Source organism: Perlabentimonas gracilis, from assembly GCF_011174675.1.
Lineage (GTDB): Bacteria > Bacteroidota > Bacteroidia > Bacteroidales > Tenuifilaceae > Perlabentimonas > Perlabentimonas gracilis.
In genome coordinates this window covers 1-115343 of record NZ_JAANIG010000008.1, presented here as the reverse complement: position 1 = coordinate 115343, position 115343 = coordinate 1, and the positions used below count along the sequence as shown (strand labels likewise).

The 115343-nt window shown below is 43.6% G+C and carries 68 protein-coding genes, 1 tRNA gene, 1 pseudogene and 1 CRISPR repeat array (1 of these 71 running past the window's edge); of the genes and pseudogenes, 41 read left to right on the top strand and 29 right to left on the bottom strand.

Features of this window, described 5'->3' with window-relative positions; all coding sequences use genetic code 11:
• The 7 genes from uvrA to cas2 all read left to right on the top strand — a co-directional run.
• Window positions 1-2502, top strand: the 3' portion of a protein-coding gene (gene uvrA, locus G8O23_RS05485) for an excinuclease ABC subunit UvrA (protein ID WP_166362602.1). It extends 291 nt beyond the left edge of the window; only the last 2502 of its 2793 coding nucleotides appear in the window; the start codon falls outside the window, past its left edge; the stop codon is at window positions 2500-2502.
• Window positions 2503-2877: 375 nt separating this feature from the next.
• Window positions 2878-4743, top strand: a complete 1866-nt coding sequence (locus G8O23_RS05480; RefSeq protein ID WP_166362600.1) for a fasciclin domain-containing protein — start codon at window positions 2878-2880, stop codon at window positions 4741-4743.
• Window positions 4744-4953: 210 nt separating this feature from the next.
• Complete coding sequence (locus G8O23_RS05475; RefSeq protein ID WP_166362598.1) at window positions 4954-5691, top strand: energy transducer TonB; 738 nt, start codon at window positions 4954-4956, stop codon at window positions 5689-5691.
• 650 nt (window positions 5692-6341) lie between these two features.
• Window positions 6342-10049 carry a type II CRISPR RNA-guided endonuclease Cas9 gene (gene cas9 / locus G8O23_RS05470; protein ID WP_166362596.1) on the top strand — a complete coding sequence of 1236 codons (3708 nt, stop codon included), beginning with the start codon at window positions 6342-6344 and terminating at the stop codon, window positions 10047-10049.
• 124 nt (window positions 10050-10173) lie between these two features.
• Entirely contained in the window at window positions 10174-10788 is a 615-nt protein-coding gene (locus tag G8O23_RS05465; protein ID WP_166362594.1) for a hypothetical protein, read from the top strand.
• A gap of 75 nt (window positions 10789-10863) precedes the next feature.
• A complete protein-coding gene (gene cas1, locus G8O23_RS05460; RefSeq protein WP_166362592.1) occupies window positions 10864-11796 on the top strand; it encodes a type II CRISPR-associated endonuclease Cas1 in 933 nt (310 codons plus the stop codon).
• A gap of 83 nt (window positions 11797-11879) precedes the next feature.
• Window positions 11880-12221, top strand: a complete 342-nt coding sequence (gene cas2 / locus G8O23_RS05455; protein WP_166362590.1) for a CRISPR-associated endonuclease Cas2 — start codon at window positions 11880-11882, stop codon at window positions 12219-12221.
• A gap of 194 nt (window positions 12222-12415) precedes the next feature.
• Window positions 12416-17780: direct repeats of the CRISPR family, unit length 46 nt; unit sequence GTTGTGTTCAATAAGTCAAAGATACAATCTGAAAGCAATTCACAAC.
• A 486-nt stretch (window positions 17781-18266) separates the two neighbouring features.
• On the opposite strand, the gene G8O23_RS05450 is transcribed toward cas2, so the two are convergent.
• The 5 genes from G8O23_RS05450 to G8O23_RS05430 form a co-directional block, all read right to left on the bottom strand.
• Window positions 18267-19082: a S1/P1 nuclease gene (locus tag G8O23_RS05450; RefSeq protein WP_166362588.1), complete on the bottom strand. Its 816-nt coding sequence runs from the start codon at window positions 19080-19082 to the stop codon at window positions 18267-18269.
• Between the two features lie 444 nt (window positions 19083-19526).
• Window positions 19527-19778 carry a GIY-YIG nuclease family protein gene (locus G8O23_RS05445; RefSeq protein ID WP_166362586.1) on the bottom strand — a complete coding sequence of 84 codons (252 nt, stop codon included), beginning with the start codon at window positions 19776-19778 and terminating at the stop codon, window positions 19527-19529.
• A gap of 204 nt (window positions 19779-19982) precedes the next feature.
• Window positions 19983-20234 (bottom strand): GIY-YIG nuclease family protein, encoded by a 252-nt coding sequence (locus G8O23_RS05440; RefSeq protein WP_166362586.1) that lies wholly within the window; start codon window positions 20232-20234, stop codon window positions 19983-19985.
• Window positions 20235-20433: 199 nt separating this feature from the next.
• Window positions 20434-20682, bottom strand: a complete 249-nt coding sequence (locus G8O23_RS05435; RefSeq protein ID WP_166362584.1) for a GIY-YIG nuclease family protein — start codon at window positions 20680-20682, stop codon at window positions 20434-20436.
• 80 nt (window positions 20683-20762) lie between these two features.
• Window positions 20763-20837, bottom strand: a tRNA-Val gene (locus tag G8O23_RS05430).
• A 335-nt stretch (window positions 20838-21172) separates the two neighbouring features.
• On the opposite strand from G8O23_RS05430, the gene G8O23_RS05425 reads away from it, so the two are divergent.
• Complete coding sequence (locus tag G8O23_RS05425) at window positions 21173-23548, top strand: ABC transporter permease (protein WP_166362582.1); 2376 nt, start codon at window positions 21173-21175, stop codon at window positions 23546-23548.
• 8 nt (window positions 23549-23556) lie between these two features.
• On the opposite strand, the gene G8O23_RS05420 is transcribed toward G8O23_RS05425, so the two are convergent.
• Both G8O23_RS05420 and G8O23_RS05415 read right to left on the bottom strand, forming a co-directional pair.
• Window positions 23557-24924 (bottom strand): sensor histidine kinase, encoded by a 1368-nt coding sequence (locus tag G8O23_RS05420; RefSeq protein WP_166362580.1) that lies wholly within the window; start codon window positions 24922-24924, stop codon window positions 23557-23559.
• Window positions 24914-26290, bottom strand: a complete 1377-nt coding sequence (locus G8O23_RS05415) for a sigma-54-dependent transcriptional regulator (RefSeq protein WP_166362578.1) — start codon at window positions 26288-26290, stop codon at window positions 24914-24916. Before G8O23_RS05415 ends, G8O23_RS05420 begins: the two co-directional genes overlap by 11 nt.
• Before the next feature lie 190 nt (window positions 26291-26480).
• Between G8O23_RS05415 and G8O23_RS05410 the strand changes: the two genes are divergently transcribed.
• Complete coding sequence (locus G8O23_RS05410; protein ID WP_166362576.1) at window positions 26481-28868, top strand: ABC transporter permease; 2388 nt, start codon at window positions 26481-26483, stop codon at window positions 28866-28868.
• 391 nt (window positions 28869-29259) lie between these two features.
• Entirely contained in the window at window positions 29260-29742 is a 483-nt protein-coding gene (locus G8O23_RS05405) for a PaaI family thioesterase (RefSeq protein WP_166362574.1), read from the top strand.
• 2 nt (window positions 29743-29744) lie between these two features.
• Here the strand turns inward: G8O23_RS05405 and G8O23_RS05400 are convergent, their stop codons facing one another.
• Window positions 29745-30449 (bottom strand): 16S rRNA (uracil(1498)-N(3))-methyltransferase, encoded by a 705-nt coding sequence (locus G8O23_RS05400; RefSeq protein WP_166362572.1) that lies wholly within the window; start codon window positions 30447-30449, stop codon window positions 29745-29747.
• A 42-nt stretch (window positions 30450-30491) separates the two neighbouring features.
• Between G8O23_RS05400 and G8O23_RS05395 the strand changes: the two genes are divergently transcribed.
• Complete coding sequence (locus G8O23_RS05395) at window positions 30492-30986, top strand: metallophosphoesterase family protein (protein WP_166362570.1); 495 nt, start codon at window positions 30492-30494, stop codon at window positions 30984-30986.
• 26 nt (window positions 30987-31012) lie between these two features.
• Here the strand turns inward: G8O23_RS05395 and G8O23_RS05390 are convergent, their stop codons facing one another.
• The 6 genes from G8O23_RS05390 to mazG all read right to left on the bottom strand — a co-directional run bounded on the left by G8O23_RS05390 (window position 31013) and on the right by mazG (window position 40157).
• On the bottom strand, window positions 31013-31930 hold the full coding sequence (locus G8O23_RS05390; protein WP_166362568.1) for a DUF3667 domain-containing protein: 918 nt from the start codon (window positions 31928-31930) through the stop codon (window positions 31013-31015).
• Window positions 31908-36590, bottom strand: coding sequence for a hypothetical protein (locus tag G8O23_RS05385; protein ID WP_166362566.1), 4683 nt, complete (start codon window positions 36588-36590; stop codon window positions 31908-31910). Before G8O23_RS05385 ends, G8O23_RS05390 begins: the two co-directional genes overlap by 23 nt.
• 12 nt (window positions 36591-36602) lie before the next feature.
• Window positions 36603-37442, bottom strand: coding sequence for a 50S ribosomal protein L11 methyltransferase (gene prmA, locus G8O23_RS05380; RefSeq protein WP_166362564.1), 840 nt, complete (start codon window positions 37440-37442; stop codon window positions 36603-36605).
• The gene (gene tpiA, locus G8O23_RS05375) at window positions 37443-38204 is read right to left on the bottom strand and encodes a triose-phosphate isomerase (RefSeq protein WP_166362562.1); all 762 of its coding nucleotides are present in this window, start codon (window positions 38202-38204) and stop codon (window positions 37443-37445) included.
• Between the two features lie 85 nt (window positions 38205-38289).
• Complete coding sequence (locus tag G8O23_RS05370) at window positions 38290-39369, bottom strand: ABC transporter permease (RefSeq protein WP_166362560.1); 1080 nt, start codon at window positions 39367-39369, stop codon at window positions 38290-38292.
• A gap of 8 nt (window positions 39370-39377) precedes the next feature.
• Window positions 39378-40157: a nucleoside triphosphate pyrophosphohydrolase gene (mazG, locus tag G8O23_RS05365; protein WP_166362558.1), complete on the bottom strand. Its 780-nt coding sequence runs from the start codon at window positions 40155-40157 to the stop codon at window positions 39378-39380.
• A gap of 266 nt (window positions 40158-40423) precedes the next feature.
• On the opposite strand from mazG, the gene G8O23_RS05360 reads away from it, so the two are divergent.
• A complete protein-coding gene (locus G8O23_RS05360) occupies window positions 40424-43777 on the top strand; it encodes a two-component regulator propeller domain-containing protein (protein ID WP_166362556.1) in 3354 nt (1117 codons plus the stop codon).
• Window positions 43778-43793: 16 nt separating this feature from the next.
• On the opposite strand, the gene G8O23_RS05355 is transcribed toward G8O23_RS05360, so the two are convergent.
• Window positions 43794-44573 carry an SAM hydrolase/SAM-dependent halogenase family protein gene (locus G8O23_RS05355; protein ID WP_166362554.1) on the bottom strand — a complete coding sequence of 260 codons (780 nt, stop codon included), beginning with the start codon at window positions 44571-44573 and terminating at the stop codon, window positions 43794-43796.
• A gap of 208 nt (window positions 44574-44781) precedes the next feature.
• Here G8O23_RS05355 and G8O23_RS05350 point away from each other — a divergent pair, with 208 nt between their 5' ends.
• The 10 genes from G8O23_RS05350 (at window position 44782) to G8O23_RS05300 (ending at window position 66750) form a co-directional block, all read left to right on the top strand.
• The gene (locus G8O23_RS05350; RefSeq protein WP_166362552.1) at window positions 44782-47691 is read left to right on the top strand and encodes a two-component regulator propeller domain-containing protein; all 2910 of its coding nucleotides are present in this window, start codon (window positions 44782-44784) and stop codon (window positions 47689-47691) included.
• 315 nt (window positions 47692-48006) lie between these two features.
• The gene (locus tag G8O23_RS17615; protein ID WP_219932426.1) at window positions 48007-49626 is read left to right on the top strand and encodes a PKD domain-containing protein; all 1620 of its coding nucleotides are present in this window, start codon (window positions 48007-48009) and stop codon (window positions 49624-49626) included.
• A gap of 116 nt (window positions 49627-49742) precedes the next feature.
• A complete protein-coding gene (locus tag G8O23_RS05335; RefSeq protein WP_166362550.1) occupies window positions 49743-50846 on the top strand; it encodes a glycoside hydrolase family 16 protein in 1104 nt (367 codons plus the stop codon).
• A gap of 42 nt (window positions 50847-50888) precedes the next feature.
• Window positions 50889-53981: a SusC/RagA family TonB-linked outer membrane protein gene (locus G8O23_RS05330; protein WP_166362548.1), complete on the top strand. Its 3093-nt coding sequence runs from the start codon at window positions 50889-50891 to the stop codon at window positions 53979-53981.
• An 18-nt stretch (window positions 53982-53999) separates the two neighbouring features.
• Window positions 54000-55544 carry a RagB/SusD family nutrient uptake outer membrane protein gene (locus G8O23_RS05325; RefSeq protein WP_166362546.1) on the top strand — a complete coding sequence of 515 codons (1545 nt, stop codon included), beginning with the start codon at window positions 54000-54002 and terminating at the stop codon, window positions 55542-55544.
• An 82-nt stretch (window positions 55545-55626) separates the two neighbouring features.
• Window positions 55627-57873: a glycoside hydrolase family 3 N-terminal domain-containing protein gene (locus G8O23_RS05320; RefSeq protein ID WP_219932424.1), complete on the top strand. Its 2247-nt coding sequence runs from the start codon at window positions 55627-55629 to the stop codon at window positions 57871-57873.
• A 28-nt stretch (window positions 57874-57901) separates the two neighbouring features.
• Window positions 57902-59467, top strand: coding sequence for a sugar porter family MFS transporter (locus G8O23_RS05315; protein WP_166362544.1), 1566 nt, complete (start codon window positions 57902-57904; stop codon window positions 59465-59467).
• 8 nt (window positions 59468-59475) lie between these two features.
• Window positions 59476-60795 carry a glycoside hydrolase family 2 TIM barrel-domain containing protein gene (locus G8O23_RS05310; RefSeq protein ID WP_219932422.1) on the top strand — a complete coding sequence of 440 codons (1320 nt, stop codon included), beginning with the start codon at window positions 59476-59478 and terminating at the stop codon, window positions 60793-60795.
• Between the two features lie 76 nt (window positions 60796-60871).
• A complete protein-coding gene (locus tag G8O23_RS05305; RefSeq protein WP_166362543.1) occupies window positions 60872-63106 on the top strand; it encodes a glycoside hydrolase family 3 N-terminal domain-containing protein in 2235 nt (744 codons plus the stop codon).
• Between the two features lie 245 nt (window positions 63107-63351).
• Window positions 63352-66750 carry a hypothetical protein gene (locus G8O23_RS05300; protein ID WP_166362541.1) on the top strand — a complete coding sequence of 1133 codons (3399 nt, stop codon included), beginning with the start codon at window positions 63352-63354 and terminating at the stop codon, window positions 66748-66750.
• 104 nt (window positions 66751-66854) lie between these two features.
• Here the strand turns inward: G8O23_RS05300 and G8O23_RS05295 are convergent, their stop codons facing one another.
• Window positions 66855-67739 carry a bile acid:sodium symporter family protein gene (locus tag G8O23_RS05295; RefSeq protein WP_166362539.1) on the bottom strand — a complete coding sequence of 295 codons (885 nt, stop codon included), beginning with the start codon at window positions 67737-67739 and terminating at the stop codon, window positions 66855-66857.
• A gap of 261 nt (window positions 67740-68000) precedes the next feature.
• On the opposite strand from G8O23_RS05295, the gene G8O23_RS05290 reads away from it, so the two are divergent.
• The 7 genes from G8O23_RS05290 to G8O23_RS05260 all read left to right on the top strand — a co-directional run bounded on the left by G8O23_RS05290 (window position 68001) and on the right by G8O23_RS05260 (window position 74863).
• A complete protein-coding gene (locus G8O23_RS05290) occupies window positions 68001-69176 on the top strand; it encodes a DUF438 domain-containing protein (RefSeq protein WP_317168992.1) in 1176 nt (391 codons plus the stop codon).
• Window positions 69177-69188: 12 nt separating this feature from the next.
• Complete coding sequence (locus tag G8O23_RS05285) at window positions 69189-69707, top strand: DUF1858 domain-containing protein (RefSeq protein WP_166362537.1); 519 nt, start codon at window positions 69189-69191, stop codon at window positions 69705-69707.
• Between the two features lie 177 nt (window positions 69708-69884).
• A complete protein-coding gene (locus G8O23_RS05280; protein ID WP_166362535.1) occupies window positions 69885-70685 on the top strand; it encodes a Rossmann-like and DUF2520 domain-containing protein in 801 nt (266 codons plus the stop codon).
• 18 nt (window positions 70686-70703) lie between these two features.
• Window positions 70704-71225, top strand: coding sequence for a KdsC family phosphatase (locus G8O23_RS05275; protein WP_166362533.1), 522 nt, complete (start codon window positions 70704-70706; stop codon window positions 71223-71225).
• Window positions 71203-72195 (top strand): geranylgeranylglycerol-phosphate geranylgeranyltransferase, encoded by a 993-nt coding sequence (locus G8O23_RS05270; RefSeq protein WP_166362531.1) that lies wholly within the window; start codon window positions 71203-71205, stop codon window positions 72193-72195. The genes G8O23_RS05275 and G8O23_RS05270 overlap by 23 nt, the downstream gene beginning before the upstream one ends.
• 83 nt (window positions 72196-72278) lie before the next feature.
• A complete protein-coding gene (locus tag G8O23_RS05265; protein ID WP_166362529.1) occupies window positions 72279-73526 on the top strand; it encodes a M16 family metallopeptidase in 1248 nt (415 codons plus the stop codon).
• Window positions 73527-73570: 44 nt separating this feature from the next.
• Window positions 73571-74863: a M16 family metallopeptidase gene (locus tag G8O23_RS05260; protein ID WP_166362527.1), complete on the top strand. Its 1293-nt coding sequence runs from the start codon at window positions 73571-73573 to the stop codon at window positions 74861-74863.
• A gap of 10 nt (window positions 74864-74873) precedes the next feature.
• Here the strand turns inward: G8O23_RS05260 and G8O23_RS05255 are convergent, their stop codons facing one another.
• Window positions 74874-76181, bottom strand: a complete 1308-nt coding sequence (locus G8O23_RS05255; RefSeq protein WP_166362525.1) for an amidohydrolase family protein — start codon at window positions 76179-76181, stop codon at window positions 74874-74876.
• Window positions 76182-76209: 28 nt separating this feature from the next.
• Entirely contained in the window at window positions 76210-79116 is a 2907-nt protein-coding gene (locus G8O23_RS05250) for an amidohydrolase family protein (RefSeq protein ID WP_166362523.1), read from the bottom strand.
• Between the two features lie 98 nt (window positions 79117-79214).
• Between G8O23_RS05250 and G8O23_RS05245 the strand changes: the two genes are divergently transcribed.
• From G8O23_RS05245 to G8O23_RS05230, 4 genes are all read left to right on the top strand, one after another.
• Window positions 79215-80867, top strand: a complete 1653-nt coding sequence (locus G8O23_RS05245; RefSeq protein WP_166362521.1) for a T9SS type B sorting domain-containing protein — start codon at window positions 79215-79217, stop codon at window positions 80865-80867.
• 96 nt (window positions 80868-80963) lie between these two features.
• A complete protein-coding gene (locus G8O23_RS05240; protein ID WP_166362519.1) occupies window positions 80964-83222 on the top strand; it encodes a RelA/SpoT family protein in 2259 nt (752 codons plus the stop codon).
• 120 nt (window positions 83223-83342) lie between these two features.
• Complete coding sequence (locus tag G8O23_RS05235; RefSeq protein WP_166362517.1) at window positions 83343-83813, top strand: Fur family transcriptional regulator; 471 nt, start codon at window positions 83343-83345, stop codon at window positions 83811-83813.
• A gap of 163 nt (window positions 83814-83976) precedes the next feature.
• Window positions 83977-85242: an adenylosuccinate synthase gene (locus G8O23_RS05230; protein ID WP_166362515.1), complete on the top strand. Its 1266-nt coding sequence runs from the start codon at window positions 83977-83979 to the stop codon at window positions 85240-85242.
• Between the two features lie 327 nt (window positions 85243-85569).
• Here G8O23_RS05230 and G8O23_RS05225 read toward each other — a convergent pair whose 3' ends face one another.
• From G8O23_RS05225 to G8O23_RS05215, 3 genes are read right to left on the bottom strand one after another with little or no spacing between them, the layout of a single operon-like run.
• Window positions 85570-88182: a WD40 domain-containing protein gene (locus G8O23_RS05225; protein WP_166362513.1), complete on the bottom strand. Its 2613-nt coding sequence runs from the start codon at window positions 88180-88182 to the stop codon at window positions 85570-85572.
• A 29-nt stretch (window positions 88183-88211) separates the two neighbouring features.
• On the bottom strand, window positions 88212-89048 hold the full coding sequence (locus G8O23_RS05220; RefSeq protein WP_166362511.1) for an outer membrane beta-barrel protein: 837 nt from the start codon (window positions 89046-89048) through the stop codon (window positions 88212-88214).
• 16 nt (window positions 89049-89064) lie between these two features.
• Window positions 89065-90036: a PKD domain-containing protein gene (locus G8O23_RS05215; RefSeq protein WP_166362509.1), complete on the bottom strand. Its 972-nt coding sequence runs from the start codon at window positions 90034-90036 to the stop codon at window positions 89065-89067.
• 319 nt (window positions 90037-90355) lie between these two features.
• Between G8O23_RS05215 and G8O23_RS05210 the strand changes: the two genes are divergently transcribed.
• Both G8O23_RS05210 and G8O23_RS05205 read left to right on the top strand, forming a co-directional pair.
• A complete protein-coding gene (locus tag G8O23_RS05210; RefSeq protein ID WP_166362507.1) occupies window positions 90356-92344 on the top strand; it encodes a tetratricopeptide repeat-containing sensor histidine kinase in 1989 nt (662 codons plus the stop codon).
• A 21-nt stretch (window positions 92345-92365) separates the two neighbouring features.
• A complete protein-coding gene (locus G8O23_RS05205; RefSeq protein WP_166362505.1) occupies window positions 92366-93121 on the top strand; it encodes a LytR/AlgR family response regulator transcription factor in 756 nt (251 codons plus the stop codon).
• A 120-nt stretch (window positions 93122-93241) separates the two neighbouring features.
• Here G8O23_RS05205 and trxA read toward each other — a convergent pair.
• The 5 genes and pseudogenes from trxA to G8O23_RS05180 form a co-directional block, all read right to left on the bottom strand.
• Window positions 93242-93589: pseudogene (gene trxA / locus G8O23_RS05200) on the bottom strand (thioredoxin); the annotation flags it as partial.
• A gap of 62 nt (window positions 93590-93651) precedes the next feature.
• Complete coding sequence (locus G8O23_RS05195; protein ID WP_166362501.1) at window positions 93652-93939, bottom strand: co-chaperone GroES; 288 nt, start codon at window positions 93937-93939, stop codon at window positions 93652-93654.
• A 49-nt stretch (window positions 93940-93988) separates the two neighbouring features.
• A complete protein-coding gene (locus tag G8O23_RS05190; protein WP_166362499.1) occupies window positions 93989-94573 on the bottom strand; it encodes a glutaredoxin family protein in 585 nt (194 codons plus the stop codon).
• A gap of 8 nt (window positions 94574-94581) precedes the next feature.
• Window positions 94582-95508: an NAD(P)/FAD-dependent oxidoreductase gene (locus G8O23_RS05185; RefSeq protein WP_166362497.1), complete on the bottom strand. Its 927-nt coding sequence runs from the start codon at window positions 95506-95508 to the stop codon at window positions 94582-94584.
• A gap of 44 nt (window positions 95509-95552) precedes the next feature.
• Entirely contained in the window at window positions 95553-95900 is a 348-nt protein-coding gene (locus tag G8O23_RS05180; RefSeq protein WP_166362495.1) for a thioredoxin family protein, read from the bottom strand.
• Between the two features lie 226 nt (window positions 95901-96126).
• On the opposite strand from G8O23_RS05180, the gene G8O23_RS05175 reads away from it, so the two are divergent.
• Window positions 96127-97587: a CCA tRNA nucleotidyltransferase gene (locus G8O23_RS05175; RefSeq protein WP_166362493.1), complete on the top strand. Its 1461-nt coding sequence runs from the start codon at window positions 96127-96129 to the stop codon at window positions 97585-97587.
• A gap of 188 nt (window positions 97588-97775) precedes the next feature.
• On the top strand, window positions 97776-98783 hold the full coding sequence (gap, locus tag G8O23_RS05170) for a type I glyceraldehyde-3-phosphate dehydrogenase (RefSeq protein ID WP_219932420.1): 1008 nt from the start codon (window positions 97776-97778) through the stop codon (window positions 98781-98783).
• A gap of 58 nt (window positions 98784-98841) precedes the next feature.
• Here the strand turns inward: gap and G8O23_RS05165 are convergent, their stop codons facing one another.
• From G8O23_RS05165 to dnaK, 3 genes are all read right to left on the bottom strand, one after another.
• Window positions 98842-107097 (bottom strand): T9SS type A sorting domain-containing protein, encoded by an 8256-nt coding sequence (locus G8O23_RS05165; RefSeq protein ID WP_166362491.1) that lies wholly within the window; start codon window positions 107095-107097, stop codon window positions 98842-98844.
• Between the two features lie 672 nt (window positions 107098-107769).
• The gene (locus tag G8O23_RS05160) at window positions 107770-108564 is read right to left on the bottom strand and encodes a toxin-antitoxin system YwqK family antitoxin (RefSeq protein WP_166362489.1); all 795 of its coding nucleotides are present in this window, start codon (window positions 108562-108564) and stop codon (window positions 107770-107772) included.
• Window positions 108565-108670: 106 nt separating this feature from the next.
• Window positions 108671-110581, bottom strand: coding sequence for a molecular chaperone DnaK (gene dnaK, locus G8O23_RS05155; protein ID WP_166362487.1), 1911 nt, complete (start codon window positions 110579-110581; stop codon window positions 108671-108673).
• A 399-nt stretch (window positions 110582-110980) separates the two neighbouring features.
• Here dnaK and panB point away from each other — a divergent pair, with 399 nt between their 5' ends.
• From panB to G8O23_RS05135, 4 genes are all read left to right on the top strand, one after another.
• A complete protein-coding gene (panB, locus tag G8O23_RS05150; protein WP_166362485.1) occupies window positions 110981-111796 on the top strand; it encodes a 3-methyl-2-oxobutanoate hydroxymethyltransferase in 816 nt (271 codons plus the stop codon).
• A 16-nt stretch (window positions 111797-111812) separates the two neighbouring features.
• On the top strand, window positions 111813-112508 hold the full coding sequence (locus tag G8O23_RS05145; RefSeq protein ID WP_166362483.1) for an RluA family pseudouridine synthase: 696 nt from the start codon (window positions 111813-111815) through the stop codon (window positions 112506-112508).
• A gap of 10 nt (window positions 112509-112518) precedes the next feature.
• Window positions 112519-113517, top strand: a complete 999-nt coding sequence (locus tag G8O23_RS05140; protein ID WP_166362481.1) for a PD40 domain-containing protein — start codon at window positions 112519-112521, stop codon at window positions 113515-113517.
• A 136-nt stretch (window positions 113518-113653) separates the two neighbouring features.
• On the top strand, window positions 113654-115216 hold the full coding sequence (locus G8O23_RS05135) for an adenylate/guanylate cyclase domain-containing protein (RefSeq protein ID WP_166362479.1): 1563 nt from the start codon (window positions 113654-113656) through the stop codon (window positions 115214-115216).
• Window positions 115217-115343: the final 127 nt, after the last annotated feature.

The following is a 115343-nucleotide window of genomic DNA, read 5'->3' as shown; positions in this document are numbered from 1 at the left end:
CGGTCGACCGTTGGAACATCAACCGAAATATACGACTACATTAAATTGCTTTATGCCCGAATTGGGCGCACCTATTCGCCGATTTCGGGCATTGAGGTGACTAAGCACAGCGTTACCGATGTGGTGAATTTCATCGCCTCCTTTCCCGAGGGAACCAAGCAAATGCTTCTGACTCCAATCAATATTAGGGAGAACGAAACGGTTGAGCAGAGGTTAACCATTCTGGCCAACGAGGGTTTTACCCGGATAGAGGTGGGCGATCAGATTCAGCGTATCGATAGCAAGGAAACTCGTCATTTGCTCTCCATTTCGAAAGCAAAGCTTAGCTTGGTGGTGGATAGGTTCTCGGTTTCGCACGATGATGACTTCCTGAGCCGTTGTGCCGATTCGGTGCAAACAGCTTTTGCCGAAGGCAGCGGAATCTGTGTGTTGGCAACTTTCAACGACAACAATCGAAGCAACGAGGTTTTCTCCAACAGGTTTGAAGCCGATGGAATTACCTTTGAAGAGCCATCCGAGCACTTGTTCAGCTTCAATAATCCGCTTGGCGCTTGCCCCCGATGCGAGGGCTATGGAAAAATTATTGGAATAGATGAGGCGCTGGTGGTGCCCGATAAGGGTTTATCGATATACGAAGATGCCATTGCCTGCTGGAAAGGCGATACCATGAGCGAATACAAAAAGCAATTTATCGCGGTGGCCGATAGGTTTAAGTTTCCTATTCATAAGCCATTTTATCAGCTTACACAGGAACAAAAGGATTTGTTATGGCGAGGTGGAGACGGTTTTGTTGGGCTTGATGATTTTTTTGCTCATCTCGAAAGCAAAAAGTACAAGATACAGTATCGGGTAATGCTGTCGCGTTACACTGGTAAAACCATATGTCCCGAGTGTAAAGGGCAGCGGCTGCGTAAGGAGGCAACCTACGTTAAGGTATGCGGTGTTAATCTCCCGCAGCTGGTCGATTTGCCCATTACCAAGCTACACGATTTTTTTCAGAATATGTGCATAACCGAGCACGAGCAAAAGGTTGCCAAGCGAATACTAACCGAGGTAAGGAATAGGCTAGCCTACCTGCTAAACGTGGGGCTGGGTTACCTAACGCTCAACCGCTTGTCGTCAACCTTGTCGGGGGGCGAATCACAACGTATCAATTTGGCTACCTCGCTGGGTTCGAGCCTGGTGGGCTCGCTGTACATCCTCGATGAGCCAAGCATTGGGCTGCATCCACGCGATACGCATCTGCTTATCGATGTGCTTAATAATTTGCGCGATTTGGGGAACACGGTGGTGGTGGTGGAACACGACGAGGAGATAATCCGTGCTGCCGATTACATAATCGATATTGGCCCGCTAGCCGGCCGCCATGGCGGCGAGGTGGTGTTTGAGGGAACACCCAAAGCACTGCTAAAATCATCAGAAACCCTTACTGCAAAGTACCTTAATGGTATCGAAATTATTGCGCCAGTAACCGCACCGCGTAAATGGGCCAATTTTATACAAGTGAAGGGGGCACGCGAGAATAATCTTAAGAATATCGATGTGAAATTCCCCCTCAACAGTATGGTGGTGGTAACGGGCGTTAGCGGCTCGGGCAAATCATCATTGGTAAAGGGTATTCTATACCCTTCGTTGGCCAAGAAGATATCCGGGGTGGGCGATAAACCCGGAGAGTGCGATGGCGTGGATGGCGATATACATCTGCTGAAAGGGGTTGAGATGGTGGACCAAAACCCTATTGGTCGTTCGTCTCGCTCAAATCCGGTAACATACATTAAGGCTTACGACGAGATTCGCAAGCTCTTCTCGGAGCAGCCCTACGCCACTAGGAGTGGGTATAAACCTTCGGCTTTCTCGTTTAACGTGGAGGGAGGACGATGTGAGGAGTGCCAAGGCGAGGGTGTGATTAAGGTTGAAATGCAATTCATGGCCGATGTAACCCTTACCTGCGAATCATGCGGAGGCAAGCGATTTAAGGAGGATGTGCTGGAGGTTCGCTACCGCGATAAGAATATTTTTGATGTGCTGGATATGACCGTAAATCAGGCCATCGAGTTTTTTGGCGAGGATAAGGACAAAACGGCTATCAAGGTGGTAACCCGATTGAAACCCTTACAGGATGTAGGGCTTGGGTATATTAAGCTGGGACAATCGTCGAGCACCTTAAGTGGAGGCGAGAGCCAGCGCGTTAAGCTAGCGTTCTTTCTGCAGAAGGAGCAGGCCACTCAGCATCAGCTGTTCATCTTCGATGAACCCACCACAGGGCTACACTTCCATGATATCAAAAAGTTGCTCGAGTCGTTCGATGCGCTGGTTAAAAAGGGGCACAGCCTAATTGTGGTAGAGCACAACCTTGAGGTTATTAAGAATGCGGACTGGATTATCGACCTGGGCCCCGGGGGCGGCGAGGGTGGAGGTAACCTTGTGTTTGCAGGTACACCGCATGAAATTGTTAAGTGCAGCGAGAGCCTGACGGGGCAGTTCTTGGCTGGAAAGGTATAGCCAAAGGTATATTATCCTAATATGAATTTGAAAGACAGCCTTGTAAAATAGCACCTTTGAACTTAATCTAAACGTTTTGGCCAGCCAAAGAGCCATTTTCTTTTATCGACACTAACCTGTGTAATTTTACCCACGGGGCGATTATATGCTTAGCAATGAGTCGCTCCGTGAACTTTTCAAAAGCTAAACACTTATTTTTTTCAGTAACTTTTTTTTAGTAATTAAAGCCAGATTATATGGACTAATCCGCTTGTAGGTTGGGTGTAAAATTATTTAGAATGTCCAATAAAAAGCAATATAAAGTTAAACAAAAGTATCAACCCTCTGTTTCTGTGTTGTCTTTGATAACGAACATTAACCAAAACTATAACAACTATGAAAACAATGAGAACTAGATTCTTAAGCATCCTAGCCTTGGCATTGGTTGCTACTTTTACCCTCACATCATGCGAAAAGGATGATGTTAATGAAATCCCAGCTCCAACAAATGATGTTGTAGAGCTCGCTCAAGCTACCACCGAGTTGAGTACGCTTGTAACTGCGGTAGTAACAGCCAATTTAGTTACCACCTTAAAAGGATCGGGGCCATTTACTGTTTTTGCTCCAACCAACGACGCATTTGCCAAACTCGAGGATGGTGTACTTGAGGTGCTTTTGGCCAACCCTACCGTTCTTGCTGATCTGTTGAAGTACCACGTGGTAAGCGGTAAGGTTCTTTCAACGGACTTGACTACTACTTCAGTTCAAACCCTTCTTTCGGGTAAAAGTATTTCCGTATCGGTTGCAAATGGGGTAACCCTAAACGGAACAGCTTCAGTTGTTGAGGCTGATATTGAGGCCACTAACGGAGTGGTGCACGTGATTGACGAGGTGCTAATTCCAGAGGGATTCGAGCTACCAAAGGATAATATTGTATCAATTGCAGCACAAACCCCTTCGCTTAGTATTCTGGTAGAAGCACTATCATTGTTCCCCAATCTTGTAGATGCCCTAAGTTCCGATGGTTCTTTCACAGTATTTGCACCTACCAACGACGCATTTATTGCGCTTCTTGGTGTAATTGGGCAGGAGAGCTTATCGGATATACCCGAGAGCGTAATCGAGAGACTATTGAAGTACCACGTAATTTCTGGTGCAGCCCTTATGTCTACCGATCTTAGCGATGGTCAAATGGCATCAACCCTTCTTAGCGATGACGATAAGATTAAAGTGCAAATTTCGGGGCAATCCGTTAAGATTAATGGTGCAAATGTAACCGCAGCAAATATTGAGGCCTCAAACGGAGTTGTACACGTAGTTGATGCAGTTCTTGTACCTGCGCTAGAGCTTAGCATTGTTAATACTATTGTTCAGCCTGCGTACTTTAGCAAGAGTTTTTCAGTTCTTACTCAAGCGGTTGTTACAGCAGGGTTACTCGAAACCTTAGTAAACCCAGATGCCAGCTTCACTTTATTTGCTCCCAGCAACGATGCTTTTGAGGCCGCAGGAATTACAAGCCTTACTGAACTTACAGCTAACGACTTAACCCCAATCCTAACCTATCACGTTTTGGGTAGTAAGGTTTATGCCAATGGATTACCCAGCACGGGTTCGGCTGTAACTACACTTAATGGAGACTTTTACTTGAGTATTAACGATAATGGAGTGTTTATTAATGGTGTATCGCAGGTTACAGTAGCCTCCCAGGCAGGTAGCAATTTGGATTTTGGCAATGGTGTGGTACACGTTATCAATAGAACGCTTTTACCAACCAACAAAACTATTGTTGATATTGCAGTTGAAGCTTCACAAGCATCAAGCGGTGCTGAATTTGGCCAATTGGTAGCTGCGCTTACCGCAGTTGAGAACGATGGAACAACCGATAACCTAATCACCATACTAAGCGGCGATGGTCCATTCACAGTATTTGCACCCACCGATGCTGCTTTCCAAGCGCTATACACACTTGCCGAAGTAAGTGATTTCAATGCACTTGTCGATGCTGTTGGTATAGGAACCATCGAGGCGGTTCTAAAGTATCACGTGCTTGGTGCCAGGGTTTTCTCAACCGATTTGCCAAACCTTGAGAGTAATACCGTGGCAACCCTAGGTGGTAATATTACCATCGACTTAAGTGCATTAAAAATTATTGATACTGACGCGGCTCTTGAGTTGGGCACAGCTGATGCCTCAATAGTTGCAACTGATATTATGGGAACCAATGGCGTGATTCACGTAATTGATCAGGTTATTCTTCCCTAAACACTAGTTAAATTCATCAATTTGAAAGGCAATCCTAACTGGGATTGCCTTTTTTAGTGTGTATAGCGTTCATAGGGTAATTGCTCGCTAAGGAGGTAGTTGCCCCGTGATTTTTTTTCACTTAACCAAGATTTATTACAACGATATCGAATCTTTGCCGTTTAAATTAAAGCGCATATATTAGCATTTATAATACTAAAACTAGTTGTTATGAAGATTTTATTATTGGCCATAGTATTGACCTGCATAGCTAAAGTAGGATTTTCGCAAGAAATACGAAAAATCACCAAGAAAGATAGAAATTCGCCTGTTATTGAAGAGTACTACGTCTTTAGGAAGGAGAGAGACGTAAAGCATGGCCAGTATGTAAAAATGTATGAGAGTGGGGAGCTAGTAGAGACAGGCTTTTACAAAAAAAACCTAAAGGATAGCCTGTGGATTAGCTATGCTATAAATGGAGAGGATACATTGACCTTTGGAAGCTATAAGAACGATAGGCGTGTTGGCCCTTGGGTTATTAACAATAGCGATGGCACTTTAGATTATGAATACAATTTCACTACTAAAAAGATCGGTAGGTATAACTGGAGGGGTCAGTCCAATCGGTTCCAGGTTTTAACCGAGGGGCGTTGGGTGGAGCAGGAGATTGACAATCCGCCCATGATGCTCGATGGAAACGATCCCATCAAAATTATTGCTCGCAATATTGAGTACCCCATACGTGCATGGAGAGGTGGGATTGATGGCGAGGTTGTTGTATCCTTTGTTGTTGATAGCTTGGGCCGAATGGGAAGTATAAACCTGAAAAAGACGGTGGACCCCGACCTGGATAAAGAGGCCCTACGAATTTTCAAAACCGTTGACTTCGACTGGCACCCAGCACAAAAGGATGATAAGTATATAACCGTAAGGTACTCGCTTCCCGTTACCTTTATTCTTCGGAAATAATCGTTATTGCAGCAAGCTTTGGTAAGGTTTATACTTTAGCTGTGAGGTAATCGATGCGTTGAGTACACCCATCCACCACCCAGATGTGTAAAACCCAATATGGAATAGACTAAATGAGTAGTATTTAAAAGTCCGATATGCTATTGCAGCATATCGGACTTTTTTTGTATGATTTCGATATAATCTTATGGAAAAGTGAAGAGAGAAGTATAAGAATATTTTGAATGCTTTGGAATAATCGTTAAGTTTGAGAACGGATGTTGATTAGGTGCATATATTAAGTAGCTAGGTTTTTTCTTTTTACAGTAGGGAATATGCTCCGTCTATTACAACGAGGGAGGTATAAATAAAAACGACACCTAGTAGGTTAGGTGTATTTGTTCGCTATTTTTTATTTAGGGTGTTTACGGAGCATTTAAGCAAAAAAATACCCTCGTATTGTAAGACGAGGGCGGCTTAAATGTTTTATTCGCCCTTTGTATTATTTCATAAGGTGCTTATGAAACATTTAAAGCTAGTTTAAACGAAAACGACACCTAAACAAGTTAGATGCCGCTTTAAATGTTTTCACAACGGAATAATCCTTATTGTGAATTGCTTCAAGATTGTAATGCAAATATATAACTCTAAAACCTAAAACGCAATAGACTATGAAAAAAATATTAGGATTGGATTTGGGCTCTGCATCTATTGGCTGGGCAGTTACTTCAGAGGAAAATAGTAATGGGGAAGTTAAACGAGAAATTCTGGGTTTAGGGAGTAGGATTGTTCCCTATGAGGGTACAGAGGGAAAAGACTTTGAAAAGGGTACAGGTGAAAGCAGGAATTCTGTTAGAACAAAAATGCGTACTGCCCGAAAGGGTTACGACCGCTACCAACTTCGAAGGAAGTACCTAGTAAATGAGTTGATAAAAAACGAAATGTACCCAACCGAAGAGGTGAAGAATATACCAAAAATGGAGCTTTGGGAGCTGAGGAATAGAGCCGTAACATCAAAAATTTCACTTACAGAATTAGGGCGTTTATTACTTTGGCTCAACCAGAAAAGAGGTTACAAGAGTAGTAGATGCGAAGCCAATTTGGATAAAAAGGATACAGATTATGTAGCGGAGGTAAAAAGCCGCCATCAAACCATAAAGGAAAAAAGCCTTACCATTGGTCAATATTTCTATCAACAACTATCAGATGATGAGTTCTTTAGGGTTAAAGAAAATATCTTTCCAAGAGAGGCTTACATTGAGGAGTTTGAGGCCATTTGCAAGCAGCAACAGAAACATTATCCCGATCTGATTACGGAAAAGTTTATTCAGAAGGTTAGGGATGAGATTATTTACTATCAACGACCTCTTAAATCACAAAAAGGGCTTGTTTCAATTTGCGAGTTTGAGGGTTTTTGGCTTAAAGGCAAGGATGACAAGGAGTATTTTGTTGGACCTAAAGTTGCCCCTCGTAGTTCACCCATTTTTCAAATTGCCAAGGTATGGGAGAATGTTAATAGCATAAGAATTGAAAATAAATATGGCGACAAGATAGAGCTATCACTTGAAGAGAAACAAGCAATTTTTAATCATCTTGATAATAATGAGAACCTAACACAGGCTCAAATTATAACGATTCTCAAGCTGAAAAAGAACGAATGCTTTTTCAACAAGCAAATCGCAAAAGGGATTAAAGGTAATGTTACCAAAACGGCTATAATAAAATGTTTTGAAGAGTCTAAAAATTATAGCCATCTTTTAAAGTTTGAATATAGCATTTGTGAAGATAAACTTGTTGACAAAGAAACTGGAGAGATACTTGAGGATATTTCATATCGCTACATAGACCCCAGAATCGAAAACGAACCCTACTATCAGCTTTGGCATACCATATACTCAATTAGCGATATGGATGTATGCAGCAGAGTTTTGCAGCAGAAATTTAGTATTGAACCTGATGTTGCCGATAAATTAGCAAAACTTGACCTAACAAAGGGTGGGTTTGGGAATAAATCTGCAAAGGCAATTCGTAAAATTCTGCCGTACCTAATGGAGGGCTATGTTTATAGCGATGCTATGCTTTTTGCGGGGTACGACCACTCAAACTCACTAACAAAACCAGAAAATCTACAACGTAAACTTCTTGAAAGGCTTAAGCCCATTCCAAATAATTCGTTACGCCAACCAATTGTTGAGAAAATTCTCAATCAAATGGTAAATGTTGTAAATGCAACCATCGACAAGTACGGAAAGCCCGACGAGATTAGGGTTGAACTAGCACGCGAGTTAAAACAAAGTAAGGAGGAGAGAAGCGATACATCTAGGTTTTTAAGCAAGCGGGAAAGAGAAAATGAGCAGATTGTAAAAAAACTCGAAGAATTCGGATTGAGAGCCACAAGAAACAATATTGTAAAATGGCGACTTTACGAGGAAATGGATAATGAGGATAAGAAGCTAAACGCCATCTGCATTTACTGTGGACAGCCCATATCAATTACCGAAGCCATAAAAGGGAACGATGTGGATATTGAGCATATAATTCCAAAATCGAAGCTGTTCGATGATTCCCAAAGCAACAAAACCCTCGCCCACAGGCGATGCAATACCGATAAGGGCGATCGCACTGCTTACGACTTTATGAAAGGGAAATCGGAACAGGCTCTAGTGGCGTATGTTGATAGAGTGAATAAACTCTTTACGAGCAAAATTATTGGTAAAGCCAAACGCGACAAACTTTTAATGACCGAGGATAAAATCCCCCAAAACTTTATCGACCGCCAGCTGCGCGAGAGCCAATACATTGCCCGAAAGGCCAGAGAAATACTTCAAACCATTTGTCATAATGTTTGGTCAACCTCGGGAACTGTTACTGCAGAACTTAGGCATTTATGGGGATGGGACGATGTTACAATGAACCTACAATTTCCTAGATACAAAGAATTGGGATTAACTGAAATTAGAGAGTGGGAAAGCGAACACGGGAAAAACAAACATTCAAAAGAGGTTATTGTTGGTTGGTCGAAACGCGACGACCATCGCCACCACGCCATCGATGCGTTAACAATAGCCTGCACTAAACAGGGATACATTCAGCGTTTCAATACGCTAAGCTCAAGCAAAACCCGCGACGACATGAAAAAAGACGTTGATAGACGTTCTATTGAGTACCGCGAAAAATTAAATCTGCTTGAAAAGTACCTAATTAGCGAACAACCTTTTACCGTAAGGGAAGTGGAAGAAAAGGCTGCAAACATTCTAATTTCTTTTAAAGCAGGCAAAAAGGTTGCTGTAGTTGGAAAGCGCAAAGTTGGACGAAGAGGCAATAAGAAGGTAGTGCAAGAGGGCATAATTATTCCTCGTGGCGCACTCAGCGAAGAGAGTGTTTATGGCAAAATTAAAAAGGTTGAGGCGAAGAAACCCTTAAAATACCTTTTTGAGAATCCCCATTTAATTTTTAAACCTCGCATTAAACAGCTGGTTGAAGAGCGTTTAGGAAAATTCGATGGCGATACCAAAAAAGCCTTAGCATCAATTAAAAAAGAGCCAATTTATCTTGACAAAAAAAAATCGACACTACTTGAATACGGATCGTGCTATAGCGATGAGTACGTAATTAAGTATAGCATCGATATCAACTTCAACAAGGTTGATAAGGTAATTGATGAAAATATTAAGAGAATACTCCAGCAACGACTCAAAAAGTTTAACGGCAAGCCCAAGGAGGCATTTAAAGATGTTCAGCGCGACGAAAAGGTTTTAAAATGGTATGAGGACGAAGGGCTTGAACGCCCAATTAGGGCTGTACGATGCTATACAGGCCTTTCTGCTGTAGTGCCTGTGCGCAAGGATGCAAACGGTAAGGAAATAGGCTTTGTAAAACCTGGCAACAACCACCATATTGCCATTTATACCGATGCTGAAGAGAAGAAAATTGAACATATTTGCACCTTTTGGCACGCTGTGGAGCGCAAGAAGTTTGGTCTACCAGTAATTATAACCAGTACTAACGAGGTTTGGGATAAAATTCAACAATCAGCAGAAGGTACTTACCCCGAGAGTTTTCTAAAGCTATTACCTGAACCCCACCTTACCCTCCACCTAAGCATGCAGCAGAACGAAATGTTTGTGCTGGGTATGACAAATGAGGAATTTGAGATTGCTAAATCAAGCAATGATTATAGGGCGTTAAGTGATAAGTTGTACAGGGTTCAAAAATTGGGAGGGGATGATTACAATTTTCGACATCACTTAGAGACAGAACTAGTGAATGATAACAATGCGAAAGTCAGTAAAAGATTTTTTAGGGTTAATAGTATTGGTGCATTGGATGGATTAAATCCGATTAAAGTAAAAATCAACTGTATTGGCAATTTGGTTTAATCTACTTAACCGTCAGTCCGGGCGCGACTTCAAGTCGCGCCCGGACTAATAAAAAATCGCAATTGCCTCAGGTTACTCAAGGCTTGACTCCAAGTCAAACCTTGAGTAGAGAAAACTAAAAGCTATGATATTTGAACAGGGTCACCTATACCATATCTACAACCAGGGCAATAACCGCCAGCGCATCTTCTTTAGCAGGGAGAATTACCTGTTCTTTTTGGATAAGGTGAAAAAGCATATGTTGCCCTACGCCGATATCTTGGCCTGGTGCCTAATGCCCAACCATTTTCATTTTATGGTGCATGTAAATCACTTAGAGTTGCCTCAGGTTACTCAAGGCTTGACTTCAAGTCAAACCTTGAGTAGTGAAAAAATGCAACCATTCAACTACTCAATTGGTGTTATGCTCCGCTCGTATACACGAGCCATTAATATACAGGAGAACCGCGCTGGAGCCCTCTTCCGTCAACAAACAAAAGCCAACTGTTTAACACGAGTGGATAAAATATCCAAAGCATGGTATCAGGCGCAGGGTGTAACCCAAGTTACCATCGATTACCCTGACCAACAATACCCAAACATCTGCTTTAATTACATCAACCTTAACCCTGTGAAAGATAAGCTAGTTAAGCGCTGCGAGGATTGGGAGTTCTCCTCTTATCCCGATATTGTAGGGCTGCGCAACGGTATGTTGATAAGCAGGGAGAGGATTGCAGAGTTTGGGCTGCAGCTAATTTAAACGTTACGGTACTCACGGGTTGACTATTTGCTAAGCAAAGAGTCAACCCGTGAGTAAAACTTAACCCTTAAACCTATGATAAAACGTACCCTTTACTTCGGCAACCCAGCTTACCTCAGTATGAAGGATAGGCAGCTGGTGGTGCAAAAGGAAGTTACAAGTCCGGGCGAGACTTTGAGTCGCACTCGGACTGATATTTCTACCATCCCCATCGAGGATATAGGCGTAGTGATGCTCGATAACCCGCAAATTACCCTAACGCATCCATTGCTAAATGCCCTTTTGGCAAACAATACTGCAGTAATAACCTGCAACGAGAGGCATATGCCATCGGGTATGTTGCTGCCATTGGAGGGCAATACATTACAGGCCGAACGCTATTCGAACCAAATAAACGCGAGCGTTCCGCTTAAAAAGCAACTTTGGCAGCAAATCATACAGGCTAAAATTGCCAATCAGGCTGCCGTGTTGCAAGAGAAAGGGGTTGATATTGAACCAATGCGCTACTTTCAGCGTAATGTTCGAAGTGGCGATCCCGATAACTACGAGGGGCGTGCTGCAGCTTACTATTGGAAAAACCTGTTCGATGGGGTAGTGGAGGGCGAATTTACCAGAGGCCGATTTGAGGACGATCCCAACAATCTGCTCAACTATGGCTATGCTGTGTTACGAGCAGTAATTGCACGTAGCCTGGTAGGTTCTGGCCTTTTGCCCACACTGGGCATCCACCACAGGAACAAGTACAATGCATTTTGCCTGGCCGATGATATTATGGAGCCTTATCGCCCTTATGTTGATAGGTTGGTATTATCAATACTTAATGATTTTGATGATGTGAGCACGCTAACCACCGAGCTAAAAGCGAGGCTGCTGGTAATTCCTGCGCTTGATGTTGTAATAGATGGTAAAAGCAGTCCGCTTATGGTGGCATCGCAGCGAACCACAGCTTCGCTTAACGATTGCTTTGAGGGTGCTAGCCGTAAGGTGCTTCACCCAGTTATTCTATAACTACTCTAGGGTTGACTATATGCTGAGCGAATAGTCAACCCTAGAGTAGAAGAAATATACCGTGAGTTATAACCTCTTAAGATATGACCACAACCAACCGATTAAATCAGTACAGAGTAATGTGGGTACTTGTTTTTTTCGATCTTCCCACCGACACCAAGAAGGACAGGAAGATCTACGCACAGTTTCGTAAGCAAATAATGAAAGATGGTTTCACCATGTTTCAGTTCTCAATATATACCCGCTGTTGTCCTAGCCGCGAGAATGCCGAGGTGCATATAAAACGAGTAAAATCGCTGTTACCACCAAGGGGCGATATTGGCATACTATGCATCACCGATAAGCAGTTTGGCAATATGGAGCTATTTCGGTCAACCAAACCCATAAAAGCTAGCCCCGATCCCCAGCAGCTGCAGCTATTTTAGCTATTGCAATCTAGTCCGGTTACGACGATTGCTTGTCGAAGCAAAAGTTGCGCCCGTACTATTATAGTATTCACCCCGTGATTAAAAAACAAAAATCCCCCCAAAACCATTTGGAGGGATTTACTATTGAACACTTTTTTTTATTAAAAAATACGACCTAACGAATTGTGATACAATTTTTTGACCTATGGTATGTTGTGTTCAATAAGTCAAAGATACAATCTGAAAGCAATTCACAACGGTATTATGCAGTTGGAGAATACGGCACTAGTTGTGTTCAATAAGTCAAAGATACAATCTGAAAGCAATTCACAACTTACGTCAAGGACGAAACACCTTAAAGGCAGTTGTGTTCAATAAGTCAAAGATACAATCTGAAAGCAATTCACAACACTTTCGACAAGTCATACGTGAGTATGGTTGTTGTGTTCAATAAGTCAAAGATACAATCTGAAAGCAATTCACAACTTCTAGCCACTGTACAATTTCATCCTGTATGTTGTGTTCAATAAGTCAAAGATACAATCTGAAAGCAATTCACAACACCCCCTCATGCACCCCCCTGCCTGGTATGGTTGTGTTCAATAAGTCAAAGATACAATCTGAAAGCAATTCACAACAGCGTAATGGCGAGCTAACCATATCAAAAGGTTGTGTTCAATAAGTCAAAGATACAATCTGAAAGCAATTCACAACACGAAATCGTAGGGAATCCAAGCTAAGAATGTTGTGTTCAATAAGTCAAAGATACAATCTGAAAGCAATTCACAACTATAAATGAGGATGAAATTGACGAGCAGGCGTTGTGTTCAATAAGTCAAAGATACAATCTGAAAGCAATTCACAACGGTTGCATTTAATACCGATAAAACTTTTACGTTGTGTTCAATAAGTCAAAGATACAATCTGAAAGCAATTCACAACGTGAGAAGTTTACATTTTCGGTACTGCAGAGTTGTGTTCAATAAGTCAAAGATACAATCTGAAAGCAATTCACAACCAACAAAGGCAGTGGATGTGGTTGTGATAGGTTGTGTTCAATAAGTCAAAGATACAATCTGAAAGCAATTCACAACAGCGCATTTATGATTTCATCAATACTTTTGGTTGTGTTCAATAAGTCAAAGATACAATCTGAAAGCAATTCACAACCGACCACGACGAGGAGAATTGGAACGATAAGTTGTGTTCAATAAGTCAAAGATACAATCTGAAAGCAATTCACAACGAAACAACCAAAGTATTTAAACACACCCGAGTTGTGTTCAATAAGTCAAAGATACAATCTGAAAGCAATTCACAACCGATGTGCATATCAGGGGAACCGATATGGTGTTGTGTTCAATAAGTCAAAGATACAATCTGAAAGCAATTCACAACAATTAAACTTATTGACACAACGGATTTTTTGTTGTGTTCAATAAGTCAAAGATACAATCTGAAAGCAATTCACAACAGGCCGGCCGGGGTGGTGGCGCTGGGGGTGGTTGTGTTCAATAAGTCAAAGATACAATCTGAAAGCAATTCACAACCCAACTTCTCACGGCTAATGGCGATTTTTGGTTGTGTTCAATAAGTCAAAGATACAATCTGAAAGCAATTCACAACCGTGGTAATTGATAGGCTTAAAGCTAACCAGTTGTGTTCAATAAGTCAAAGATACAATCTGAAAGCAATTCACAACAGCGCACCGCGTGCGTGGCAAGGCGGTTTTGTTGTGTTCAATAAGTCAAAGATACAATCTGAAAGCAATTCACAACCGATACGGGGAGGGGTATCGCCCCGGATGAGTTGTGTTCAATAAGTCAAAGATACAATCTGAAAGCAATTCACAACGCGCTCGCTGGTGGCATTTACTTCCATTTCGTTGTGTTCAATAAGTCAAAGATACAATCTGAAAGCAATTCACAACCGAGGACGTGCAGGCCGAGATAGATGCCTAGTTGTGTTCAATAAGTCAAAGATACAATCTGAAAGCAATTCACAACTTGCGGGAGTGTCCGTTTTTTTATTTAGAAGTTGTGTTCAATAAGTCAAAGATACAATCTGAAAGCAATTCACAACGAACGGGGTGGTGTTTCAGCCCTCGTTTAAGTTGTGTTCAATAAGTCAAAGATACAATCTGAAAGCAATTCACAACGGATGGCCGCGTAAGGGAGGAGCACGCAGCGTTGTGTTCAATAAGTCAAAGATACAATCTGAAAGCAATTCACAACAATAAGCGAGTCGGATATTCTAATAATGTCGTTGTGTTCAATAAGTCAAAGATACAATCTGAAAGCAATTCACAACAGGACTTTGCCGACAATGTGGAGGATATGGTTGTGTTCAATAAGTCAAAGATACAATCTGAAAGCAATTCACAACGATAAGGGCGAGATAGTGGTAAATCCCAGCGTTGTGTTCAATAAGTCAAAGATACAATCTGAAAGCAATTCACAACCGGTAATAAGGGGCAGCATCTGCGCCACGTGTTGTGTTCAATAAGTCAAAGATACAATCTGAAAGCAATTCACAACTACCTTCCCGTACTTACCTTAGCCGCTTGAGTTGTGTTCAATAAGTCAAAGATACAATCTGAAAGCAATTCACAACTATCAATTGCCGCCTCCACAATGGTATCGTGTTGTGTTCAATAAGTCAAAGATACAATCTGAAAGCAATTCACAACGAATTGCCGCTGTAGAATTGTACCCCTCACGTTGTGTTCAATAAGTCAAAGATACAATCTGAAAGCAATTCACAACTGGGCTTCTCCTCCTTTTTTGGCTTTTGCTGTTGTGTTCAATAAGTCAAAGATACAATCTGAAAGCAATTCACAACAGCAAATGGATGCGATGAAGGGATTAAAGGGTTGTGTTCAATAAGTCAAAGATACAATCTGAAAGCAATTCACAACTTTACCCGTGCCACCTTCGCCAGCGAGATGGTTGTGTTCAATAAGTCAAAGATACAATCTGAAAGCAATTCACAACCACCCCCGGCGGAGCAATACAATCGCTTTAGTTGTGTTCAATAAGTCAAAGATACAATCTGAAAGCAATTCACAACAGCGTAATGGCGAGCTAACCATATCAAAAGGTTGTGTTCAATAAGTCAAAGATACAATCTGAAAGCAATTCACAACCTACCACGTGGAGACCTGCGTTTCGAAGTAGTTGTGTTCAATAAGTCAAAGATACAATCTGAAAGCAATTCACAACAGGCGAGTGGCTACAGCCTAAAGATATTCTGTTGTGTTCAATAAGTCAAAGATACAATCTGAAAGCAATTCACAACACAAAGGTGTAAGAAGTCCTATAAGTTGTGGTTGTGTTCAATAAGTCAAAGATACAATCTGAAAGCAATTCACAACTATCGCTGCCGAGTTGCGTCGCATTACCGAGTTGTGTTCAATAAGTCAAAGATACAATCTGAAAGCAATTCACAACGGTTGCTTTCAATACCGATAAAACCTTTACGTTGTGTTCAATAAGTCAAAGATACAATCTGAAAGCAATTCACAACAACTACTCAATGCTAGTACCAACGTGCAGCGTTGTGTTCAATAAGTCAAAGATACAATCTGAAAGCAATTCACAACAGGCCGTTACCTCACCCGCTGCGGTGATGTGTTGTGTTCAATAAGTCAAAGATACAATCTGAAAGCAATTCACAACTTTCGACAATGTGACTGCCTTTTCACTCAAGTTGTGTTCAATAAGTCAAAGATACAATCTGAAAGCAATTCACAACTCCCTATAATGTTAAGGTAAAGGATATAGTGTTGTGTTCAATAAGTCAAAGATACAATCTGAAAGCAATTCACAACCAAACGGCAATTACCCTGCGCCCGTTATTAGTTGTGTTCAATAAGTCAAAGATACAATCTGAAAGCAATTCACAACAACGCCTGAGCTGTACTTAATCTTTTTTGCGTTGTGTTCAATAAGTCAAAGATACAATCTGAAAGCAATTCACAACACACGGCTCTTCATAATAAAAGACTGCGATGTTGTGTTCAATAAGTCAAAGATACAATCTGAAAGCAATTCACAACACGTCGCGGCGGATTTTGCTTACCTTGGTGGTTGTGTTCAATAAGTCAAAGATACAATCTGAAAGCAATTCACAACAAGATCGTCGGGGCAAAGGAAATGGGTTAAGTTGTGTTCAATAAGTCAAAGATACAATCTGAAAGCAATTCACAACAGCGTTGTTAACTCTCTTACCAGTGGGAAAGTTGTGTTCAATAAGTCAAAGATACAATCTGAAAGCAATTCACAACGGAGCGGAAGTATATCCGCCCATTCCTTGGGTTGTGTTCAATAAGTCAAAGATACAATCTGAAAGCAATTCACAACACGTGTAGGTGACGGGGTTAAGTTGATTGAGTTGTGTTCAATAAGTCAAAGATACAATCTGAAAGCAATTCACAACGGATTTATGCTGCTTGCCGCAGCAGTGGCAGTTGTGTTCAATAAGTCAAAGATACAATCTGAAAGCAATTCACAACCCAAGTTCCGTCATTGCCCTTTCGAGCATTGTTGTGTTCAATAAGTCAAAGATACAATCTGAAAGCAATTCACAACTACCATCCTCACGCAAAAAAGCAAGATAGAGTTGTGTTCAATAAGTCAAAGATACAATCTGAAAGCAATTCACAACGGTGCGCAGGGCGTAATCCCAAATCTTATCGTTGTGTTCAATAAGTCAAAGATACAATCTGAAAGCAATTCACAACGGTCGTTGGCAGCAAGGCGCATATCGAGTAGTTGTGTTCAATAAGTCAAAGATACAATCTGAAAGCAATTCACAACAGTAGCTCACCTGACCCGCTGTGCCCGTTCGTTGTGTTCAATAAGTCAAAGATACAATCTGAAAGCAATTCACAACAGCAAATGGATGCGATGAAGGGATTAAAGGGTTGTGTTCAATAAGTCAAAGATACAATCTGAAAGCAATTCACAACGCTCGTCGGGTGGGGTATGGTTGCAATTATGTTGTGTTCAATAAGTCAAAGATACAATCTGAAAGCAATTCACAACCACCGCTTGCGATATCTGCTCGGAGTGTGGGTTGTGTTCAATAAGTCAAAGATACAATCTGAAAGCAATTCACAACTCAGGGCGTACTACGATGTAATCGGGAAAGGTTGTGTTCAATAAGTCAAAGATACAATCTGAAAGCAATTCACAACGCGATGAGCCCAACCGAAATTACACGCATAGTTGTGTTCAATAAGTCAAAGATACAATCTGAAAGCAATTCACAACTTTAACCGCAGAGAGCAGTGCCGCCTACTGGTTGTGTTCAATAAGTCAAAGATACAATCTGAAAGCAATTCACAACTGCATCCATAGCATTACAGAATTTTTTTTGGTTGTGTTCAATAAGTCAAAGATACAATCTGAAAGCAATTCACAACAATAAATAATTTCACGCTTCTGGGGGCAAAGTTGTGTTCAATAAGTCAAAGATACAATCTGAAAGCAATTCACAACTCTTAATAAATTGTCATCTGAACTAATTAAGTTGTGTTCAATAAGTCAAAGATACAATCTGAAAGCAATTCACAACGGAGCGTACCGGCATCGACAACTAGCTCGCGTTGTGTTCAATAAGTCAAACCTGCCCGACTGCGTCATTCAGGCGGGGATACAATCTGAACCGAAGACCCGTTGTTCTTTAACGGGTCGAGCTCGGCGGAGCCAACGCAATTCACAACAGGCAGTTGGCGGGTTGCCCTAGCCATAGTGTTGTGTTCAATAAGTCAAACCTGCCTGCATGCCATCCCTTCGGCAGGCGGGCCTGCCCGACTCCGTCAGTCAGGCAGGGATACAATCTGAACCGAACCGCCAGTTGGCGGTGAGCTCGGTGAAGCCTGCAAACGTATTTTGTGAGCTGGCTGAGTCAATGCAATTCATAACTATGGGAAAAGCGAATCGTCGAGGGGAATATTTACCTCTTTAATTATTCAATTTGTTGCTTTTGTAATAACGAAAAACTTAGTACAAACAAAACGACACCTAATAAATTAGGTGCCGCTTTATATGATTTTACTGTCTAGTATTTTCGAAATATATCATTGAGGGTAAATCCCAAGCGAACGCCAGCCAGAAATAGTAAGTTTTCGGCAACTGGGTGACCTTGCTCCAGGTAATCGGTTGTGATGGTATCGGAGCTAAGTGTGTAAACCGTTGGCAGGGCATTCCGCCCATCGATAAACCATGTTGTAGCATTTCCTTTTGCTATGCGTTTTAGTTCTCGTTTCTTGGTTTCTTTCAGCTTGCTTGATATATTTTCTTCAAAGAGTTGATTTGTTTCAATTATCTCGGTATCCCATATTCGATGTAGGCTAAATGATTTGCCATTGAAAACCACCCTTACATCATTGCCTCCTCGATCAGATCCGTAACCAACGTGCAATGGGTTATGTAAGTCGCCCATGAGGTGAAAAAGCACCTTTAGGTTTAGCTTTACCTGCTCGGGGGTTAAGTTCCGTCGATTCTTTAGGTTGAAAATTGCCGAATCGAGCTGGGTTACCACATTATCGCCATTTTCAATGGTTGGACTGTATGCTTGGCCTTTGTCAACATTGATGTAGTGCCATTTCTGCATGTAATTGTATTGTGAATTACCTCGTAGTTCGTCCATCCAGGTTGAGGCAGCATGCCAGGTGTCATTTGCAAGGTACTTGCTAATGGAGTCTAATGTGCTATTGGAAACATAGTTTTGGGCAATATCAACAATTGTATGATGTCCTGTTCGCCCCCAACCAAAACTTGCAATCGATACTGAGGTTAACAATGCAACGAGAGAAACTAGACGTAATTTCGCTATGATGGTTGTTTTAGTATTTCTTTTAAGTTGTAGATTCATAGTTAGATATGGTTAATGGTAGTGATCTAGATTAAAATATTTTAATTAATGTAAAAAGGGGTAAACGAAATATATAGTCGAAAGTTAACCTTTTGTTTAATTATTAAAGGAGAAATTGTCTGAATAGTCCGTTTTCTGAGAGAATGGCGGAGTTAAAGTAGATCCCAATAACGTCCTCCATTTTACTATTCCTCAGGGGGCGGCAATCAGCTATGCAAACATTCGGCTCGTGAGGAGTAGGGGGGGCTTGTGGGTGCAAATTGTGTGTACAACAAAAAACCACCTACCTCGATAAACGCTGTAAGTGGTTGAATGTTAGTGTGGGAACTGCTGGCTTGCTCGCTCTGCTCGTGAGCGAAGTTCGAATTTACCTGTCGAAGACAGGCCAACGACCCTCCCGCCCGCAGAGGCGGGATGCTCTGCACCAGCTGAGCTGAGCTGAGGTTACCGCTTTGTGTATAGGGATTCGATACGCTTGCGGCTCTTCCAGCTCTTAATCTCCCGCTCGCGCTGAAGGGCCAGCTCAAAGGTCTCGAAGGGTTCGGCGTACATCAGTACTACCCAGTCGTTGGCTCTGCCTGTAAAACCCTTGTGGTGGGCGTTGTGCCTTCGGATCCGCTGCTCCAGTTCATCCTGCGAGGCACCCACGTAGTGCTTGTCGAGCTGCGCGGAGTATAGTATGTACGTGAAGGCCATAGGGGGTTTTGTGGGTAAAGTAGTATGGATAACAAAAAACCACCTACCTCGAAAAACGCTGTAAGTGGTTGAATGTTAGTGTGGGAACTGCTGGCTTACTCGCTCCGCTCGTGAGCGAAGTTCGAATTTACCTGTCGAAGACAGGCCAACGACCCTCCCGCCCGCAGAGGCGGGATGCTCTGCACCAGCTGAGCTGAGCTGAGGTTACCGCTTTGTGTATAGGGATTCGATACGCTTGCGGCTCTTCCAGCTCTTAATCTCCCGCTCGCGCTGAAGGGCCAGCTCAAAGGTCTCGAAGGGTTCGGCGTACATCAGTACTACCCAGTCGTTGGCTCTGCCTGTAAAACCCTTGTGGTGGGCGTTGTGCCTTCGGATCCGCTGCTCCAGTTCATCCTGCGAGGCACCCACGTAGTGCTTGTCGAGCTGCGCGGAGTATAGTATGTACGTGAAGGCCATAGGGGGTTTTGTGGGTAAAGTAGTATGGATAACAAAAAACCACCTACCTCGAAAAACGCTGTAAGTGGTTGAATGTTAGTGTGGGAACTGCTGGCTTACTCGCTCCGCTCGTGAGCGAAGTTCGAATTTACCTGTCGAAGACAGGCCAGCGACCCTCCCGCCCGCAGGGGCGGGATGCTCTGCACCAGCTGAGCTGCGGTTACCGCTTTGTGTAAAGGGATTCGATGCGCTTGCGGCTCTTCCAGCTTTTAATCTCCCGCTCGCGCTGAAGGGCCAGCTCAAAGGTTTCGAAGGGTTCGGCGTGCATCAGCACCCAGTCGTTGGCTTTGCCCGTAAAGCCCTTGTGGTTGGCGTTGTGCCTTCGAATCCGCTGCTCCAACTCGTCCTGCGAGGCACCCACGTAGTGCTTGTCGAGGTGCGCCGAGTATAGTATGTACGTGTAGGCCATGCGGTACTTGATGGTAAAATTGTGTGTGCAACAAAAAACCACCTACCTCGATAAACGCTGTAAGTGGTTGATTTTAAGTGTGGGAACTGCTGGATTCGAACCAGCGACCCCCTGCTTGTAAGGCAGGTGCTCTGAACCAGCTGAGCTAAGCTCCCAAATACGTCTTTGTTTGTTGCGCTGTGCTTTTCGTTAAAAGCGTTGCAAAAATACGAGCATTTTTAATATCTGCAAAATTTATCGATACTTTTTTCAATAAATTTTTATCATTTTTTTGGTATCTTTCGCAATGGTCAAAGAGTCAGATATATTCGATAATCTCTGCTTTCTGTTCGTTTTTAATCACCCATTGTAGCGTTTTGATACACTTCATTTGGGTTTTATTTTAAACCAAAATTCGCTGCAGGTTGTAAGTTGTATGTAATCAGTTAGATGTATTTAAAGGCATATCTCTTGATATGTATTGGTTGTTGCATAAAAGGAGCTATTGAGTATGATACGAAATTACCTTAAGTCTGCTGTTCGATTCTTTTTTCGAAATAAATCCTTCTCGCTAATCAACCTGTTTAGCCTTGCCCTAGGGCTGGCTTGTGTAATCATTATCTTTAGCTGGGTGCTTTTTGAGCTGCACTACGATACGTTTCATCAGAATAGGGATCGGATTTATCGGTTGTCGTCAGCATTAACCATGTCGGGTGAGGTAAATTACTACCCAACACACCATGCCCCTGTGGGGCAAATGGTGGCTGATGAATTTCCCGAAGTGGAGAGCATGTCGCGCTTTAGCCGAGCTCATAGCAAAATGTTTAAGCACGGCAACGAAACCGTTCTGATAGAGGATGTTCATTATGTTGATAGCAGCTTTTTCCATATCTTTTCGTTCCAGCTTCTGGAGGGTAACCCGAATAGTGCTTTGGTATCGCCTAACTCCTTGGTTTTAACCCAAAGCGTAGCGCGAACCTTTTTTGGCGATGAGAACCCCCTTGGCCAAGTATTAATGTCGGACAATGAGGTGTATACCATTACAGGTGTTGCTATGGATCCACCCGAGAATTCAACCCTTCAGTTTAAGGTGTTAGAACCAATGAGTACAGCAACCAAAAAGTTTGGTGGGTTTTCCTATGGACATGGAATGGCCTTTCAAACCTGGTTGCTTCTATCCCCCGATATCAATACAATGGAGCTGGAGTCCAAAATTGAGCACCTGATGGATCGTGAGGTTAACGAGCTTTTCAAATCGATAAATGTTACCATTGGAGCATATCTCGAGCCCATTGGAGACATCTACCTACACTCGAAAGTGCAAAGGCAAACCGTTAGAGGGAATAGGCGAACCATACTCATATTTACCATATCAGCTTTGCTGGTCCTGGTTATCGCATGCTTTAATTTTATCAATTTAAGCACGGTGAGTGCGTTACGTAGAGCAAGGGAGGTTGGGGTTCGTAAGGTTTTTGGGGCAACAAGAACTCAGCTGGTTTTACAGCATTTGGGTGAGTCCGTTCTTATTGTGGCTGTGGCTATGGTTTTTGCACTTGTTATGGCCGAGATTGCAGCACCGTTAATTGAGATTTTCTCGGGTAAAAGCCTAGTTCTATATTCAAAAACAGCCATCTATTTCCTGGTTGCAATTCCTACAATAGTACTATTTGTTGGGGTTTTGGCAGGGTGGTATCCTGCCTTGTTCCTATCGCGCTTTAGCCCCATTGCAAACCTTAAACAACCACAAAAGATATACAGTAGCAGGATTTCCTTTAGGAGCATCCTAGCGTTTTTTCAGTTTGCAATTCTTCAGTCCCTTGCCATTTGTACCATTGTTGTGTTCACACAGCTTCAGCATATTAAAACGAAAGATTTGGGTTTCGACCCACGCAACCTTGTATCCATTAGGATTAATACCCCCAGCCTCGAGGGTAAGCACACTATACTAAAGGAATTGCTAGATGCCGACCCCAATGTAAAGCGTGCCACATTACATTCGTTTATTCTTGGGCACACCATTTTGGCTCGCGACTTTGTGCTTGAGGGTAGTCCTGAAGCCCTGAACATATCGTATATGACCATTGATGATACCTATTTGCAGACCTTTGGAATGGAGGTGGACCATGGGCGGATGTTCACCCAACCATTGGAGAACGAAGCTGGTAAAGTGGTGGTGAACGAGGCCTTTGTAAAGGATTTTGGCTACAGCAACCCCATTGGTCGCAAGATATTCCTTCCCAATGACCCTAACCATAGGGAGAATGAAATTATTGGTGTGGTGAAAGATTTCAACTTTCTCTCGTTACATCGTAGGGTTGAACCGTTGGTGATGATGACATGGCATGACCCCATCCAATTCGTTACGGTTAGGCTTAAGGATGATGACATGCAGAAATCACTTGCGGCAGTGCAGGGTGTTTGGGAGGATATTGCAGCCGATACCCCATTCCTTTACTTTTTTGTTGATGATAAGCTTGGTGAACTTTACGTGAAGGAGAATCGTTTCGGGAGTATCCTAGGCGTTTTCACTCTAATAGCCATAGCCATTGCATGTGCAGGTCTGTTTGGGCTTACAGCCCATATCACTCAATCGCGGCGAAAGGAGATGGCCATTCGGAAAGTGCTTGGTGCCAATACATCGGCCCTTACCACTTTAATATCGTTAAGCTTTGTTAGGTGGGTTCTGTTCGCATCGATAGTTGCGTGGCCAGCTGCGTGGTTTATATCGAGTAAATGGCTCGATAACTTTGCCGATAGAATTGCTATGCCACTATGGGCTTACGTATTGGCAACCCTAGTAGCTATTGTAATTGCGCTGGCCACAACTTTGGTTAAAACGTATGTGGCATCGAACCAGAACCCAGCACTAACATTAAAGTGCGAGTAAAATGCACCCTAGCCATTTTGATTTGGGAAGATTAGCATGAATACCGAACCCTGCCCCGGAGTGCTTTTTAGCTTAATGGTACCGGAGTGTAAGCGCATAATTTGGAGGGAGAGGCTAAGCCCAATGCCTGAACCCTCTGCCTTGGTGGAGTAGAAGGGTACAAATACACTATCGAGACTTTCTGGAGTAATTCCAATTCCATTGTCCGAAACGGTTACTATCGTTTTCCCCTCGCTTGCGTAAACCTCAACATCTATCTGGGCCGAGCTAATTCCCTCTAGTGCATCAATGGCGTTCTTAATAAGGTTTATAAGCACCTGCTCAATCAAATCTTTATCCACCATAAGGCTATTTACAGCCCTGTCGATAATTAGCGAGCTTTTGATGCCCTTGTTGTCGAGAATTGGCTTAAAGAGCGAAGCAATGGGCTTAATTAGCCCGTCAACATCAATGGGTGCAATGTTGGGCTCCGGAAGCTTGGTAAGGCTTCTAAAGTCATTAACAAAGCGCATAAGCGCTCGGCTTCGGGTTTCAATGGCCTGGTATCCCTCGGCCAAATCAATACTTTCCTGTTGGGTTAAGTCGCTAAGTGGACGGGTGGAGCTGTCGGGAAACCGAAGCGTATCGTTCATAGCTTCGCTTAGCGAGAGGATGGGGGTTACCGAGTTCATTATTTCATGGGTTAGCACCCTTATGAGCTTCCGGTACGATTCAAGCTCCTGTTCCCGCAGAGGTTGGCTAATATCGTGCATCACCACTAGCTTACTTTGCTTATCGAGCAATTTTATTGACGAGCTGGTAATGGCATACTGCACGCGTTCGCCCTTGTGGGTGAAGGCGATAACCTTTTCTTGCCCCTCGACAAGCTGTTGTAGAATGGAGGGTAGCTGTGGATCCAGCACTTCGAAGCTGGAGATATGTTTTATTTCACTTCCCTTTAACAGTTTCCGCGATGCCAAGTTGGCTAGAATAACCTTCCCTTCCAAATCGAAGCAAACTAGCACTTGATTAACGTGGTCCACAATATGGTTGAGGAATTGGTAGTGTACCTCTTTTTCGATGCGTACCTCACGGTAACCTTCGGTAAGCTCGTTGAGCAACCGGGCAAGGGTTACAAAAATTCCATCCTTTTCGGCGGGTTTAAAGCTGATATTGAAATCCTTCTCCTTAACCGATTGGAGCATCCCGTTGAGCTGTCGGTACCCCTTCTCAATAAAGTAAATAAGTTCAATAGCCAGCAGGATGGCCAATATTAGGAGTTCTAGCGAGGTGAAGTAGTAATCCTTTTTCTGAATAAAGTAGGTAAACCCACCTATGGTTGCCCCCAGAAGAATAATTCTGGAAATTATCTTGACTCTGAATAGTTTAAAGCCCATACTTTGCCATTTTGCGGTATAGCGTTGTCCTTCCCAAACCAAGTTCCTTGGCGGCAAGACTTACGTTTCCCTTGTTAACCTTTAGCGCTTGTACTATTGTCTGCTTCTCTACATCCTCAATATTTAAACTTTTTTCACCTACTGAGCTATCTAAATTGGTTTTATTTTGATTTAGGAAGAGGGAGTCGGGTTCAATCAGCTTTCCATCGCACATTATTACCGCTCGCTCCAATGCATGGCGTAGCTCCCTAACGTTACCGGGCCAGCTATACGATTTAATTAATCGTTGTGCTGCTTTTGATAGCGATATCCTTGTTTTACCGTACTTCCCTGCATACATTTCGAGGAAATGGTTTGCCAGTAGAAAGATATCTTCTTCGCGGTCGCGAAGAGGAGGGATATGCACCTCAACGGTGTTAACTCGGTAGTACAAATCCTGTCGGAAACTTCCAACTTCTACCAAATGGTTAATGTTAGCATTGGTGGCAGAGATAAGGCGGATATCAATCCTTTTTGATGTTGATGAGCCCAAGCGTGTTACCTCCCTGTTTTGGAGCACGCTCAGCAGCTTGGCCTGTAGGGTTTGCGGTATATTGGCAATCTCATCGAGAAAGAGGGTTCCGTGGTTTGCCGCCTCAAAGCGCCCAGCCCGTTCCTCCTTGGCATCGGTAAATGCACCCTTGGTGTGTCCAAAGAGTTCGCTTTCGAATAGCGTTTCGGCAATCGACCCCATATCCACCGTCATAAAGACATTACTTGCCCTGCCCGAATGCCTGTGAATTGCGCGGGCAACCAGCTCCTTACCCGTTCCGTTTTCTCCCAGTATCAGGACGTTGGCATCGGTCTTGGCCACCTTTTTAATGGTGCTAAATACGCTCTCCATAGCTTTCGATTGGCCAATTATTTGGTTAAAGGGTGAGTTTGCAACCTCCGATATCACCCTTTGGGTATCGCGCAGGGAATGCACCTCTCTATTCGAAAGGGTTAGCTTTTGTGCAGCCGATACGGTGGCCAGCAACTTCTTGTTCTCCCATGGCTTTACCACGAAATCGGTGGCGCCGAGCTTCATTGCGTTTACCGCCAGGTCAATATCGCCATAGGCCGTCATGAGCACAACGGAAACCGAAGGGTCAACAGCCCTTATCCTTTCTAAAAAATCAAGGCCCTCCCTGCCACTGGTTGCACCAGCCGTGAAGTTCATATCCAGCAGCACGATGTGTACATCATCGTTTGCCAAGGCTTGTTCGGCTTCGGCACATGGTTTTGGAAAGCAGATTACTTCATCGTAATACTTTCCCAGAAGAATTCTGAGCGAGAGAAGAATTTCTCGATTATCGTCGATTGCAATTATCTTAGTGCTGTTCATAATTCCTTAGAAAAAAAGGTGTAAATAGCTAGTGAATTGTTCCATTTCAAAGCTACAAATGTTTCAGTTTGAAACAAAATATATTGTAATAATTTTAATGCTATGTTGTTATAATGATGATATACAGAGCAGTGTGATGTGTGGTATACGAATTGATAATTGAAATTGATAACTTCATATTATTAAAGAGATGGTTAAAAATTTCCTCAAAACTACCCTACGGGTTCTCTATCGAAACAAAGGGTTTACTATTCTTAATATATTAGGCCTTACTCTGGGTTTTTCATGCTGCATTTTCATTGCATTATACATCAATCATGAGGTGAGTTTCGATAGGTTTCATAAGAATTCTCACCAAATTTATCAGCTGACGGTTGGCATGGAGCGTAATGGGGAGTTGCTTGAAAATACACCAATTACAACTCCAAAGATGGGAGAGGATCTTTTAGATTATATCCCCGAAGTAGAGAAAATATTAAGAATAGGAGGAGGTGGGGGTAACTTTATGGTTGATAACAAGTTTATATCCTCGGGCCATTTGATGTATGCTGACTCAACCCTTTGGGATTTTTTCGATTTCGAGCTAGTTAAAGGCGATACAAAACAGGCGCTTAGGGAGCCTTTTTCGTTAGTGCTTAGCGAAAGCCTAGCCAATTCGTTTTTTGGAGCAGAAGATCCAATAGGAAAGGTAGTTCTGCTCGAGGGTGAGATCCCTTACACGATAACTGGTGTAGTGGAGGACTGCCCAACCAACACGCGGTTAAAGTACAACGGCTTTATATCTTTCTCAACATTATATAAAGTTAAAGGCGGTATAATGACTGAGTGGGATGGGAATTTTAGCTACCGCACGTTTATGCTATTGAGTAAGGGGGTAAATAGTGACGAAGTTGTTAAAAAGTCGAACGATTTTGCAGACCAGGGAATTAATCAAAAAATGGCTCAGGTAAATGTTAGATTTGATATGGGTTTGCAGTCAATTAGAGATGTGCACCTGTACAACAACCTGATGTATGAAAAACCAGGTGTAGCCAAAACCCTTCTTTTGCTATCGGCCATTGCATTATTCATCCTTTTCATTGCTGGGTTCAACTTTGTTAACCTAACAACGGCGCGTAGTACTCGTCGAGCTAAAGAAGTTGGACTAAGGATGACAGTTGGAGCATCAAAAGGATTGGTTCGATTACAGTTTATTGGCGAGTCAATACTACTTGGGCTTGTCTCCGCTTTTTTGAGTCTGCTGGTTGTAGAAATGCTAACACCTGGGTTCAACAATTTATTAGGCTTAAGTTTAAGCCTGTATCAGGGTCAGGCAGTTATTATTAGCGCATTTATCCCCTTATTTGTAGTTGTTTTCGGATTTCTGGCAGGATTGTACCCCGCCTACTTCTTGTCATCCTTCAAGCCAATAAGGGTTTTAAAAGCCGATTTTGGTGGTGTGAAATCAAAATCAACGATCAGAAACCTATTGGTAACTTTACAGTTTGCTGTTTCATCGCTGCTAGTTATTGCTACAGCAATTGTGTTTTTACAGCTGAACTTCATTAAGAGTAAGGATTTGGGTTTTGATGACCAAAATCTTCTTACTGTAAGGGTTACGGGCGAAAATAAATGGCAAAGAGCAGATAGACTTATTTTAGAGCTGATGAAATTGCCCGAAGTTGAGGTTGCTGATGTTTCAAATCAGCCACTAGGCTATGGCTTCACCCAAAATGGATATGTGGTTGAGGGGATGGAGAATCATTTGATGATTAGAGCCTTAGCGGCAAGCCACACCTATTTACAATCCATAGGCACATCGATAAAGTATGGGCGGTATTTATCAGAGGATTTTACTACCGATGAGGATGGAGCAGTAGTAAATGAGACCTTGGTTAAGTTAGCAGGCTGGGACGATCCCATAGGTAAGAAAGTACTTAGGGGCGGAGAGAAGGAGTTCACTGTGGTTGGTGTGGTAAAGGATTTTCACTTCAGATCGCTTCATGAAAGTATTGAACCATTAATAGTTTTTCTTCCATTTAGTTACCACGCCTCATATTGGAATCCAAATATTCATATACGGTATAAGCAGGGTATGGTGCAATCGGGGTTAGATAAAACTCACCAGATTTGGCAAACGTATGAAGGTAACCCAATGGTTGGGTATAGTTTTGTAAGTGATGTCCTAGCGAATCAGTATAGGGCAGAGGATAGCTTTGGCAAGCTATTCATTTACTTTACCGTCCTAGCCATATTTATCTCGTGCCTTGGACTGCTTGGCCTTTCGAGTTTTATGTTAGAAAATAGAATGAGAGAGATTGGTGTTCGAAAGGTGCTTGGCTCCAACACATCATCCATCGTGGCTAGATTCTCAGTCGATTTCACCAAGTGGGCACTTATTGGAACGCTAATATCATGGCCAGTTGCTTGGTATTTTGCCAATGAGTGGTTATCGAATTTTGCATACAGGATTGATACCCCTTGGTTAGTCTTTGCGTTTGCTGCTGCATTTAGCCTTATGGTTTCCCTTGCAACTGTTTTTGTTCAAACCATTAGGGCAGCAAGAACTAATCCGGTGGAGACACTGAAGTATGAGTAGGAGGGGGGAGGAGGAAGTGCCTAAAGTTTAGAGTAGAAAGTAGAAAGTCTAAAAGCTTGCCCTGAGCTCGTCGAAGGGTCTGAGAGTTGAAAGTCTGAAAGTCGAAAGTCTGAAAGTCAAAAGTCTGAAAGTCAAAAGTTGAAAGTCGATAGTATCAAAGCCGAAAGTATGCCCTGAGCTCGTCGAAGGGTCTGAAAGTCGAAAATTTAGGTTTTTGTTTTTAAGCAAAAGGCTTTGCGTTTTTGTGACTTTGCGTTTAAAACTGAGAGTTTGCCTTGAACTAGTCATAAAGGTCAAGTGTCGAAAGCTCAAAGGGCAGGAGCGTGGGCTACTTATCACCCAATTTGTTCCTTTTTCGCAAAAGTGCTAATATTGCAGCAAATCAGTACTTATGAAAAAGGTTCGGAACCCCTACGTGGGACATGAGGGATATGGGTGCTTAGGCTGCGATCCAAGCCATCCATTTGGTCTAAGGTTAAGCTTTACTTTTGATGAGGTTGAAAAGATATTATATGCTGAGTGGACGCCCCATAAGGGTTTTCAGGGTTATACCGATGTTGTGCATGGCGGGATTCAGGCCACTCTGCTCGATGAGATTGGTGGTTGGGCTGTAAATACCATTCTTGGGACAGGAGGTGTTACCTCGCAGCTGCAAATACGATACAAGAAACCAGCTCATATTTCCGATGGTCCTCTTAAGCTAAAAGCTTGGCTTGTTAGCTCGGAGAAACGTTTGGCCAATATTCAAACTCAACTTTTTAATGCAAAGGATGAGCTTTGCGCCGAGGCGCAGGTGCAGTACTTTGTTTTTCCGCCCGAGGTGGCCAAGCAGAAGCTAAATTTTCCGGGTGCCGAGGAGTTCTTCGAGAAGTAGCGCTACTCCTGATTTCTAAGGTTAGCAATGGTGCAAGCCACCACGCCTGCCGTTTCGGTTCGTAGGCGCGAGGGGCCTAGCCCTGTTGATGTAAATCCTTGTTGTAAAGCCATATCAACTTCATTCGGACTAAAATCGCCCTCGGGGCCAATTAGCATCATTACGTTATCGCCCTTTGTTATTAATGTTTTGGCGTGGGGCTCATTAAAATCGCCACAGTATGCAATTAGCTTGCGCCCTTCGAACTCCAAGGCAGCAAAGTCTTTAAATGGTGTTAGCGGGTTTAGCTTGGGTAGGTAGGCCTTTATCGATTGCTTCATGGCTGCAGCAATAACCCGTTCCAATCGCTCCATATTCACGGTTTTACGTTCCGAGTGCTCGCAGAGCAATGGAGTAATCTCGTCAATTCCTATCTCGGTGGCCTTCTCGAGGAACCACTCAAACCTATCAATATTCTTGGTGGGGGCAATGGCTATGTGCAGGTAAAAATTTCGTTTGCCAAATTGATGCTTTGTCTCAATTACATCAACAGCACATCGCTTTGGATGGGGATCGGTTATGCTACAGGTTAGCATGGTGCCATGGCCATCCACAATATTTATGGTATCGCCAACTCCAAGTCGTAGCACCCGCACGCAGTGCTTCGATTCATCCTCAGGCAGCACAATGCTATTATCCGAAATCTGTGGAATATAGAAAATATGCATCTATCTTTGCGTTTGCGCAAATGTAGCTAATATTGCAAAAGAATGAAACGAATTGGGATTTTAAGCGATACGCACGGCCATTGGGACGAAAAGCTGGAGACGTTTTTTGCCTCTTGCGATGAGCTTTGGCACGCTGGCGACATTGGAAACATTCAAACGGCCGATACTATTGCTCGCTTCAAGCCTCTCAGGGCTGTTTATGGTAATATCGATGATTTTAAGGTGCGATCAGCCTACCCTAAAGTTCTCCAGTTTCGATGTGAGGAGGTGGACGTGCTAATGACACATATTGGGGGCTACCCCAACCGCTATGAGAGGGAGGCTCTTGCTCTTATTAAAGCGCAAAAGCCCAAGCTTTTTATATGTGGCCATTCCCATATCCTTAAGGTGATTTACGACAAGAAGTACGAGCTGCTGCATATCAATCCCGGTGCAGCAGGTCGATCGGGTTTTCATCAGGTTCGTACGGCGGTAAGGCTAACCATTGATGGAGCCAACATGAAGGATATGGAGATTTATGAGTTACCTCGATCCTAACCCCTAACCGACTGGAAAAATAGAGGTTATAGCAGTATTGCAACAGCTAGGCTGCTAACCATCACAATAATAGAAATTACGCTATAGGCCGATAGGAGCAGAGTCGATTTCCAGACACTGTATAGCCAGCCGGTATGGTAAAATCTTTTTATGGATAGCATAAGATATACTAGCCCTATGGTAACGGCTCCCTGGTAAACTATTGAGCTGCTGCGTCCTATTATCAGTTCTATTATCAGCACTATAGAGAAAATGCAGAACCCAAAGGTGTGTATATGAACCGAATGAACCAAGTGCTCGATGTAAACCCTCTTCTTTTTCCGAGTTAAAAGCATGAGCAGTAACGCAAACAAGGGCATTAGTGCAAAAAACATGTACGATAATGCCTTAAACACTCTAGATTTATACTTCTCGGGGTTTGAAATAATTTGCTGCGCTTTCTCGTTGAAGTAATTATCTATCGTTTCCTTATGGGCAATATGCTCTGGCTCTAGGGTGTTTAACAGCGAATCGGCCTTCGCAAGCTCTTCCTTTGCTTTTTCTGTTTCAATACTGTAATCAACAGAAGTTTTTCCTTCACTCATACCCAGCAAAAAGAAGTAAAGTAATGATGAGAACATAAAAAGCTTAAGGGGTGCGGTGTACCTAACCCTTTTGCCATTTATATACTCCTTCGATAGCCGACCTGGCTTGACAAAAAGTGGTGGCAACGTACGTAGCAGCGTATTATCGAGCGAAAACAGTGAGTCGAACAATGGAGCCATCACCTGTAAAAGCGGCTTTTTTATGTTAATATGTTTTTGCCCACAATTATGGCAAAACCCACCAACCAGCTTGGTATTGCAGTTCAAGCAGATTGATTCTTCATTATTATATTCTGAAATTTGGGTTTCTTTCTTTTTTCTTAGGAGTAGTATGCCTTTAAGGTTTAGTTTCTTTTTCATCCACATTTAAAATATCGTTAATATCTCGGGGTGGGCTTTCAGTTTCTTCTTCTTCCTGCAATGTTTCAGTCGCATTTTCCTCAATGTTTTCCACAGTGCTTTCTTCAACATTTTCTTGAGGTTCTCCCTCAGTCGGCTCTACGTTCTCCACATCCTTTCCCAGTAGCTGGTTATAACGCTCCTGTGCCCTTTGCAGTTCTCGGCGGGTACCCACCACAAAGTTGTATGGAATTTGTCCTGCCGGAACACGGACTCTTCTCTCTCTTGTGCGCATATCCTTAATGGGGTCGGTAAATAGTGGGTTATGCGACGATACCTGCATGGCTCCTCTGGCGTAGTAGAACACGTAGTACTTATCGGGCGATAGCTCCAGGTAAATTATCATCCAGTCGCCTGTGTTCCGCTTGTATATCTCTACAAACCCATCAACAAACTTATTAACCTGCATTCCACCAATTGTACCAACTCCAATTTTACCCTTCGATACAAACGAGGTGTTCTTTTGATCCCAGGTCATCTTAAGGTCAGCAAATGTAAGTGAACTCTCTATCCCTTTTGGAATTTGGGTTGGGGCGCCAAACAGATTAATTTGATTCTTTGCCGTTTGGGCTTCACCCTTTTCGAGCTCTTGGTGAAGATATTTGTGGTAAATTTTTCGGTTAAGGTCAACCGTTTTTAGCTCAGGTAACGTAGCCATTTCGTTGGCCATGGCCTCAAGCGATAGCTGATTGAAGTGAAAGCTAAGCGCAAGTACCAGATCCATATTCAGGATGCTATCGGCCAAAATATGGGTAAGGCTACCTGACGTGGTGTGCTTAATCTGGCCAAGGTTTACAGGTAGTTTAACCTCGCCTTCGCTGAACAGCATACAGAAATCTTTCGATAAGCTAATAAGATTCCCCGTAGTGTCGGGATCCATTATCTTCGATTTTGACCCAATGAGGAACCTGTTTCTATTTTTGTTGTAATGGATGTAGCCGTGGGCCGAAACCAGCGTCCGGTCGGTATGCTCTTTCCTCCCCGTAAGTAGCGAAGGGTAAAGGTGAATCGAATCAACCGTTACCACGCTACCGTTTATAAGTATATTCTGATTTAGGTTTCTCGGAAGCTCTGGAACTGGTATGTAGATATTTTGGGGATCGAGTTGTGCGTTGAAGTAAATATTACTTGAATTTATTTGGCTACAGGGGTGTAGTGGTTTGGCACCACCATGAAATGTCCAATGCTTTTCGGGTGCAGAAATTGCCATATCGCCAATAAAACCAAAATGCGGACTTAATCTAAAGCTATCGGGCTCAGTTACGCTCGTTTCGGCGTAGGAGTTCCCTCGGTTATCTACCTTAATCTCTTTCAGAAAAATGGGTTGTATGGAGTCGTTCTCATCAACATAATCGATGGTACCGCTTGCAGAGTATCGTTTGCGGCTAGTAACCCTTGTACGGGCATCGTAAAAATGGTGGTAGCGCTGGGTCTGATTGGCAAATATTTGCGAACCATCCATGGGTAACATCCTATTCTTCGCATCAATCTCAATGGGATCTTTCCCTGGAATAATCAGTGCATCGGCAACTAGTAGATGTTTCACCGAATCGGCCGTTAGGTGGGGTTTGCTAAGGTTATACTTCACTTTTGGCGAGAAGAAGTACAGCGAGTCCTCATCGTTATGGTGCGAGTAGAAGAGCGACCCGTCGAGCTGCTTGTCGCCTCTTGGCATTCCCGCAATATTTACCTTTCCGAGCTCCACATCTCTTTGCCTATCGGGCGTTTCTATGGTTAAGGAGTTGTCGTCAATTGCCCATACAAATTTGTCGATAAGCGATTTGTACATCATGGGGGGCAGATCGGCAGCAATACTCTCGTTCACCTTGTAGAACTCTCCATGGCGGGTTTCGAAGCTAACATAAGCTTTAACCTGTGGTGCAGTGAATGCCAATTCCTCTGCCGACACCACGTTGAACTCAGCATTGGCCAAGTCGGTGTTGTAATCCAAAGCATTGAATTGGTAGTTGTTGGCAGTTAATCGTGCCTTGTGCATATCCATTAGTCCATCGCCCACTAGTCCAAGTGGTTCAAGGGTTAGGTTACCCAAGAGCTTTGCCTCGTTGTTGAACATATTAAACGATTCTCGGCCCTTGTACGCGTATAGCTTTTCTTGGTAGGGGTACCATTTCACCGAGTGTACTTTACCCTTCACATCGGGGTACTGAATGCCATCGTTTTGCTGCGCAATGGTAAACTCGGTACTCATGGTAGCTAGCGAATCGGGGAAGAAATTGATGTCATCCGATGAGGTTGATGAGGTGATGTACTCAAACCGACCAACGCCTTTCAGCCCCCTGTTGCTCAGGTCGATGCGATTGTAGAATCGGCCTTTACCTTGGTAAATGGCGTAACCCTCAGTGGGGAATGTTCGGCGAAACCCGAGGGAGTTATCGGCTCTAAGCAGTAGGGTGTCTTGCATTGGGGCGAATATATCGGCGGAGTAGAATGTGCCCGCAAAAACCATATCCTCAATCTCAAAATTGTTTATGCTGTAGAATGTGAACGGGTCTAATCTAAAAAAGAAATTTTCTCTATCGTACACCCCGTTATGTATCGATTTATCGTCGTAGTAAACAAAGGAGTAGCCCTTGCTATTGAAAATTGGGTACTCCTCGTTCATTGCTAACCCCGATTTGTTATTAGGCTTATCGATAAGCACCTCACCCGCGATTACCTCAAGCGTACTGGTAACCCGGTTTAGGATACGTCGGCCGTAGAAGTCGAGGTCGTCGGTTTGGTAGTTAAGCCTAAGGGAGTCGATAAGTTCCGAGTTCACCTTAAACTCGGTGTAATCGAACTCGAAATTGCTACCGTAGAACCTGAACATACCAGCATCAACCATTCCATCGAAAGAGAAATTCCTGTCCTTCTTAAGTATCAACTCTCGTCGGGCAGGGTAAAGGAATACATTCTGCGAATCGCTAATGGACACGTTCTCTACGCCACGTATGGCCACCTCAAGACTATTGAGATCGATTTTAGCATTGGCACCACTCTCAACGTAGGAGCTGAACTTGAGCACATCGTAATCGATAAATCTCCCCTTGGCCCTAATGGCATCGTAAAGCTTGGGGAGCACAAACACGTCGCCCGTTTCGTACTCGTATAGCAGGTAGCCCTGCATGGCCAATCGCATAATCGCAATTCTTACCTGTTCGGGGCTTTTACGGATGTATCGGGCAAAATCATCAACTTTAAACTCCTTTGAGCGGATGCGGCTGGTGAAGTTCGATACGGCAAAGATGGGATGCTGCTCGTCGCGTCCCATGAGCTCATCAAAAAGTTCCTCGTTAAAAAAGTTGTTCGACTCAAAAATGGCTCTACTTTGAGCTGACCCCATGGGGGCGCTAAACGACATCTCGTTTTCGCCAACACGCCACTGTAGCTGGGCAAATGTTATGGAAAAGTTGTGATAGGTGCTAAGTATTGGGCTTTGGGTGGTAAGCAGGTTTGTGGGGGCAATGGTAACCAGCTTGGCCTGATCGTTATAGGTGAAACCTAGTCCAGTGTGGTACAGCGAGTCGCTTTGCAGCTTAAACCGCACCCGGGCATAGTCCGATACAACAGTTTGCCGACGGAAAATGTAGGTTTGGGCTTCGACCCTCAGAAAATCTTCATTATCGCGCTTTATTTCGATGATGGCAGGTTGCTCTCGGGTACCGTTACCAATAAATTGCGAACCTATCATGTAGTAACCCCCATCAAAATCAACACCATCAAAAAAGTCAGTAATTTTATGGCGCAGCTCGTAGGTGTAGAATTCGGGGTAATTCACGTTTTGTGGATTGGTAGCTCTTGTAATCTTATCTTTTAAGCGGCCCATCGAGGGTTTGTCGAAGTAATCGAGGTTGGTGTACATCACCGAGTCGGCCTCGTACTCATTGCGCGTGGTGTTTAGCTTGTAGTTGTCAAGGGTTGCAAATATTATGTCAGTGGGTAACCTGCTTCTTACCCAGGTAACTTTTCCTCCCTTACCAATCCACTTGTCCTCAAGAGGGAAATACACGCCTTGGGTTGAATGAATGGTAATGGAGTCGTTGTTGTTGGTACATACTAGGTCGATATCGAAGAAGCTAATGGTCAGGGTTTGGTCGAACTTGTAATTAAAATTCTGGTTGCTAGCTTTCCACTCAAAGGCTGGATTGATGGCAAACGTGCCACGGGTGAACAGGGCCAAGGAGTTGTCGAGAAATCTGCTAATCCATGAAATGGGCAGGTTGTCGGTTTTGGCAAAAGCTTCAGCACCCAAAAGCCATGTGTCAACCTCGTTCTGAAACTTTTGGCTTTGGGTGTAAAGCATCAGAATTTTAGCGTAGGTAATAAGTGGCGTGGTGTTTACCCCTGTTTTTTTTAGAATATCGTTGGCTATTGAAACTACCTTTCCCTTTTGGTCTGTAGATAATGTGTCCGATTGCCACATCAGCGCAAACCTTTCAGGCAGATCTTCATCATCCTTTTCCAGCTGGCTTTTTACCAAACCCTCGAGCTCAGTAGCGAAAAGTTCCAACTCAGGAGAGAAGGTTGTTATCCTTTGTGAGAAGCCTTTTGCCGAGGCACCTGTAAGGATTGCGAGCATGGCTAATCTTATGGCAATGTTTTTCAGGAAGGATAGTTTCATCTGTCTAATGCATTAGCTAGTTTTTCTGGTATGCACCAAGGCCCAGTCGTTCTTGGTTTTGCTTTGCACCGGAGTAAGTCCATGCTGCTTGGCGGCTTGCTCTATGGAAGCGATATCGCCGGTTAGTATGCCGCTCATGACTAGCACTCCACCGGGATTTAGGCTTTGTACGTATCGCTCCATATCGTTTAGGAGGATATTGAGGTTGATATTGGCCAGAATTACATCGAATTTCTGGTTTCCAATGGCGGCAGCGTCACCCAGCACCACATCAATTCTGAAGCAGTTGTTAGCAGCCACATTCTCCCTTGCGTTCTCGTATGCCCAGCTATCGTTATCGATAGCTTTAACATGGGCTGCACCAAGTTTTTCGGCCACAATGGCCAGTATGCCCGTTCCGCTGCCCATATCGAGTACCGATTTCCCCTTCATATCCAGCGAGAAGATCTCCCTAGTCATTAGCCAAGTGGTTTGGTGGTGGCCAGTACCAAAGGCCATTTTGGGCTCAATAATAATTTCCAGCTCAAAGCCCTCCTGGGCTTTATGGAATGGCGCGCGAACCCTACAGAGATTTTCAACGGTTATGGGCTCAAAGTTCGATTCCCACTGCTTGTTCCAGTTCTGGTCGTCGATATGTTGAACCGTGTAAACAGCCTTTACATCAAGGGTTAAATCGTTGAAAAAACTATTCAGGCTTGCATCGTTGTATAGATGGGTTGGGATGTAAGCCGTTAAGCCCTCAGGGTTTTCAGTAAAGCTGTCGAACCCCAGCTCAGCCAGCAGGGCAGTTATAATTTCTGCTGCCTGCGGGCTGTATGGGGTAAGCTGTATGGCTACCTCGGTGTACTTCATTTACTTGGGAAATGATTTGGCTATGGCAATAAAATCCTCGGCTTTAAGCGATGCTCCACCTATTAACCCGCCATCAACATCGGGTTTGGCGAAAATCTCCACGGCATTGTCGGGTTTACAGCTACCGCCGTACAGTATGCTGGTGGCATTGGCAACGGCATTGCCAAACTTTTTCACTAGGCATTTTCTGATGTGTGCGTGCATCTCCTGCGCCTGCTCTGGCGTTGCGGTTCGGCCTGTACCAATGGCCCAAACGGGTTCGTAGGCAATTATCACATTTTTCATCTCGCCTTCGGTGAGGTTGAAAAGTACCTCTTCTATTTGAGTTTGAACAACCTCAAAGTGTCTGTTGGCGTCACGCTCGTCTAGCACTTCTCCACAGCAGAAGATGGGGGTTAACCCTTTGTCGAGCGTAAGCTTCACTTTTTTAAGAAGTATTTCGCTGGTTTCGCCAAAGTATTCGCGACGCTCCGAGTGGCCTAGTATTACGTGACTGGCACCGGTTGAGGCAATCATATCAACAGAAATTTCGCCCGTATATGCACCCTTATCCCAAGCCGCACAGTTCTGGCTACTTACCTTAACCTTACCGCCCTGCAGCTTGTTTGCCAGAGTATGTAGGTGTGTAAATGGAGGGGCAATAATAAGCTCAACATCCTGGGGTAGCGATTGTGAAAGCTCGTTTACCTGTGCGGCCAGCTTTAGGCCATCCTCAAGGGTTGTGTTCATCTTCCAATTTCCTGCAACAATCTGTTTTCTCATTTCTTTTGATTTTTATGTCGGTAAATAAATATTTTTTTAGGAAATCAATCTTATCAAAAATACGAATAAATTCATTCGGTTAGGCTCACGACAATCGTATTCTTGGATCGAGGTACGTGTAGGCTATATCAACCAAAAAGTTGACCACCACAAATACGATGGATAGCGTAATTACCGAACCAAGTACCAGTGGAACATCGTAGCTGTTAAGAGCTTCAACAATTACATAGCCCAACCCCTTCCATCCAAAGATGTACTCAATGAAAACCACGCCGGCCATTAGTGAGGCAAACCACCCCGATATGGCCGATACCACTGGGTTTAACGAATTTTTCAGGGTGTGCCGCCAAATCACTTTGGTAAAGGTAAGCCCCTTGGCCTTGGCCGTGCGGATGTAATCCTGCGAAAGCGTTTCGAGCATGGAGTTTCGCGATAGCTGCGTAACAATGGCCAGTGGCCGAATGCCCAGCGTAAATGCTGGTAGGATTAGGTTTTTGAGATGGAGGTGCATCCCTTCGCCCAAATTATCAACCTCCATAAGGTTACCCGTTAGGTTTAACCCTGTAAAGTCGCCTAGCATAAATGCGAAAAGCCAGCCAAAAAGAATGGCGGCAAAGAATGACGGTACGCTCATACCAAAGGCTGAGAGTACGAGCAGGGTCCTGTCTATCCATGTATCCTTTTTTAGCGCAGCTACAACACCCAGCCCAATGCCTATGATGGTGGCAAATACCATAGCGGTAATGGCAAGGATAAAGGTGTTGGGAAGCGTTTCGGAGATAATGGCGGTTACGGTTTTTCCGCTTTGGAACGAGCGCCGTAGGTATGGCGCCTTAACTGCAATTGCTCTCGATGAGCTAAGCCTAATGGTTGTGGCAATGGAGTATACCGACCTATCGAGGTAGATATAGCTATTGGGGTTGTTGTGATTATGGATTGATACGGGCGATAGGTCGTTGATGTATTTTAAGTACTGGTAGGGCAGGGGCTTATCGAGCCCCAGATCGCGACGAACAGCGGCCAGCGAGGCCTCATCGGTTCTTTGCCCCATTACCATTCGGGCTGGGTCGCCTGGAATTAGGTTGAACAGAATAAACACCAGCGTTACCACGCCCCAAACCACAAGGATACTGTACAAAAATCTTTTAACAACGAATTGAAGCATAGTAGTGCTTAGGGTTTGTCGAATGCTTTGGCTTGTTCCCAAATCTCGTTCATCTCGTCAAGGGTCATGGTTTTTAGCGAGCGTCCCTCCTTAATGGTTTTGCTCTCGAGGTAACCAAAACGTTTTATAAACTTTTTGTTGGTGCGCTCCAGAGCCGTTTCGGGGTCGATATTGTAAAGCCGGGCGGCGTTCACCACGGAGAATAGCAGGTCGCCAAATTCGGCTTCAATCCTATTGCTGTCGTCTTTTTCAATTTCTCGTTTTACCTCTTCGAACTCCTCGCTCACCTTGTCCCAAACCTGATGGCGTTCCTCCCAGTCGAAACCAACGGCACGTACCTTTTCCTGAATCCTATTGGCCTTAATGAGCGCCGAAAGCGATTTGGGTACGCCCGAAAGCACCGTTTTATTTCCCTGCTTTTCCGACATTTTTATCTGTTCCCAGTTCTTCACCACTTCATCCGAATCATTCACCTCAGTGGTGCCAAATACGTGGGGGTGTCGATAAACGAGTTTGTCACAAAGCTGATTGATAACATCGGTTATATCGAAGGTATTGGTTTCCGAGGCAATTTTGGAGTAGAAAACGATGTGTAGCAGCAAATCGCCCAGCTCCTTCTTAACATTTTCCAAATCGTTCTCCAGAATAGCATCGGCCAGCTCGTAGGTTTCCTCAATGGTAAGGTTGCGTAAGGTTTCAAAGGTTTGTTCTTTGTCCCAAGGACACTTCTCTCGAAGTTCTTCCATTATATTAAGTAGGCGTAAAAAGGCCTCGTCGGGTTTTTTCATAAAATACTATTAGAAGTTTCTCATAAATTTTGACAACAAAGTTAGAAATTAATATTCCATCTTGGGATAAAAGTTCTGGGTGGGTACGATTGCTGTATACAAAAGAAATCACTTTTAAAGTGTACATCTATTAAAATAGGGGTAAAACTGCCTATTAAAACCCAGAATATGAAATCTGTACTGAATTTATAGTTTTTTTTATACAGTAATATCATTCACTATCCTAATCTTACCATATATTTAGATATGACTAAAATATGCCTTTTATGAAGACCTCTCGTTGCAGTATTACTAGGTTCCGGTTTCCTAAATACTTATTCTTTTTTCTGGTTTGCATTATTGCAACAAATAGCTACTCACAGAGCACAGATTTAAAATTTAGTCGATTAACAGTACGGGATGGTCTTTCTCACAATAATGTATACGCTATTGTACAGGATAATTTCGGATATCTTTGGGTTGGAACCCAGGACGGACTTAATAGGTATGATGGTAAGAAGATTAAGGTATTTAGAAATGAAGTGGAAAATAGTAACTCTTTATCGACCAGTAATTTTGGTAAGATACTAATAGACAGGTCAGGTTATTACTGGTTTGGCACATTTGGTGGAGGCATTGATAGATACGATCCTGTTACTAATACCTTCAAAAACTTTTCGTATTTACCCAACGATTCAAATTCAATAAGCAATAATCAGATAATTTTCATTTTCGAAGACAGCAAGGGCGACTTATGGTTTGGAACACCTGATGGAGGGGTGAATAGGTATAACCCAGATAGTGAGAATTTTACAAGATTTAATCATACAGAGAAGGATCCAAATAGCCTGAGTGGGAATAGAGCCAATTGTATGTGCGAAACGCCCGATGGAACCCTATGGTTTGGAACAGAAAACGGCCTTAACCGTTTTGATTCTGCTAATGAGAGTTTTCATCGATATTCCCATAACCCTAATACATGCAATAGCCTTAGCGGCAATTTCATTCAAAATATGATTGCCAATGATGACGGAACGATATGGATTGCTATTCATGGTGGAGGATTAAATCATTTCGCCCCAACTACCAATACCTTTACACGATATACCCATAATCCTTACAATTCGTCAAGCATTAGTGATGATAAGGCTGATTGCATCTTAAAAGATTCCAATGGAAATCTCTGGATAGGAACCTATGAGGGAGGGCTTAACAAGTTTGATGCAATATCAGGCAGGTTTACACACTACAAGAATGACCCTAACAACGATTTTAGCATCAGCAGCAATCGAATTGAGTACCTGTTTGAAGATAACTCAAAGGTTCTATGGATTGGAACCCGTGGAGGCGGTTTGAGCAAAATAGATTTAAAACCAAGGAAATTCAATAACATAAGGCACGACCCAACAGCGAAGCATAGTTTGCCTCAGCATAATATTATGGCTATTGCAAGTGATAGTAAGGGTAGCATTTGGATTGGAACCGATGGGGGTGGATTGACGCAGTTTAACTCAGAGAATGAACAGTTTCTCCATTTTACAAATATCCCTGGGAAGGAAAATAGTTTGAGTAACAATAGGGTATGGTCCGTTTTAGTGGATTCAAATGAGGTGATATGGGCAGGTACTTATCAGGGAGGGTTAAACAGGATAGAGAGGCGGGGAGGTGAGTTTTATTACAAAAATTATTTGTATGACCCTAGCGATAAATCGAGCTTAAGCAGTAATCAGGTTAATTGCATTTTCCAGGACAATGAGGGCCAGCTATGGATTGGCACAGCTCAGGGGCTGAACAAGTTGGTTGGGGATGAATCAAACCATACTTTCAGGTCATACAGGCATAGCCCATTTAATCATACTTTTCAAACTAACGACAATTATGTTAATTCAATTATTCAGGATAAGCAGGGTAAAATTTGGATAGGGTCTTACCAAAGTGGTTTGTATGAATTTGATCCTAAAAATGAGAAGTTTACACATTTTGTCCCTAATGTAGGAAACCCTCTTAACTTTCTAAAAACCCTAAACCTAATGGCTCTTTTCTGCGATAGCCAAGGTGATATTTGGATTGGAACAGAATCAAGGGGTTTGCTAAAGCTGGACAATGAAAATCGATTAGCAGAACCACACCCTAACAATCAGGTGCTAAAGAGTAAAACTATTATTGGGATGCTTGAGGATGATTACCAAAATTTATGGATTGTTACCACTGGTGAGCTGTATAGATATTCTCTTGTCGATAGTAGTTTTATTTCGTTCTCCTATGACGATGGTATTGAAGTCAATGGGTTTAATAGAAAATCATTTCATAAAAACTCTAAAGGTCAGCTTTACTTTGGCGGGAATGCAGCTCTAACATATTTTCATCCTAAGCAGGTTACAAAAAATCCATATATTCCCAAGGTTACAATCACCGATTTTAAGGTTTTGTCAGAATCAATTTGGGAAAACTCTTTAATCCCTTTTGTACATAATCTGCATTTCGACAATAGTATTACCCTCACGCATAAAGATTACCTTTTTTCCATCGAGTTTGCCTCGTTGGATTTTACTAATCCTCAAAAAAACCAATTTGCCTATACCCTTGAGGGGTTTAGTAATGAATGGATAGAGGCAGGGACAGATAATTCAGTAACATTCACCAACCTTAACCCTGGGAAGTACACATTTAAGGTTAAAGGGAGCAATAACGATCTGGTTTGGAACGAAGAACCTGTTGAACTCCAAATACATATTGTACCACCATTTCGGAAAAGAGCATGGTTTATTATTGTACAAACAGTAGTTCTTGTTCTTTTAATTCTTTTGTACATAAGATATCGGACATATCGCCTAAGGAACGATAAGTCCGTCTTAGAAAGTAGGGTTAAAAATCGAACTAAAGAGTTACACGATAAGAACAAGCAGTTAGAGTATGCACTGGAAAAATTGAAAAGCACACAGATACAGCTTATTCAGTCAGAAAAAATGGCCACAATTGGTGTACTTACATCAGGAATTTCTCATGAAATAAATAATCCCTTAAACTTTATTCATGGAGGAATTACTTTACTAGAGAAGTATGTGAATGAAAATCTACAATCACACCAAAAGGATATAATGCCATTGGTAGACATTATTGTTGAGGGTGTGGTTCGGGTTACTAATATTATTCAAACTTTGGATCAGTTTAGCAGAGAAACCGATAGCTATACAAACACATGCGATGTTAATAGCATAATTAATAATTGCCTATTTATGCTTAAGCAGCGATTTGTAGATAGAGTAATTGTAAAGACAAATTATTCCGAACACTTACCTCCAATTAGAGGAAATGAGGGCCGATTGCATCAGATGTTTTTCAATATTCTTTTCAATGCAGATCAATCTATAGAAAGTAAAGGGGAAATTTCCATTACAACCAAGGTTGAGGAAAGCAATGTTCAAATTGTGATAGCGGATTCCGGTTGCGGAATTAGGAAGGAGTTAATCTCAAAAATTACAGATCCTTTTTTCACCACTAAAGAGCCAGGAGAGGGCGTTGGCCTCGGCTTGTCATTGGTTTATGCCATCGTTAAAGAGCATCGTGGACATATTAGTTTCGAATCGGAGGAGCAACAAGGTACAACGGTTATGCTAAGTCTTCCAATAAGATGCCAATAGTAAGACTGACTTGATATCAAATAAAGTTAATTCGCACACTGCCTCCTACTCTCAAGCTAAGTAGCTCGGCAGCATATCCATTTCTAATGGCAATCTCCAGCAGATTGGCGGAGTTGAATAGGGCTAGCAGCTCGCCGGCATCAACCTGATTGTAGCTGGTGCTCAGCTTCGAGATTTTATTGTGATTACTCTGTACAAAGATGTTGTAATCCCGGTTTTGCCTAACCCTCTCGAAAATGCTTCTGGATATGTTGGTAATGGCATTTTGGTACGAGTCGATGTATATGATGCTGCCGGTAATCACCGATTCGTCGATGGTGGCCTTAAAGGCTATTCGCTTATCATAATCTGTTATCTTCTCACCCAAGTTGTTTGCTAAGATATTTTGGACAGCCTTAACGTATGCAGAAAGCGATGCAAAGCTGCCTTCGGGTGCGAAGGGTACCTCATGTACTTCTTCAGGAGTATCAGTAATTAGTAACCCAATGGTTCCGTTATCGGGGGTAACAAAGTAGTGCTCTTGCCATTTGCAAATAAGAATGCGCGAGGTAACGCTGGCTTCGCTATTAACCATTATTAGATGAATGCTACCCTTTGGAAAGAAGCTAAAGCAATTTTTCACCACAAAGGCTGCATTGTGGATATTAAAGCTAGCCACATCATGCGAAATATCAACCACTTTAAGCTGAGGCATTGATGACAAAAGGCTCCCCTTGAGCATACCCAAGTAGTAGTCATGCTGTCCCCAATCGGTTGTAAGCGTGATAAGTGGTATATTGGTGGTCGATTCTAGCATCCAAAGTTATAAAGGAACAAAATTGGCTAAAAAAAAGCATTAGCCGAAATTTCTACACTGTCTTTTTGTAGCATAACTTATGGTGATCGATTTTTTTATGAAACAAATTTGTAGCAGCAGCTTTAGTCCTATTGGAAAATAAAGTATTTTAAGAGTTTGATTTATATGATCAAATCCTTACTTTTAGGTAATTCTCAAATTGGTGAAAATGAAACAACGCTTTGGTTTTACGTTATCTTTTTTAGTGGTATTTGCCGGGTTAACCTCTTATGGACAGATAAAGAGCATTGGTTTACCCAGCATTGTTAACCACAGTAAAAGTGTGTACAATGCTAGTACTCAGAATTGGAGTATTGCCCAGAATAGTAAAGGTTTCATGTACTTTGGAAACAACGATGGCGTGCTAGAGTACGATGGCACAGGATGGCAGCTTTACCCCGTTCCCAATGCTTCGATTGTGCGTTCAGTATTTGCTGTTGGCGATACTATCTACACCGGAGCGTTTGAGGAGGTTGGGTTTTTAGCACCAGATTCTAGGGATAAGCTCGAGTATCATTCCCTTAAAGGCAAGATTCCTAAGGATTATGCCAACTTCGATGAGATTTGGAATATTTACCAAGTAGATGGTGGGATGATATTCCAGTCCTTCAATTATATTTTCAGGTATAGCTCGGGAGCGTTTACTGTTATCAAGCCGCGGAGTAAGTTCAGCATGTTGCATAAGGTGAATGATTCGTTTTACGTGGTAGATTTGGAATACGGGCTTATGCAGCTTGTTGGTGATAGCTTGATTCACATTAGCGATCACCCAATATTTTTTAGAAATGAGATCAGGTGTGTGCTCCAACTCGACGAGAGAAATTTACTTATAGGCACTTCCAACGAAGGACTCTTCCTTTTCAATCGCAGCAGTAGGGCCATAAGGCCATGGCAAACCGAGGCTAATACTAAGATGCGTGAGAATAATCTATTCTCAGCACTACAATTATCCACAGGTGATTTTGCTTTTGGGTCGGTTAGCAATGGCATATATATAAGCAACCCCAAGGGAGAAATTCTTCAGCATCTCAATAGATACAAGGGGTTGCAGAACAATACCATACTCAGTCTTTTCGAGGACAAGAGGAATAATTTATGGTTAGGACTCGATAATGGGATTGACTACTTAGAGATAAGTTCTCCTTTATCCTTTCTAAATTACAACTATAATATTGAGAGTGCATACTCATCTATAGTTCACAATGGAATTCTCTACATAGGAACAAATCAGGGGTTATATGCAAAAAGGTTTAGCGAGGTAAACAACTCAACCATAGCATCCGATGGGTTTGAACTAATTAGGGGTACCGATGGTCAAGTGTGGACTCTACAAATTATTGACAATACGCTGTTCTGCGGACATAACTATGGGTGCTTTACTATCAATGGGTTTTCTGCTCAGCAAATTTCCGATAGGAGAGGGTATTGGGCTTTCCAAAAGTTACCTAGTCATAGCAGTATTATTATTGCTGGAACATATAATGGCCTGGTTGCCCTTGAAAAAGTAAACGAACAATGGCAATATGCCCACGAGATAACTGGCTTTGGCGAATCAAGCAGAAGTTTACACCTCGATCAAGAGCAAAGCCTGTGGATATCACACGGCTATCGTGGCCTTTATAGGCTAAAATTATCCTCAACTTTAGATTCCGTGGTTAGTATGAAACTTTATCGTTCAAGCGCAGGGCTACCTTCTCAGCTACCCTATAACTTAAATGATATCAATTCTAGAATGTACGTGTCCACCCATAGTGGAATACTTAAGTACGACTTGTCCTCAAACGCATTCATTCCTGCCGATGATATTGATAATCATTTAAACGGTAAGGGTTTCATCGATAAGCTGCATTTGGATAAGTATGGTAATATTTGGTATTATACCACTAGTTACCTAGGAATTATGCGATTGCTTGAAGATGGTAAATACATTGATATTACTGCACCATTCTCGGCGATAAATGAGATATTACTCCCTTCGTTTCAAAATATTTATACCCATGACCCATATAATGTTTTTATTGGTTCGCAAAAGGGGCTAATCCATTATGCCCCCAATATTATTAAGGACTATAAGGAACCCGAACAGGTTTTCATAACAGAAAAAGCATTCTATGGTAAACAGAATATTAGGGGAGAGCAACAAGTAGTTTCTAAAGATGGGGTAAGCGTTTACGAGATACCTTTTACCTTTAATTCTGTAACATTCCGATTTACTAGCCCTGCGTTTGAACGGCCCGAAAAAACTGTTTTTTCGCACCGTTTAGTAGGCTTCGATTCCCGGTGGTCCAACTGGGAAGGGGTAAACTTTAAGGAATACACCAACCTAAGGGAGGGTAGCTACACCTTCCAGGTTAAGGCTATGAACTCCTTTGGGGCTGAGACAGAAATTAAGAGTTTTCATTTTACCATTAAGCCTCCCTTTCTAAGGTCAAAGGTTGCCTATATCGCTTATTCAGTCTTACTTACTTTAATCCTTCTGGGTAACTTTTACTACATCCGCAAGCGAATACTCAAAACGCGATTGCGCGAAAAGCTCAGGCATGAGAAACGATTAGCCCAGCGAGAAAAAATGTTTAAAGAGCAGTCTGCCCTTAGCGAGAAGGAAATAATGCACCTACGTAACGAGAGCCTTCGTAACGAGATGAAATTTAAGAATAAGGAGCTAGCTAACGCTACCCTTCACCTTATACAAAAGAATAAAACCCTTACATACCTGAGGGAGGATCTTACTAGATTATTGAGAAATATTCCCTCAGATAGCCCCGAAAAGCAAAATGTGAACAACCTTTTAAAGAAAATTAATAAGGATCTAAAGAACGAAAAAGGCTTGGAACTTTTTAATAGCTACTTCGATGACGTGCATCAAGACTTTATTGCAAGGTTGAAGGACAAGTACCCCGATTTAACCCCCAAAGAGCTAAGGCTATGTGCCTACCTTAAGATGAATATTTCAACCAAGGAGATAGCCCCCCTCATGAATATATCTGTTAGGGGTGTTGAGATTAGCCGCTATCGTTTGCGAAAAAAATTGCAGCTTGACCATACTACCAACCTTACCGATTTTCTCATATCCTTTTAAGTGTAACACTCCAAAACATAACATATAGATTATTTCCGTTTTTTCAACATTCCATCTAAACATTAGCGCAAAGGTTTGCGAGAAGTGAATACTTTTATTGAGAAAGTTATAACTGCTAAGTAGGGTGAGTTAATAACCACACAATCAGTAGTAAATAATCTTTTATGATGTAGTGTTGATGTAGCTAGTTATTGCTGTGTTGTACTCTTGATGTGGCTGTTTTTTTGCGTTTGGGTTTGTACCCGCATTAATTTGTGATTAGGAAAACTCTGATAACTCAGCCTAACCTAATTACTAATTTAAAGTACTTAAACTATGAAAACAAGAAAAGTCAACATTTTTACAAAGTCTTTTTTGCTATTAGGAATCTTTGCCCTTGCAATTTTTCCTTCATGTAAGGATGAAGAGACAACTCCCGATCCAATTGCAAGTTTCCAGTATGCTATAAGCGATGAGAACTGGAAAGAGGTAACCTTTACCAACTACTCGCAGCATGCCGAGAGCTATAGTTGGGCTTTTGGCGATGGCGAAACATCAACCGAAGAGAACCCAGTTCATGTTTATGCCGAGGGAGGCACTTATACTGTAACTCTTACTGCTACCAATAAGGATGGCGTTAGTATTGAGTTTAGCCAATCAATAACTATTACCGATCCATACGTTGCCTTAAGATTGTTGGTGGGTGAGTCTTCAAAAGATTGGCGACTTTTACGCGATGGTATTACAATGGGAATTGGCCCTGGCCTAATCGAAGAAACTGGTGAGTATGATTATTTTTCTTGGTGGAATCTCGAAAATGATGGCAGTCGACCATGCATATACAATCAAACCTGGACATTCAGCGAAGATGGCACTATGACATTTGATGATGGAGGGATGATGTGGGGCGATGACCATGTATTTGCTGGAACTGACCTACTTGGAACTTGTTTTGAAGCTACAGAAGCCAATATGGTTAATAAAGATGGGGTTAATGTAAGTGATTGGTTAGGTGGCACCCATGCATTTACTTATAATCCTTCATCTGGCAAATTAACCTTAACTGGCTCAGGTGCTTGGATGGGATTACTAAAGGTTTCTCCGGGTGGTTATATCGCAGTACCTGGTCAGTCTATTGAATACGATGTAAAAATCTCAGAGGAGCAAGACTATGATTTGATGGAAGTTTCAGTTTGGATAGCAGGTGACAGTCATTACTGGCAATTCAACTATGTAAGCTATCACAATTGGGCAGATGAACCAGATGTTGTTTCATTCTTTGTTGATTTTGGTTTTGAAATTAATGATTTTGAAGTAACGTTTGAGAATCTTTCAAAGGATGCAGTTTCCTATAGCTGGGACTTTGGTGATGGTAATACCTCTGCCGAGGAAAATCCCGTTCATACATATGCTGAAGAGGGTGTATATGAGGTTACTTTAACAGGTACTAGTGCTAATGGTGATACCAAAGAGGCAAAAAAGAATGTAACTATTAGTTTAAATCCTACCGAACCTGCACCAACACCGACAGAACCAGAAGCAAACGTTATATCAATTTTTAGTGATGCTTATACAGATATCACTGGGGTTAATCTTAATCCTAGTTGGGGACAGGCAACTGCGACCTCAGTAATAGAAGTAGTTGATGGTGATAATGCTTTAAAGATGGCTGGATTGAACTACCAGGGAATTGCATGGGAAGATAATGCTCAGGATGTTTCAGGTAAGACCAAGTTGCATTTAGATGTTTATTGTGCAGTTGTTACCGATGTAAATGTTTCCTTGATTGGTGCAGGAGAGAATCCCGTTAAAATAACAACTGAAGCAGGTGTGTGGAAGAGCATCGATATCCCCCTTTCAGAATATACTGTACCAGACTTAACCGCTATTATTCAGATGAAGTTTGATGCTGCAACATCTCCAACCATCTTTGTAGATAACATCTATTTCTACTAATGTTTGCAAACAACTTGTGTAATTAAATAGCTATTTGGTTAATAAATATAGGGAGCTTCTGCAATATAGGGCTCCCTATATTAACCCAATTCTTAATCAATTAAAATAATACTTGTATGATTGTTCGGCTCATAGGGTTGTTTCTGTTTCTTCAGGGATTAGTAGCTTGCGATAGTGAAATTGAAATTGATATAACAAATCCCGCAAATCTTGAGGTAGAAGTCGATGTTGCAGATGATGCAACGGGGATAGTAGATGTGCTTGCTTCTGCCGACAATGCCGTGAACTATGAGCTGTGGGTAGAGGGGATAGATGAATTGGTTGATGAGTCCGTTGACGGAGTATTGAGTTACACATTTACTGCCCAAGGTAATTTTAAAATCGATGTTAGAGCCTATGGATCATCAGGTCGATACATCAAGGAATCGAAAACGGTTTTTATCAATTTCGAAACCAACGTATCAGTGGGCGAGGGTTACACTACCCCAATTGAGTACGATGGCTATACCCTAATTTGGAACGATGAGTTTGAAACCAACTCCGTAAATACGAATAAATGGGTTTTCGAAACTGGCAATGGCTGCCCAAATCTTTGTGGATGGGGTAATAATGAGTTGCAATACTACCGTGCCGAGAATGCTTGGGTTGGCGATGATGTGCTTACCATCGAAGCCCGAGAAGAGGCTTATCAAGGGCGAAGCTACACATCTACCCGAATGAAAACGCAGGGAAAGTTCTCATTCAAGTATGGTCGGGTCGATATTAGGGCACTACTCCCTAGGGGCCAAGGCATTTGGCCAGCGCTCTGGATGCTTGGGAACAGTATAACGTCAGTTGGGTGGCCCGCATGTGGCGAGATTGATATTATGGAGATGATTGGTGGTAACGGACGCGAAAACACAGTACACGGCACTGTACATTGGGATAGCAATGGACACGCATATACTGGTGGTGGCTATACCCTTTCGTCAGGTAATTTTGCCAACGAGTATCACGTGTTTTCAATTATATGGGACGAAACATATATCAAATGGTATGTTAACGATGTGAAATTCTACGAAGTTAACATAACCCCCAATCATATGGCTGAGTTTCATCAACCCCATTTCTTCATCTTCAATATTGCGGTTGGTGGTTACTGGCCAGGTTCTCCCGATGCAACAACCGTTTTCCCTCAGCAAATGAGAGTCGATTACATCCGTGTATTTCAAGTGGAATAAGCTTTAGTATTATCCCGCGTAAAACTTTTAATAGTGAAACTTATGAAAATTAATTTTTTCAGGCTAAGTATAATAGTAGCTCTTTCGTTACTTTCAAGTATTGCTCAAGCTCAGCCGCACAGCATCTCAGGTATCGTAAAGGATGCCGAAACGGGCGAAGGCATAATTGGAGTAACTGTAGTGGAGCAAGGTACAACAACGGGCACTACCACCGATTTGGATGGAGCTTTTAGTTTTACCATTTCCAATCCAACGGCTACGCTTGATGTATCATTCGTTGGATACAAATCTGTTTCAGTTCCAGTTAACAGTCGGGCATTTATTGAGATTGTACTTCTTGTTGATATGATGGAGCTCGACGAGGTTGTTGTGATTGGTTACGGTGTACAAAAGAAAAAGGTGGTAACAGGCGCCATCTCTAGTGTTAGCGCCGAGGAGATTAGTGCTACACCAGTGCTCCGAATCGATCAGGCTATGCAGGGTCGAACAGCCGGAGTTCAAATTACAAACCTATCGGGTCAGCCCGGTGAGGCTCCAACCGTTAGGGTTAGAGGAGCCGGAACCACCGGCAATTCCGAACCTTTGTACATTGTTGATGGAATGGCCGTAGGGGGAATTGACTACCTAAACCCCGGCGATATAGAGTCAATTGATGTTTTAAAAGATGCCGCCTCTGCGGCAATCTATGGAGCAAGAGCCGCCAATGGTGTGGTGCTTATCACAACCAAAGGCGCAAAGAAAGGCGATATGTCCGTGACCTACTCGGGTTACTATGGCATACAGAATGTAAGCAGAACAATTGATATGCTTAATGCAGATCAGTACCGTGAGCTTATGAACGAGGGTGCAAGAAACTCGGGATTAACCGAGCCCTTTGATTTGAACGAAATTCCCAAACACAATACAAATTGGCAGGATCATTTGTTCCAAAGCAATGCTCCTATGACCAATCACGAGCTTTCTGTTACCGGAGGTACCGACAAGTCGAGCTACGCATCATCCATGTCGTACTTCTCCCAGCAAGGGATTATCGGTGGCGAAAAGTCTCAATTCGATCGCATAACGGGTCGCCTAAACTCTAGGCATCAGGTAACCACAAAGTTTCAGTTTGGTAGCAATTTGGCCTACTCGCACATAGTGCGACGCGGAATTGCCAGTAACCAATCGTTTAATGGTGCATACAGCAGTGCCCTCAACCTCGATCCGCTCACTCCCCTCTACATAGACGATCAGGATGTCCTGGCAACATTCCCTTACTCTACCGAGCCTGTTGTTACCACCAAAGATGGTAGGGTGTACGGAATTTCAAATTATGTAGGAGCCGAAATAGTTAATCCACTGGCACTGCTCGAGATTGAGAATGCTGAAACCCGGGTTGATAAGGTTGTTGGAAATATCTTCGGCGATCTTGAAATAATTGAAGGCCTTAACCTAAGAACTAGCCTGGGTATCGATTTGGCCTATGTGCTGAACGACTCCTACAGGCCACTATTCTACCTAAACGGGGCACAGCTTAATGTTGATAAAACATCAGTACAAAAGAATATCGAACGATTTTACACTTGGCAGTGGGAAAATACATTGTCGTACACCAAGCAGATTGAAGATCATAATTTCACTGGTTTACTAGGGATGACTGCCAGCAAATCGAATTTTGAGAATTTGTTTGGGTTTAATGCTAAGGTACCCATAAACGATCCTAACCATGTATATCTAAACATGGCTACCGATACAGTTTGGAATGCCCTCGGAGGAGCTGCACACTCAGCCCTTCTCTCTGGTTTTGCTCGTGTAACCTACGATTACAAAAGCAGGTATGCTTTTACGGGTATTATCAGAAGGGATGGATCTTCTAAGTTTGGTCCAAACCAACGATATGGTATATTCCCATCCCTAGGCGTGTCATGGGTGGTAAGCGATGAGGAGTTTTTCCCTGAGGTCGACCAGATTAGCTTCGTTAAGCTAAGGGCTTCATGGGGCATTAATGGTAATCAGGAAATTGGAAATTACCAGTTCATATCTGTAATGGACAAGAGCAGGGGGTATATATTTGGTAATGGTCGAGAGTTTGGAGCGTCACCTGCCTATATCGAGAATAATGATATCCATTGGGAGGAGTCAGAGCAGCTCGATATTGCCCTCGACTTTGGTGCATATAACAATCGCCTAACCGCAACCATCGACTATTACATTAAAACCACAAGTGGCCTTCTGGAAAGAATCCCAATACCTGCACACGTGGGTAACGACCCACCTGTGGCAAACGTGGGGAGTGTACAGAATAAGGGGGTTGAGCTGTCCATCAATTGGCGACACTACTTCAACGATTTTGGATATTCTTTAGGCATAAACGGTGCTTACAACCAGAATAAGATGACCAAGATTGGTAACGATGAGGGAGTACTTCCAGGTGCCACATGGGCAGTAGCTGGTATGGTTACTCGCACCGAGCTAGGTTTGCCCATAGCTTACTTCTGGGGTTACGAAACCGATGGCATCTTCCAGAGTCAGGCAGAGATTTTCCAACACATAGGCAAAACCGGACAAGTTCTTCAGCCCAATGCAAAGCCAGGTGATGTTCGCTTTGTTGATGTTAACAACGATGGCCGAATCAATGAGGAAGATAGAACTATGATTGGTAACCCTACACCACCCTTAACCTTTGGTATGAACGCATCGGTTGATTACAAACGCTTCGACTTATCAATACTGTTAGTGGGCTCGTACGGAAACGATGTGTTTAATGGTGCTCAAAGGCAGGATCTTCGCTATACCAATCGGTCAACGGCTATACTCGATCGTTGGACTCCCGAGAATCCATCAACCACTACCCCTCGGTATACTTGGGTCGATGTGAATAACAACTATAGGGTATCAGATCTGTATGTGGAGGATGGTTCGTTTGTAAAGGTAAAGAACGTTCAGCTTGGCTACACCCTTCCCGAAGTATTGCTCAATAGGATAAGCTCTAGAACTTGGCGTTTTTACGTATCTGTTGAGAACCTTTTTACATTCACCAAGTACACTGGTGCCGATCCCGAAATTGGTGCAATGAGTTCATTCAATATTGGTATCGATAGGGGGATATATCCTCAGGCCCGAACCATTCGCTTTGGAACTTCCATGACATTCTAATATTAAAGCAAACAGAGTATGAAGAAATATATTTTTAAATCAGCTAAAGCATTACTTGTTGTGCTACTATTGGCGGGTTGCGAAGATTTTCTCGATCTTAAACCCCTTGATCAGGAGGTATCCTCAAACTTTTACCAGACTGAGGATCAGGCCAAACAAGCTCTGATTGCCATTTACGATGTGCTAACATACCAATCGACTCCTGGCGTTTCATGGGCACCATTTATTACTATGTCCGATATTCTCTCTGACGATGCCTATGCCGGTGGAGCCGATGCCAACGATGGAATGGATGAGAATGAGTTCAATACATTTAACATACCCACAACCAGCTTAATTGCTCATTCCATTTGGATTAAAAACTACATTGGAATTTATCGTGCAAACCTATTTTTAGAGGTAATCGACGGTATTGATGCTTCCGATGAGTTCAAGGCTAGAACCATTGCCGAGGCCAAGTTCCTAAGAGCTTACTTCTACTTCGAGCAGGTTCGTTTTTTCGAGAATATACCGCTGCTTACCGAAACAGTAAAAGGCCCTTCTGAATATCAACAGGAGCAGAATTCACCCAAGGAGGTTTACGACCAGATTGCCCTCGATTTGGTAGAGGCGATCGACGATTTACCCGAATCGATTGTGCCTGCTGAGGCTGGCCGTATCACCAAGTGGGCCGCTCAAGCACTCTTAGCAAGGGTTTACCTGTTTTACAATGGGGTTTACAATGCCGACCTTGTTGCTGGCCAAGAAACAGTCGGTCAGGCCGAGGTGCTGGCTTATCTCGAGGATTTAATCTCTCGCAGTGGTCATGATCTGTTCGAGAACTACGAAGATAATTTTAAGCTAGCTGGTGAATTTGGAATTGAATCGGTTTTCGAAATCTCATACGGCGATACCCCTGAATGGTGGGATTGGGATTATGTTAGAGGAGGTAACGGAAACCTTTCGGCTCAAATGCAAGGGCCAAGGGTAACTGGATCGCAAAAGTGGGACAGGGGTTGGAGTTTTGCACCGGTTAACCATAAGCTAGCCCTCGACTTAGCTGGTGACCCCCGATTTGAACACACCATACTTACTCAGGAGGAGCTGGATGGAAAACTTTCCACCGGATATCAGCATACTGGATATTTCTCCAAGAAGTATTCCTCCGATGCCGAGCATTGGGGCACAGGGGGGCAGTTTGAACTTAACAGAACTTGTAATCACCGAGTTATTCGCTACTCCGATGTGCTGCTTATGGCTGCCGAACTCGGAAGTCCAAATGCACAGCAATACCTCGATAAGGTTAGAGATAGGGTAGAGCTAGCTAGCGTGCCAGCAACAATCGAGAATATTATTCGTGAACGAAGGCTTGAGCTATCGCTTGAGGGTATTCGCTACTACGATGTGATTCGCCTTGGCCTTACCGACGAGTTGACCCACAATGTTCGAGGGCCAAACTATTTGGGCGATCAGCAAATATTTGATGTTAAGTTCAATCCTAGCACCAAAGGATTTCTACCTATTCCTCAGAACGAGATAGACCTCTCGGGCAATACCCTAGTACAAAACGATGGGTATTTGTAGCTGTAACTTCTAGATGAAGTGTTGCCTATCGGCAATAGCATAGGCAGCACTTCATTCTTTACAAACTTTTTATACTGAATCAATGAGTAAAATCGTAAAGGTTTTATTACTAGCCTTTCTTGCCTTTTCTCAGATGGCCTGTAGCTACATTAATTCGACAGATAATCTAGATAATCAGGTTGATAAGCTGCTAGCACAGATGACACTTGACGAAAAGATTGGTCAGCTTGTGCAGAAGAACGGTGATCATCCCAACCTCGACAAGATGATAGAGGAGGGAGGCATAGGGTCGGTTCTAAACCAGGTAAACCCCGATGAGGTATTAAGGATACAACGATTAGCCGTTGAGGAAAGTCGTTTGGGTATCCCCTTGCTAATTGCCCGCGATGTTATTCACGGCTTCAGAACCATTTTGCCTATTCCATTGGCTCAGGCTGCATCATGGAACCTAACTTTGGTTGAGGAGGGCGCTCGTGTAGCTGCCACCGAAGCGGCCTCGCAGGGTGTACGTTGGAGCTTTGCTCCAATGATTGACCTAACCCGCGACCCACGGTGGGGTCGAATTGCCGAGGGTTTTGGCGAGGATCCATTGCTCAATGGTGAGTTTGGAGCAGCTGTGGTGCGAGGCTTTCAGGGCGATAGCCTTTCCAATCCCACCTCAATAGCCGCATGTCCCAAACATTTTGCTGCTTACGGCTGGGCCGAGGGTGGTCGCGATTACAACACGGCCAATATTTCTGAGAGTGATTTGTACGATATTGTTCTACCTCCATTCATCAAAGTTTTCGAGGCTGGTGCGGCAACAACTATGACCGCCTTTAACGAGATCAATGGTATTCCTGCAACTGGTCACGCTCCGCTACTCCGCGATTTGCTTCGCAATAAGTGGAATTTCCAAGGGGTTGTGGTTAGCGACTGGGAGTCGGTTACTCAAATGGAGGTGCATGGCTATACACAAAACCCAAAACAATCGGCATTAAAAGCAATGCAAGCCACAGTCGATATGGAGATGGCAAGCACAGCTTACGAAACCCATTTAAAGGAGCTAATAGCCGATGGAAAGATAGAAGAAAAGGATATTGATGATGCTGTAAAACGGATACTTCGTCTTAAGTTTGAACTAGGACTCTTTGATAATCCTTACGCTCATACCGCTGAGTTTCCCGAATTACTCAACCCAAAACATTTAAACGTTGCCAAAACGATGGCGCAGGAGAGCGCCGTGTTGCTTAAAAACAGCAACAGGGTTTTACCCTTATCCGATGATATTAAAACCCTTGTAGTTATTGGACCACTTGCCGATGCACCACACGACCAGCTGGGCACTTGGATTTTTGATGGACGAAAAGAGGATGCAATTACACCTTTGCAATCGCTAAAAGCAATGGCCAAGGAGAAGGGGATAGAATTAAAATACCATCGAGCGCTAGAGACTAGTCGCTCAAAAAATATTATTGGCAAGCAAGCCATTTTAAACGATGTGAGGAGAGCCGATCTGGTTCTGCTTTTTTTAGGTGAGGAGTCAATACTGTCGGGCGAATCGCATAGCTTGGCAAATATTGATTTGCAAGGAGCGCAAATGGAGCTGGTTGAAATGGTGGCCACAGTAGGGAAACCCGTTGTGGCTACCATTTTGGCTGGGCGTCCGGTAACTTTCGAGAGGGTTGAACCCATGCTCGATGCGGTACTGTACGCTTGGCACCCCGGAACTATGGCAGGACCGGCCATTGCCGATCTTCTGTTCGGCGTAGTTTCACCCTCGGGTAAGCTACCCGTTACATTCCCTCGCCACGTCGGGCAAATTCCCATTTACTACAACCATAAACGAACCGGTAAACCTGCATCAAACCAAACGTGGGAACGCCTCGATGATATTCCAGTTGAAGCACCCCAGCTTTCCATAGGTAACACCTCGCACTACCTCGACTATGGCTTTGAACCTATGTATCCATTTGGATATGGGCTTAGCTACTCATCATTCCAAATATCCGAGGTGAAAATTGAGGGTAGTAAACTTAGCGTTGGCGATAAGCTGATTGTTTCGGCATTGCTAACCAACACTGGCGACCATGAGGCCGCTGAGGTGGTTCAGGTTTATACGCATCAACTTGTTGGGAGTCGCACTCGACCTGTTAAAGAATTACGGGCATTTCAGAAGGTTCTTCTTTCTCCTGATGATTCAGCCCATATCAAGTTTAGTATAAACACAAACGATTTAGGCTTTCACAATCCCGCTATGGAGTATGTGGTTGAGCCCGGACAATACCATATTTGGGTGGGGAATAGCTCCGAGCACGGTATCCAACTTAGCTTCGAAATCATCAACTAGTTCTAAATAGTTAATAAAACCTTTTACAATGAATAAAAAGACATACACCATATTTGTTTCCCTTGTGGTTGCACTCGGTGGCTTTTTGCTTGGATTTGATAGTGCAGTGATATCAGGTGCTACACCATTTTATCGCGAAACCTTTGGCCTTAATTCAGGGTCAATGCTAATTGGCTTTTCCGTAAGCTCGCTAATTCTTGGAGCTATTATGGGCAATATAGTAGCGGGTGGTTTAGCCGATAGATTTGGTCGGCGCCGGGTACTTATGTTTACTGCCCTACTATTTGTTGCCAGTGCCATTTTTACTGCTTTCTCTTTTGATATAGTTAGCTTCATAATTGCTCGGGTTCTTGGTGGGCTAGGTGTTGGTATGGCCATACTTATTGCCCCGATGTATATTGCCGAGATAGCTCCCCGAAAGCTAAGGGGAACACTTGTAACATTCAACCAGCTGAATATTGTATTGGGAATTTCCATTGCCTACTTCTCAAACTACTACTTCCAGCAAACCATAGCCGATCCCGATTTTAAATGGAGAATCATGCTGGGGGTTGAGGCTGTACCGGCTATCCTATACTTCTCGCTTCTATTTTTTGTTCCTCGTAGCCCCAGATGGCTTATACAAAAGGGACAGGATGCTGAAGCACAGGGTGTACTTGTAAAAATACATGGTAAAGAGCAATCGGCAATTGAGCAAAATGAGATAAACGAAAGCCTAAAGAACGAAATAAATAAGGAAAAAGCTCGCTGGTCCGATGTGTTTTCAAAAAGAATGAAGCTAGTACTAATTATTGGATTTGGTATTGCCTTCTTCCAGCAGATAACAGGGATAAACGCAATATTCTACTATGCCCCAATGATTTTTGAAATGGCTGGTGGTGGTAAAGATGCAGCATTTATGCAGGCTGCAATTCTTGGTGTAACCAATGTGGTAATGACAGTAGTGGCTATGTTTCTTATCGATAGACTGGGGCGTAAACCATTGCTTTATATTGGTGCTGCTGGTATCTTTATCTCTCTTGCCATAGTAGGTTTTTCTTTCAATAATGCTAAGTACACCATCGATCATAAATCGATGACGGAGTTGACCCTTGAACTGAAGCAAATGGGTGCAACCGATATCCATATGAGTAATATTGATAAGCTAACACAACTTAAGGGGAATGCATTTAAAAGTGAGGTATCGTTTTTTAGCTTGGTTAAGCAAACGGTAGGTGTCGATACCTACAATAGTTATAAGGAGATTATCCTTAAACACTCCATCTCTATCAATCCTGTATGGGTTCTAATTGGTCTAATTATGTTCGTGGCCTCGTTTGCCATTTCCATGGGGCCAGTAATGTGGACTTTACTTTCTGAGATCTTCCCAAATAAACTCAGAGGCTTGGCCATATCTATAATGGGTTTCTGGAACTCCATTGTGAGTTTTTCCGTTGCCACCGTTTTCCCTGCTCAACTTGAGTATATGGGGTCTAGTGCAACCTATTTTATCTACTCACTTTTTGGCCTTCTAACGCTAATATTTGTATGGCGATTTGTGCCAGAAACTAAGGGTAAATCGCTCGAAGAGTTAGAAGCTAATCTTATTAAATAAATACCGCTATGAAAACAAAAATTCTATTGATGGGACTTGTCGCTTTGGGTATGCTTGCGTGCAATACCGAAAGCAATAAGAAGGTTGACCCCATGTCTCAAGGCCCTTCGAAGGTGGAAATGAAAAAGATTGATGACAGGTATCGCCTGTTTGTGAATGGCAAAGAGTTTTTTGTAAAAGGTGCTGGTTGTGAGCACGGTGCGTGCCATTTGGTTGCTGACCACGGAGGAAACTCTATCCGAACTTGGAGAGTGAATAACAGCCAAACTACAGGTAAAGAGGTATTAGATAAGGCCTGGGAAAGTGGACTAATGGTTATGATGGGGCTCGATGTAGCCAAGGAACGCCACGGTTTCGATTATAATGATGAGGAGGCTGTTGCTAGGCAGCTCGAAGCAATTAAAAAGGATGTTATTGCCATTAAGGATCATCCAGCATTGCTGGGGTGGGGCATTGGCAATGAGCTAAATCTGCGCTACACCAACACAAAGGTTTGGAATGCGGTTGACGATATCGCCAAAATGATAAAGGAGGTCGATGGCAACCACGTGGTAACCACAATGCTTGCAGGCATTGGGAAGGACGAGGTAGATTATATTCGCGAGCATTGCACAAACATCGATTTTATCTCCATTCAAATGTATGGCGATATCATTAATCTTGCTCAACGTATAGAGGAAGCTGGTTATGATGGGACTTACCTTGTTACCGAGTGGGGAGCAACTGGCCATTGGGAGATGCCCTCAACCGAGTGGGGGGTGCCCATTGAGCAAACCTCATCGGAAAAAGCCGATGCCATTAAGCTTCGCTACCAAAAGGCTATCCTTGCCAACGAGGCAAACTGTCTAGGTTCGTACGTGTTCCTTTGGGGACAAAAGCAGGAGCGTACTCCCACTTGGTATGGACTATTTACTGAGTATGGCGAGAAAACCGAAGCCATAAATGTTATGGAATACATGTGGACCGGCAAGCAACCCGAGCATATGGCACCTCGTGTGGCCAATGCAATTATAAGAGGGAATGGTGGCCGTTTCGATAACGTGAAATTGAACCCTAACACCGAGTACTCTTCATTAGTTGAGGTTGAGCATCCCAATAACGTGGTTCTAAAGGCTAGAGCCGAGATTATGCCCGAGCCCGTTGAACTTAGCGATGGTGGCGATTTTGAGCAGCGTCCGCAATCCATCGAGGGGTTAATTATATCTGCTTCTGTTTCGGAAGTGAAATTCAAAACCCCTGCCGAAAAGGGTGCTTACCGCCTATTTATCTACATTGTAGATGATAACAACAATGCTGGAACGGTAAATATTCCGTTCTATATTGAGTAATTAAATTATCTTGTTGCTGATGAGGATTCGCCTACCATTATATTTCCTAGCCGCAGTTCTATTAGGCAGTTGCAATTTGCTTAGCACAAGCGATCCCGATGCGGTTTACTTTGCCAAGGCCGATAGCCTTTTAAATCTTCTTACGCTAGAGGAAAAGGCAGGTCAAATGACCAATATTGGCCTAACCGCACTCACGCAGGGTGAGTTTTGGACTCAAGCCGACACGCTTCTACTCGATTCAGCCAAGATGAGTAATCTGCTCATTACCCACGGCGTGGGGTCGGTTCAGAACAAGGGGAAGTATCCGCCTAGTAAGGAGGAGTGGTACCGAATCGTTAAGTCAATTCAAGATTTTACCAAAGCAAATAGCCGCCATCAAATACCAGTTCTCTTTGGTATCGATGGTGTGCATGGGGCAACCTACACCGCTGGCTCAACAATTTTTCCTCATCAAATTGCCCTAGCGGCAACTTGGAATCCCGAGTTCTCCCGCATTACGGGTGAGGTAACCGCTTATGAGCTGCGAGCCTCGTCCATCCCCTGGAACTATGCACCCGTTCTCGATGTGAGCATGCAGCCGCTGTGGGGGCGAATTTTCGAAACTTTTGGTGAGGATACCTACATTAACCGGGTAATGGGTGCTGCGTATATTGAGGGGGCTCAGGGAAAGTCAATATCCGACTCCATAAGCGTTGCCGTTTGCCTAAAGCACTTTATTGGCTACGGAACTCCCGTAAGCGGAAAAGATCGTTCGCCCGCTTTAATTCCTGAGCATTACCTAAGGCAGTATTACCTCGAACCTTTTCGCGATGCAATTGATAAAGGAACGCTAACCGTTATGCTTAATTCTGGTGCGGTGAATGGCGTGCCGGGTCATATCGATAAATACCTAATTACCGATGTGCTCAAGGGTGAGTTGGGACTTAAGGGTTTTGTAATTACCGATTGGGGCGATATTGCTCGCTTGGTCGAGAATCATTTCGTGGCCAAGGATAAGCGCGAGGCCACCAAGCTGGCTGTTCTGGCTGGAGCCGATATGTGTATGGTTCCCTACGATGCTAGCTTCGCTATGGATGTTATTGATTTGGTGCAATCGGGCGAGATTCCCATGAGCCGAATCGACGATGCGGTTCGCCGTATTCTATTCGTTAAGTTTAAGCTTGGGCTATTCGAAAAATCATATCATCATCCTGCTAATTTTCCAGAATTTGCATCCGATTCATTTGCCAATTTAAGCCGTATGGCCGCTGTGGAAGGTATTACTTTACTCAAAAACGAGAATAATATCCTGCCTCTGAAAGATAATGCGAGAACCAAAGTATTTGTTACTGGCCCTACAGCCAACTCCCTAACATCGCTCAATGGCCCTTGGAGTCGAACCTTTAAGGGCGACGATCCAACCTACGACGATAAGGGAAAGAAAACCTTTCTGCAGGCTATGCAGGCTAAGTACGGAAATGGTAATGTGCTGTACGAGCAGGGCACAGATTTTACCGGTGACATCATCGATAAAACCTCAATATTGTCCAAAGCCTCAAATTCCGAGGTGGTTTTTATATGCCTTGGCGAACAGCCCACCACCGAGAAGTTTTCCGATATCCATAGCCTCGACTTGCCACCAAATCAGCAGGAGCTAGTTAAGCTGCTCCACACAACGGGGAAACCTATTGTTCTGGTATTATTGCAAGGGCGACCTAGGGTAATAAGGGAGATTGAGCCTCTTGCCGATGCCATTTTAATGGCCTACTGGCCGGGGCATGAGGGGGGGGAGGCTCTTGCGCAGCTTATTTCTGGCGAGGAAAGCCCAAGTGGGAAACTGCCATACACCTATCCACGATATACCAACACACTGCATACATATCAGCATAAGGGTAGCGATAAGCTCGACGATAACTTTGGGATGAACGGCTTTAATCCACAGTGGCAGTTTGGGTATGGGTTAAGCTACACTTCTTTTGGCTATAGCAACTTTACCCTATCAACCGATACAATAAATACAAATTATAGCATTAAGGGTGAGGTTACGGTTACCAATACTGGTAAGTATGCAGGCAAGGAGGTGGTGCAACTTTATATACGCGATGTGGTGGCTTCCATTACGCCCGACGATAGAAAACTCGTTGGATTTGAAAAGATCAGCTTAAATCCCGGACAAAGCGCCAAGGTCAGCTTTACCGTTAGCTTCAACGATCTCAAATTTGTTGGGCTAAACAATAAGTGGATTGCCGAGGAGGGTGATTTTGAGCTGCTCATTGGTGGTAATCCCAGCGATATGGTTAAAAAGAGTTTTTACTATAAAACTTCGAAATAGTTTTTGCCTGTTGATGAGGCTGTGATTTGATGAATTTTAATGATACTACTTCAATATTTGTGAAGGATTTGTTTAGGTTGAGAAAAGTTGGTTCGAAGCCCAAAGACGAAAGTAAGGGCAATTCGGTCTTCGGTCTTCTCTCGTCAACCTAACGGTTTACGAGACAGGCGTCTTCCGTCTTCAAACCTTTTTACTTACTGTTTAATTCCACAAAATTGGTAGTATAACCCTATAAATAGATATTGATGAGTGACTTAAAGGCTTGTGTTTCTGGTGCAAAACTAAAAGATTTTGAGAAGGATGTAAATGGTTTCCTCACGGAGATTGATGGCGACTTGATGTATTGCATAAAGAATTTCGATTCAATGGATCCGTTCTTCATGAGCATTGTGAGCAGCAGCGATCTGTGGATGTTCATTTCCAGTAGCGGAAGCCTAACTGCCGGAAGGCAGAACTACGATAATGCCCTTTTTCCCTACTATACCGACGATAAAATTCACGAATCGGCCGAAGTAACCGGGCCTAAAACCATTGTCAGAATTATTGATGGTACTAGGTTGCAGGCTTGGGAGCCTTTCTCCAATTTTTACCGTGGGCTTTACGAGGTTAATAGGAATTTGTACAAAAACACGGCGGGCAATAAAATCATTTTCGAGGAGATTAACAACGACCTAAAGCTTCGGTTTCGATACAGCTGGATGAGCAGCGATGAGCTTGGGTGGATTCGTAAATGCGAGCTAATCAATGAGTCGGGAAAGAGTATTAACCTCGATATCACCGATGGACTGCAAAATATTATACCCTTTGGGATAACCCGTGATACGCAGAGCCTCATGAGCACTCTAATGGATGCTTACAAGGTGGCCGAGTGGCATGGCGATGCAAGCCTTGCCCTGTTCCGTATGTCATCCATCCCGGTCGACCGTGCTGAGCCAAGCGAGGCGCTAAGGGCTAATGTTGTTTGGGCTACAGGGCTAACTCCTCAGAAAGTTTTGCTTAGCGCAAAGCAGCTAAAAATGCTTCGGTTTGGTGCAGATATTATTAGTGAGACTAATGCTTTTGGGCAAAAAACCTCTCTCTTTATTCAAGATAAATTTGAGCTCAAACCCAAAGAGGGTAAGGTTTGGTATTTTTTAGCCGATGTTGCCAAGGACAGCACCGAGGTTGTGGCGCTAAAGAAATTTGTTACCGAAAAGAAAAACCTGAGCCAGTATATAGAGGAGAACGTACGTAAAAATTCCGATAAGCTGAAGCGATTGGTCGAAATGGCCGATGGTATTCAGCAAACAGGCGATAAGCTAAACGATAGTAGGCATTTTGCCAATACCATGTTTAACGTGATGCGTGGAGGAATCTTCGAGAATGGTTACAACGTTAATCCAAGCGATTTTCTGAAGCATCTTGAACAGGCTAATCGTGAGGTGTATAGCAAGTTTAAGCACCAGTTTGGTAAACTGAATGAATCAATTCGGCTCGATGAGTTAATTACCATGGCCAAGCACTCCAACGACAAGGATTTATTGCGCTTAACCTTCGAGTACTTGCCCATTAGCTTCAGTCGCCGGCACGGCGACCCTAGCCGTCCATGGAACTTCTTCGATATTAATCTTAAAAACGCCGATGGTAGCCCCTCGCTAAGCTATCAGGGCAATTGGCGCGATATATTCCAAAACTGGGAGGCTTTGGCGCTGTCGTTTCCCGAGTATTTGCCCGGCATGATCTGCCGATTTCTAAACGCATCAACTGCCGATGGCTATAATCCTTATCGTATTACCCGCGAGGGCTTCGATTGGGAAGTGCCCGAACCCGATAATCCGTGGGCATATATTGGCTACTGGGGCGATCATCAGATAATTTACCTGCTTAGGCTGCTCGAGCTGCATGAGAAATTTTACCCCAATCAGCTTTTCAAAAAGTTCAAGGAACCGTTCTTTGTTTATGCCAATGTTCCCTATCGCATAAAAAATTATAAGGATATTGTTAAAAATCCTCAGGATACCATTGTGTTCAATTGGAATCTGCATAAGGATCTTATAAGGCAAAGCCAAGAAATTGGTGCCGATGGTAAGCTGGTTACCTACCATGATAAGGCTATTGTTCGTGTTTCGTTTGTTGAGAAGATAATGGTTAGCCTTTTAACCAAGCTTAGCAATTTTGTGCCCGAGGCAGGTATTTGGCTCAACACGCAACGTCCCGAGTGGAACGACGCCAATAATGCCCTGGTGGGCAACGGAACCTCAATGGTTACTCTGTATCAACTTCGCAAGTATATTAAATTCTTTACTAGTGTAATTGGTAACGATCCTAAGGATAGTTTCAAGCTATCGGCCGAGGTTTATGAGTTTTTCAAATCAATTTTTGGTGCTTTTAAAAGTAGTGCCGATATTTTACCTAAAGGTTTCTCCGACAAAGCACGAAAAGCGTTAGTTGATAGCTTAGGACAATCCGGATCAGATTATAGAGCCAAGGTTTATGCTGGGTTTGAGGGAAGTACCATGGTAGTAACCTCCGATGAGGTTGTTAATTTTTTTAATCTCATTCTGGCATACATCGATCAGAGTATTGCTAAGAACAAGCGTGCCGATGGCCTGTACCATTCCTACAACCTTATTTCGTTCACTAACGATGCTGTACAAGTACAACATTTGCAGCTAATGCTCGAGGGGCAGGCGGCTGTTCTTGGCTCGGGTTATCTTAACCTCGAGGATACCGTTGGAATTATGGATTCGTTATTCCAGAGCGAGTTGTGGCGCCCCGATCAGCAGAGCTTTATCCTTTACCCATTTAAAGAGTTACCCAGCTTTTTGGATAAAAATCTAATTCCTGCACAGCAGGTCGAAAAATCGGAGCTGCTTAAAATGCTTTTACAAGTTGGTAATAAGCAGATTATTAACAAGGATATTCAGGGGAACTACCATTTCAACGCATCGTTTAAAAACGTAGCTCTTTTACAACAAGCACTTCATGAACTACCTAAGGAGATTGATGCTAGGCTAATTGAATCGGAAGCAAAGTTGGTTTGTGATATTTATGAGGATATTTTTCAGCATCGATACTTTACGGGGCGTTCCGGATCGTTTTATAAGTACGAGGGGTTGGGCTCTATCTACTGGCATTTGGTGTCGAAGTTACTCCTCACCTTGGGCGAGTATATTGTTGAGCAAGCTGAGCAAGATTTCGATCAAAATACTCTCCAGCAGCTAATTGATTACTACTACAGGGTTAAGGAGGGAATAGGGGTTCATAAAAACCCAAAGGTTTACGGTGCCTTTCCAACCGATCCGTATTCGCACACCCCATCGATGATGGGGGCGCAGCAACCCGGCCTAACAGGCCAGGTAAAGGAGGACTTCCTTAGCCGATTCAACGAGCTGGGGATTATAGTCAGTGAGGGCGAAATTCACATTCTGCCCACATTACTTACCAGTAATGATTTTACTCGTGATACCGAGGAATATTTACAGCTAACTCTTTGTGGTACGCCCATTAAGGTTGTGAAAGCTGGCGATAACGCCATTGAGGTGTATTGGCGAAACGAGGTGGCTAAACCCAAACGTTTAGCCCTAAAAAGAATTCCCAAAGGGGTATCGCACGAGCTGTTTAGCCGATCAAATAAGGTTGAAAAGATTGTTGTGTATGTTTAGGCCGAAGTAACTGGGACTTTTCGGTTGTTAGTTAAGAAGTGGTTGTGATGGGAAAGGGTGGCTTCGTTTGAGGCCACCCTTTCTGTTTCAATATCATTATTGCCTTATCTTGCAACAACTTTACTCCCCTTTACTTTCAAGTTCATCCATGCTATTATCAGTCCAGCCGTTCCAAACATAATAAGGCTGTATATGGCGGGCGAGATTGTCATAGTGGGATTGTGCAGCAGGGTTGCTGCAATGGCAATACCAAGCGTACCATTTTGAATCCCCGATTCTATGGAGATGGTTATGCTCTGCGATATCTTTAGGCTAAAAATTCGTGCTGAGAAGTAGCCAACAAGCAGCATGGCCACGTTTAGCGCTAGCGCAACTGGGCCAGCTTGGGCGAAAAAGTTGAAGAAGTTTTCTTTATCGTTTAGTATGGCCGCTAAAATAATTACTATAAGCAAGATCCCCGACATGACCTTAACGGGCCTATTCATCTTGTCTGAGAACTTAGGCGCTTTCGACCTTATAAGCATTCCAATACCAACAGGAACCAGCGTTATGATAATAACCTTAATCATCGTGTCAAAAATGGGTAGCGGAACGTATTCACCTGCTTGTAAAAAGTGTCGCATGGCAAGGTTAACGATTAGCGGTATGGTAAAAACCACAGCCATACTCGATATGGCAGTTAGCGTAATTGACAGTGCCGTGTCGCCTCTCGAAATATGGCTTATTAAATTTGATGTTGGCCCCCCTGGGCACGCCGCAAGTATCATTATTCCCACGGCGAGCTCCGGATTGCGCATAGGAATGAGCATTAGCAGCAAAAATCCAATAAGTGGTAGTATTATTATCTGATTTACTATTCCAATTGCGGCAGCTTTGGGGTATAGTGCTATACGCTTAAAATCATTAGGTACAAGCGAAAGACCCATACCAAGCATAATAATTCCTAGTGATAATGGTAGCAATAGCTCCGTAATAAAGTTGGTCTCCATTGTAATCGTTTTGGTTTGTACTCTTGCCGTCAAGCAGTTTACCCCACAAATATATGTAAAATTAAACATATGTACAAGCATTAACTTTTTCCAGTTCGTTGGTAAATCCATAGAAGTAGATTGTATGAAGCCAATAGTATATAGTCTGTTTTTGTATATTTGTTAATCTGAGACATCTAAACTAATCGTAAACCAAAATTCATAATAATGAGTGAACTGATAAACAACTCACAGCAGCGTTAAGCTAAGCTCAAGGAGCTTATACTAAAACTTCATGCAGGTGGCTCGCAGGACGATGTTCGTAAGGAGTTAATGCAGTCCCTAAGCCAAATTCCCTATGGCGAAGTGGTGGAGGTAGAGCAGGAGCTAATCAGCGAAGGGCTACCCGAGGAGGAGGTGCTGAAGCTATGCGATGCGCACTCAGCTGTTCTTCAAGGAAATGTCGATTTATCGGGTTTTAAGGATGTGCCTCCAGGTCACCCAGTTGATGTGATGCTAAAGGAAAACCAGGAGCTTCGCAAGGCGACCACAGAGGCCCGCAACCTTATTGGCGAGATTACATCATCCGATACGGATGCATTTGCACAGCAAGTCCTTAAGCTTCGGGGTATTTTCAATGGCCTATTCGATGTGGATAAGCACTACCTCCGCAAGGAATACATGCTGTTTCCATTCCTCGAGCGCGAGGGTATTACTGGCCCACCCAAGGTGATGTGGGGAAAGCAGGATGAGATTCGCGATTTGGTTAAGGGATCCATCGAAATTCTACAAACCGATGATATAACCCGCGACGATCTTTTAGCAACCGCCGAAATTGTGCTGTCGCCTGCGTTGGATGGCATTGATGATATGACCATCAAGGAGGAGGAGATTCTACTCCCCATGGCGCTCGACAAGCTTACCGAGACCGACTGGTACGAGATGTCGAAGCAATCGCTCGAAATCGGTTTTTGCCTTTACGACCCACCAGTAATTTGGAAACCAGAGTGGGCTACCGAGGATACGCTTGTCGAGATGCAGAAATCGGGGGGCAATATTCAGTTGCCATCGGGTAGCTTCTCCGTTGAGGAGTTGCTGGCCATACTAAATACTCTACCCATCGATATGACATTTGTTGATAAGGACGATAAGGTGAAGTACTTCTCGCAGAACTCCGAGCGTATTTTCCAGCGTAACCGCGCCATCCTTAATCGCGATGTTCGGCTTTGCCATCCCCCGGCCAGCTCTCATATTGTCGACAAGATTATTGACGACTTTAAGAGCGGAAAGCAAAGTCGTGCCCCATTCTGGATAAATATGGGAGGTAAGTTTATACACATCGAGTATTTTGCCCTCCGCAACGAGAAAGGGGAATACCTTGGAACCTTGGAGGTTTCGCATGATTTAACCCATTACCGCTCACTCGAGGGCGAACAGCGCATTTTATCGTATAAATAAACTGACAAGCAAATGGAACATAAGCTAATAATTACACCTAAAACCAAGGTGCTCGAACTCATTGGGGTTTATCCCCAGCTCGAACAGGTTCTAATCGATTACGTACCAGTATTTAGTAAGCTCAAAAATCCGGTTCTGCGAAAAACCGTGGCTCGAATTGCAACCTTGCAGCAGGCCGCCTCTGTTGGTAATGTTAAGGTTGAGGATTTGGTCAATCGAATGCGTAAGGAGGTTGGACAGGACATCTATACGGAAGGGGCTGGTACTACTTACAACACCAGTAAACCTTCCTGGTACGATGATTCCAAGTTATTTATGGAACTCGACGTGAGGCAGATGTTAGCCGATGGAGAGCAACCCGTTGCACAGGTTATTGAGGATTTGAAGGGACTGGACGGAAATGGCATATACAAACTTATTGCACCGTTTCTACCAGCACCTCTTATCGATAAGGCCACAAGCCTAGGATTTGAACATTGGCTTTATAAGGAGAATGATGAACATTATGTTGTATACTTTTTCAAGAAGTAGCCAACGTGTTATTTAGTTTTAAAAAATCCCCCGCTGAGCTATATGCCAGTTGGGGGATTGTTATTTCATCCTGTTTGTAGCTTCAATGCGGCAATGGGTAGAGCCAAAATCAAAATATCCAAAATAATCAGCTATCTTAGCTTTCGAATATTTTGGTAACCTAACTCTATAAAGCCAATGGAGACAGGTGAGATAAAATCCCTAAGTATAGTCATTTTTGGAGCGGGCAATGTGGCCACACAGCTTGGTAAGGCGCTCAACTCGCAAGGTCATCGTATTGTTCAAATTGTTGGTCGATCCGAGACCAATGCCAAGGAATTGGCTAGCGCTGTAGGTTCTGAGTATACTGTAGATATCTCAAAGCTCAACCGTAAGGCCAATCTATATATCCTGGCTGTTCCCGATTCGGCCATTAGTGAACTGGCCAGTAGCATCGACAAATTGGATGGATTGGTGGTTCATACCAGTGGCAGTACACCAATGATTGCACTAGAGCGTTTGTCTGATGAATACGGGGTTTTCTACCCTTTCCAAACGTTTACCAAAGGGAGGGAGGCAAACCTCTCGGGGGTGTCCTTTTGCCTTGAGGCAAACAGCTCCGAGGGTTACTGTGTAATGTTCCAGCTAGCCAAATCGCTTGGCGGCGAACCCCTTGAGATGAACAGCAAGCAGAGGGAAATGTTACACTTAGCCGGTGTCTTCTCATGCAACTTTGTTAACCATATGCTGGCCATTGCGCAGCAGCTGGCGCAGGAAAGCGAATTCGAGTTTAAACTACTTGAGCCGCTTATTGTCGAAACCGTTGAGAAAGCCTTGCAGGGCGATCCATTAGGCTCTCAAACCGGACCCGCCGTAAGGGGCGACTCCGAAACCATTAAGAAACATATTGCGCAGCTTAGCCGGATTGACGATGAATTGCGCGATTTGTACCTAGCAATTAGCACAAGTATACTGAATTTGAAGCAAGCAAACGAATAGATAAAGAATATACACTCCATGAAGAATTTTAAGGAACAGCTCCATAACGTGAAGGCCTTTGCATTTGATGTTGATGGTGTTTTTACCGATGGAATGGTTGTAATTCACCCCTCGGGCGAGCTGCTACGAACCTCCAATACCCGCGATGGGTATGCCGTAAACAAGGCCATTCAGCAGGGTTACCCTGTGGCCATCATCTCGGGTGGTAAGAGCGAGTCGGTGCGAGAGAGGTTTCGTGGATTGGGCGTAACCGATATCTATCTAGGTAGTACCGATAAGGTGGAAGACCTTGAGGATTTTCGGTTTAAATACGGGTTGGAACTCTCCGAGATTCTTTTTATGGGCGACGACCTGCCCGACTACGAAGCTATGTCCCGAGTAGGTTTCCCTACATGTCCTGCCGATGCAGCCACCGAGATTATCGAAATCTCAACATACATATCGAATTTTGGTGGGGGCAAAGGGTGCGTAAGGGATGTAATTGAGCAGGTGCTCAAGCTAAAAGGGGTTTGGTTACATGATAAAAACTTTAAGCGCTAGTGGTATGTTAGGAAAAGTACTTCGTCTTGTCCGCATTAAAAATCTTGTTATCGTGGTGTTTACCATGTACGCCATGCGGTTTTTCATTATGCAGCCATTGTTGCAGAGCAAACAGATGAGTCTGCAGCTGGGCGAGCTACTTTTCATGTTGCTTGTTCTTTCAACTGTGTTTATTACAGCTGCGGGATACGTAATTAACGACTATTTCGACACTCGTACCGACCTGATTAATAGACCCAAAACGGTGATTGTTGGCAAAGATTTATCGAGGCGGTTTGCCATTATTCTGCATTGGTGTTTAAATGTGTTGGGTGTACTTATGGGGGTTGTGGTTGCTTTTGCAATTGGTAAACCTCTACTTACAATGGTATTTCTGTTTGTCCCTGGCTTGCTTTGGTTCTATTCAACATCGTACAAGCGTCAGTTCCTTGCGGGAAATATTTTGGTGGCAACGCTAACGGCAATCGTTCCGTTAATGCCTTTACTTTTTGAGATGCCCTTGCTCCATGCTACCTATTGGCAGCGGTTGGCATTATCGTCGTCGGTTTTTAACGAGATAATTTACTGGGTAGTTGGGTATGGAATTTTTGCCTTTATTCTAACCCTTTTCCGTGAGATAGTAAAGGATATTGAGGATATTGAGGGCGATAACGAGTTTGGACGTAGGAGCCTACCCGTTGTGCTGGGAACCAATATGGCCCGTAACATTGCAGCGGCCATCCTTATGTTTACCATTGTGGTGCTGGCATACCTTTTTGGGGCATACCTAAACTACCTTGTCAATGGAAAGTTCGATTACTTCACCTTTACATACATGATAGTGGCGCTGGTTATCCCAATATTTATACTTATCCTAAGGCTGCTATCGGCCAGCACCAAGAACGATTACCATTGGATAAGCAATTTCTCCAAGGTAGTAATGCTTTTCGGAATTCTATACTCCATCCCTTTTCGGTTTCTGGTTGTGTAGCATTGTTTGCTAGTTTCTTTTTTTTCTGGCATGGCTCACCTTTTGCCAGTTGATTTTATAATTTATAAAAAAGCTATCTCTTTATGATAAGTTTCGATAGATTCACTTTGGATAATGGTTTGCGAGTTATTGTCCATAACGACCCGTCAACCCCACTGGTTTCGGTTAACCTACTTTACAACGTGGGGTCAAAGCATGAAGATTCCAACCGTACTGGGTTTGCTCATCTGTTTGAGCATTTGATGTTTGGTGGTTCGGTTAACGTTCCAAGCTACGACGATCCCATTGAGCGTGCCAGCGGCGAGAACAATGCATTCACCAGCAGCGATATCACCAACTACTACATAACCCTGCCCAAGCAGAATATCGAAACAGCCTTCTGGCTCGAGAGCGATAGGATGTTAAGCCTAGCCTTTTCGCAGCAAAGCCTCGATGTGCAGAAAAGCGTGGTGGTGGAGGAGTTCAACCAGCGATACCTAAACCAACCCTACGGCGATGTTTGGCTTCTGCTGCGCCCTTTGGCATACAAGGTTCACCCGTATAGGTGGCCAACCATTGGTAAAGAGCCTGCGCACATAACCGATGCAACGCTCGACGAGGTTAAGGCCTTTTTCTTTAAACACTATGCGCCCAATAATGCTATTCTTTGTGTGGCAGGCGATTGTAGTGTGGCTCAAATTGAGGAGTTGGCTAATAAATGGTTCGGGTCAATTCCCCGCCGCGATGTTAGCCCAATGGTGCTACCCAAAGAGCCAGCGCAAGAGGCTCAGCGCCGATTGGAGGTTAAACGCAATGTTCCGTTCGATTCCATTTACATTGCCTACCATATGTGCCATAAGCTGCATCCCGACTATGCCACCACCGATTTGATTAGCGATATCCTGGCCAACGGTAAATCGTCGCGCCTGTTCCAAAGCCTAGTTAAGCGTCAGAACCTCTTCAGCAGTATCGATGCTTTTATAACTGGCGATATCGACGAGGGGCTTTTTGTTATCACTGGGCGGCCTGCCGATGGTGTAAACCTATTGCAGGCTGAGGAGGCAATTTACTCCGAACTTGGCAGCTTGGTTGATGAGCTAGTGGAGAACTATGAGCTGCATAAGGTACTGAATCGGTTCGAGTCAACGTTCACTTTTGGCCTAACCAGCACAACCGAGAAGGCAATGAACCTTTGCTACAACGAGCTGTTGGGCGATGCTGATTTGCTTAACCGAACTGTAGAAATATATCGTAGAATTAGCCCCCAGGATATTCAGCGTGTTGCTCGCTCACTTTTTCGTAAGGAGAACTCTTCAGTATTGCATTATTATGCTGAACAAGATAGGCAATAAATAGTAATAAAAGATATATAGCATAATCAAAATAAAGTTTTGTTATGATAAACCGCACAATTGCACCCCCCATATATTTAACCGATGGTATAAATTTCCCCAAACCTAGCTCCATAGAGTTACCCAATAGTAGCAAGCTGCTAATAATTAACGAGGGTGATGTGGACGTGTGCCGGCTTGACATTATCTTCAATGCGGGGTCTCGATATCAGCAGCGTAAACTTGTTGCCATGGGCACCATGTCGCTTATGGCTGAAGGAACAGCAAGTAAATCGTCGCAAGAAATTTCTGAATACTTCGACTTTTGGGGCTCATTTATAGGAATAAGTGCCGATAAGGATTTTGCCAAAGTTACTGTCTACTCCCTTACCAAGTATCTACCCCAAACGCTTCAAATGCTCGAGGAGGTGGTAAAACAACCCTCATTCCCCGAGGCCGAATTGGATGTATGGAAGCGAAGGGGTAAGCAAACGCTAACGGTGGAAATGGATAAAACATCAACCTTAGCTCGAATGGAGTTTTTCAAAACCATTTTTGGGTCAGAACATCCCTACGGAGCGTTTGCTGTGCCCAGCGATTACGATGGGTTAAGCCACAACGAATTGGCTAGCTATCATAGTGGGTATCTTGGCTCGCAGGGTGCTACCATTATCCTGTCGGGCAAACTCTCCGATGGGGAGATTAATGCAGTAACCAAGCATTTTGGGGAAACGAATTGGGGGAGTTCCAATGTGAATCAAGGTAATTGCTTTGGTAATATTGAGTTGGGATCGAAGCAGGTGTTTGTTCCAAAACAAGGTGCGTTGCAGTCGGCCATAAGGGTGGGGCGGGAGCTATTCAACCGTTCGCATCCCGATTACCCCGACCTAGCCGTGGCGAATACTATTCTTGGGGGATATTTTGGGTCGAGGCTTATGAAGAATATCCGCGAGGATAAGGGTTACACCTATGGTATTGGTTCGTATCTACTTACTTTTCGAGATGGCGGTGCGTTTATAATATCAACTGATGTGGGAGCAGGCTATACCCAGCAAACGCTTCAGGAGGTACGTAATGAGCTGAATAGGTTGATATCGGAGCCTGTGCCCGATGATGAGCTGGACAGGGTTCGGAGCTACCTGTTGGGCGAAGCCCTACGAAGCCTCAACGGCCCTTTTGCCATTGCCGATAATATTATGAGCCTTCACAACTTCAACAATCTCGACTACGATTTTTACAACAGGCTAATGAACTCGATTAGAACCATTACTCCACAGCGCATCATGGAGGTGGCCACTAAATGGCTTAGTCCCGAAACGCTGATTGAATGCGTTGCCGGGGCTGAAAATCCGTTCTAGAAAGTTGCTTCTATAGGTTTTCCTGAAGATGCTTCTCTAGGTATCTTTCGTATAGCCGTTTGTGCTTATCGGTCATATCAATTTTGCGCCCCTGTATAAAAACCTGCTCACGGCTCGAGCTGAGCTCCAGTGGGTGCCCATCGGTTACTATTAGCGAGGCATCCTTGCCAACCTCTAGGCTGCCCACCATATCATCGATGCCCAGTATTTTTGCTGCATTTATGGTGATTGATTTGAGCGCTTCATCAGAAGGCAAACCAAATGCTGCGGCTGCGGCAGCGTGATGATGTATGCGGTATGCGTATGGAGCAAAAGCATCGCCAGCAATGCAAAACTCAACGCCTGAGTTGAATAGGTGCAATGGGGTGCTATATCCCTCGCTGTAACCCTCCCACTGGCGAGTTGGGCCACCAATACTTCCTGCAACTATAACGGGAATTTGCAGTTGTGCCAGCTGCGGGGCAAGCAGACCCAAGTCCCGGTTTCCCACCAGTACCATTCTAATGCCTTCCTTTTGCGCCCAAGCTATGGCCTCTTGTATCTCCTTAATGTTGCTTGCCGATATAAACATTGGCAGTTCGCCTTTTATTACAGGTATCATCGCTTCCCATCGGATATTGTATTGATGATGAGCCTTGGTTTTTCCACCCTGCATTGCCTTTCGAGCGAGCATATATCGGCGTGCATCATCAATGGCTTTTTGTAGCTCATCAACCTGTTTGCTGTACTCCTTAGCGTTTCGTGTCGATGGCCAGTTCACAACCATTCCAATGCCCTCCTTCATGGTCATCTTCTCCCATGTCCAGCCCTCGGTAACCATTGCTGATGTAGTGCCCGCTATGGTACCCGAGGTGGGTGAGGGGACAATGGTAGTAACGCCACTTACCGCGGCGGCTGGTAAATGCTCGCTAACCGCATTGAATGCAACCTGTAGCCTTAGGTTAGGATTTATATTCCCCTCCTCGCTCATATCGTTCCCCTCGGCAATTCGGCTAATCTCCATCAGTCCAGTGCCGCTCCTTGCGTGAATTAGCCCTGGGTAAATATGCTTTCCGTTAGCGTTTATTACCTCTGCATCACCGGGAATGGTAATGCTGGTGCCAATGGCCACAATTTTACCTTTATCTAAAAGAATTGTGCCATTTTCGATAGGATCACTGACCATAGTGTGGATAGTGGCTCCAGCTATGGCAATAGGCTTTTGCTGTTTAGCAACGGGTGTTTGTCCCACGGCCAGTTGGTTTAGGGTAAGCAAAGCAACCATTAGCATGGCCGATAGTAAGTTTTTCAATGTTCTGTTGATGTATATTGATTTCATCTTCAATCGATTTAAGTTGATAGCTACTTTACTCTGACTTGCTGCCCGGCTGGCTCTCGATTATCCTGTTAATAATTAGTATACGCTCCGCTCTCATCTCCTCGCGCAGTAGCACATCCTCATCCTTATCGAAATATTTTATACCATCAACCCAAGTTTGATCGGGGGTCGAGAAAGATGATAAGGGGTGTCCATTCCATATTACAAAATCAGCATCTTTGCCCTCTTCGAGTGAGCCTACCCGATGGTCGATACCCATTATTTTGGCTGGATTTATGGTGATCAGGTTCATTGCATCTACCTCCGACACGCCATTCCGAAGCGACTTGGCCGCCTCCCAGTTCATTCGGGTGGATAGCTGCGTGTTATCGGAGTGTAACGATGTGAGTACCCCCACATCGTTTAGGAGCTTGGCGTTGTGAAGAATTCCGTCGTAAGCTTCGAGTTTAAACGACGACCAATCGCTCCAAACCACGGCAGCTGCCCCGTGGTTCTTCAATTCATCGGCAATCTTGTAACCCTCAAGGGTATGTTCAAACGAGCCCACTGTAAACCCAAACTCTTCGGCCAGGCGTATGGTCATAAGCATCTCGTCCTGTCTATATGCATGCACATGGGCTTTGCGTTTACCCCTAATAACTTCGAGGATGGGCTCTAGCTGTAAGTCTCTGCGTACGGGCATTCCATTTTTATTAGCATTCCATCGCTCTATGGCTTTTTCGTATTCTATCGCAGCGTGGAAAGCATCCTTAATAATTTGCTCGGTTCCCTGCCTAGAGCTGGGGTATCTGCCCTCAAGCCTTTTCACATTCTCGCCCAGTGCAAACTTCAGCCCTGGGGTAGCGTCGTCGATCAACATGTCGGAGGGCAGAGCGCCCCAGCGCATTTTAACCGCCGCATCCTGTCCGCCTATGGGATTGGCCGAGCCATGGAAAAGTTTCCCGGCGGTGAGGCCCCCGGCAAGCTGGCGATAAATCCAAATGTCGTTGTTCTCTAGCACATCCGTAATTCTAACCTCCGATGTTATGGCATCACCAACCTCATTTACGCCACCACCTATGCTCGAGTGCATATGCGGGTCTATTAGTCCAGGGGTAATGTGTTTGCCGCTTGCGTTAATAACTTGGGCACGGCGTGGTTCGCTTAGGTTGTGTCCAACCTTTACAACTTTTCCGTTCTCAATTAGCATATCAGCATTTTCTATAACACCTAAATCGCTTTGAGTCCAAATGGTTGCATCTTTTATAACAACGACCTTGGGCTGAGCCATAGGCTCTCTTAGTCCATACTCCATGGAAGGATAGCGGGTTGGAAGGTCGAGTTTTGGCAAGTTCTTGGCTGTTGGTGTGCTTCGGGAACTCTTATCGGTTTTATCCGCTCGCCAGGTAAAGAACTCCCCATTGGCTGTTTCGCCTATTCCAAGCATGTGGTTTTTGTTGATATTTGCCGATAGCCTAATAATCCCATTAAGGCCAATGGAATCGGACTGAAGGCTAAACGAAATGCGCGAATCCTTAACCTTAATATTGCTCAGTTTGCCCTGTTTGCTATTGTGGCTCAACGTTCCTTTTAGGCGATTTTCTGTTCCCTTCAGGTCTATTACAGCCTTGTTAAGCAATTCGCAATCTGCAATGGTCCATCTTCCTGCTGGGGTGTTTTGGTTGTTTTCAACCTCATACTTTTTGCCATCAACCCAAACCTCCACAATTTCTGATGATGGTTGAAATACATTTCCAGCACTAACGGTTAGGCTTGCGGCTTTTCCCTTTTCAATCTTACCATATTTAGTTTCTATGCCCAGGTACTTAGCGGGAGTGGTGGTAAGTGCTGCTAGTGCATCGGTTTCGCTTAGTCCCCTTTCTACTGCAACCCTAAGGTTTTTCAAGAAGTCTTTACGGCTGCCGAAGGCTGTTAGCATTATGGGCACTTTTGCCTGAGCCAGTTTGGCTGGGTTATCGGGTGCCAAATACCAATGTCTCAGGTATTCAAGAGAAACATTTATCGATTCCTCAGGCAAATTTACATCGGGGGCCTTAGGAAAGTTTAGCGGCAAGATAATTGGCCGGTTTGTTGCTTTTACAGCATCTAGCCTTCGATATTCGAACCCACTACCAAGTATCCAAAGGTTTAAATTAAACTCATTGGCCAGCTCATTGTTTTTGAGCAACCATAACTCGTTGTTTGCCTCCACAATAAAGGGTTTCCCTTCCGAGCGAGCCAATTCAAGGTCGTACAAAGCTTGGTTAAACTCCGGACGCGGTAGCGACGATTGCTCTGCGTATTGCCCATGTACCCGGTTGTGCCACTGTGCATCGTATAACGCTTGCCTAAACAGGGCAATGGCTCCCATGACCGACGAGGGGTAGTTTCTCGAGAAGCTTCGATTCAGGCGAAACGATACAGCCTGCGAAACATCGGGGATAACAATTTGGCGATTTGCATCTCCTTCGCCAAGGCTAACCAAGGTGCTGTAGCCTTTAATAATTCCCCATTTTGGCGTGGAGTTGACCAGCACAAAGCCTTGCGAGCGAAGAATCTCCGCCTCTTTACCATTTGGTTCAAAGCTAGGCGTTGCCCTATAGTGACTCCGGATTTGCGCATTCCAGTGCACAGAGTTTTTCATATCTACCGAATCGGGCATTCCATAGTTGGTATACAAATCGATAAATCCGGGGTAGATGTGCTTTCCCTTCATATCAATTTCAAAGGCATCGGCAGGAATCTCTATCCTTTTGCCCACATCCTCAATTACACCATCGCGAATTACAATGGTAGCTTGCGATAGAACTTTGGCGGGCTCAACATAAACCTCTGCATTCGTCAAAGCAAATACGCTGGGAGTGCTATTATGCAATCCAACCACTCTAGCGGTTTGCCCTACGGCAAGGTTGCATAACAACATGATCGATAGGGCTAAGCTGAAAAAATTGCGCATATTGGTATGATTAGTAATGGGGTATAATGGTAGAATTCTATTTCTGGTAAAAAATCGATAACTATGTTACTAATTTTTTAACTTTGACCGTTAAAGTATTGAAGCGTTTAAATTTTTGCGAGTCCTTCTCGTTGGAGCAACAGCATATGTATAATAATCAGCTCGATATGAACTATAAGGTAGTCATCACCATTATATTCATAACCTTATTCACCCTTTCTGCAGATTTGGGACAGGCGCAGAGTGAGTCCAAGCCTTTAGCCCCTTTCTTGGAGTTTGTTACGGTTAATCCCTTGAATGGGACAACATCAATGACCTGGACACCTCCGCGCGAGAACCCCTTAAATCCGTTACCTACAGGTTACATTATTTATCGGCGAGAAAGGGACGATTTAGGCAATACCGATATGTTCGAAATAGCTAAGGTTGATGCGAACACATTCACTTATACCGATGTAGCTGTTAATGCTTCTGTGGGACCATTTTCGTACACCGTGGCTTCCGATGGTATATCCGAACCCAGCACGCAAACCGTTGAGCATAGAACCATGCATTTGACAGCCAATTACGATTCGTGTCGCAATGGGTTGTCAGTAAGATGGACTCACTACGTGGGATGGGGAAATAGAATTGAAATGTACCGGGTATTGTGGGGCGAAGGGCTCGATCTTGAGACATTCTCAGTTGATACCGTTTCAGGATTCAGGAATGAGGCCTTTATTGATTCTATTCCAGTCAATAGAAACTTCAATCTTTTTATTGAAGCCGTAAAGGAAAAATCGAATGAGGGTGATCCAGACATTAGATCTAGGTCAAACCTTTCGTCGGTTAGTACCAAGATATCCATTCCACCAAAATATGTAACTATCGATTCTCTTATTGCAGGCGATAGGCAAACACAGATCTATTTTTCTATCGATTCGTTAACAGAGTATAGGAGTTTTGCTGTTGTCCGCTGGGAACAAGTCGATTCGGTTAGGTCAATCTTCTCGGCCAAAAATCTTTACCGCTTTACAAATTCCAAAACAACATATTTTGCCGACACAACCGATGCCTGGGCTGCACGCTCAAGGCAGTTTTACTACAAAATTAATGCTTACGATGGTTGCGAAAGGTTGCAAAGGGTGTCCGAGCTAACAAATACTATGGTGTTAAGGCTTTTTCCGCGCGATTTGACCGTTAACCTTTCATGGGATCCATTCTACTCCTCACAAAACAACAACGTAAGGTACAGGGTTTACCGGCAAGCCTATAACCCCGATCCGTTGCCTCCCAATCTGATATATGATGAGCTAAACCCGATGGAGAATAAGTTCGTCGATAATTTATCCTCCTTCTCAGGGCAAGGATTACTGCCTCAGTTTTGTTACTATATTGAGGCTTATGAGCAGCTCGATAACCTGGGAAATGCAAGGCTTAGCCGCTCCCGTAGGGTATGTGCCGAAGTTACCCCCGAGATTGTTATGCCTAACGCCATCGACCCAACCAGTGATTTGGTTTACAACACAATTCGACGAAATGATTTTGCGCCCACCATCTCATTTGAGGCCGAGTATAAGCTTATGATATACAATAGGTGGGGTGGGATAGTGTACGAAGGTACTAACGCTGGCTGGGATGGTCGGTTACCCGATGGTGCTATAGCAAAAGAGGGCACATATATATACAGACTCGAGGTTTATACCCCATCGTTGCGGTCTGTATCTAAAACAGGGTATGTTACCGTAATTTATGGCCCTAGGGGATACTAATGCCTACCCCTTTTTACTATCTTTAGATTTCGCTATGTTTATAAAGATATTATTTAATTATGGCTGTCATACTTAATATAGTACGAATTTATTTTTATGGATTTACAAAACCAAGCTGATAAGCAGCTAATTAAGGATGAATTTGACGATTTACTAAAGAACTGCCTTCGTTGCCAGAGCGATGACGATTTTAAGCTGGTGAATAAAGCTTTTAATCTTGCTAATGAGGCGCATAAGGGTGTTAAGCGTAAATCGGGCGAGCCCTACATTCTACATCCTATTGCCGTGGCTAAAATTGTAGCTACTGAGGTTGGCCTTGGTCCCAAGGCCATTGCCTGTGCCCTAATGCATGATGTGGTGGAGGATACCGATTACACCATTGATGATATTGAACGCCTCTTCGATAAAAAGGTAGCTAAAATAATCGACGGGCTTACTAAAATCGCTGAGGTTTTTGATGCCAACTCGTCGTTACAGGCCGAAAATTTCCGCAAAATGCTTCTTACCCTAACAGATGATATTAGGGTTATCCTCATAAAGCTGGCCGATCGCCTACATAACATGCGAACGCTCGATTCCCTGCCTGCACATAAGCAGATGAAAATTGCAGGCGAGACCATTTACCTGTATGCGCCCCTGGCGCATAGGCTTGGGCTTTACAATATTAAAACTGAACTCGAAGATTTAAGCCTTAAGTATAGGTACCCCAAGGTGTACGACGATATTCAGGGGAAGATTGCTGGTACTGAGAAACGAAGGATGCAGCTGATTAATTCGTTCTCGCTACCAATAATACAAAAGCTTGAGGAGAATAATATCGATTTTGATATCAGCGGCAGGCCCAAGTCTATCTATTCCATATGGAAAAAAATTCAAACCAAGAATGTGGCCTTCGAAGATATTTACGATCTGTTGGCCATTCGCATTATCTTTAATCCCTATCCACACATTCCCGAGAAAACCCAATGTTGGCACATCTACTCACTAATCACAGATATCTACAAACCTAAACCCGATAGGATTCGCGACTGGGTTAGCACACCCAAAGCTAACGGTTACGAGGCGTTGCATTGTACTGTTATGGGGCCTCACGGACAGTGGATTGAAGTGCAGATTCGTTCTCAGCGGATGAACGAGATTGCAGAAAAAGGATTTGCTTCGCATTGGAAGTATAAAGATTCGGACGTATCGAACCAAGAAAGCGTTTTTGAAAAGTGGATTACCCAGGTACGCGATCTACTGGAGAATCCCCAAACCGATGCCCTCGACTTTTTGGATGAGTTTAAGCTCAACCTCTTCTCATCGGAAATTATTGTTTTTACCCCCAAGGGCGATACTAAAACCTTACCCAACGATTCTACCGCACTCGATTTGGCGTATGAGATCCATACCGAGATTGGGAACAAGGCCATTGGAGCAAAGGTTAATCACAAGTTGGTTCCTTTAAGCCACACGCTTAGCAGTGGCGATCAGGTGGAGATTATTACCGCCAGTACCCAAAAACCCTCGTGGAATTCTCTTAAGTTTGTTAAAACAGCCAAGGCTCAATCGGCTATTAAGGCCGCTTTTAAGGCCGAAACCAAGAACAGAATAGAGAAGGGCAAGCAGATGGTAGAGAAGAAACTCACAGAATTTGGAATACAACCATCGTCGCGAGTGTTTAAAAAGATTTTGCCCGCCTACGAGGTGATATCAAAGGACGAGCTGTATAGCAAGGTGGGGTCGGGGTTAATATTGCTCGATAACCTAAAAAAAGTTCTGAAGAAGAACACCAAAAGTAAATGGATTAGGTATTGGGAGATACAGTTCTCAAAATCGGCACATAAAAAGAAGCTACAGCAGAAAGGTGCAGAGGATTTGGGCGCTAAGGAGAAGAAGTTCGATACCAAAAAACCTTACCTGCTCCGCGAACTCGACGATGAAGAGACCACTTCCTATATAGTTGCTCCCTGCTGTAATCCAATTCCCGGCGACGATGTGATAGGGTATATAACCGAGGAGGAGAATGTTGTGGTGCATAAGGTTACCTGTGCCGAGGCCATTAGGCTGATGTCTCGCCATGGCGATCGAATTGTATCGGCCAAGTGGACAACCCACAAGGTTTTATCGTTTCTTGCTCGTGTTGAGGTGAGGGGGATGGATAGAGTTGGAATTCTTAGCGAGCTGGTAAAGATAATATCTGATGAGCTGAGGGTTAATATTCGTAAGCTTCATATTGAAAGCCATGATGGAATTTTCGAAAGCTCTATCGATCTATATGTGCATAATGCAGCCAATCTCAATAACCTAATTGGTAATGTAATGCGAATAAAAGGGGTTGACTCGGTGAAACGAATAGAAAACTTTGATAGCTAACCCATTTTAATCCCATAGAATATTGCTTGTTAGCCGTATCGCTAAAATTTCCTCAAAAAATTTGACAGTATCCCTCACATTTACTATTTTTATCTGTTCTAAATTTAAACTACTGTCACCATGGGATGCGATAACACCTTAGACTCGGTAAAGAAGATTTTTATTGAATATCTTGAGAAGAAGGGACATAGGAAAACGCCAGAGCGGTTTGCTATAATAGAGGAGATATACTCCCGCGAGGGACACTTCGACATTGAGACGCTATATATCTACATGAAGAATAAAAACTACAGGGTTAGCAGAGCAACATTGTATAATACAATAGAGCTGCTACTGGAGTGTAACCTGGTGGTTAAGCACCAGTTTGGTAAAAATATAGCAGTTTTTGAAAAGGCTTACGAATGCCGTCAGCATGACCACCTTATTTGTACCCAGTGTGGTAGCGTTATTGAGTTTTGCGACCCCCGTATCCAGGAGATTAAGAATACTGCAAGCAAATCGATGAACTTTAAAATATCTCACCACTCGCTTTACTTTTACGGTATGTGTAGTAAGTGTATGAGTGCGAAGAATGAGGCCAATCAGGCTTAAGCGGATATGTTGATAACTTGCTGTGCTCAACTCTTTTTTTTACAGCAAAATTTTGGAAACAACCCCTAAAAAGCTGTAACTTTAGAACATGAAATTTGCAGGATGCTGGACCGTAATGGCCGGCATTTGTTGCGCATTTCCCAACCATTTAAGCGTTATAAGTATGAAAGTTGATGTACTTCTTGGCCTTCAGTGGGGCGACGAGGGCAAAGGAAAAGTAGTTGATGTGCTTACCCCAAACTACGATGTTATAGCTCGATTTCAGGGAGGCCCAAATGCAGGACACTCCTTAGAGTTTAACAACATTAAGCACGTTCTGCACACTATCCCTTCAGGTATTTTTCACCTCAGCTCAATCAATATGATTGGTAATGGAGTGGTGATTGATCCGGTGATCTTTGCAAAAGAGATTGCAGCACTACGTGCTTTGGGCATTGAACCAACTAAGAACCTTTTCATCTCCAAAAAGGCTCACCTGATTATTCCCTCGCATCGCGAGCTCGACGCAGCATCTGAGGCCGCTAAAGGAAAGGGGAAAATTGGCTCAACCCTCAAAGGTATTGGCCCAACCTATATGGATAAAACTGGGCGAAACGGCCTAAGGGTAGGCGACACCATTAGAGCCGACTTTAATGATCGATATAATCAGCTTAGGGCAAAGCATAAGGATATTCTTGCACAGTACGACTATGAGGCCAACATTGAGCAGCATGAAGCCGATTGGTTTGCAGGCCTAGAAGTAATCAAGCAGTTTCAACTGATAGATTCGGAGTACGAAATCAATCGCTATCGGAATGAGGGGAAAAAGATATTGGCTGAGGGAGCGCAGGGCTCGTTGCTCGATATCGATTTCGGATCATATCCATTTGTAACCTCATCTAACACCATTTGTGCCGGAGCTTGCACCGGATTGGGTTTGGCGCCAAGCGCCATTGGCGAGGTGTACGGTATTTTCAAAGCGTATTGCACTCGGGTTGGTTCAGGTCCATTTCCCACTGAACTGGAGGATGAGGTTGGCCAAAAGCTGCGCGATGAGGGTAATGAGTACGGGTCAACTACTGGTCGTCCGCGCCGCTGTGGCTGGCTCGATTTGGTTGCCCTTAAGTATGCCGTGATGATTAACGGGGTTACTGCTCTCATCATGACCAAAGCCGATGTGCTCGATACCTTCGAGTCCATCAAGATTGCAACATCTTACAAAGTAAAAGGTGAACAAACACAGATTATGCCCTACGAGTTTGATGCCGAAATAGAACCCGTTTACCATGAGTTTAAGGGCTGGAATACGTCTTTAGCCGAGATCCGCTCCGAAGCCGATTTTCCAGCGGAACTAGTTGATTACATAAGGTTTATTGAAAAGGAAACGGGGGTTCCTGTTAAAATTGTATCGGTTGGGCCTGATAGGGAAGCCACTATTATAAGGAATTAATTTCATTGTTCTAACTATTTTATACTAGAAAGAGTGGTCTATTGGGCCACTCTTTCTTGCTATTAATTTAATCTGCTCAAGATTTTGCGAAGTATGCACTTATGTTTTCGATTTTCATGTTGAGTAGCTAGAGTATGAAAGGAGAGAACCATTTTTTAGTCTGTTATTATCTTGGCTCTTTGTCCCAATTAATGATGTTTACTAATTGGTCTCTAATGCTGGATAAAAAAGAGAAGAGCAGGGTGTCGCAATGAAATGACACTGAAATTTGCAGCCAGGGTTTATTGTTTCCCCGCTCTTCTCGGTTTGGATAAGGGCAAAATCGCATCATTTCAAACGCCAGTTTCCCCAGGTGTCAACCACATCGCTGCTAATGTTGGTCTGCGGATTCTGCTCCTTTTGGTTAACTAAAACTGATCGGGTTGCCACATTGTGCTTTAGGTAGTCCGATAGCTCCTGGTAGGTAATGTCGCCTTTAGTCTCCTTTAGCTTTTGTAGCAAGTGGTATGTAAACATACCGTGGTTTTTTTCTTTCCATGGCAGGGCCGACTGATCGCCCGATGTTGCTGCAAAAACCACCAGGTTACCCCTTAGCACGTTTTCCCTAGGGCGTAGCTTTACTCCACGTGCGGCAATTAGCCCTTGCTCACGACCACCTCCACTAAAGCAAGCATCGAGGAAAACGGTAACCCGTTTCGATGGATGCTCGGTGAGCTTGGCGTAAAAATCGGTGAGCTTAATGGCGAATTGCAGGTCGGCACCGCTAACATCAACAGGGATTAGATATGGTTCCTGGGTTTTCTCATCGGGAAAGCCATGGCCAGCGTACATAACAAACACCTCCGATTTTCCCTCACCAATCTTTATAATTGTATTGATTTGGCTAATGGCTCTGTGCATCTCCATAGCTGTGGCATTGGTTCGTAGTATTACATTCTCCTCGGGTACCCCCAAAATGTTAATGGCATATCTCTTAAACGATTCGGCATCGCTTACCGCAAACTCAACATCCGATTCGGTTTTTAGTCCCCGTTGATACGAAGAGTAATCCTCGTTCCCTATGATTAAAGCGTAGCGGTTGGGTTTTTTGCTTGCCACTCTGGGTACATCAATATCCACATCCGATTTTAGCATTGGCCTAGGAGTTGCAGCGGCCTGCGCTTGGGTAGTAGTTGCCAGCATGGGTGAACTCAGATTTCCTTGTGCCCCTTCATTTAGCCGTGCGCTGGCAATCTTCCTGTCGCCAAATTTCCCTGTCGATTCGGTAACAAAAACCTCTATGGGCACATCGGGACGGATGTATCGCGTGTTGGTCATCACCTCAAGTTCGAACACCTTTGTTTCGTTGGGCGTTAGCTGGGCCACAAAGAATTCTGGTTCACTCACTATAAACGCATTTTCGGGTAGTTCAAACTTCACCTTTACGCTGTAAGCAGGGGCATCACCCTTGTTCTGAACCATTAGGCTTAGCTTGAATTTGCTTCCTTTGGATATTACCTCAGAACCAATGGGAGTAAAACTATGCTCATGCAGAACTACCAAGGGTACCTCCTGCTTCATTGTTGCTATGGCAAGTCTAGCTGGTTCACAGCTATAACCACGACTTTCGGATATGGTGATGTTGAAATCTGCACTGGCTGAGGCTATGGCCTCGTTGGCTAGTATGGATATTTTCACCGACTTGGTTTGTCCGGCATTAATATCGCCAACCTCTATGAATGGAGAGAAGGTGAGGCCGCTAACATTGTTCTGCTCGGTTACAAATAGCTTAACCATTTTGGCAGCACCATTTCCCGTATTGCTAATGGAGATGTCGATGAATGACTGCTCGCCCGCATTGATAATGTTATTTCTGTTGGCATCGGAAAAAACCACCGATTTTAGGGCAAGCTGTGGCGAGGTAGTTTCGGCAACAGTCTGTACCACCTTTACTTCCTGTGTAGTTGCTCCCTTTGCAGGTGCTTGTGTAGTTGCAATTGTGGAGTAGATATTTAGTCCCCCAACATCCCATAGCGATAGGTTGCTGCTGCGCAGGTTGGTGGATAAAATGCTTTTGCCATTGGGGTTCATACCCACCGAGTAAACAATATCACCCAGCGAGGGCGATTTGTACACCTCAGCACCACTCTCAACATTCCAAACTATAAATGTTTTATCGTGTGAACCGCTAACCACGTACTTACCATCAGCGCTATACGAAAGGCTTTGCACCCAGTTTCGGTGACCCCTCAATTCATACTTTTGAGTCCCTGTCGAGCTATAAATCCGCACAGTTCGATCGTCGCCCGCTGAGGCAAAGGTTTCTCCCGTAGGGCTGTACCCCACGCATCTAATCCAGCCTTTATGGTCGCTAATGGTGTGAGTTGCTGTCCATTTAGATGTATCCCAAATTACAACGGAACCATCGGCCGAACCTGAAATCAACGATGTGCCATTGGGGCTAAAGTCGAGCGAGGTAATTGTTTTCGATTGCTTGCTTAGGCTCTGTAAGAGCCTACCGGTTGATAGTTCCCAAATGCGAATGGTATTATCATCACCCCCAGAGGCTAGCAGGTTATTCTGCGGATTTATTGCCAATGCGCAAATATCACCAGTGTGGCCTGTTAGGTTTTTAATTACCGAAGATTTGTCAATATCCCAAATGTAAACCTTGCTGTCCTTTCCGCCCGAAACAAGCAGCTTGCCGTCGCGGCTAAAGGCTAAGGCCTTTGTCCATTGGTTGAGCCCTGTTAGTTTACGGTATACGTTGGTACTGTTGTAATCCCAAACAATAAGTTCATTGTCGTCACCTGCAGTTGCAATGTATGCCCCATCGTAGCTAATGGTTGAGGTGATTACGTTGTGCTTTTTATCTCCAAATGGTTTTAGCTTGCTAACCTGTCCCGTAAGGGGAGTGCAAGCCAAAACCAGTGCGAGAAGTGCTACTATACCTTTTGCCATTGTGCATACGGATTAAGTATTGCAAGTGTTTAAATATCCTTTGAGCGTAGGAAGCTAAATTTTAATCCAACTTCGATTTTGGCGGAGGTAAAATTTTCGGGTTCAAGATTGGCTTCTTCCAAGTCGGCCTTGTTTATGCTGATAAACGAATAGCCCCCGTGTACAAATATTCCAATATTGCTGTTGATGTTGTAATCGAAACCTATACCAGGGTATAGGCCAATGCCAAAGCTTCGTTGGGGAGTGTTTTTGTAGGCCGATGGGCTGGTTAGGCTGTTGTACCATATGTCGTAATCCTGCTCCGATCCGCCCAACTCGATCCATGAATTGCGCCTATTATCGATGTAGTTAATATCGGTATAGTTAAAAGTAACCTCAACAAAAACGTAGGGGTTAAATCGTTTACCATAGGCCATATTAATGCGGGGGAAAACGCCAATTCCAAGATTGTACATGTTGAGTTCGTTTACTCCCTCGTCGAGAATGCTACTTTCCTGGGTAATGTTCCATGACAGGAAGTTGTTCTCAACCCTCTCGCCATTCATGGTGTACTCGTCGATATATTCCCAGTTCCCTATCCGTTCCATTGTAACTCCAACCCCAAGCGAAAAGGATCGGTTTAGGTTGAACATCACTGCGCCAGTAAAGGCTCCACCACAATCGAAATTTGAGAATAGATAGGGCATGAGCCACGTATTGAGGTATGCTCCATTTCGCGACTGGTAGATGTATTCCCGTTGCCCAACTGGTTGGATTGCTCCTAATGAAACGTTAAGAGTTACCTTATTCTCGAATTGGGCAAAAATGTTGCTTGATGTGAGTATTAGCAAAATGGCTAATACATAGGTAATGTATGTTGATTTCATGGCTATCGAATTTGAGTTATTGCAAGTATTTGTCTGATAGGATATCGATGCTACTCTTCTCCTTTTTAAATATGAGGGGTTGCGATGGACTTAGATCAAAGAGCGATTGCTGTTGGCCTTCTATTTCCCCAGCAGAGTCATAATTAGTGTTCTCCAGTCCTTTTCCTCCACAAGTCATCGAAATACTTTGGTTGTTAACATTGGGATAGCTAAAGTGAGTCCCATGGTAGGCATAGAAGTATTCTGTTGTGTTAACGTACCATCTCATCTCGTTCCCATACCTTGCATAATGGTATCCCAAGTTGTATTTTACGCCATCGGATGGTAGCTGGCAATTCACAGTAACCTTATAGGTTGTACCCCAATTTGAGTGAACTGGACCTAAGGTATAGCCACTGTAGTTGGTGGTGTGTAGGTAGTAAAACTCTGGCCCAACATTCAGATTAAAAGTATGGGAGCTGCTGGTTAGCTCAATATCGCCTGTCCAGGTTACCGTTAATCCTAAGGGGTTGCCATTGGTAAACTTCTCGGTGGTAGAGGCATTGAGGGTAATGGTTGATGAGTATACTTGATAGGTGGTGCTACCGCCTACTGGTATGGTTCGTGAGCCATACCCCTCGATGGTGATGTCGATTGGAGTGTAGGTTGGGTTTGTAAATGTTACCTGGCGTGGGTTTAGTACATACAGGTAGAACTGGTATGCATCGTCCTTTTTATTGCCCGATTTAGAATATCCCACCAGGGTTACGATGTACGCCCCTTCCTTGCTGTAGCTATGCGTTGGGCTCACAACAGTTGATGTAGTACCATCACCAAAGTACCATTCAAAGTGATCGGCATTAACCGATGAGTTTGTAAAAGTCACAGTTTCATTTACCGCAACAAGGGATGATGAGACGGTAAACGACACGTACGGATCCTCCTCGCAACCAGCAAAGGAGAACCACAACCCTACCAGCAGTAGGTGTAGTAATTTTAACTTTTTCATTTCAGCATCATTTAAATTAGTAATCCTTGAATTGACAGATACCCATTGGCTGCAAAGGGATTCTATCTGCCTTTATATCAAAGTTACATCGTGCTGAAAATCAAATTGTAGCTACTGTATATCCGCTAGTTGATTATTGAAATTCGTGGCGTTTTAGTTTAAATGTGTATAACCACAGTGAAGACACGCTAAAATAGTTCTGTCGAAACATCAAGCATTGTAAGGCTTTATATTGTATAGCAGTATTTTAGATTTAAAAAGATGATGATTTACGAGGTGGTTTAAAAATATCGCTGTAAATTTATTCTTATTTGGTACTATGAACCTAACTTTCATCAGATCACTAAAGTTGGCTCTTATTGCACTTGCTTGCTGTATTGCAATGTGGTGCTGCAATAGTAGTCCCTCAAATAATTTGGCTATCAACCTGCCTGTTGATACGCTGCAGGTTTTTATTCGGAGTGCCGATTCACTAGCCGATATCCGTCCCGATTCGGCCATCCATCTTTACACGAGAATCATTGACGTTTCAACGAAGAGGTTAAATAGGCACAGCGATACCGATACCATTAGGGCAAAATTAACTCGTTCAAAAGCCTTGGCCCAAAGGGGCATTGCGGTTGCTCATAGCAACACCGGTAAATTGGCCGATGCTTTGAGCCTAATTGATCAGGCCCTGCTGGAAATAGAGGCTTACAGGGATATTTTACCGAGTATCTACTATCAAGATTATACTGCCATTGCAAACTCCAAAGGAGTTTTTCAGAAGAAGCTTGGGAACTACTCAGATGCTCTTAAAACCTATCAGGATGCAGTTAACATTGCTCTGCTGTATAACGATAGCGCAAGTATTGCCATTTTTCATACCAACACAGCTAACATTTATCAAGAGATTGGGGAGCCTGAGAAAGCTTTGGAGTATATAGCGCAAGCGTTAGATCTTCACAAAAAGCTGGGCAATGAGCGTGGCATTGCTGCCACTAGCCTAACATTAGCCAACATTTTAAACTCCAGCGGACAGTTTGCCGAAGCACTTCCGCACTACGAGGCGGCTTTAAACTTTTGTGAGGCGAATGGATTAACCGGAAATGTAGGTTTAATTCAATCTAACCTAGGTGTTCTGGAAAAACGTCTTGGTAACTATGCAAGTGCAGAGGTGTATTTTAATAAGGCAAAACAAAACTTGGGAAGGGTTGGCAATAAGCAGGGTTTGGCACTGGTTTATGGTAACTTGGCCGATTTGGAGGTGGCAAGAGAGGGCTGGGAGCATGCCATTGAATATGCCAAAATGCAGCTCGACTTGGCAAAGCAAACATCTGCTCTGGTTAATCAGCGGTTCGCCTATAAGCACTTGTCCAAGGCATATGCGGCGCTGGGGAAATATTCTGAGGCATACCATAACCACCTGCAGTACTCATCGATTAACGATAGCATAATGTCGCTCGAGAAGCGCAATGAGATTTCAAGGCTTGAGGTCGTTTACCAAGATGAGCGAAAGACAGAGGAGATTAGCCATTTGGCAAGCCTATCGGCAGCGCTTGAGAAGAAAAATGAAACCAAGAACTACCTAATTATTTCAATATCCTTGTTGCTTTTCACAACCATCCTGCTAGCAATTCTTTGGATTTATAGTTCCAAACTAAAATCGAAACAGCAAAGACTAATTCTTGAGCATCAATTGTTTCGTTCGCAGATGAACCCTCACTTCCTGTTCAACTCCCTTTCGGCCATTCAGAATATGGTTTATAGGGCCGACAAGCTGGTGGCTGCAGAGCTGGTGGCCAGCTTTGCCAAGTTTATTAGGCTTGTACTCGATAGTTCAAGAAGTAATCTGGTGCCACTGCAATCGGAAATTGAAGCCATCAAGCTGTTTTTAGATTTGCAGAAAGTTAGGTTTCCCAACCTTTTCAACTATTCAATAGCTCTCGAAACCGCAAACGATGCAGCTGAGATAATGATTCCACCACTGATTGTTCAGCCCTTTGTTGAAAATTCCGTAATTCATGGGTTTGAGAAGGATAGAACAGACGGTATGATTCAAATAAAGTTTGTTGAGGCCAACGATATTTTGTACTGTGAGGTAGTTGACAATGGCATTGGTATTAGCAAGGCTATAGGGAAGAAGGAGGGCACACACAAATCGTTAGCCACCCAGATAACTCGCGAACGGCTTTCCGTTTTATGCAGGCAGCTCAAATGCAGGGCCAATTTTGAATACGAAGATATTGGTGCCGAGGATGGGGGCGGTACTCGCTTAATCCTGAAATTACCTTTACTTTTTAGCGATAGCCTAAGTAGGCTAAACTAGTCCAACTAACAATTAGTATCGATGAGTGTGTTTATTGTTGATGATGAGCAAGCCTCGGTTGAAACGCTGACAGCAATGGTTAGCGATTTCTATCCTAATATCACCATTTTAGGTTGTGCGCACAGCGTTTCCGATGCCATAGATGGCATTAGGAAATTTAAACCTGATACTGTTCTCCTTGATATTGAACTCTCCGATGGTTCAGGCTTTGATGTGGTTAAAGCATTTCCTAATCCCGAATTCAAAATAATCTTTATCACCGCATTCGATCAGTTTGCTGTGCAAGCCTTTAGGCTTAGTGCAGTCGATTATATTCTAAAACCCGTTAATCCTATTGAACTTAAGGATGCCATTGGCAAAGCGATTCATCACAATGCCCATGAGGGTAAGCAACTCGAATTGCTAACATTACTCCATAATTTAACCGAGAGTACACGTTACGATAAACGTATTGTGCTTAAGACCAATGATGATATTCATTTGATTAAAACCACTGATTTATGTCGTATAGAATCGGATGGGGCCTACTGCCATTTTTACCTCGAGAGCGGAAAGCGCATAACTGTTTCGCACAATATTAAGCATTACGATGATTTACTTTCGGCATACGGATTTGTTCGTTGCCACCAAAGCCATATGGTAAACCTTAGGTTTATCGATCGATACCAAAAATCGGATGGCGGCATGCTGGTGCTAACCAGCGGGAGTCAAATTCCTGTTTCCTCACGAAAAAAGGACTCTGTACTGTCATCCATTCAGCATCAGGGTATCAATTAGCAAGAATACAGGCTGCCCAAAAGGAAAGTACAGCAACATCTGGTTTTATAAGATGCTAGGGAACTATTATCCCCTTTGGTACTCCCTTTTGGGCAGCCTGTTTATAAACCCTTATCAGGTTTAGCTTACCTTTAGCACATCGGCAAACGCCTGCTTAAAGGTATCCTTTGGCAATGCGCCGGCAGCCATCTGGGGTTTTTCGTCCATTGGAATGAATAGGATTGAAGGGATGCTTCTAATGCCAAATAGTCCGGCAAGTTCCTGTTCGGCTTCAGTGTCTACCTTGTAGATATCAATTTTGCCATCGTACTCCTTCGATAGTTCCTCTAGAATAGGGGCAACCATTTTGCATGGGCCACACCAGTCGGCATAAAAATCAATTACGGCTGGCTTATTGCCCTCGAATTTCCATTCGGTATTCTTCTCAAAATCGAAAACCTTCGATTTGAATGTTTCCATTGTCAAATGTTCTAACATAATTTTTGTCTGTTTGGATTTTTAAAATGGGGAGGGGTTATTCTCCCTGTTAATTAAATTTCGTCGGTTTCAACTATTTTGGCCATGATGTCGGAGTACTGAATAAGAAGATATTTCTTCCCTTCGAACTCCGTTTCGGTGCCGCCGAAACCATTGTACATAACCTCATCGCCCACGGCGATTTCTGAATTATCAATATTGCTCATTGCCACAACGCGGGCAATGTTTTGCTTTTCCTTAGCCATGTCGGGTATAATAATTCCCGATGCAGTTTTGGCCTCTTCGCCATTGGACGGTAAGTCCAACAGCACGTTTTGGTTCACTGGTTGTAATTCTTTCATGGGTGTATCAAAAAAATCAAGTTACAAAATATTATTTACAATGCTTAAACTATTGCCCTTTAATGTTCAACAGTTCGCTAATTCTGGTCTGGTTAAAGCCCACAATCATCTCCCCGCCAATATCGGTTTGAGGTACTCCTCGTTGGCCCGATCGCCTTACCATCTCATCGGCAGCACTCTGGTTTCGCGACACATCAATATCGGTAAACCTAATGCGATGCTTACGCAGATATGCCTTAAGCGTGTTGCACCATGAGCAGGTTGGGGTGGAGTAAACAGTTACCGATTTCTGTGGTATTTCATCACCCTTGCTCTCTACAATGAAAAGAGCATCATCAAAAAGTGCCTTGTAGTAATTGGTCTCGTTGCAGCCCTTAATAACATTCTTTGCCGTACCCTGGTTAAACTCAATTAGCGTGGGTACGGAAGTTACGTTGTATGCAGGATGAATATCCCTAGTGCTTGTTACATCGGCTAAGTAAACATCTAAACCCTTTACATCCTTTAAGCCAGCCTCAATGTTTTGTAGGGCGCAATCGCTCTTTTCTGTACCACTTTTATAAAGCAGGAGGTAGGCCTTTGCACTATTGGAAACCAGTGATTTAAATTCCGCTAAAGAATTTACCTGATGCATAAACAAATCTATTTGCTAGTTCTTAAATATTCCGATGCGCTGAGGGCTGCAATGGTGCCATCGGCCACTGCGGTGGTTACTTGCCTATACCTTTTGGCTATGCAATCGCCTGCAGCAAATACGCCTGGGATATTGGTTCTCATCTCCCCATCAACCACTATCTCGTTACGCTCGTTGAGTGTTACCACTCCTTCTAACGATTCGGTATTTGGAAGGTAACCAATAAAGATAAATGTGCCATCCACTTTCTTATCGAATAGATCCTTGGTGGCAAGATTCTCGATGCTTACCTTTTCCAACTTTCCGTTGCCAAAGAACCCTCGTAGCTCCGACCCCATAACGAAATCGATTTTGGGGTTACTCTTTGCTTCCTGAACAGCATGTTCAAAAGCTTGAAATTGATTGAACTGATGAACAATTGTTACTTTCGATGCATATTTGGTTAGCGTTACGGCCTCCTCGAGCGCTGAGTTGCCTCCACCAACCACTACCAGCTCCTTATCGGTGAAAAACTCACCATCGCACGTTGCGCAGTATGATATACCCCTGCCTTTAAACGTTTCCTCTCCCGGAATGTTCAAAGAGCGTGGACGCCCTCCCTGTGCAAGAATCACCGCTTTGGCGCTGAAGGTACGACCATCGTCTAGCACTACTGATTTTATCTTCTCGTTCAGCTTGTACTCAACAATCTTTACGTTCGATTTTATCTTGCAGCCAAAGTCCTTGGCTTGCTTCTTCATGGTATTGGCCAATACAAAGCCATTGGTTGTTTCAACACCGGGGTAATTCGCTATCTCGTTGGTTAGCACCATTTGCCCACCAATGGCCCCCTCGTTAAGTATAACCGTGCTTAGCTTGGCCCTTGAGGCGTAGATGCCAGCGGTAAGCCCCGCGGCACCTGCGCCTACAATCATTACATCAAAAACTTCGTCCATTTCTATTATCCTAATGCCAAAATTAATTTCCTGTTTATGGTCGATTAGCTTAGGTGCTCATCGAGTATATCGGTAATTTGCTTCCTATTCTGAATACTAGTGGTAGCCTTTACCATTTTACCATTCTTATAGTACACTGTGAAGGGTAAACCCATAAAGCTGCTGCACATTGGTGCATTTCTAATAATACCAGCTTCGGGTGAGTCAAAAGCCATGGAGTAGAACTTCACATTCGTACGTTCCTCTTCAAGTTCTTCCATCACATCGTACACAGGAATACACATTGGGCCCATTCGGCCACAGCATACCATTACATTCTCATTCTCGTTAATAATCTTCTCAAGTTCAGCTGCTGTTTCAATTTCATGCACAGCGGTTTGCAATAGTTTCATAGTTTATTTTGATTAAATTAAGTAAATATGTAGATATCTAGATAACAAATTGTATTCCACAAATAATTTGAAAAAATTATTGAGCCAAATATTTCATAGTATTAAATGCGTTAGTATTTGAGAAATCAAGTAATTGAGGAGGCATTATATTCTTCCCTTTTCAATAACAATAAAAATTGGTATTACTAATTAATGCTAATAAGTTGTAATTTTGTCAGGTTTACCAATGGAAGTGTCAGTTAGCCTTATGCAAGAATATATAAATAGTAAGATTTTTAAAGCCGTTTCGGAAGTTGCCGGCGAGCTGGATAGGCCAACCTACGTGGTGGGTGGTTTTGTAAGGGATATTTTTTTAAAACGAGAGTCGAAGGATATTGATGTGGTGGTTCAGGGCTCGGGTATAGAGTTGGCTGAGCTTGTAGCAAAAAAGTTGGGCGTAAAGCGAGTAACCGTTTTCAAGCGATTTGGAACTGCTCAGATAAAAGTGGGCGACTGGGAGGTTGAATTCGTGGGAGCTCGAAAGGAGTCGTATACTCCCGATTCACGGAAACCTATGGTTGAGGATGGCACCATTGAGGATGATCAGCTAAGGCGCGATTTTACTATCAATGCCTTAGCAATTAGCCTTCATCCCGATACTTTTGGTCAGCTGGTCGATCCCTTCAATGGAGTTTCCGATATTGAGGATAGGATTATTCGCACTCCCCAGGATCCCAACCAAACCTTTTCCGACGATCCCCTGCGGATGATGCGTGCGGTTAGGTTTGCCACCCAGCTTAAGTTCGATATTGAACGAAGTACCTTTAGGGCGCTGAGTGAGAATAAGGAGCGGTTGCAAATTATTTCCGTTGAGCGGATTGTGGATGAGCTGAATAAGATTATCCTCTCGAAGAAACCATCAGATGGCTTTTTGCTTCTTGAGCAAACCGGTTTACTTGAACAGTTTTTCCCTGAGTTCACAGCGCTTAAGGGCGTCGATAGGGTTCAAAATCACAACCACAAGGATAATTTCTACCATACGTTACAGGTGCTTGACAATGTGGCAGAAAAATCGGACAACCTATGGTTGCGTTGGGCTGCCCTTCTGCATGATATTGCCAAGCCTTTAACCAAAAAGTATATCAAGGGGCAGGGGTGGACCTTCCATTCGCATGAGTTTGTGGGGCAAAAGATGGTTCCTAAGATATTTCGCAAGCTCAAACTACCACTTAACGACAGGATGAAGTACGTGCAGAAGCTGGTTCATCTGCACCTAAGGCCCATTATCCTATCGAGCGACGATGTAACCGACTCGGCTGTGCGCCGACTTTTATTTGATGCTGGCGATGATATTGACGAGTTGATGACCCTTTGCGAAGCCGATATCACCTCAAAGAACGATGCCAAGGTAAAGCGTTACTTGGCCAACTTTAAGCTGGTGCGCAAAAAACTTGTGGAGATTGAGGAGAAGGATGCGGTTCGCAATTTCCAGCCTCCCATAACGGGCGAAATTATTATGAGTGTTTTTGGTATAGCACCAAGTAAGCCCGTTGGCATAATAAAGGATACCATTAAGGAGGCCATACTTGATGGAAAGATTAAGAACGATTTTGATGAAGCTTACGAACTTATGCTTAAGCTTGGTGAAGAGCATGGGTTAAATCCTGTTAAATCGAAGGAAGAGATTCTGGCCTTGTCGGGCAGCTAACTGTCTATTTTCGACCTACAAATGGCTGATCCCCATTGCGACTAAGAGCTCAACCGTTTGCGTTTTTTTCACGCACTGCTGAACTTGTATAGGGTTTAGCTATTTATATTTTTTGTATCTTTGAACTGAATTCTGAGACTTCTACTGCACACAGTTGTATTATATTAACTTAAAAAAAACAAATGGCTATGGCAAAAATTAAAGTTGCTATTAACGGCTTCGGCCGCATTGGGCGCAATGTTTTCAAGATTGCTCTTGAGCGCTCCGATATCGAGATCGTTGGAATTAACGATTTGACTGATACTAAAACACTTGCTCATCTTCTAAAATATGACTCCACTCAGGGTAAGTTCAACGGAACTGTTAGCTACGATGAGACCTCGCTAATTGCCAATGGAACAAAGTATCCTGTGCATGCCGAGCGTAGCCCCATCAACATTAAGTGGGCACAAACTCCCGATGTGGTTGTAGAGTCGACAGGTATTTTCACCAAGCGTGAGAGCGAAAAGGGTGGATACGGCGACCACATTAAGAACGGTGCCAAAAAGGTGATTCTTTGCGTACCCTCGAAGGATGAGATTGACCGCATGGTTGTTCTGGGCGTAAACGACGATGATTTAAGGCCTGAGGATCAGTGCGTATCCAACGCTTCATGCACCACCAACTGCCTTGCCCCTGTGGCCAAAGTGCTTAACGATGAGTTTGGAATTGAGAATGGTTTGATGAACACCATCCACGCCTATACCAACGATCAGCGTATTCTGGATGCACCACACAGCGATCTTCGCAGGGCTCGTTCATGCGCTGTTTCTATGATTCCTACCACCACTGGCGCAGCCAAGGCTGTAGGTAAGGTGATTCCTTCGCTTAAGGGCAAACTCGATGGTCTGGCAGTTCGTGTTCCTGTACCAACCGGTTCGGTTGTTGACCTTGTAGCAGTGCTTAAGCGCGAGGTTACCAAGGAGGAAGTAAACGCAGCGATTAAGAAGGCCGCCGAAGGCCCTATGAAGGGAATTCTTGAGTACACCGAGGATCCTATTGTTTCTGTGGACATTATCCACAACTCACACAGCTCAATTTTCGATGCATCGGCCACTATGGTAAATGGAAAAACCATTAAAATCCTATCGTGGTACGACAACGAGTGGGGCTACTCAAACCGTGTGGTTGATTTGGTACCTAAGCTATTTATGTAGTTTTTAAATAACTTTTTTTAAAGAGAGGGGTTTGGCTGTGCCAAACCCCTCTCTTTTGCTATTGCTTTATGAATTGCTTAGTAACAATGCCCTTAATGGTTTCAATTTTTATAATGTAAACCCCCGGCGTTAGGTTGCCGACGTTAACCTTGCTGTTCACTACCTCTTGGTCAATTAGCTTAACGCCAAGTTCCGAAATTACTTCAACTCTAAACTTACCATCTATCCCGTTTATTTTGATAATTTCTGTTGCCGGATTAGGATATACGGTAACGTCATTCTCACTATATGTAGGTACTCCTGTTCCCCCAACCGTTGTGAAGTTCCACGTCTGGGTCCAACTACTTTTTGCCCAAGGGTTAACCGCTTGCACTTTCCAGAAGTAGGTTGTATTCTCGTTTAAACCGTCAATTGGGTAGTAAACCTGAGTATGGTTTTGCAAATCAACTATTGGTGAAGAGAAATCTGAATTGGTGGCTACCTGTATTTCGAACCAATCGGCATGATCCGACCAGTTCCACTCAAGTTCAACATAATATGTCTCAATATCAGTTTGGTTATTTACAGGCGAAATTAGTATTGGAATATCTGGTGTTACATCCTTAGTGGTAAATGAATACTCATCCGACCATTGGCTATCACCATACTCATTCCATGCTTTTACACGCCAGTAGTATGTAGTGTTGTGTGAAATGTTATCAAAGTAAAAATAGTGTGGATCGTTCCATGACGATAGGTTGTATGTAAAATCCAACTCAAACGAGCTGAAATCTGGTTCCTTAGATATTTGAATGGTGAAGCCATCGGTGTGGTTAGGTCGTGACCAGGAAAATTGGAACCATTCTGTTGGTTGCAGATTACCTCCTCCATTGTCGGGGTAGATTAATTCTGGAGCCTCAGGAGGCCCTGGTTCTGTTGAAAAAGACCAGAATGATGACCATGCACTAGTTCCGCTCTGATTTGTGGCGTTTACCCTCCAGTATAGGGTTGTACCATTGGGGAGATTGCTAATCTCAACAGATGAGTTACCTATACCATCTTCCTCATAAATTAAATCGAGAGCGTAGCTATTCCGAGAGATTTGAATACTGTAACTCTCGGCATTGCTTATCTCTTCCCATTCAAATACTATAGTTGTTGAATTATCAGTTGAATTATTGGCGGGGTTTATTAGGGTAGGAGATACTGGTGGACCATCAATAGTAGTAACACTTGCTTCGGGGCCATAATCTGTTTCAATATTTTCGGAGTTGCGCGCCTTCGCTTTGAATGTATATTCGGTTACTGCGGAAATATTATTAACAGCAATGCTATTGCTGAACTCGATGCTATGCCAAGTAGGATCGTCATTTAAAATTCCGCTATAACCAACGTATTTGCCGGTTAAGGTTTCGTAAATGGCATAGCGAACGGAAGCGGGATTGCTATTGGCATCAATTGATACATTCAGTGAGGTTTGCGATATATCAGTGAATGTTGGCGCTCCTGGGGTATTAGCATGGGTACGTGCCTTGGCCTGCTCGTCCCAGCTGTAAACCGATTGCTCTTCGTTGGCACGGGCGTAGGCCACCACTCCATACTCGGTATCCGGCGAAAGTCCAGTAATGGTGATACTTCCCCAATCCTCTATGGATTGCCAGAACGATTCATCACCCAGCGTTCCGTCGGTTTGCACCCATTTATTACTATTGAGGGTTTTAAGGGCGTATTCAACTGCACTGGGGTTTCCCTTTGTATCAATATCAGCATCAATAGAGATGTTGGTGTTGTTTGATAAGGTTATACCCGGTGCGTATGGATTGGTCCACACCTCCGATGGTTCGCCAAAGGCAGTTTCAATATCGTTAGCATTGCGGGCCTTAACCCTTATGCTGTATTGCGTAGCCGCTTCGGCCTGCACCTCGGTTTGGTCCCAGCTGGCCTTGGTCTGCCAGGCTGGCGTATCGGTAAAAGTGCCATTGGGCTGCACAAACTGGCCTGATATTTCATCCTGTATGGCCAATTCAGTGTTTGATGGGTTGCTACCTAGGTATACAACCCACAGGGTAAATTTGTCAACTCCACTTCCAGGTAAGTACAGGTTAGGTGCTGGTGGTGCTTTGGCTGTGGTTGTACCATCAACCTGAGCTGATGCATCAGTTACAACTCCCGCTCCGTTACGAGCTTTTGTAGTTAGGTAAAATGCCGTATTGGGAGCAATTGCAGTAACAAGGGTGCTTTCCCACTCAGCGCTAGTTTGCCAAGCTGGGCCATAGATAATGGCACCGTCGGTCCCTACGTAGTGATTGTTGCTATATGCTCCAATCTTAATGCAGTATTCCACATCTGCTGGGTTATCATCAGCAGCAATTCCCACTTCAAGTTGAGCTTCATCCAGTATGCTAGCTAAAGGAGTATTGGGAATTGCTGCATTGGTGTATTGCGTTGCGGGGGTGCTGTATTCGGTTTCAATGCCATCGTCGTTCTTTGCAATGGTGCTGAATGAGTACTCGGTGGCTGGTGATAGCCCGGTAAGCGTAATCGCCCAGTTGTCTCTAGTGCTCCACTCAATCAAATCGCCCAAAGTACCATTGGTTTGAACATACTTACCAAGGTTATTTTCTTTAATTGCATATAGCGTGTTAGTTGTATTGTTGGAGTAATCCTGGGCATTGGAATATACAGATAATCTGAATGATGTCTCGGTTGGGCTGTGCAAATAGGTTGGGTTTGGCGTATTGGCCAGGGTTGTAATATTGGTGGCATCGCCATAAGATGTTTCTATCTCAGCTCCGTTTCGGGCTTTTATTTCAAAGTTATAGTTTCTATTTCCAGTTCGGTTGTTTACATCGTAAAGCGTAACAGCCGTTGTACCCCATTCGCTTTTAGTTTGCCATGCTGGAGTGGTGTTCATACTCCCATCGGGTTGAATGTACCGGTTGGTTGTTGTTTCGTGAATGGCAAACTGTGTGATCTCAGGATTTGAATTATTTTCGAAAGTAATATCGAGCGTACTAGTTGTAATGTTAGTAATTTCTGGTGCATTGGGAATACTGGCAAGAGTCCAAAAATCAGCCGTTTCGCCGTAGCCGGTCTCAGCATTATAGGCGTGCGCCCGGTAGTTGTAATGGGTGTTTATGTCTAGTTCGGCAATGTCAATGGAATACTCTTCCGCTCCAAAGGAGCCAGTCTCCTGTTCGTTTGAAACGCCTGCGCCTCCAATCTCTTTGTCTAAACCATCGTATGCCCAGTAAATGATACCTCGTCTTGTTACGTTTTGTCCACCGGTATGCACAATCTCTGCATTGGCAGTAGTAGTTACTGTTGTTATATCGCTGGCCAATCCAGTTTCTACAATGGGAGGAATTGCCCGTGCACTACCTTCAACATAAACAGTGACTTCCTGTCCAGATGCGCTATTGGTAATCTGTCCAAAATGATAGCCCACTTCATCAGGAAGGAAGCGGGCGTATATGGTTGCATCCACATTGGTGTTGGTGCGCGGAACGGAAATTGACCGAGCAAAACCCTCGTCGCTACTGAGCGATACTTCAAAGTTCTCGGGTGCTGTAACCACCAAATTGTTTGATAGGTCTATGCCAACTATTTGATACGATTGCGGTGCGGTTGGTGTTAACACATCGCTCCAGCCAAAATATAAGTTGGCTCCTGGGTTAATTATTACAGGCTGAGTAAACTCATAGGCTCCCATATCGGGGTACAGCGGATTTCGGGTGTTACCCTCAAAGTCACTGGTAACGCCAACCGATGCGTCTGCAGAAGCATTAACGGCTGCTGTGGCGGTGCTTAAATTGCCGTTATTTGGAGAGCTGAAGGTTACCTCGGCATGTACCGAGTTTTCATCTTGCCCCGCAACTATGGGTAGCTCAGCTATATCTTCAGTACCATCATTTCCGAGTACCGTTCCGGTTCCACTAACCCAGTAAGCATTATAATCGAGTTCGATATCACCCTGACACAAAGCTGCGTAGTTTTTACCCGTTCCGCTATTGGTGCGGGTATTTACAAAGATATTGTTCTTAACCACTGCCGTTGAAACGTTTTGGTTAATTCGGAATGCGTAGGTATTTCCATTAAGCGAACCCGACACATCACCACCAATGTTTACGCTGTTGTGGTAGAAGTTACCATTTTTCGATGTGTAAATACCTATTATTTCGTGACCGGCCGTTTCGGATAAACCCAGGCTTACGACATTATTCACTATTTGCGTCGATATTCCATCCTCTAAACTTATTCCTTTTATTGTTGATGGGTAACCAGTGTACTCTGCTGATGTAATATTGTAAATTCTATTGCAGCTAATAACATTATTTCCTGATAGTGGTCCATCGTACCCTATGCCAATAAGTTTCGAGTCTGCCGTGTTGTTTGTTGTAGATAAACCCGAGATAGTGTTATTGCTCACTTCCTGTCTTGCTTTATCAGAAACTACGCTAATACCCCTTATTACTTCAGTTCTGACATCAGTAGATGATGTTTGAAGAGTACTGATAATGTTGTTGGTAATTGAATTTACGCCATCGGTTACGGCAATGCCCAACACTGCATGCCCAAATGGCGATCCGCTATAGCTCGACCAGCCACTAACCGTAGAGTTATATAAATTCTTTACTATGTTTTCCGTAATTGTACAATTAGTAGTATTTGCATTGTTTACAATTCCTGCAACATGCTGTCCCGTTGCGATATGTGTACATTCGGTTGAGGCATTAATGCTTTTGGCAGTACTTTGGCTTCCAATAAGGTTATTACTTATGGTAATATCCGTTGCGCCATCGTTCTGAATGCCCACAAAAATATGCGAGTAGTCAACACTACTGGTCGATATATCAATACTGCCAATGGTATTATCAGATATTGTTACTTTGGCACCATCAATACCGCCTTTTATTCCGTAGCTGGCCACGTGGTAGTTCGATGTAGTTTCAACAACAATATTATCAGTGCCTGTTGTAGCGCCAATGGTATTGTCTGCGATGGTAAGTATTCCTCCACCATAGGCAATGGCAGTCCATACGCCGGTGCCCTCGTACATATCTGCCTCTGGGGCAACGGTCCAGCTAAAGTTGCTGATAGTGTTCACGCTTACGGTCGATTCGTCAGTGTTCTCCCCGCTGATGGATATTCCTGTGAAGCTGTTTGCGTATGCACCACTTACAGTCCAAGCCGTTCCGCCGCACTCCTGGCTGGTTCCACCAATGTAATTATTGCTTATGTTGATGTTGTTGCTTGATAGCGATAGGATTCCAAAATGCTCATTACCACCTGTAGCCATAATGGCCTCGGTTTGGTATAGGTGGTTGTCGGTAATGTTCCAATTGGCGTTATTCTCATCTAAATAGATACCAGCCGATGAGTTTGCATTACTCCAGAAGTTAGATATTTTCGATTCTGTGATGGTGTTATAATTATTCCCTACACCTGCTGTACCTGCCGATACCACACCATACTGGTAGTTTGATATCCCATTTCCAAAGGTACAACTCTCAATAGTATTGTTGCTATTTCCCGTTCCCGAGCCTGCAACATCAAATGTAATAAGTCCCTTATCGGAAAGCTGGGTATTGCCCACAAGGTTACAACCCGCAATGCGGTTGTTGCTTGCCGAGTTGGTAAACTGAATGCAGTAGCCATCGGAGTTCTCATTCTCAATGGTAAGGTCAACCATATTCACATTATTCACCCCGCTGAACGAAACGATTGGCGCCGCAATATTCCCCGAAATGGTAATATCTTCGCTAACCGTACCAATGGATACGCTGGTGTAGTCCGATGTTCCGTTGTACCCGCTCTGGTATAGCGTGGCGGTGGCGGTTTCGGTAGTGCTCGATTGAATGTTGATGGAAATATTCCCGGTTATTGTTCCTGCGTTAATAGCATCGAAAGCCTGCTTTAGGGTGGTGTAGGTTTGTCCTTCGCCAACAAACACCGAGCCGGTATAAAACTCATCGCAGCCAATATCGGGGAGTTGGTTGCGGATATCGTCATCAATATCAACCACAAGAGGGTAAATCGATGTTCCCATGTTTATCATGGGCGATGAGGCTGAAATGTGTAGATCGGGAATTGCATCTTCTGCTCCCACAAATTGCGGGTCAACGCTTAGGCTGTTGGCATCGCCACCAGTAGCAGTCTGCCATTGTTCCAACGAACTAGAACCCATTGGGAGGTAGTTGTCATTAACGTTTGTGCTGGCAACAGCGTTTGGATTTAAACTATACAGGTTATTAAAGTCGCTTTCAATCCCTGAACCGGTTGATTTACCCATAGCGTAATTCTCTGAATTCCCAGTTTGAGATACCCTTGCATTGTAAAAAATATTATTGTAAACCTTATCGGTACCCGAGTAATCTTTACGATACGCATAGGTGGCTTTAAAATCATTCGTTGCCGTTCCGCCAATATAAACCGAGTTGCCCAGGATTGTATTATTGCCGTACGATTGTATGCCAACAAAGGAGTTGTTGCGGGATTCGCCCACTCCCAACCGAATGGCGTTGTTCATTACTGTTGCATCGCTGGGGCTTAAAAGCCAGATTCCATTCCCTATACCATAAAAATCAGTAGCAAAACTGATATCGAATACTACATTTTGGCTTACCACTCCCGAGCCCTCACGGAATAGAATTCCACTAATAATGGTTTGGGTACCGCCACTATAGTAGTTTGATAAATTATGAATTGTATTGCGGTTTACTAGCTGCTCATCAAGGTTTGATGCAAGTGATATACCAGCCGTTACGTTGTATATATTGTACTGATTGTAGCCAGAGGAATTCGCTAGCTTACTTATGTTGTTGTCAACTATTTTGTTTACACCATTGTTGCTAAAAATACCAACAACATCGCCTTTTCGAATACAACTATTGCTAAGGTTAGCAATAGTATTATTGCTGATGATAGTTGATGCGTTTGCCGTATTCTCAATTCCCCTAACATTTTGCTCATGGGTATCCGACTCGTTAGGGTTGGTGGCAATAATACTATTTTCATCAGCTTCGCTACCAATGGTATTGTTGTCCATTGTAATATTTGTGGCAGCTGAGGTTTGAATGCCTGCAAAGCTGTGCCCATTAGTTGCTGAAGTTGCATTTAGCGTAAACCCACCAATATGATTGTTTTTTACGTTTACGGTTGAACCTGCTGAGTTAATTCCAATTCCAAATGTTGCAACGTTGGATGCTGCGGTTGAGTTAACTACAATATTATCAGTACCAGTGCTTGTGCCTATTGTGTTGCCCGTAATAGTTCCAATATTTGCATTGCCTCCGTTATGATATATTCCACTCCATATTCCAGGTAGGGCAATGGCGTTAGTGGTGCTATGGTAGGTATGGCTGAAGTTGCTAATAGTATTGCCATTAACCCTTGCTGGGGTTGTTGTTCCAACGTTTAGGTAAATACCCACAAATTTATTGGCATAATCGCCATTAATTATCCAGGCTGTGCCGCCGCATTGCGGTTCGGTGCCACCAATATAGTTATTTAAGATATTATGGTCATTTCCTGCATTAATATAAATTCCATAATGTGTGTTGGCAGCTGTTGCTGTTCGACTAGATGTTTGGTAGATGCTGTTTGAGGTAATAGTCCAACCTTCACAACCTTCATTTACACTAATTCCTTTTGAGGAGTGCTCTGGATGCCAAACGTTGGCTATTTCGCAATTTTGTAGAGTTACCTCAACATTTCCACTGCTAAAGGCTTTGGCAAAAATACCGTTGGTGGCAAAATCGTTTGGATTTCCAATTTTACAATTTTCTAAAACAATCCCCTCTGTTGCAGAGGCTGCATGGGATAGTATATTAACAATACCTTCAGTTGCGCTTGCTACTATACCCTCAAGATTTAAATATTTTAAGGTAACATTCTCAACTCCATAGTAGTTGTCAATTGTAATGGCTGGGCCAGAGCTATTGCTAAATGTAAGTTGATTGCTACTCCCAGTCCCATCTACTCTACCATCTATCACTATACCGTTGTTGCTTCCTTCAATAAATAGAATTGCACCTGCAATCCCTGCATTAACCTTTCGAGCATCACCTGATGGTCTTATTGTGATGGAACTATAATTCCAACTGGCAGAACCCGATTTTCTAATGTATGTTGTTGCTGTTTCGGTAATATCGGAGGTTATGCTGAGAATAATATCTCCAGTGAGGACGCCATCTCTAATATCGGCAACCGCTGCATTTAGTGTTTCGTAACTGCCTCCGCTGCCAACCGTTTTGTTGGTTTGGGCAAGTAACACATTATTAGCAACGATTAGAATAGTTGAGATTAGATAAATGGATTTAATTATTGTTTTCATAATCTTAGGTTTTAAACGGTTGATCAAAAATTTGGGGGGGGTATGCACATAATCCTTGCTAAGGTTTGAATTTAGCAAATCGAATAAAAAGTGAAGGAATAGCTTAATCAGATATCAAAGAAAATGGTAACGCTGTTAGTTCTGTAGATGTTGATATGCAGATATTTGTATTTGTGTTTAGCGGTTATTAAACAAAAATAAGATGTATTTCTAACTAATTCAAGCAATTTTTACAAAATTGGACCATTTGCTCTTAGTAATGTTTTGGTAGTGTTATTATATAATGTATATATTGCTTATTATTAGGGATATGTGATGAGTGTTTAGGTGTGTGGCGTATAGTGAAATTCATTCACTAAAGAAATGGGTACAGAAAAAGCCAACCCTTTAGCGTTATATAATAACAAGGGTTGGCTTTAGCTATAATGCTAAAAACATTGGTTCTACTACCAATTTCGTGGAAACTATGAAAATTATAGCAAACTTAAATCTTTGCTTTGGGTTTGAAGACAAAAGACACCTGTCTCTCAATCCACTGTTCATTGGCGGATGACGAGAGAAGTCAGAATTAACATACTACCTTCTTCCAACTTCCCTGCCCGACTGCATCGTTCAGGCGGGGGTCTTCCGATCCAAAAATCTTTCCACTAAAATTGCAATAGTCCTTAAATACTAGAATCTTTGCCCTCCCACAAAATCTTCAAATGAGGGATCCTGATATTTACCTACATTGCGAAGCAGCTCATCGAGTTCCTTAGTTTCTTGCTCCACAAGCTCGTCATGGTTTTCTGCAATTCCTTGGATATACCTTACCTGCTTAACAAGTTTTCCGGTGGCATCGAAAAATTTCCAGGTGTTATCCTTAACCCCAAGGGCATATTTCCCTTCAAGCCTAATTTCTCCATCGGGGTAGTACAGCCTAACCGGGCCGTGCTCGGTACCATCTTCGTAAAAAATTAATGATTTGATTTGGCCATTGAGGTAGTACTGAGTTGTTGCTCCACTTTTCTTATCGTTTTGCCAAAGTACTTGCTCAAAAATTTCTCCCGTGGGATAGTAAATAGTAAACTTGCCATGCCTCTTACCCTCGTTATACTCCTCCGAGAATACTTTTTGCCTTCGGGCGTTAAAGTAGTCCCAAACACCATGCTTATGCTTTTTTAGATACTTGCCCTGGGCAACTTCTCTTCCCAATGTGTTGTATAGGGTTGCTTGAGCAGTATCGCCACATTGGCTAAAGTGGAGCTTAGCGCTGGTTACACCATTCTCATGGTAACGAGTAAACTCACCGCGGGGCTTATCATCCTTAAAAAAGCCTTTGTATGCTACTTTTCCATTTTTGTAATGCTTTTTCCAATGCCCTTGCATTCTGTTTAGGTGATCGATTTGGTTAAAAACCGTATCGACCTGCGAGTAGGTGAGCATAGGCAAAAGCGAAATGAGTATAAGGTAGGTAATTCGTTTCATAGCTTGTTTAAACTGTTTTTATTAACAACGGCAAAGATAGTGATTCAGTATAAAAAAAGCCCCTGGATTATTCCAGAGGCTTATAATCTATTTGAAGCAATTAAATTTATTTAACCTCCTCAAAATCTACATCAGTCACTTCCTCGTTTGAGTCGGCTTTCTGATTGGCATCGCCAGAAGCTTGCTGCTCACCACCTGGCTGACCTTGCTGCTGCGCCTGAGCCTTGTATATTTCCTCTGAGGCTGCTTGCCATAAACTGTTTAGCTCATTGCTGGCAGCATCAATAGCTTCAATATCCTGCTTCTGATGAGCATCCTTAAGCTTGGCTAGCGCTTGCTCAATAGGCCCTTTCTTGTCGGCGGGTAGCTTGTCGCCAAACTCCTTGAGCTGCTTCTCGGTTTGGAAGATTAGGCTGTCGGCTGTGTTAAGCTTATCAACCTTTTCGCGGGCTTGCTTGTCCGATTCCTCGTTAGCTTTGGCCTCTTCGCGCATCTTCTTAATTTCGTCTTCGGTAAGTCCCGACGAAGCCTCAATGCGGATGCGTTGCTCTTTTCCAGTACCCTTATCTTTAGCCGAAACGTTTAGTATACCGTTGGCATCAATATCGAAGGTTACCTCAATTTGGGGTATACCACGTTGAGCTGGTGGAATTCCATCGAGGTGGAAGCGGCCAATGGTTTTATTGGCGCTAGCCATGGGGCGCTCGCCCTGTAGCACGTGAATCTCTACCGATGGTTGATTGTCTGATGCAGTTGTAAATGTTTCGCTTTTACGTGTAGGGATGGTGGTGTTAGCCTCAATAAGCTTTGTGAAAACACCGCCCATGGTTTCAATACCAAGCGATAGGGGAGTGACATCAAGAAGAAGTACATCCTTAACTTCACCAGTAAGCACGCCACCTTGAATGGCTGCTCCAACTGCAACAACCTCGTCGGGGTTAACCCCTTTACTTGGAGTTTTTCCGAAGAATTTTTCTACCACTTGCTGTATTGCGGGGATACGGGTTGATCCACCCACAAGGATTACCTCGTCAATGTCAGATGCGCTTAGCCCAGCATCCTTAAGCGATTTGCGGCAAGGCTCAATGGTTGCCTGTACCAAATCGTCTACCAATTTCTCGAATTGTGAGCGGGTTAGGGTGCGAACCAAGTGCTTAGGTATACCATCAACTGGCATAATGTATGGCAGGTTGATCTCGGTTTGCGATGAGCTGGAAAGCTCAATCTTCGCTTTCTCGGCAGCTTCCTTAAGGCGTTGTAGGGCCATAGGATCTTTCCGCAGGTCAATCCCTTCGTCCTTTTTAAACTCCTCTGCTAACCAGTCAATAATTTTTTGGTCAAAGTCGTCTCCCCCAAGGTGGGTATCACCGTTGGTCGATTTTACTTCGAAAACGCCATCGCCCAGCTCAAGGATTGAGATATCAAAGGTACCACCACCAAGGTCGTACACAGCTATTTTCTGGTCAACGCTTTTTTTGTCAAGACCGTATGCAAGTGCAGCGGCTGTGGGCTCGTTTATAATACGGCGCACCTTAAGGCCTGCAATTTCACCAGCTTCTTTAGTTGCCTGACGTTGCGAGTCGCTAAAGTATGCGGGTACAGTAATTACTGCCTCATGCACCTCTTGGCCTAAGTAATCTTCAGCCGTTTTCTTCATCTTCTGAAGCACCATGGCCGAAATTTCCTGTGGGGTGTACTTGCGATCGTCAATAACCACTCGGGGGGTGTTGTTATCGCCCTTTTCAACCTTAAACGATACCCTGCCAATTTCAGTTGACATTTTATCGTAGGGTTCGCCCATAAATCGCTTAATTGAGAATATGGTTTTTTGTGGGTTGGTAATTGCCTGACGCTTTGCAGGGTCGCCCACCTTGCGCTCACCATTCTCAACAAACGCTACAATAGATGGTGTGGTTCTTTTGCCTTCGCTGTTGGGAATAACAACTGGCTCGTTCCCTTCCATTACCGAAACGCAAGAGTTGGTTGTCCCAAGGTCTATTCCAATAATTTTACTCATTGCTTTATGTTTTTTTTAAAGATTAGTTTATTCGATTCAAAAATTCAGTTATCAGTTTCTCAATGATTATGCCAACTGATTTTTTTGTTGTTACTGGTGATATATTGGCATAGACATTTATTTGAATAGGCGTATTTGTCATAATTACTTCTTACCCCAATAAGCAGATAATCAGAATTATGTTTGGGTTTATTTGAATGCTTGTCAGTGGATTATGGTTTAATTGCTCTCGTGCTATTGTTGCTGACAAAAAGACAGGGGGTAAGTGTTCGATCAGCGTTCCTCCTTGCCATTCCCCGTTACCCTAAATTCTGGTGTTTAAAACCTTAGCATTTTGAGCGAACTATCTTTTTAATCCAGTATCTTTGTCAAATTCGTATAACATCAATAATAATAGCTATGTCTACTGAAGGTAAAGCCAAAATTGTAACAACTCACGTGCTTCATGAAATGAAGCTAAGGGGAGAGAAGATTGCGATGCTAACAGGATATGATTTTTCCACAGCCCGAATTCTTGATGCTGCTGGAGTTGATATTATTCTTGTGGGCGATTCTGCCTCTAACGTAATGGCAGGGTATGAGTCAACGCTACCCATTACGCTCGATCAGATGATATACCACGCCCAGTCGGTTGTTAGGGCTACTAAGCGAGCGCTTGTGGTGGTTGATATGCCCTTTGGTACCTATCAGGGCGACTCCAAGCTTGCGCTAAACTCGGCCATTCGCATCATGAAGGAGTCGGGTGCCGATGCGGTGAAGCTCGAGGGAGGCCGAGAAATTTTAGAATCGGTAAACAGAATTCTTTCTGCTGGCATACCCATCATGGGTCATTTGGGTCTTACGCCTCAGTCTATTCATAAATTCGGAACATATGTGGTGCGTGCTCGCGAGGAGGAGGAGGCCGATAAGCTGGTTGAAGATGCACACCTATTGGAAGATGCGGGCTGCTTCTCTATTGTCCTTGAGAAAATTCCTGCCAAGCTCGGCGCGCAGGTAGCCCGGGAGCTAAAAGTTCCAATTATTGGCATTGGTGCTGGACCCGGAGTTGACGGGCAGGTGCTGGTAGTGCATGATATGCTGGGTATTACCCATGAGTTCTCGCCCCGTTTTTTGCGTCGATACCATAATTTATATGCCGAGATGATGGGAGCCTTTCAAGCCTACATCAAGGATGTTAAAGGCTTGGATTTCCCCAACGAGAGGGAGCAATACTAATTTTTAAATGCTAGCTATGCAGAGTGTAAACGATAGAATTTTGTTCGAAGATAACCATCTAATTGCCATCAATAAGCTGTGTGGCGAGATTGTTCAGGGCGACAAAACGGGCGATGAGTCAATGTTAGAAACAATTCGAAACTTTATTAAGCAGCGCGATGACAAGCCCGGAAATGTATTTGTTGAGGCGGTGCACCGAATTGACAGGCCAGTTAGCGGTGTGGTACTTTTTGCCAAAACAAGCAAAGGCCTAAGCCGGATGAACAAACTTTTCCAGGAAGGATCCATTAGTAAAATATACTGGGCTGTGGTTGATAAGATTCCTCCTCAGAATATCGATACCCTAAAGCACTATATGGTTCGCAATCCTGAAAAAAACAAATCGTTTGCATACACCGAGCCAAAACCCAGCAGGAAGGAGGCCCGACTAACCTATAAGTTGTTGGGGAGCACTGGCCGATACTACCTGTTAGAGGTGGAGCTGCACACTGGTAGGCATCACCAAATTAGGGCGCAGCTGGCTAAAATCGGTTTATCAATCCGTGGCGATTTGAAGTATGGAGCATCACGCTCTAACCCCGATGGGGGAATTAACTTGCATGCCCGCTCACTTCATTTTACACATCCTGTAACTGGTGAAGATATTACTATTATTGCTCCCCCTCCCAACGATAATCTTTGGAATGCATGTTGTAGCATAGCGTCAACCTAAACCTCACAATATGAAAATAGAATTTTTTGCATTGGGCGTGTTTTTACTCTCGCTGGTAAGTTGCCTACCCGATGATCCCCCAAGTTATGAATTTGAATACGATACAATCATCACCGATACACCGGTGAACCTCGAGAAGATTAATTCTGAGTTTGATGACTACAATTCTGATCTGCCATACAGCTACGGATCACTTCCTTTAATATTCTCCTCCAACAGGAACAGCAATGGCGAGAACTTCGATTTCGTATTCAAGGTTATAGAAGTTACTTATCATAGCAAGGACGATGTGCTAAACTTTGCCTTTCCTATAGGTACAAGCGATAGTTTTATAGATAAGCTTTTTCCCTTAGTGAATAGCGATTTCGATGAGCTTGGCCCTATGTCGTACTACGAATACCCCTATGAATATTTCTTTTTCGCAACCAATGGCGAGGGTGAGTTTAACATCAACTATGTGTATACCCCTCGATCGGATTGGAGTTATAATGGGCTCCAAAGGTTGTATGGCCCATTCGAAGCATCAGCCATTAACTCCGATGCCGACGATCTGTACCCTGCATTTGATAAGCTAGGAACCTTGTATTTCTGTAGCAATAGAGACTCCGAAGATTATAGTATTTACAGCCTTGTTCCTTCGGCTGACTTGCCCTTGCACGAATTTCTTAAAACGGAACAGGAGGTTGATGTTGATAAGGTACAAGTCCTTTCAAGCGAAGCTAACGATAAGTGCCCCTCCATTTTTGGCAATTTTATGGTATTTGCCTCCGACCGTGAAGGCGGGTACGGCGGATACGATTTGTATTACTCATTTCTGGAGGATGGCCAGTGGTCTGCTCCCCAGAACTTTGGCCCTCAAATTAATTCCGAGTACGATGAGTACAGGCCAATATCGTTCGATTTTGCAGGGTTTAGGGTGATGATCTTCTCAAGCAATCGCCCTGGAGGTAAAGGTGGCTTCGATCTTTATGGCGTAATTATTAATAGTCATATTGAGAATTACGATTAGTGCAACTTTCACCATCTTATTTCATTAAGGTGTTTAGTTTTCACAATAATCTTTTCTATCTTTAGCAAGTGGAAATTGTTATGTAATGGGATATACCGTCTTATGCTTTTGTAGTAGCAATACTTTTCTGGAATCTATGGAGTGCGTTCTTGCCAAGTCTGACATGAATTTTACTCTTCATGCCTTCGACTGCAACGATGATTCTAATTTTACGCAACAGATATCGGATGTAAACCCTAACATACTAATTCTCGACTCATCCATAGGTAGGCAAAAGGTTTCCAAGGTACTTTCTATTATTCACTCTATTCCTTCCAGTAAGTGGGTTCCTATCCTGCTAGCTGTTTCTTCTTCTGATATTCAAGTTGAAGACTCTGAATTCTTTGCGGAGTTTGACGATTATTTTGAGTACCCAAAGGATTTTGAATCGCTGCCCCAACGTATAGCAATTTCTGTAGCCCGAAGACAATACACCAATAAACTATTTGAGAAATCGGAACAGCTAAACGATATCTCCTATGCTGCAAGCAAAGCGGGTAGCTCGCTTGCCATTATCGATAGTAGGGGAGAGATTGTGTGGGTTAATAAGGGGTTCGAAATGCTTTACGAGTGTAATCTTGATGAGTTTCGTGTTAAGTTTGGAGGCAATCTTTTTGAGCATGGCATTAATAGCAATACGGCAGAGTCGATGAAAAGATGTGCCGAAACAGGAGAGCACATTATATATGAGTCCATCTGGTATACCAATAGTAGTAAGCGTAAGAGTATCCAAACATCGCTAACCCCCATTTACAATCCGGAGGGTGTGCTTAGTAAAATTATCGCCATTGAAACCGATATCACGGAGCTAAAAATGGCCGAAGAGGCTCTTAGCGATAAGCATGACAACCTCCTCTCCATAATGGAGCACCTTGAGGAAGCAAACCGTATGCTCGACGAGCAGCGAAACGAGATTGAAAAACAGAAAGCATCGCTCGAGGATGAAAAGGATAAATCCGATGCGCTACTCCTGAATATACTGCCCGAGGTGGCGGCACATCAACTTAAGAAAAAGGGGTTTGTTAAGCCCAAAAAGTACAGTGAGGTATCGGTTATGTTTGCCGATTTTGTTAACTTTTCGAGCCTTTCAGTCTCGTACAATTCTATCGAAGATTTCTTGGCTGCTCTCAGCTTCTATTTCGAGGCGTTCGACGAGATTACCACTAAGCGCTTTATTGAAAAGATTAAAACCATTGGCGACTGCTACATGTGCGTTGGCGGGGTACCTCAGGTTAACAAGAGTCACCCCTTTGATACTGTGCTAGCGGCTTTGGAAATACAAAAGTTTGTGGAGGAAAAGGTAAAAACCGATCAGCTCGAAGACAAGCCTTTGTGGCGATTGCGTATAGGGATTCACACCGGGAGCGTTATGGCTGGAGTGATAGGTAAGAAAAAGTTTGCCTACGATGTTTGGGGCGACACGGTGAACGTAGCCAGCCGAATGGAATCGAAGGGAGAGGCCGGAAAAGTCAACATCTCCCAAACCACTTACAATGCAATAAAGGACTATTTCCAGTGTAACTTTCGAGGAAAAGTACACGCAAAAAATATCGGCGAAATCGACATGTTTTTTGTGGAAAGGATTCTGCCTGAGTACTCCGAGGATACTGAGGGGTACATTCCCAACGCTGCCTTCCGTAAGGAGTTGGCTAAGTACTAACCCATATATTTTTTTACACTACTGACCGACTAATAAATATAGATTTCTCGCTTCGCTCGAAATGACAGTACTTTCAAGAGGTCTAAGGGGAGAGGGGGTGAAGGCGGCGTAGCCGCCTTCACCCCCT

What these genes read in the sequence shown, in the direction of transcription:
- G8O23_RS05480 (WP_166362600.1), top strand. Translation starts at nt 2,878, where the DNA reads ATGAAAACAATGAGAACTAGATTCTTAAGCATCCTAGCCTTGGCATTG.
- G8O23_RS05475 (WP_166362598.1), top strand. Translation starts at nt 4,954, where the DNA reads ATGAAGATTTTATTATTGGCCATAGTATTGACCTGCATAGCTAAAGTA.
- cas9 (WP_166362596.1), top strand. Translation starts at nt 6,342, where the DNA reads ATGAAAAAAATATTAGGATTGGATTTGGGCTCTGCATCTATTGGCTGG.
- G8O23_RS05465 (WP_166362594.1), top strand. Translation starts at nt 10,174, where the DNA reads ATGATATTTGAACAGGGTCACCTATACCATATCTACAACCAGGGCAAT.
- cas1 (WP_166362592.1), top strand. Translation starts at nt 10,864, where the DNA reads ATGATAAAACGTACCCTTTACTTCGGCAACCCAGCTTACCTCAGTATG.
- cas2 (WP_166362590.1), top strand. Translation starts at nt 11,880, where the DNA reads ATGACCACAACCAACCGATTAAATCAGTACAGAGTAATGTGGGTACTT.
- G8O23_RS05450 (WP_166362588.1), bottom strand. Translation starts at nt 19,082, where the DNA reads ATGAATCTACAACTTAAAAGAAATACTAAAACAACCATCATAGCGAAA.
- G8O23_RS05445 (WP_166362586.1), bottom strand. Translation starts at nt 19,778, where the DNA reads ATGGCCTTCACGTACATACTATACTCCGCGCAGCTCGACAAGCACTAC.
- G8O23_RS05440 (WP_166362586.1), bottom strand. Translation starts at nt 20,234, where the DNA reads ATGGCCTTCACGTACATACTATACTCCGCGCAGCTCGACAAGCACTAC.
- G8O23_RS05435 (WP_166362584.1), bottom strand. Translation starts at nt 20,682, where the DNA reads ATGGCCTACACGTACATACTATACTCGGCGCACCTCGACAAGCACTAC.
- G8O23_RS05425 (WP_166362582.1), top strand. Translation starts at nt 21,173, where the DNA reads ATGATACGAAATTACCTTAAGTCTGCTGTTCGATTCTTTTTTCGAAAT.
- G8O23_RS05420 (WP_166362580.1), bottom strand. Translation starts at nt 24,924, where the DNA reads ATGGGCTTTAAACTATTCAGAGTCAAGATAATTTCCAGAATTATTCTT.
- G8O23_RS05415 (WP_166362578.1), bottom strand. Translation starts at nt 26,290, where the DNA reads ATGAACAGCACTAAGATAATTGCAATCGACGATAATCGAGAAATTCTT.
- G8O23_RS05410 (WP_166362576.1), top strand. Translation starts at nt 26,481, where the DNA reads ATGGTTAAAAATTTCCTCAAAACTACCCTACGGGTTCTCTATCGAAAC.
- G8O23_RS05405 (WP_166362574.1), top strand. Translation starts at nt 29,260, where the DNA reads ATGAAAAAGGTTCGGAACCCCTACGTGGGACATGAGGGATATGGGTGC.
- G8O23_RS05400 (WP_166362572.1), bottom strand. Translation starts at nt 30,449, where the DNA reads ATGCATATTTTCTATATTCCACAGATTTCGGATAATAGCATTGTGCTG.
- G8O23_RS05395 (WP_166362570.1), top strand. Translation starts at nt 30,492, where the DNA reads ATGAAACGAATTGGGATTTTAAGCGATACGCACGGCCATTGGGACGAA.
- G8O23_RS05390 (WP_166362568.1), bottom strand. Translation starts at nt 31,930, where the DNA reads ATGAAAAAGAAACTAAACCTTAAAGGCATACTACTCCTAAGAAAAAAG.
- G8O23_RS05385 (WP_166362566.1), bottom strand. Translation starts at nt 36,590, where the DNA reads ATGAAACTATCCTTCCTGAAAAACATTGCCATAAGATTAGCCATGCTC.
- prmA (WP_166362564.1), bottom strand. Translation starts at nt 37,442, where the DNA reads ATGAAGTACACCGAGGTAGCCATACAGCTTACCCCATACAGCCCGCAG.
- tpiA (WP_166362562.1), bottom strand. Translation starts at nt 38,204, where the DNA reads ATGAGAAAACAGATTGTTGCAGGAAATTGGAAGATGAACACAACCCTT.
- G8O23_RS05370 (WP_166362560.1), bottom strand. Translation starts at nt 39,369, where the DNA reads ATGCTTCAATTCGTTGTTAAAAGATTTTTGTACAGTATCCTTGTGGTT.
- mazG (WP_166362558.1), bottom strand. Translation starts at nt 40,157, where the DNA reads ATGAAAAAACCCGACGAGGCCTTTTTACGCCTACTTAATATAATGGAA.
- G8O23_RS05360 (WP_166362556.1), top strand. Translation starts at nt 40,424, where the DNA reads ATGAAGACCTCTCGTTGCAGTATTACTAGGTTCCGGTTTCCTAAATAC.
- G8O23_RS05355 (WP_166362554.1), bottom strand. Translation starts at nt 44,573, where the DNA reads ATGCTAGAATCGACCACCAATATACCACTTATCACGCTTACAACCGAT.
- G8O23_RS05350 (WP_166362552.1), top strand. Translation starts at nt 44,782, where the DNA reads ATGAAACAACGCTTTGGTTTTACGTTATCTTTTTTAGTGGTATTTGCC.
- G8O23_RS17615 (WP_219932426.1), top strand. Translation starts at nt 48,007, where the DNA reads ATGAAAACAAGAAAAGTCAACATTTTTACAAAGTCTTTTTTGCTATTA.
- G8O23_RS05335 (WP_166362550.1), top strand. Translation starts at nt 49,743, where the DNA reads ATGATTGTTCGGCTCATAGGGTTGTTTCTGTTTCTTCAGGGATTAGTA.
- G8O23_RS05330 (WP_166362548.1), top strand. Translation starts at nt 50,889, where the DNA reads ATGAAAATTAATTTTTTCAGGCTAAGTATAATAGTAGCTCTTTCGTTA.
- G8O23_RS05325 (WP_166362546.1), top strand. Translation starts at nt 54,000, where the DNA reads ATGAAGAAATATATTTTTAAATCAGCTAAAGCATTACTTGTTGTGCTA.
- G8O23_RS05320 (WP_219932424.1), top strand. Translation starts at nt 55,627, where the DNA reads ATGAGTAAAATCGTAAAGGTTTTATTACTAGCCTTTCTTGCCTTTTCT.
- G8O23_RS05315 (WP_166362544.1), top strand. Translation starts at nt 57,902, where the DNA reads ATGAATAAAAAGACATACACCATATTTGTTTCCCTTGTGGTTGCACTC.
- G8O23_RS05310 (WP_219932422.1), top strand. Translation starts at nt 59,476, where the DNA reads ATGAAAACAAAAATTCTATTGATGGGACTTGTCGCTTTGGGTATGCTT.
- G8O23_RS05300 (WP_166362541.1), top strand. Translation starts at nt 63,352, where the DNA reads ATGAGTGACTTAAAGGCTTGTGTTTCTGGTGCAAAACTAAAAGATTTT.
- G8O23_RS05295 (WP_166362539.1), bottom strand. Translation starts at nt 67,739, where the DNA reads ATGGAGACCAACTTTATTACGGAGCTATTGCTACCATTATCACTAGGA.
- G8O23_RS05285 (WP_166362537.1), top strand. Translation starts at nt 69,189, where the DNA reads ATGGAACATAAGCTAATAATTACACCTAAAACCAAGGTGCTCGAACTC.
- G8O23_RS05280 (WP_166362535.1), top strand. Translation starts at nt 69,885, where the DNA reads ATGGAGACAGGTGAGATAAAATCCCTAAGTATAGTCATTTTTGGAGCG.
- G8O23_RS05275 (WP_166362533.1), top strand. Translation starts at nt 70,704, where the DNA reads ATGAAGAATTTTAAGGAACAGCTCCATAACGTGAAGGCCTTTGCATTT.
- G8O23_RS05270 (WP_166362531.1), top strand. Translation starts at nt 71,203, where the DNA reads ATGATAAAAACTTTAAGCGCTAGTGGTATGTTAGGAAAAGTACTTCGT.
- G8O23_RS05265 (WP_166362529.1), top strand. Translation starts at nt 72,279, where the DNA reads ATGATAAGTTTCGATAGATTCACTTTGGATAATGGTTTGCGAGTTATT.
- G8O23_RS05260 (WP_166362527.1), top strand. Translation starts at nt 73,571, where the DNA reads ATGATAAACCGCACAATTGCACCCCCCATATATTTAACCGATGGTATA.
- G8O23_RS05255 (WP_166362525.1), bottom strand. Translation starts at nt 76,181, where the DNA reads ATGAAATCAATATACATCAACAGAACATTGAAAAACTTACTATCGGCC.
- G8O23_RS05250 (WP_166362523.1), bottom strand. Translation starts at nt 79,116, where the DNA reads ATGCGCAATTTTTTCAGCTTAGCCCTATCGATCATGTTGTTATGCAAC.
- G8O23_RS05240 (WP_166362519.1), top strand. Translation starts at nt 80,964, where the DNA reads ATGGATTTACAAAACCAAGCTGATAAGCAGCTAATTAAGGATGAATTT.
- G8O23_RS05235 (WP_166362517.1), top strand. Translation starts at nt 83,343, where the DNA reads ATGGGATGCGATAACACCTTAGACTCGGTAAAGAAGATTTTTATTGAA.
- G8O23_RS05230 (WP_166362515.1), top strand. Translation starts at nt 83,977, where the DNA reads ATGAAAGTTGATGTACTTCTTGGCCTTCAGTGGGGCGACGAGGGCAAA.
- G8O23_RS05225 (WP_166362513.1), bottom strand. Translation starts at nt 88,182, where the DNA reads ATGGCAAAAGGTATAGTAGCACTTCTCGCACTGGTTTTGGCTTGCACT.
- G8O23_RS05220 (WP_166362511.1), bottom strand. Translation starts at nt 89,048, where the DNA reads ATGAAATCAACATACATTACCTATGTATTAGCCATTTTGCTAATACTC.
- G8O23_RS05215 (WP_166362509.1), bottom strand. Translation starts at nt 90,036, where the DNA reads ATGAAAAAGTTAAAATTACTACACCTACTGCTGGTAGGGTTGTGGTTC.
- G8O23_RS05210 (WP_166362507.1), top strand. Translation starts at nt 90,356, where the DNA reads ATGAACCTAACTTTCATCAGATCACTAAAGTTGGCTCTTATTGCACTT.
- G8O23_RS05205 (WP_166362505.1), top strand. Translation starts at nt 92,366, where the DNA reads ATGAGTGTGTTTATTGTTGATGATGAGCAAGCCTCGGTTGAAACGCTG.
- G8O23_RS05195 (WP_166362501.1), bottom strand. Translation starts at nt 93,939, where the DNA reads ATGAAAGAATTACAACCAGTGAACCAAAACGTGCTGTTGGACTTACCG.
- G8O23_RS05190 (WP_166362499.1), bottom strand. Translation starts at nt 94,573, where the DNA reads ATGCATCAGGTAAATTCTTTAGCGGAATTTAAATCACTGGTTTCCAAT.
- G8O23_RS05185 (WP_166362497.1), bottom strand. Translation starts at nt 95,508, where the DNA reads ATGGACGAAGTTTTTGATGTAATGATTGTAGGCGCAGGTGCCGCGGGG.
- G8O23_RS05180 (WP_166362495.1), bottom strand. Translation starts at nt 95,900, where the DNA reads ATGAAACTATTGCAAACCGCTGTGCATGAAATTGAAACAGCAGCTGAA.
- G8O23_RS05175 (WP_166362493.1), top strand. Translation starts at nt 96,127, where the DNA reads ATGGAAGTGTCAGTTAGCCTTATGCAAGAATATATAAATAGTAAGATT.
- gap (WP_219932420.1), top strand. Translation starts at nt 97,776, where the DNA reads ATGGCAAAAATTAAAGTTGCTATTAACGGCTTCGGCCGCATTGGGCGC.
- G8O23_RS05165 (WP_166362491.1), bottom strand. Translation starts at nt 107,097, where the DNA reads ATGAAAACAATAATTAAATCCATTTATCTAATCTCAACTATTCTAATC.
- G8O23_RS05160 (WP_166362489.1), bottom strand. Translation starts at nt 108,564, where the DNA reads ATGAAACGAATTACCTACCTTATACTCATTTCGCTTTTGCCTATGCTC.
- dnaK (WP_166362487.1), bottom strand. Translation starts at nt 110,581, where the DNA reads ATGAGTAAAATTATTGGAATAGACCTTGGGACAACCAACTCTTGCGTT.
- panB (WP_166362485.1), top strand. Translation starts at nt 110,981, where the DNA reads ATGTCTACTGAAGGTAAAGCCAAAATTGTAACAACTCACGTGCTTCAT.
- G8O23_RS05145 (WP_166362483.1), top strand. Translation starts at nt 111,813, where the DNA reads ATGCAGAGTGTAAACGATAGAATTTTGTTCGAAGATAACCATCTAATT.
- G8O23_RS05140 (WP_166362481.1), top strand. Translation starts at nt 112,519, where the DNA reads ATGAAAATAGAATTTTTTGCATTGGGCGTGTTTTTACTCTCGCTGGTA.
- G8O23_RS05135 (WP_166362479.1), top strand. Translation starts at nt 113,654, where the DNA reads ATGGAGTGCGTTCTTGCCAAGTCTGACATGAATTTTACTCTTCATGCC.